Below are 115,343 nucleotides of genomic sequence, written 5' to 3'. Positions count from 1 at the left end.
ATTCCAGTTATTGTTGGAACTGCAGCAGAAACGACGAAAGAAGCGATTGAATATACGAAACATGCAGAAGCGCATGGAGCAGATTGTGCATTAATTATTAACTCGTACTATTGTAAACCGAAAGAAGAGGAAATTTATTTTCACTTTAAAGAAATCTCAAACGCTGTAAATATACCAATTATGTTGTACAATAACCCGTTTACATCTGGTGTTGATATGAGTACAGAACTCATGCTACGTATTGGAAAAGACTGTGAAAATGTTACACATATTAAAGAATCTAGCGGAGATATTCGAAAAGCGAGAGATTTAGTAAGACAAGGCGAAGGTGCTTTTCAAGTCTTCTGTGGATCTGAAGATTTAGTTATGGAATCTTATTTAGTTGGTGCAACGGGATGGGTTTCAGTAGCAGGAAATATCGTACCGGGACTTGTTACGAAAATGTATGAGCATTTTCATAATGGTGAATTAGAAAAAGCTTGGGAAATAAACGACGCTATTTTACCTCTTTGCGAGTTTCTTGAAGGATCAGGAAAGTATGTGCAAATCGTGAAACGCTCAATGGAATTACACGGGCAAGCTGGGGGACCTTCACGTTATCCGAGACTCGGATTAACTGAAGAAGAAGATCAAAAACTTCAAACGATTATTTCAAAAATTGCAGCTCATGCGGCTGTTTAAATAAGGAGGAGAGCATATATGTTAACGAAAAACATTGAACTAAAACCAAAAGTGAAAGCGTTTTTAAATGAAGAAATTAAAATGTTTATTAATGGTGAATTTGTTCCTTCAATTAGCGGGAAGACGTTTGAAACATACAATCCAGCAACAGAAGATGTTTTAGCGGTCGTATGTGAAGCACAAGAAGAGGATATTGATGTCGCAGTAAAAGCGGCACGATCTGCATTTGAATCAGGACATTGGGCAGAAATGACTACCGCTGAAAGAGCACATCTTATTTATAAATTAGCAGACTTAATAGAAGAGAATGGAGAAGAATTAGCACAGTTAGAAGCTTTAGATAATGGGAAGCCATATCAAGTAGCACTGGATGATGATATAGCAGCGACTGTAGAAAATTATCGCTATTATGCGGGATGGGCTACAAAAATTATCGGGCAAACAATTCCGATTTCAAAAGATTACTTAAATTACACACGCCATGAACCTGTTGGCGTTGTAGGTCAAATTATTCCTTGGAATTTTCCGCTCGTTATGTCTTCTTGGAAAATGGGAGCTGCATTAGCAACAGGTTGTACGATCGTATTAAAACCAGCAGAGCAAACGCCTTTATCTTTATTATATACAGCGAAGCTTTTTAAAGAAGCAGGTTTTCCAAATGGTGTCGTAAACTTTGTGCCAGGTTTCGGTCCTGAAGCAGGAGCTGCAATCGTAAACCATCATGATATTGATAAAGTAGCCTTCACAGGTTCAACGGTTACTGGAAAATATATTATGCGTCAATCTGCAGAAACAATTAAACATGTAACATTAGAACTTGGTGGTAAATCACCAAATATCATTTTAGAAGACGCTGATTTAGAAGAGGCGATTAACGGTGCATTTCAAGGCATTATGTATAATCACGGCCAAAATTGTAGTGCTGGATCTCGCGTGTTTGTTCACCGAAAACATTACGAAACAGTCGTAAATGAACTAGTAAAAATGGCGAATAACGTGAAGCTTGGAGCAGGTATGGAGAAGGAAACGGAAATGGGTCCACTCGTATCTAAAAAACAACAAGAGCGTGTGCTACATTACATTGAACAAGGAAAAGCTGAAGGTGCTACTGTTGCTGCTGGTGGTGAACGTGCATTTGAAAAAGGTTATTTTGTACAGCCAACAGTATTCACAGATGTTACTGACGATATGACGATAGTTAAGGAAGAAATCTTCGGTCCAGTTGTCGTTGTACTTCCTTTTGATTCGACGGATGAAGTAATCGAAAGAGCAAATCGTTCGTCATATGGGCTTGCAGCAGGCGTATGGACACAAAATATTAAAACAGGACATCAAGTTGCCAATAAGTTAAAGGCAGGAACAGTATGGATTAATGATTATAACTTAGAAAATGCAGCGGCACCATTTGGTGGGTTTAAACAATCTGGTATCGGTCGTGAGTTAGGTTCATATGCGCTTGATAACTATACAGAAGTGAAAAGTGTTTGGGTAAATATAAAGTAATAGAGAGTCTAACTGTTAATGAATAGAGATACGGACAACTGGAAGTTTTAATAATAGTTGTCCGTTTTCTTATATATAAAATAGTTTTCTAAAGAATGATAAGGGGGATTTGGATGGAGCAATTAGTAGAGTGGTTAGTAGGACAAGTGTGGAGTATTGGTTTAGTTATTTTCGCATTAGGAGCAGGTGTGTATTTTACAATTGCAACTCGTTTTCTACAAGTTCGTTATTTTAAAGAGATGATTAAACTATTATTTGAAGGGAAGAGCTCGGAGACGGGAATTTCATCTTTTCAAGCATTTTGTTTAGCCTTATCAGGTAGGGTTGGGATAGGTAATATCGCCGGGGTCGCGACTGCTATCGCTTTTGGCGGACCTGGAGCTGTATTTTGGATGTGGGTAATGGCCCTTTTAGGAGCAGCGAGTGCATTTGTTGAATCAACATTATCTCAAGTGTATAAAAGTAAAGTTGGAAATGAATACCGCGGCGGTACACCATATTTCATTGAAAAAGGCTTAAAAATGAAATGGTTTGCAGTCATTGTAGCGATCGTTGTAACACTTTCATATGGCGTTTTATTACCAGGGATTCAATCTAGTAGCATCGCAGTTGGATTTGAAAACTCTAATGGGATTAGCAAATATATAACTGGTATATTGTTAGTCGTATTATTAGCAGCGATCATTTTTGGTGGCGTAAAGAGAATTGCGGGTGTTTCTCAAATGCTTGTTCCATTTATGGCAATTGGTTATGTAATTGTTACATGTATCGTATTAATTGCGAATGTAACAGAAATTCCAAGTATGTTCGCTTTAATTTTCTCTAGTGCTTTTGGTGTAAATGAAATGTTTGGCGGAATCGTCGGCGCAGCAATCGCATGGGGCGTAAAGCGGGCTGTATTTTCAAATGTTGCTGGTGTTGGAGAAGCGACGTATAGCTCCGCTGCTGCTGAAGTATCTCACCCAGCAAAACAAGGGTTAGTTCAAGCATTTTCCGTTTATATCGATACAATTGTTGTATGTACAGCGACAGCTCTTATGATATTAATAACAGGTATGTATAATGTTATACCTGAAGGGAAAAGCGCTATTGTAAAAAATATAGGGAATGTTGATGCAGGTCCAATCTATACACAACAAGCAGTTGAAACTGTTATGACAGGATTTGGACCAATATTTATTTCCATTGCTATCTTCTTCTTCGCATTTACAACGTTACTCGCTTACTATTATATCGCTGAAACAACACTTACTTATTTAGATCGTGAATTTAAATATAGCTGGTTAAAGCCAGTTTTGAAATTTGGATTTTTAATTATGGTTTATATCGGTAGTGTAGAATCAGCGTCGCTTTTATGGAATCTTGGAGATTTAGGAATCGGTAGTATGGCATGGCTAAACTTAATTGCGATTCTACTATTAAGTAAAACAGCATTAAAAGTGTTAAAAGATTATGAAACGCAGAAAAAAGAAGGGAAAGATCCAGTATTTGACCCTAAAAATGTAGGGATTGAAGGATTAGCATTTTGGGAAGAAAGAAGTAAAGAGGTTGAAAGAACAAACTCTAAAGAACAATCAGTAGTGGATGATAGTCTGAAATTGTAGCTATAATAAACTGAATTTTCATTCTATTTATCGGGGTATATTGCCTTCTTTTCATCACATACTACAATAGGTACAGATAATTTGAATGGAGGTAATAATAAGATGGAACACGAACAACATCATAGTTCAGTAAATGACGTTCTACATCATTATAAAGAAGGAATCGGTAGTTTTACAAACCAAATTCCTGAAATTGCTGAAACATATAATGCATTCACGCAAGCTTGTTTTCAAGAGGGTTCTTTAACAAAAAGGGAAAAACAACTTATCGCATTAGGAATTAGTCTAGCAACGCAAGATGAATATTGTACTGTTTATCATACAAAAGGTTGTCTTGATCAAGGGTGTTCAGATAAAGAAATTCTGGAAGCGTGTGGTGTATCAGCAGCATTTGCTGGCGGAGCTGCGATGAGTCAAGCAGTAACTTTAGTGCAAGAGTGTTTAACAGAACTGAAAAATCAAAAGCATTGAATAAAAAAACGTTTTAAACTTTATGTTTAAAACGTTTTTTATGTGAAATTAAATTTGTATTCACTTTAATATTCTATGTCTTCATAAATCGATTACTCTACATCAGAAAGAACTTTGTATATCTCTTACCAATTATAGATTCTAATAATTTCATCTTAGTATTTCATTGTTCCTTCGTTTAAAATTGATACAATGAAACAAAAGGGGGATTAGTAATGCGAAATTTAGTAATTGAAGAGATTAAGCAAATAAAAGGTGATGTGGAAGAGCTTTCTGACCTTTTGAAAACGGTTGTAGATGATGGAGCGTCAATTGGTTTTTTACCTCCACTGGAACAAAAAGAATCAATAAAGTATTGGCAAACTGTTATAGCGCCAGAAGTGATATTATATGTCGCTAAAATAAATAATGAATTGGCAGGGAGTATTCAATTACATTTAGTTACAAAGCCTAACGGAATTCATAGAGCCGAGATTTGTAAGTTAATGACTCATCCGAGCTTTAGACGTAATGGCATAGGGCGTTTACTTATGCAAAAAGCAGAGGAACGAGCGAAGCAAGAAAATAGGTCTCTTTTAGTACTAGATACGAGAGAAGGAGACCCTTCCAACAGATTGTATAAATCATTAGAGTATCAAGAAGCTGGAAAAATACCAGAATACGCAATATCTCCAAATGGTAGTTTGGATGCCACAGTTATTTATTATAAATTTTTATAAGTGATGATTACAATGCTATCATGCTCCAAATAATAAACTCCAATTTTTAACACCGTCTATATTTCTCTAGCGGTGTTATTTGAATTTGTTTAATGTACGAATTGAATTTGAGAAAGTTTTTAGAGGGTTATGTTTGCATGGTCTCTCGACTTATAATGGATGTAGAGAAGATGACTAGGCAACTATAGTTATTTTCGCTTTATTATGGGAAAGGGGATGACGAGATGAAAACGAAAGGTTTACAGAAGGTAAAGAAAGTTATATTAAGTGGTGGTATATTACTTACAGGATTGTTAACTTTCGGTTTTTCAGAAAAAGCTTCCGCTCATGGATACGTAGAATCACCAGCGAGCCGTTCTTATTTATGTAAACAAGGGGTAAATGTAAATTGTGGTCCGATTCAATATGAGCCGCAAAGTGTAGAAGGAATAGGTGGATTCCCACAATTAGGACCTTCTGATGGACAAATCGCAGGAGCTGGCCATTTCCCTGCTTTAGACGTTCAAACAGTTGATAGGTGGAAGAAAGTTACGTTAAACGGCGGAACGAATACATTCAAGTGGAAATTAACTGCTCCTCATAGTACGAAAGAATGGAAATACTATATTACGAAAAAAGATTGGAATCCAAATAAGCCGTTATCACGATCTGATTTGGATTTAGTACCGTTTTATGTAAAAAATGATGGAGGAGCTAAACCTGGAACTTCCGTAGCACATGTAGCAAATGTACCTACTGATAGAAATGGATATCACCTTATTTTAGCTGTGTGGGAAATTGCAGATACTGGGAATGCATTTTATCAAGTTATAGATGTAAACCTTGTAAATAATGGTTTAGCATCAAATATCGCGCTAAATCATGTAGTGCAAGTTCCTACATTATTTTAAATAAAATATACATTTCGATCATCTAATTCATTTTAGATGATCTTTTTTATGAAAAACGATGAAAAATATAGAAGAAAGTGCAATTATTTATAAAAAAATGGGCTTTAAATATTGTCATATTTGCTTCTTTAAGATATCCTTTTCATGAAGAGGTGGAAAACATGGAAAAAGTACTAGTTTTCGGGCATAAAAACCCAGATACAGATGCAATTTGTTCTGCAATTGCTTATGCAGAATTGAAAAAAGAATTAGGAATGAATGCTGAGCCTGTACGTTTAGGCGAAATCAGCGGTGAAACTCAATTTGCGTTAGACTATTTTAAAGTAGAAGGACCGCGTTTTGTTGAGACAGTTGCAAGCGAAGTGGACAACGTTATTTTAGTTGATCATAACGAACGTCAACAAAGTGCTAACGATATCGAATCTGTTCGTGTGTTAGAAGTTATTGACCATCACCGTATTGCTAACTTTGAAACAAGCGATCCTATTTACTACCGTTGTGAGCCAGTTGGTTGTACAGCTACAATCTTAAACAAAATGTACAAAGAAAACGGCGTTACAATTCGTAAAGAAGTTGCAGGTTTAATGTTATCTGCAATCATTTCAGATTCTTTACTATTCAAATCTCCAACTTGCACAGAGCAAGACGTAGCAGCAGCTCGTGAATTAGCGGAAATCGCTGGTGTAGATGCTGATAGCTACGGCTTAGAAATGTTAAAAGCTGGTGCTGACTTAAGCGGAAAAACAATGGAGCAATTAATCTCTCTTGACGCTAAAGAATTCCAAATGGGTAATGCGAAAGTTGAAATCGCACAAGTAAACGCTGTTGATACAAACGACGTTCTTGTACACCAAGCGGAACTTGAAAAAGTTATCTCTGCAGTAGTAGAAGAAAAAGGGTTAGATCTATTCTTATTCGTTGTAACTGATATCTTAACTAACGATTCTGTCGGTCTTGCGATCGGTAAAGCAGCAAACGTTGTTGAGAAAGCATACAAAGTATCTCTAGTAAGCAACACTGCTACATTAAAAGGTGTTGTATCTCGTAAAAAACAAATCGTACCAGTATTAACAGAAGCATTCCAAGCTTAATTCTATTGAGTACAGATAAACAGCAAGGACAAGTAGTCGGATTGGCTACTTGTCTTTTTATATCTCTAAAAAACAGAAAATTAGAATTTTAAAAGGAGGATTGTGTATGTTTAATGATTTGGAGAGTAAATTACAGTCACTATTAGAGCGAAATATTACTTCTGTTTCAGAATTAGAGAGTTGGCTTTTGGAGGAACTACGTGTAAATGCTGAAATAGAAGAGGAGATAACAAATAGTTTAATTTCCATGTATAGAGATACAAACAATAGTAATATACGTGATTTACATATATATAACCAAAATACAATTCAACCACTTTTAAAAAGATACAATGCAAAGTTTGACCAGAAATTTATAGATTGTCCGTTTTCTAATTTTTTAGATGAGCAGAAATATGGATTTATGAAAAAAGTAAGATTGGTGAAGAGTAAAATGTTTAATGAAAAAAACATTTCTCTTTCCGTTAAAGAGCAAGAGCTTATTACGAAGTATAGAGAAATAATGTCTAACATAACAATTAATTGGGAAGGTGAGCAGAAGACGTATGCATACGTTAAAGCAAAGTTAGATAACTCCAATAGAGCTATACGCGAAAAACCTTGGTATGCTTTATGCGAAGCAAGGAGTGTAGTGAAACCAGAAGTGGATCGTATTATGAATGAACTTATACAATTGCGGAATGAGATAGCTTTAAATGCAGGGTTTAATAATTATAGTGAATATGCTTTTAAACAAAAAAACAGAGATTACAGTATTGATGATTGCTATAAGCTCCATGAATCTATAGAAAAGTATGTTGTACCAATTTGGAAAAAGTTGGGAAGTATTTCTAAAAAGAATCTCGGTGTAAAAACGTATCGTCCTTGGGATCTTTCTCCATGTAATTTACCAAAAGTCCCATTCCAAAATGTGATTGATTTATTAAATGGTGTGGAAGAAATATTTCGAAAGACAGATTTATATTTTTATGAGAAATTTATTCATATAAGGAAAGCGGGATTCATTGACGTAGAAGGACGTAACAATAAAGCACCGGGAGCTGCCTGTTTTACCTTACCTCATAGTAAAGAGGTTTTTGTGTATTCTAATTTTAGTCCTTCATTTTATGCAATTAATGCACTAATACATGAATTGGGTCATGCATTTCATTTTTATAAACAATTTAACAATGATAGTAGCATGCAGGAAAGGTATCTTCGTGAAGAGGTGGCTGAACTTTATTCCCTCAGTCTTGAGTTACTAGTAATGGATAAGCTGAATGTTTTTTATAAGCAAGAGGATGAATATAAAGAAGTGCAACGAGTACAATTATATCGTAACTTATCTTTATTAATATCGTCAGTTGCAGGAGATGTATTCCAGCACTGGATCTATGCGAATCCAAACCATACACCAGAAGAACGTGATAAGAAATACGCCGAACTATGCAAAAGATATCAATATTCAACAGTCGACATTGCAGGATTAGAGGATGAAATCGGTGCAAGTTGGATAGAGTCATTTCACTATGTTCAGTTTCCTTTTTATAAAATTGAATATGCAATTGCACAAATAGGAGCAATGCAATTGTTTCAAATTTACCGGGAAGACACAGAAAAAGCGATTGCTTTCTCTAAAGAAGGTGCGAGTGCAGATTGGAATTTATCTATACAAGAAATATATGAAAAAACAGGTGTCACGTTTGATTTTTCGGAAGAAAGGATAGAAAGTACTGCAAGTGTTATTTTGGATTTGATTAATGAATTAAAATAAGGATAGCATTTGCTATCCTTATAACTGTTTGTTCGTAGATTTTTTCTTGTTTATATAAAATGTAATAATAGCCGCAATGAGGAAAATAGGTATAGCATACGCTTGCCCAACAAACAATTTCCAGCCAATATGATTATAGCCTTGGGATGATGGAGCAATCATAGCGATTATGCAAACAATAATATAAAGTACTAGTGCAGGGGTTATATTTTTCATTTGTTCACCTCCTTTTCATAAAATCATCACATGCATATTTGTATAATACATTATAGTTTGAGATAAAATATATGTTTTTCTAATAATTATGTAAATAAAAGGGTTGTTTTTAAGTGGAATAGAATAGGTGTATGTAGAATGATATAGGGGTGTTATATATAATGAACAATATACTAAACCGAATAAAGAAAGATGTAAATATGGATTTATTAAATGGGCTATGGACTGGTTTTAAGAGGGCTGCATTTGCATTATATGATGATGAACATGTGTATGTATTTCATCATCCTCTATTTTTGAAAGATAATGATGAGTATAGAGTTTTAAAGTGGGAGGAACAATTTAAAGGTGATACTTGTATTCTATTCAAAGATTATCCAACTGCCATCGTAAATATGAATAGATATAAAGATTATGCAAGTTTACTTGCGATTGTGGTGCATGAACTTTTTCATTGCTATCAATATTTGAATAAAGAAAGTAGATTTCCAAATGAATCTCTAGGATTTCAATATCCTATAATAGAAGAAAATATACAATTGCGAAATAAAGAACGAATTTGTTTATATGATGCGGTTCATTGCAAGTCACAAGCTGAGAAAAATAATTATATTAAGCAATTTATTGAATTAAGAGAGCAAAGAGCTAGATTTATGGGAGAAGAGTTTATAACATATGAGTATATGGTTGAAAGTATAGAAGGGCCTGCTTGGTATGTTGAAATGAATGCTTGTATTGCAGTATGTAAAAATGTTAAAAGCGAAACATTACGAAAATATAGCGGGCTTATTTTAGATGCATATGATGCTAATTATAATATTAGAAAGAGCTGCTATAGCTCAGGAATGCTTTTATGTTTATTATTAGATGAAATCCTCCCTGAATGGAAACCGAGCTTCTTTAATAGTGATAAATCGTTATATACTTTTTTAAAACAAAATATAAATGTGGATTTGAGTTTAAATATTGAAATGACAATAAGTAAAGAAACGAAGCAAATCCTTCATTTTGTTCAAAACGAAAGAGACAAGGATATTAAGCAATTTTATGATAAAGAAGGGTATCATTTGTATATTGTAGGAGATATAAAATTAAATTCGTTTAATCCAATGAATGTAATTTTAAACGGAAATAAAGCATTACATAAAACCTTTTTAAGTGTAAATATACATAATAAAACATATATGATAAATCAGCCTGTTTTAGCATCTTTCGAAGAAGATTTTAAAAATATGACACAAGTTCATATCATAATGAACGAAAAACCGAAAGAAACAAATAATGGTTGGAACGTTTTTGGGGTTGGAGAAATAGAAGCTGCGTATGAAGAAGTAGAGGGTTCTATATTTTTATATTTAAAAAGTTAGAAATGAGGTAAGAAAAAACGATGAAAAGGTTATGCATAATTCCATGCGGAAAGAAGAAAATTTGGGATAAGTATCGTGATTACGGACCGATGGAGGCAAAAGATGTATATATTAGCCCATTCGGAAAAGCATGTCAGGCGTACGCAACTATGTTTTTCGAGAATTGGGTTATATTATCGGCGAAGCATGGATTTTTAAAACCAAATGATATTGTACTAGAAAACTATGATCTTGCCTTTGATTCAAAGAGCGATGAGATTATTAGTATTGAACAATTAAAACAACAGATGATTGAAAAAGACTTGCTTCAGTTTGATGAAATCGTCTTACTTGCAGGGAAGAAGCATAAAAAAGTAGTGACACAATTGTATCTAGAAGAAATCATTACGTATCCGTTAGAAGGATGTAAAGGAATTGGGTATATGTTGCAGAGGTTAAAAGGGGCTGTGGGGGAAGGGAGAGAGTTATAGCCAACTTTTAGTTTGAGCCTTTCAGTTTATATATATTGTGTGTGAAAAAAGAAAACACGTATGAATTTAAAGCCTAAATATTGGGGTTTTTTCTTTGTAGTATTTACTTTAAAGAGATTTGGAAGGACTAACAGAGAAGTATAACATTTATAACTATACTTATAAAACTAGAATATAGACTAGCAAACAAACCTTTTTCTACTCTTAACCATAGAATATGATGAATTCTATTTAGGAGGATGCATATTCATGGGGAATCATTGTAATTGTAGGCGTTCATTTTGGGACGATTTAATGTTTGGAAGATGTAGATGTAAATGCAGGGAGTGTAACGAATGTCATTGTAAAGAGAAACCGAAGTGCGATTGTGAAAAATGTAATTGTAAAGAGAAACCGAAATGTCATTGTAAACATGAAGGGTATTAATAATAAAAAGAGTACGTTAAGTACTCTTTCATTTTATAAGGTTATATTCCATCTTCAACCGATTTTTTTACAATTTTCCATTTATCTTGTTTTTTAATCTTTATAGCTACATGAGTTCCAGTAGACTCCTTATAAAAAATATATCCATTATTTGCGTTCACATATGTCAATGGTTCACCTATGCAATCTCGTGAACAAGATGTATTGATAATCTCAATTAAGGATAGTTCGCTCGGATCAGTCCTACTTGCATCTATAATAGTATCAAGGTCTGTTTTACGATAACCTTGTAAGTTTACATGGGAATTCTGTTCAATTTCTCCTGTAATACTAGTATTCATTACTTCAACTGAATTTTTCTTTTCTTGAAGAAATCCGTTTTCATAAAGTAATTTTGTATATCCAACCCATGCGATTAAAACTAGCATGATAAACATACTACATATTTTAAGTGTTCGAAGCCGTTTACTTACAATTGTTTCTGAGTATTTCATTCAGTTTAATCCTCCAATGTTTTTAATTTAAAGTATGCTTGGATACATATATTTAGAAGAGGATGAAAGGTAACTAGTTCTGGATTCAAAAAAGAAAACATCTGAAATTAGATGTTTTCTTTTTTGAGTGATTTTCACTATCTGTTCGTTACTTGTTTCATAAGTGGTCTAATTTCTTTAACGGGTGGTTTTTTATCATAGGCATCAACATAAGAAAAGTAGTAATTTAAATTTCTAAGAAGTCCTTTTCCTATTTTAGCGCTTAAGAACGGAAATACTTGTCCAGTATAATCATCAAGTGATTTACAGTAGTATTTTTCATCTAAATATATACTGTATTTACATGTTAGTTCTACTAGTGAGTTACCTTCAGCATCAAATACTTCCTTAGAATCAATAATGTCTATTAATGCAAATTTTTCATTCAGATATACTTTCTTCTTTTTCTCGTGCTTATTTGTAAGGATAAATACGAGACCAATGGCGTTAATCAAACTATTTCCTCCTATAAAAAACGGATATTAATAAAATATATCGATATACGTTAAATGTAAAGAGGACAGGAGAAATATCATTGATAGAAAGTTTAATAAGCCGATTTGTTTTTTCAAATCGGCTTATTGTTATTGAAACACTTGCGGAAATTGTTTTACGATTGCATTTGTTATCATGTCAGCCATTTCTAATGCTTCTTTTTCAATTTTATCGTACAATTTTACTCCTGCTTCATAATCTTTATTTAGAAAGGCAAGTGCTTCTGCTTTCGTAAGTGCTAAATGTTCATAAAACATTTTTCTGAATTCTTCCTTTTCTATATATGGGTTGATGCTTGTTAGAAACGCAACAATTTCATCACCGTTAGCGTACCATTTTTTTTCTATAGCGGCAGCTGCATTTTGGTCACCAGCTTTTGCGGCTTTAACAAGATCTGCTGCAATTACTAAGTGATCTTTAATTAATGCACTATATTTTTTCACTGCATCTTCACCATAGAATGGTTCAAGAGATAGTCCCATATGTGTTGCATTTTGAAGAAGCCGTCCAACAGTAACGTTTACGTCAGGTAAATTGAAAACAATACTTATAATAGCTAATCTCGTCCAAGCAACGTGTTGTTCCCATAAAGAACGCATGTAACCTTTTAAAAAATTCTCGTTTTTACTAATTCGGTAGTTACGTACAGATACATCAAAGTTTACATAAGGATTATGATAGGGGGAGTAATATGATTGCCAATATGAATACATAAATAGTAACACTCCTTTGAACATGTATAACTCAAAGTATGATGAAAATTTATTTTTAGTTACGTGTCCTAGATTAATTTCAAAAAATGATATGGAAAAAGATGAAGAATTTTATTGTGGTATATATAAATAAATTGAATTTAAAGTAAAAGAGGCTCTGCAAGGGAAGTTGCAGAGCCTCAAAAGGGTATTGCCGAGATGTCGGACTCGACTACGTAATATTATCATAAAATTCTATTAAAAAAACCTGGTAAATGTGTCCAAATGAAAGTCAGTCTTTAATAAAGTCAAAGGGACCTGCTTCCCGCGGCAGGTCCCTTTAACTAGATAATGTCGATGAGCAAAAACTCATCTGGAGTACCTTTATAGTAACAAGTGAAATTCGTTTTGTGTATTGAGAAAAAAAGATTTACTTTATTAGATGTTAAGAACTTATATTTTACTTCCTGTTATTATCATCATTTGTTGTGAGTGGAGTATGGTTATAAAATGGAGAAAAGATTTACAATCACATCTAAAAGTGTACTGAAATATATAAAAATCAAAAAAGACCTGCACAAATAAGCAGGTCAACTTAAGGGGTTTATCCAACAGAATATCTCATATGTTAACAACTGTATTGTAGTATGTCTATAAGGTTCATATTGAGAAATTTATTATGAATGATATATTTCGCACGTGTATTAATGTTTAAAAAGTTGAGAAAGAAAATGAAAAAGCTTTCTATAAGAAAATAATGGTTGGTACTTATAATATGATTCATATTTCCATGCATCATTATTTGAGAATTGGAGTTGGTTCGGTACTGTTTTCTGTTTGATGGAACTAATATTACGGTGCTTCATATAGTAACCTCCTGAATTCATATGTATAAGATTAGTAGTATTCAAGGAGAATTAATAAAATGTGTATTTATTTTGAAATTCGTTATAGTTGCTAATCAATCTCTAAAACGTAAAGAAGCATAAAATAATGAAAAAGCAGGCTGTTAGTTATGCATTCATCACTTTCATGACGCATAAGAGATGATATAATAGGAGTAGATGAAAGATAAAGAAAAGCAGGTGACTCTTTTTTGTTTACAAAAGCACAAGAACTTTTAGCGTCTTATTTCGGTTATTCTTCATTCCGAAGAGGACAAGATGAAACAATTAAAAATGTATTAGATGGGAAAGATACAGTCTGTATTATGCCTACAGGTGGTGGTAAGTCAATTTGTTATCAAATTCCCGCATTAGTATTTGAAGGAACAACGTTAGTTATATCGCCTTTAATATCACTTATGAAAGACCAAGTAGATACATTAGTACAAAATGGTATTTCGGCTACTTATATTAATAGTTCTATTTCTATTACAGAAGCGAATCAACGAATTCAATTAGCGAAACAAGGACATTATAAGTTACTTTATGTGGCGCCTGAGCGTCTTGATTCAATGGAGTTTGTTGATCAACTTATCGATATGAAAATCCCGATGATTGCAATTGATGAGGCGCACTGTATTTCGCAGTGGGGACATGATTTCCGTCCGAGTTATTTACATATACATCGCATATTAGATTATCTTCCAGAAAAGCCGCTCGTATTAGCATTAACTGCTACGGCAACACCACAAGTTCGTGATGATATTTGCAATACGCTTGGAATTAATCAAGAAAACACGATTATGACAACGTTTGAGCGCGAGAACTTATCATTTTCTGTTATTAAAGGACAAGATCGTAATGCATATTTAGCGGATTATATTCGTCAAAATCAAAAGGAATCTGGGATTATATATGCAGCTACTAGAAAAGTAGTTGATCAGTTGTATGAGGATTTAATGAAAGCGGGAGTTTCTGTATCAAAATATCATGCGGGTATGAGTGATAACGATCGAAATGAGCAGCAAGAACTCTTTTTACGTGATGAAGTAAGTGTAATGGTAGCGACATCTGCATTCGGGATGGGTATTGATAAATCGAATATTCGTTACGTTATTCATTATCAACTGCCAAAAAATATGGAAAGTTATTATCAAGAAGCAGGACGTGCTGGCCGTGACGGATTAGATAGTGCATGTATATTGCTGTATTCTTCTCAAGATGTGCAAGTACAGCGCTTTTTAATTGATCAATCGACCGGAGAATCTCGTTTTTCAAACGAACTTGAAAAATTGCAAAATATGACTGATTACTGTCATACAGAACAATGTTTACAATCATTTATTTTGCAATACTTTGGAGAAGAACCGAAAGAAGATTGTGGCCGTTGCGGTAATTGTACAGACGAACGTGAAAGTATTGATGTGACGAGAGAATCACAAATGGTTCTATCTTGTATGATTAGGACGAACCAAAGATTCGGAAAACAAATGATTGCACAAGTACTAACGGGATCTAAAAATAAGAAAGTCATTGAATTTAATTTTCATACTTTACCAACGTACGGATTACTATCAAATCGTAGTGTAAAAGAAGTCAGTGAGTTTATTGAGTTTCTTATTTCAGACGAGTTAATTGCAGTTGAACATGGTACGTATCCAACATTAAAAGTAACAGGAAAAGGGAAAGAAGTGTTACTTGGTAAAGAGAATGTTTTACGCAAAGAACGTGTAGAGACAAGACAAATTGTTCAAGACCATCCTTTATTTGAAGTACTTCGTGAAGTACGTAAAGAAATTGCACAAGGAGAAGGTGTACCTCCATTCGTTATTTTCTCTGATCAAACGTTAAAAGATATGTGTGCAAAAATGCCGCAAAGTGACTCTGAACTTTTAACTGTAAAAGGGATTGGTGAACACAAACTTGTGAAGTACGGTTCTCATTTCTTGCAAGCAGTACAGCACTTTATTGAGGAAAACCCAAACTATGCTGAAACAGTTAAGACAGAAGTGGTGACAGAGCGGAAAAAGCCAGGGAAAGCTTCAGCAAATTCTCATTTAGAGACGTATGAAATGTATAAACAAGGCATTGATTTAAATGAGATTGCAAAAGAACGTAACTTATCAAGACAAACAATTGAAAATCATTTAATTCGCTGTTTTGAAGATGGAATGGAAGTAGACTGGAACAGTTTTGTTCCTGCAGAATATGAACAGCTGATTGAAACTGCAGTGCAAAATGCTGATGGTGGTCTGAAATCGATTAAGGAACAACTTCCGAATGAAGTGAGTTACTTTATGATTCGTGCTTATTTACAAATTAGAAAGTAGTGACATGTAAAGGGGATAGGGGTTTTATGCATCACGTTTTTGTGTATGGCACGTTAAGAAAAGAGCAAACGAATGCTCATTATATGCAAGGTGCAACATGCATTGCAGACGAAGCATGGACGTATGGGGAATTATTTGATACAAACGAAGGGTATCCAGCCATGACTTATTCGAATGAAGAAAAGGTGTATGGTGAAGTTTATGAAGTAAATGATGAGATATTGCGTAAGTTAGATGAACTAGAAGAGTATACAGGTAATGCGGAGACTGATTTATATGATCGAATCACGCAAACAGTATATGCTGCTGATAGGGAAATAGAGGCATATGTGTATATCGCTCAAGATAAAAAGATGATATTGAAAGTGATTGATTCTGGAGATTGGGTGGAGTATCAAAAAGAAAAATAAGAGTAACTAAAGAGTAGATAGTGGAATAATCCATTATCTATTTTTTATATTTACACTTTTAAAATTCTTATTATTTTGATAAATTGTAAATATAGGGAAATAAAAAGGAGGATTTTTCATGGGTGTCAGAAATTTAGTTTCTCAACTGTAGTAGAAAAATAACGTACAGGAGGAGAATAATAATGAACGAATTAAATGTAAAAGAATTTTATAAAAAACAATTTGAATTACTAAGCCATGATATAAATAATGAAAATTGGTTACAGGAAGTTGCTGAAGAAATTCAAGAGCAAGTGGGATATCCATTTCAGACGATGTTAGAACTAGGTGCTGGAAATGGCGGGTTTGCAAGAGCGATGTCTAATTTGGATGTAAAAATGACTACGGTTGAGCTTGTACCAGAGTTAGCTATGTTTGCTAAAGAACATTCTACTAACGACATTGTGATTCATTGTGCTGACTTTTATAAAATTAACTTTGAAGAAAAGTTTGATGTTGTTAGTTATTTAGACGGATTTGGTGTAGGAACAGATGAAGAACAATTGGTTTTATTAAAACGAATCCATAATTGGTTGAAAGATGATGGGTGTGCACTTATTGATATTTATCAACCATTATATTGGGAAAAAGCAAATGGACAAGAAATGCCGATTTATTCTGCAATGCGAAAATATGAATATGATAGTGAAAATGCTAGGATGCTGGACCACTGGTGGGAAATAGATTCTTCAAATGATATCGTGACACAATCTTTACGTTGCTATACTATAGATGAGATTAGTAATTTATGTGCAGAGGCTCATTTCAGTATAGTTGGGATTTTCCCCGGGGGAGCATATGACTTCGAAGAGAGAAAATATAAAGAGCAAGCGTCTTTAAATGAATGTTTATCATATCGTATAAAAGTAAAAAAGAGTAAGGATTAAATTCCTTACTCTTTTTTGCTTGTATAGTGTGAATATTTAATTGTCGTTCTTTTTTTATTCTTATGGATCTTAGTATGATCCCAATTCGAAGAAATAATACAGTAGCAACGACGTCTTAATAGACAACTAGATAAGAAATTGGAGAGTGTGTAAGGGGAACTTAGTTAGATAGTATAAAGTTCTTTTAATCAATAGATAATAGCAGCTATTGTATAAATCACTTTATTATATGTGTAGTTGTATGATTTAGATGTTATATATTCTTATAATGTAAAAATATCATTTGAATTTCGATATTAGAAAGGTGAAAAATAAGTTTTTTCGGAAAACTTAAATTAAAATTGTTGACTTTATAAATGGATTTTTAATACAATTATGTTTCGACTGAAAAATTAGAACGGACAGGAGGGAATCATCAAATGAACAACATTTTTAACGAAGAATTACAAAAAATGAAAGATACATTAAGTACGATGGATGAACAATTGGATCAGCTTGAAAAAATTCCAGTTTATTATGGCGATGATTTTAAAGAACAAATTCTTGAAAGTATGAGGGAGTCTAATAGACAAAACTTACGTATTGGTGTACAAGAGCCGTACTTTGGAAGATTAGATTTTCAGGAGGATGGCAAGGAAGACGTTATGCCGATTTATATCGGTAAAGTAGGTGTTTCGGATATAGACACGATGAAACCAATCATTATTGATTGGAGAGCGCCTGTCGCAAGTATGTTTTATTCATTTACCGGCGGTGAAGAATTAGCATTTTATCAATCACCAGACGGATTAGTAGAGGGTGATGTTTATTTAAAGCGAAACATATCCATTCGAAAAAGAGAACTAGAACGTGTTGTTGATACATATGTGAAAGGAAATGAAGATGTATCGCATGCTGATGATTTTCTTCTATATCGACTAGGTGAAAATAAAGATAATAAACTAAAGGATATTGTTTCGACGATACAATCGGAGCAAAATGATATTATTCGTGCGGAAAGAAACTTACCATTACTAATTCAAGGGGTTGCAGGGAGCGGAAAAACAACGATCGCTTTACATCGCCTTGCTTTTTTAATTTATGAATATCGTGAACAGTTAGAAGCTGAAAGAATGATTGTATTCGCTCCGAATAGTTTATTTTTAGACTATATTTCGAGCGTACTTCCTGAATTAGGTGTAGGGAATATTAGTCAAACAACGTTTTCAAATTGGGCATTACATACGTTAGATGATTCGGTGAAACTAAAGCAGACAGATGAAAAATTAAAAGAAGCCTTTTCTATTAATCGTGATGAAAGAAAGGTTATGCTTGGTAAATTGAAAGGTACACTGAAATTTAAGTCCTTTATTGAAGAGCGAATGGTTGAATTTGAAAAAGAACTAGTGCCAACAAGTGATTTTGAGGCATGGGATAAAGCTGTTATTCCAGTGGAAGATATTAAAAAGTGGATGCAAGTGGAATATAAACATTATCCATTAAAGAAAAGAAGAGAACGTTTACTCGGCCGAATGAAACGCTGGATTGAAATTGAACTGAAAAAGTATGGAGAAACTAACGAGAAGAAATTATTAAAAAAAGAAGCGACAAAGAGATTGAACAGTTATATGAAGTTTTGGCCGAAAATGAGCCCACTTTCAATATATAGTTCAATATTGAAAAGTAAAGAAATACTCGAAGTATTACCTGAAGAACTTGTTAGAGAAACAGAAAAGAATTGTCGTAAAAAAGAAGTGTATGTAGAAGATTTACCCGCTTTAATATACATACATCACCGCATCACAGGTATTGAAATTGGACAAAAGTTTCATCACGTCGTTATCGATGAAGCGCAAGATTTCTCGCCATTCCAAGTTTATGTATTGAAAGAAATTACACTAGGTAATTCTTTTACTATATTAGGTGATTTATCTCAAGCGATTTATGATTATCAAGGGATTGAAGATTGGAGTGCTTTTAAGGAAGTCTTCCAAGAAACAGGTTATTATGAACTGACGAGAAGTTATCGCTCTACAAAAGAAATTATAGAATTTGCGAACGAAATAATTAAAAATGCAGAGATTCCTGTAGGGCTTGCAACGCCAGTTTTCCGTAGTGGAGAAGAAGTAAAAGTAATTCATACTGAAGATCAGTTTACTGAAATTGTGAAGACATTAAAACAGCTTCAAAATGCAGATGTGAAAACAATTGCGGTAATCGGAAGAACAGACGATGAATGCCGCGATATGTATGAGAAATTAACAAATGAAGGATTGTCTGTAAACGTTATTGAAGCAGATCAAAGTAAATATAAAGGTGGCATTTCGGTAGTACCTGTATACTTAGCCAAAGGGTTAGAATTTGATGCTGTTCTACTCATTGATGTTGATGAAGAACATTATAAAAATACGAAACATGATGCGAAGTTATTGTATGTCGGATGTACAAGATCGCTTCATGATTTATGGATTTTCCATAGTGGGGAAGCATCTCCTTTAATTAAGAAATAAAAATTCAAGAGGCTTTTCTAGTAATGAATAGGAAAGCTTCTTATTTTATAAATATATAGGGGAAATGATAATGATTACAAAATTAATAACAAAAAGAAATTGGGAAATCGCAAAAACAACTGGAGAAATTAATGAAAAATCACTAATTGAAGAGGGATTTATCCATTGTTCATATTTAGAACAAGCTTTAAACGTTGCACAAAAACATTTCATGCATGAAGAAGATGTTTTATTACTGACAATTGATCGATCCTTAGTGAAAGCAGAAATAAAATATGAACTTGCTTCTAACGGCCAAGAGTATCCGCATGTTTACGGAGCAATTAATATTGATGCAATTATTGATGTTGTTCCATTTTCTAAAGAAAAATGGGAATTTATATTACCAGAGGTACAAAGATAAGAATGTTATATATAAGTTAGTGAGAAAAGCACAAATCATATAGTTTGTGCTTTTTATTATCCGTTTTTTGGTAAAAAATTGTTGTTTTTGTCACAATTATACTGTACGATACATAGTATAAAACATATACTGTATGACATATAGTAATAAAAATGAGGTGAATACATGGATGCTTTATTAAATTCATTAATTACTGAACTAAGAAGAGGCACATTAACATTAGCGGTTTTAAGCCAATTAAGAACGCCGCAGTATGGATATTCACTTGTCCAATTATTGGAGCAATCAGGGATTACAATTGATCAAAGTACTTTATATCCACTACTTCGCCGATTAGAAAAGCAGGAGCTAGTGACGAGTAGTTGGGATAAAACGGAGAGTAGACCTCGTAAGTATTACGTTTTAAGTGAATACGGATTAGAGATATTTTTGCAGTTAAAAAAGGAATGGATAAAGGATTCGAAAGAACTTTATAACTTATTAAAGGAGGAGGACAAGAATGAACTTGATTGATATTTATGTCGAGGAAGTAGCGAAGAGATTACCTGAAAAAAATCGTGAAGATATTATTCTTGAACTACGATCAACAATAGAGGATATGTTACCTGATGATTATAATGAAGAAGATGAAAAAAGAGTTCTTGAAAAATTAGGAAGTCCGGTTTCGTTGGCTAATGGGTACTTGGATAGACCGATGCATTTAATTGGACCACGTTATTTTGATGTATATATGACATTATTAAAAATGATCATTCCAATTGCAGCCGTTATCGCACTCATTGCAATGGTTGCAGAAAATTTTATAAGTTATAATGGTGATCAAGCGGTATTAAATATTGTTTTACAATTGATAGGTAAAGGTGTAGGAGAAATACTTGAAGTGGCTCTCCATGTATTTTTCTGGTTAACACTTGTATTTACTATTTTAGAAAGAACAGATAAAAACAAAGATACCGAGCCGTTGACGACAAGTTTAAAAAAGTGGACGCCAGATGATTTGAAAAACATTTCGCATATTTCGAAGAAAAAAGCAATCTCCAAGTTTGAAGTTTTTGGAGGGTTAATGTGGACGGCAATATGGGGTACACTTTATTTTTATGCGAATCATCTCGTTGGCGTATACAGTGGTACGGGAAGTGGATTGAAGTTTGTCGCGCCGACGTTTAATCAAGATGTGTTACTTCAGTATTGGCCAATCGTTGTGATGATAATTGTTTTTGAAATAGCTATATCTCTTTATAAGTTAGTACAGGGACAATGGACGACAAGATTGGCAATTGGGAATGCTCTTCTTCAAATAGCTGGAACAATAGTATTCATTGTAATTGTAGTAAATCCGCACTTGTTTAACGAAGGATTTATTACGTTTGTGGCAAATGTGTTTACTATTTCTCCAGAGGAATTTAAAGCATGGTTAATTGGTGGAGGTATTCTCATTTATATAGTATCTGCTGCATTAAACATTTATGATGGCTTCCGAAAAGCTAGTGTTCGTGTAACGAATAGGTAGTTAAAAAGATAACGTATATGAAAGGAAGAAAACAATGATAAGGGAAGCAATGGAAACAGATGTAACATATATTTTAGATATTTATAATGATGCGATACTAAATACAACAGCTGTATATGCATATAAACCTGTAACCCTTAAAAATAGAATAGATTGGTATGAACAAAAAAAGGCTGATGGCTATCCGGTTTTTGTATACGAACAAGATAATAAAGTAGTAGGATTTGCGACATTTGGTCCGTTTAGAGCTTGGCCTGCTTATAAATATTCAGTTGAACATTCTATATACGTTAAAAAGGAATATAGAAAATGTGGGATAGGAAATTCTTTAATGAAAGAATTAATTACAATTGCAAAAGCAAGGGAATATATGACTTTAGTTGCTGGAATTGATGCAGATAATGAGAAAAGTATTGCCTTACATGAAAAATATGGATTTGCTCATGCTGGGACAATCAAAAAGGCTGGCTATAAGTTTAATAAGTGGCTAGATTTAGCTTTTTATCAATTGGAGCTTAGTGGTCCTAAAAATCCTTTAGAAGAATAGAGGTTTTTCGTAAAAATTTATCTTTTAGGTAGCAAGGAGTAATTCATGCTGCCTTTTTCTTATTGTAATAGCCGATTTAATCTGCTAAAAAGGATTTTTAAATTCTATATTGAATTATTAGAAGGTGATAAAACGATATGAAATGAGGGATGAAAATGGAAACTGTCATTCGAAAAATGAAAGAGATACACTCTGATCATGTTGGGATAGCTATTTATTCTACAAAAAGCAATGGTATAGTTGCTTCATATAATAGTGAATTAAATATTCCGTTAGCATCGGCAGCAAAAGTAGTAATTGGATTTGTAGTAGCGCAAATGGTGAAGGAAAATAAACGTAATTGGAATGATATACTTCATCATGTTAAATTTAATCCACATGAAGATAGTGCGCAGTTATATCCACATTTACAAGGAAGAAATACTTTAACACTTAGTAAAGCAGTTGAAGTAATGATAGCATGTCATGATAGTTACGTTGCACAGTCAGTTGTAATGTACTGTGGTGGATGGGATGCTGTGAAAATGTATGCTCAAACGTACTTTTCAAAAATTCATATACAAGAGGACGCTAGAGATGAGAAAAACATTGGAGAATTAAATGAAGTTCTTTCACTTTTAGTACATATTTTTCAAGGTTATAAATCAGAAGCAGAATTATGGGAACCAATTATTAGCGGCATGGTAAGGCAGCAAGGTGAATATGAAGGAATACATTCATATCACTTAGCTCATATGACAGGTGGACTATCTTCAGCTACAATAAATATTGGAATAATAGGAATATTTAACGAATTCCCGTTTCTTTATGTTATTGGGGGAAAAGACTTACCTAATCGACGTGAAAATAAAGAGGTAGATAAAGTTTTTGCAGTAGCTTTGAAGTACATATACAAAGAATATAGTGAAATTATGCTAGGAGTTATTGATTGAAAAGAAACTTAAAGACATCAACAATCATTATATTAATAGTAACAATTATCGCCTTGGAAGTTGGAATCGCGATTTACGATCACACTTTATCGTTAGATACAATTTACTTTGCAGCGATCCTCATTTGTATTGTATTACTTTTTGGTACACGTATTTCTAAAGAGAAAGAAAGTACATCGAAACAAGGGCGAAGAAAAACAGCTCTTCTATTTTGGACATTTATTTTACTGTCTATCGCTTCTTTTGCAGTTATAAGTTATATAAGAATAGGCTATGTTTCTGTGCCCGGGATAATTGGTTTTTCATGCTTTGTTACATATGGTGGATTCGTATTTATTAGTATTTTAAAGAGGAAAAGTAAAAATTAAAGGTAACTTACTAAGTTGAAAGGAAGGAATATATGAAACACATAGAGAATGGTACTCGCGCTGAAGGAGAATACATAAAAAATAAAGTCATTCAATATAACATGTCTATTTTAAATGATGAAGCGAAACAGCCGATGGAACAAGTAAGTTTCGTAGTGAAAGATGAGGATGGAAAAATCTTTGGCGGGGTAACAGGAACGATGTATTTTTATCATCTTCATATAGATTTTTTATGGGTTGACGAATTGGTTCGTCATGATGGTTATCGCAGTCAACTATTACATAAAATCGAAGACATCGCGAAGGAAAAAGGTTGTAGATTAATATTACTAGATTCATTTAGTTTTCAAGCACCAGAATTTTATAAAAAACACGGCTACCGAGAATATGGTGTTGTTGAAGATCATCCTAAGGGACATAGTCAACACTTTTTAGAGAAGAGATTATAGTAATAGTATTCTACAAGGAAAATAGATTTTAAAAGTATCACTAACAAGGTGATGCTTTTTATTTTGTTTATAGCTACTACTCAATCAGATGCAATTATGGGAACAAATAGTAAGATTCGTATAACAAAGATTTTCTTTTTTATCGGAAATGAGTTACTGTCTTTGTAGAAGAAACTAGTCGTATTTACTATATGCACTAACAAATACTATTGAATTTTTAGAAGGAGAAGAGCAATAAGACGAGCACTGAATATAATAATGATAAAGGAGGTGTTAAGTTATGGGTTATATTGTAGATATTTCGAAATGGAACGGTAACATTAACTGGGATGTAGCAGCTCCCCAACTAGATTTCGTAATCGCTAGGGTACAGGATGGCTCAAATTATGTAGATCCTTTATATAAAAGTTATGTTCAAGCAATGAAAACAAGAAATATTCCTTTTGGTAACTATGCATTCTGCCGTTTTATTTCAATTGCTGATGCGAAGAAGGAAGCACAAGATTTTTGGGATCGTGGTGATAAGAGCGCTACAGTTTGGACAGCTGATGTAGAAGTGAAAACAATGGATGACATGAGAGCCGGTACACAAGCTTTTATCGATGAATTACGCCGACTAGGTGCTAAGAAAGTTGGTTTATATGTTGGACATCATATGTATGTGCCTTTCGGTATGGCGAACGTAAAAAGTGACTTTGTATGGATTCCTCGATATGGTGGTAATAAACCAGCATATCCTTGTGATATTTGGCAATACACTGAGACTGGTAATGTACCTGGTATCGGTAAATGTGATTTAAATCAATTAATAGGAAATAAGCCACTTTCTTGGTTTACTGAATCAGTACCAAAACAAGAAAATGTGCAAGCGCAAGTTTCAAAACAAAACATTATCCAATCAGGTGCTTTTTCACCACATGAAACTCCAGATGTTATGGCAGCGTTAACTTCTTTAAAAATGACTGCTACCTTCATTTTACAATCAGATGGTTTAACATATTTTGTTACTGAACCCACTAGTGATACGCAATTAAACGCAATGAAAAGCTGGCTTGATCGAAAAGGTTGGTGGTATGAAGTTAAATAATAAAAAAATAACTAGCTACTATTTGTGCAAAAAAAGAGCCGTCCAGTTTTTTGGAGGGCTCTTTTTTACTATTCAAATAGCTTATTCATTAAATCTTGTATTTCACGTCTTCTTTTATCTGTTTCGTCTTTATCAATTGTATACGTATCATCCTCTATTATAAGAACATCACCCTCTTTTGCAGTGGAAGGGAGTTTGGATTTTGGTACATCAATTGTTACGTTATTCACTTCAATAACTGCTAGTTCGCCTTCAAAACGGTCAATAATACCTCTTTTCATAATTATCTCTCCGTTCTTACAGAAATGCTAGAACCATCACTATTAATAGTTACAGTTCCATTTAAATCGGTTCTATATACCTTAACAGCCATTGCATTTAACTTTGCTAAAGTTTCCTGTGTAGGATGGCCATATCGGTTACCTGCACCTGCACTGATCACAGCGATACTTGGTTTCACTGCATCTAAAAATGTTTGAGAAGAAGATGTCTTACTTCCATGGTGACCAGGTTTTAATACATCGGATTTTAGGCTGGAACCGTACGTTACAACCATATCTTTTTCACTTTTAGATTCAGCATCACCAGTAAATAAGAAAGATTTGCTGCCATGTGTTACTTTTAATACAGCACTCCACTCATTTAGATCGTTACCGTATTCTTTAACAGGAGCTAAAAATTGTGAGTTTAAACCATTGATTGGTAAAGTTACTCCAGATTTCGCTTCTTTAATAGTTAACCCTTTGTTAGCTACTGCAGTTAAAAAGTCTTTAAACGTTTGTGTCGTATGACTCACTTTAGGTGCGTAAACGTTTTTTACATTTATAGCATAAAGCACTTCATCCAATCCGCCTACATGATCGGCATCAGGATGAGTGGCAATCATATAATCGATAGTTTGAAATCCTAATCCTTTTAAATAATTTGCTACAACTTTACCTTTTCCGTTATTTCCACCGTCAATAAGGATCGTTTCTCCACTTGGAGATTTAATAAAAGTAGCATCACCTTGTCCGACATCAATATAATGAACTTCTAACTCTCCTTTAGGCTTAGGAAGAGCAGGACGGAAATTTGGTTCTAATACACGAGCCAAAAATGCAGCGAATTGTTCACGAGTTACTTTTACACCTGGACCAAATGTACCATCAGGTAATCCAGTGGTAATATTATTTTGTGCTAAAATTTTGACATAATTGTAACCCCAGTGATTAGATGGAACATCAGGGAAATTGACGTCAGCACCTGTAGGCTTCAAATCAAAAGTTTTAACTAAAACTTTTGCCATTTCTGCACGAGTTAATGAGCGGTCAGGGAAATAGTTTGTTTCGCGTTGTACAATGTTATTATGTGCTAACTTATGTACAGAATCATAGTAATAGATACCTTTGGCTACATCGGAAAAAATATGATTATAACTAGATGGTTTTTCTAATTTTAATGATAAATCTAGCATTAAGGCCATTTGTCCACGAGTTACATCATCGCTTGGCTTAAAAGATCCATCTGGCGTACCTTTAATGATACCTTTATCCGATAAATAGTTAATTTCTTTAATTGCCCAATGATTAGATTGGACATCAGGGAAAGATTTGGCACTTGTAAGATTTGGAATGAACAATGATAAAATCATGACAAATGCTGTTAGTAATAAACTAAACTTTTTCAAAAAATCGCCTCACTTAATGTATTTTTTACCTTATTAACTTTACCATTTCTTACAAGTAATTCAAAGTTTAATAGATAAATATCCCATTAGTAATTGTTTATATTCACAAATTCACCAATTTTAAATAAGGTAATTTAATAGAGGGGATATGAAAGGTAGTGAAGAACTGTTTATATTGCAATTGTAGAATCTATATTATAAATTAATCTTACGAAGGTTTGATAACAGGGTGCATTCCAGAACTATATAGTGAAAGAAGGAAAAGTATATACCAAGAGAAACTGCACTGTTTAGATTCTTTTGAGGAATTCGCTGAAATCACATTGTAGTTACTTAATGAGAAGTGCTAACAAATATGCAAGCGAACTTGCTAATACCAAATTTAATTATTCATAAAAGTAATTATAATAATATAAATTCTATTCAATGGGGGGAAAGAAAATGTACACGTATAAATTACAACATGATCAACCAATCTGCGCAGAAAAAATAAAGAAACTTTACGATTCTGTCGGTTGGTGGCCAGAAAGAAAAGAAAACGATATTCAAAAAATGTTAAAGAATAGTATAGCTATTGGGGTATGGGAAAATAACGAATTAATAGGATTTGCTAGAGTTGTTTCTGATGGTGTTTTTCGAGCGTACATAGAAGATGTTGTTGTACATGAGAGTGTAAGAAATAAAGGTATTGGAGAGAAGATGCTTACAATGTTACTTGAAGAGATACCTCATATCGATATTGTGAGCTTATTTTGTGGAGAGAAATTTATAAAGTTTTATGGTGAACAGCAGTTTCAAGCGACGAAACAAATTGTAATGCATCGTAATCAAATAGTGAAAGAATAAGAGGTGACAATTAGAATGATTGCAACAAGAACATATTGTTTATCAAAAAGAAAAGCGACAGAAGATTCTCCTGATGGTTGGAATGCAACATGTATGAGGCTTGATAATAAAATATTTGCGATATTGAACTATGAAGAAGGTGAAAAAGCGGCAATTACATTAAAATGTGATCCAGAAATTTCAATAAGAATAAGAGACGATTATCCAGATACAATCATTCCAGGATATCATATGAATAAAAAACATTGGAATACAGTGTATATTAATAAAGTTGTAGAGCAGGAGCAAATTAATAAGATGATTGATTGGTCGTATGATTTAGTTCTACAGTCATTTTCAAAGAAAAAGCAGCAAGAGTTATTAGATTAATATGTATAAGGGGTGGATGTATTGAAAGACACGATTAAAGGTACATATGATAAATTAGCGAGTACATATAAAGAAAACCTAGATGTGGCAAATCCATATAATAGCTATTACGAAAGACCAGCGATGATGGAGATGATACCAAAAAAGTTAGAAGGGAAGAGTATATTAGATGCTGGGTGTGCAGCTGGATGGTATACTTCTCAATTTGTAGAGAGAGATGCAAATGTTACAGCAATTGATGTAAGTTCTGAAATGATAAAAGCTGCAAAGGAAAGTATGGGTGATAAAGCAACGTTTCTTTGTCATGACTTGCAAGAAGTATTACCGTTTGAAGATAATACTTTTGATGTAATTGTAAGTTCGTTAACTCTTCATTATTTAGAAAATTGGAATCAAGTATTTCAGGAGTTTTGCCGAGTATTGAAGCCAGGCGGAGAATTTATATACTCCATTCATCATCCTTTTATGGACTTTACAAAGTTTCCTTGTGAAAATTATTTCGAAAATCAATTATTAGTAGATACTTGGGTTAAACCAAATATTACAATAGAAGTTAGCTTTTTTAGAAGGTTACTCCAAGATATAATTAATGAAACAACAAATTATTTTTTGTTAGAAAAAATGGTAGAACCGAGGCCTGTTGAAAAGATGATAGAAGTAAACGAAAAGTCATATCATTATTTAAATACAAATCCACATTTTCTTATTATGAAAGCCATTAAAAAATAGCTAGTAAAATAATTATATTTTACTAGCTATTTTGCAGTTTTAAATGATGAATTAGGAGTTTTGAAATGAATACGAAACGAAATAGATTACTATACGCAATGTTTACTATCATTGTTATTATTTTAGGGCTTAGTTCAAGAAAGTTTGCTTTTGTGCTACCGGCTCTATTAAATGATTATTTAGGTGATGCTTTATGGGCGTTAATGATTTTCACTGGATTTGGATTTTTATTTCCTAAAATAAAAACGAGGAAATTAGCTTTTATTAGTTTAATGTTTTGCTGCGGGATTGAAGTGAGCCAATTATACCATGCTGAATGGATAGATAGCGTTCGTGCAACGACTTTAGGTGGACTTGTGTTAGGTTACGGATTTTTATGGAGTGATTTATTGGCTTATACAATTGGTATTGGGATTGGAATGTTTTGTGAGTTTTTGTTACTGAAGAAATAAAAGATGTAAAAAGGGGTATTTATGAAAAAAATTATATTAATCGGTTCTGGTGGTTCAGGAAAATCTACATTAGCAAGGCAGTTAGGAAATAAATTAAATATTAAGGTGCATCATCTTGATGCACTATTTTGGAAACCAAATTGGGAGGGTGTTTCGAAAGAAGAGCAAAGAACGGTTCAAAATGAATTAGTTAAAGAAGATGAGTGGATTATTGATGGGAATTATGGCGGGACAATGGACATAAGAATGAACGCAGCTGATACAATTATCTTTCTTGATATTCATAGAACAATATGTGTTTATCGTGCTTTTAAAAGGATTGTACAATATCGGAATAAAACAAGGCCGGATATGGGGGCTGGATGTAAAGAAAGATTTGATTTGCAATTTTTCAAATGGATATGGGAATACCCTAAAACGAAACGACCTTCAATTTTAAAGAGGCTTAATCAATTGAATAAAGATAAAGATGTTATTATTTTAAAATCTTCAAATGAAGTAAGACAATTTTTAGAGAAGTACGATACCATAAATAGCTAGATTATAAAAAGAATGAACATGGGGGGAAAGGATTGAATAGATTCATTGGCCAGGTTAATTCTAATATGGTGAAAGTTCCAGCGGGAAAAGTAAAATTAAGAGATGATCGAATTAAAAAAGAATGGCAAGTGCAAATAAAACCATTTCTTCTTGCAAAGTATGTTGTAACGATGGAATTATATTATGCTATTACAAATAGTACATTTAATGATTATAAAAATAGCAATAAGCCAGTTGTAAATATTTCATGGAATGATGCCGTTATGTTTTGTAATTTACTTTCAAAAAAAGCGGGATTAAAAGAATATTATTCTATTAGCAATCGTGGTCAAATTGTTAGTTGTAATTTAGATTCAAATGGCTATCGGTTACCTTCAGAAGCAGAGTGGCAGTATGTGTGTAAAGCAGGAACAACTGGATACATATATGGAGAACTGAAAGAGATAGCTTGGTACAATGAAAATTCAAATGGACAAATTCATGACGTCGGTAAAAAAGAGCCGAATGCATGGGGACTTTATGATATGTTAGGAAACGTTTGGGAATGGTGCTATGATTTGTATGATGAAAAGGTATATGGATCGTACCGAATTTTTCGAGGCGGTAGCTGGGCTGAAGAGGCTAGAGGTTGCGGTGCGACTTGTCGTCGCCGTAGTCATCCTACATTTTATATAGATGACCTTGGGTTTAGGCTCGCTAGGTCCATTTAGAAGAATAAAACCAAATATCTATAATCCTAATGACAGCATAGAAAAGATTTAAATTAAGGAGTGTTTAAAGTGGCACGTGTGTTATTCATTAATACTGGATCAGAGGGACATATTAATCCAACATTGCAAGTTGTAGAAGAGTTAGTTTCACGCGGGGAAGAAATCGTTTATTTTTCAATAGAAGCTTTCAGGGAGCGTATTGAGAAAACAGGTGCTACTGTACGAACGATTGATGACCAAAAATTTATAGAAGCATTTCTTTCCGGTGGCCGAAATTATTTACGAGAAAGAATAAATGGTCTTTTATATACAGCAGATGTGATTATACCCAGTGTTCTTGAACAAATTGAAGGGGAACATTTTGATTATATGATTCATGATTCTATGTTTGGCTGTGGCCGTATAATTGCTCAAATTCTCAATCTCCCTGCCATAAATTCCTGTACATCTTTTGCGCAGGATGAAAAATCATTTAAACAAATGTTAGATCATCTTTCTAAAAATATCCCGCGGGAAATTCAGGATAGAATACATAATAATTTTCAAACCTTAACAAAAGGAATTGCAGAAAAATATAGTGTTGAAATAAACTCACCGTATGAAGTGTTTTGTAATCCAGCATCACTCACTATTGTGTATACGATTAAAGAGTTTCAACCATTGGGTGATATGTTTGATGAAACATATAAATTTGTAGGTCCATCTATTTCTGCACAAGTAAAAAATGAAGACTTTGATTTTACTTCAATTGAAGAAAAAAGCCCAATTTATATTTCTCTAGGCACTGTTTTTAATGAAGCATTTGATTTTTATAAACTTTGTATGAGGACGTTTGAAAATAGTGAACATACAATTGTGATGTCTATTGGGAATAAAAGAAAAATAAGCGATTTAGGTAACATTCCTAAAAACTTCAGTGTAAAAAACTATGTACCACAAACTAAACTACTTGCATATACAAAGTTATTTATTACACATGGCGGGATGAACAGTACACATGAAGGATTAAATAACGGGATTCCACTAATTGTAATTCCGCAAAGTGCAGATCAGCCAGTAATTGCAAAGCAAGTAGAGAATCTAGGAGCTGGGATTAAGTTGTCTATGAAAGAATTAACTGTGGAACAACTACGTGAAAGTGTAGAACTTGTATTAAATAATCCATCATATAAAGAAGCTGCATTACATTTGAAGGAGTCATTTCGAAAATCTGGTGGGCATAAACAAGCTGTCGATGAGATTTTTACATTTATAGGTCAGTAATAAATAGAAGATTATACATGAGAAAAGTGTCTATATGAAATGGTATAGACACTTTTCTGTTATATAAAGCGGAGAATCAATTACATTGAAAGATTAAATATCCTGTTTTATAAATTCTGGCCATAGTATTACGTGTTAGTAATGCTTTCACATTTTCTGCACAACTTCTGCACATGTTTTGTTGATTTCTATGTCATGATATATTCATTAAGTGAAATGTTTCACATGAATAGAAATATATTTTCACTGCGGTGTATGCATAACTAACACATACATCGATACAAGATTGTCTCTCGTTATTCTTTTACATCAAAGCTCACATTACACTACAAAGTATAACAAGAAGGGGACAGGAACATGAATAATCGATTTTTAAAACAACTACAAAACATGAAAATGAACAAAAAAAGTCTAGGAGCTGTTGCATTAACAGCTGGAATTATTGGTACGACACTTATTCCTCAAAACGCATACGCGCACGGTTTTGTTGAAAAGCCTGGCAGCCGATCTGCTTTATGTAGTCCAACTTATGGTGCACTAAATGTAAATTGCGGAAGTGTTATGTATGAACCGCAAAGCTTAGAAGCACCAAAAGGATTCCCGCAAGGTGGCCCAGTTGATGGGCAAATCGCTTCTGCAAGTGGTAAATTTGGTGGTATTTTAGATCAACAAGCAGACAATCGTTGGTTTAAAAATACAATCACAGGTGGTGAAAATACATTTACTTGGAAGTATACAGCGCCTCATTTAACGAGTAAATGGCATTACTATATTACAAAAAAAGGATGGAATCCAAATAAAGCGCTCACAAGAGCAGATTTTGAACCAATTGGAACTGTACAACATGATGGTTCTGCAGCCTCAAATAATTTAACTCACAAAATCAATGTACCTACTGATCGAAGTGGATATCATGTGATTTTAGCAGTATGGGATGTAGCTGATACTGCAAATGCATTTTATAATGTAATTGATGTTAATCTCATCAATGACGTAAAACCAGATACAGAAGCTCCAAGTATTCCAAATGGAATTCAGGAACAAAAAGTAACAGCGCATAGTGTAGAACTAGCATGGAACGCTTCTACGGATAATGTAGGGGTAAAAGGATATCAAATCTTCCGTAACGGAGAGATGATCGACACTGTACCGGGCACTCATTTTATTGATAAAAAATTACAACCAAGTACGGAATATTCTTATACTGTAAAAGCGATTGACACAGCTGGAAATGTCTCGAAAGAAAGTGCAGCATATACAGTGAAAACGACAGTTGAGGCTCCTGATACAGAAGCACCAACACAACCAAAAGGATTACATAGTATGGGAACAACAACGTCAAGTGTGGATCTAATGTGGAGTCCTTCTGACGATAATATTGGTGTAGACCATTACGATATTTATAGAGAAACAGAAGGATCGATGAAAAAGATTGCAACATCCAATACGACTTCTTATATGGATAAAAATTTACTCCCTAATACTACTTATAAATATGTAGTGAAAGCTGTTGATGGAGCTGGAAATGAATCTGTACAGAGTGATATATTCACAATTACTACAAAAACTGAAAGCGCTTCATATGAAGAGTGGGATGCAAAGAAAGCATATGAAAAGGGAGATAGAGTTCTACACGAGGGAAAAGTATATGAAGCAGTCCAGAGTTATAAAGGAAATGGGGATCCAAATTGGATTTATGCCTTATCATTATGGAAAACAATATAAGCTTTACCGAGGTATGAACTAAGAGATAATGGGCTTTGATGCAAAAGGACATCTTGAGAATTCATTTTTCTATTAATAAAAAAGGGTAGTATATGAATACATAAAGTAGTTTCATATACTACCCTTTTTATTATGATAATATTTTCGTCATAAGTATATGCGGAATTCCATCTTCCATAAATACATCAGAAGAAGTTTGATAATCTAGTTTTTTATAAAACCCTTCAGCTTGTGTTTGACCGTGTAGTTTTACTTTTGTAGCGTCTTTGTTGCGAGCAATTTCTTCTAACGCTTGAATAATTACTTTTCCTAAACCGTATTTACGATAGTCTTTTAAAATACAAATGCGTTCTAATTTACCAGTACCATCAACAAATCGGATACGACCTGTACCTACAGGAAGCTCATTATAATAAACTAAAATATGTTTACATGTCTCTCCGATTTCATCAAACATATCGAATTCATCTTCAAGTGGGACATTTTGTTCTTTTACAAATACTTCTTTTCGAATGTGAAAGGCAGTTTCTAAATCTGTAAGTTCTGTTATGAGTTTGGAGTGCAAATTGTTCAGTCCTTTCTAGTGTGATGTGCTTTTGTTTTCATAGTATATCATAATGTTACGCAATAAAGAGAAAATATAAAAAGCTGACTGTAAGAGTCAGCTTTCATGATAATTCCTTAATCCCATTTTTTGTTCCAATAATCGCCTTACTAGTCATATTAACAAACAATCCGGTTTCAACTACACCAGTAATTATTTTTAATTGTTTGTGTAAATCGGAAGGAGTAGATATATGATTAGGGAATATACAATCGACAATCATGTTATTATTATCAGTTATAACCGTTACATTATTTTTTAAGCGTAATGTTGTTTGACATCCTAAAGATTGGATTTTACTTTCGGTTTGTTTCCATGAAAAAGGTATGATTTCAACAGGTAATGGAAAAGTTCCTAAACGTGTCACAACTTTTGATTCATCAGCGATAATTATAAGTTCTTTCGAGGAGGAGGCTACAATTTTCTCTCGTAGTAATGCACCACCGCCGCCTTTAATAAGCTGTAAATTAGGATCAATTTCATCAGCTCCATCAATTGTAAGATCAAGACTTTGTACGTCGTTTAACGAAATCAATGGGATATTTAATTGCTGTGCTAATGCCACTGTTTCCTTTGATGTCGGTACAGCTTGAAATGATAACCCTTCTTTTACACGATCACCTAATTTTTGAATCGTCCAATATACAGTTGAACCTGTGCCAAGCCCAACTGTCATTCCATCTTTTACAAAGTTTGCAGCATATTCACCTGCGAGCTGTTTTAGATTCATCGCTTTATTCCGCCGGACGTGGTCCAGCATCAAGACCTGAATTCTCAACTGTAAGTACCGGACGAACGACTAAATCTTTATGTACACGCATTTGACAAGATAATCGTAAATGATCCTCAATCCCTTTTTCCGTCATCGCATTTTTTTCATTCGCACTCGCTTCACAAAAATCACCCGCTATAATTTCTACTCTACAAGTTGTGCAACGTGCTTTTCCGCCGCAACGATGAAGTATGTTTACACCGTTGTCTTCAATCGCTAATACTAACTTTGTGCCTTCTATTACATCAAAAGTTCCTGCACCTTCAATTGTTAATTTTGGCAAATTTATTCCTCCTCACGTAAAATTGTACATAACATATTTATGACCGCGAATTATTGAACATAAACATAATTTTTTTATATGCCCCGTAACTTTTTTATTTGTTGAATCGTTAATTAAGTAAGCGCTGAAAAGGAGTGGTTATTTTGTGCACAAAAGTAACTCATATTTTAAAAAATCATATCGATATGAATCATTCAAATATAAACTTTTTAATTGAGCAATATGGAGAATTGAAAAGGTACTGTACATTTTTAACGAAAAACAAATGGGACGGCGAAGATCTTGCCCAAGAAACAGTTTGTAAAGTTCTTCAAAAATATAGTGATAAAGATATTTGTATGACGCTTGTATATAAAATAGCTAGAAATCGTTGGTTAGATCAAATAAAGTCAAAATCAGTTCATGAAAAAATAAGAGACCAAATTACTTTTGAAGAACCACATGAAAAAATTGCGGATTTGCATGAAATGGTAGGGAAAGTATTATTTTCATTAAATGTCCAGCAATCCGCAATTTTATTATTAAAGGATGTTTTTCAATATAGTATCGCTGATATTGCTAAAGTATGTTCCGTATCGGAAGGGGCAGTGAAAGCTTCTTTATTTCGGAGTAGAAATAGGCTGAAAACTGTAAGTGAAGAAGGGATTGAGATAGTCGAATTCACAGATGATATTGAAGTTGTAGTAACGTCTATTCGTGAAGAAAGGCCGGAATTATTAACCAAACTTCTTCCGACAATTGATTTTACTAAGTTACCATCTAAACAGCCAGTCTTATTATTTAATGCGAAAAACCCTTCTTCCTACAGTTGTATGCTTTGCGCGGCATAACAATTATTGGAGGGATTTAAAATGAATGCAATTCCATATGTAGTAGAACAAACGAAATTAGGAGAACGTTCCTATGATATATATTCAAGGTTATTAAAAGACCGAATTATTATAATCGGTTCAGAGATTAATGATCAGGTTGCGAGCAGTGTAGTAGCGCAATTATTATTTTTAGAAGCGGAAGACGCGGAGAAAGATATATTCCTGTATATTAATAGTCCTGGCGGCTCAACGACAGCGGGATTTGCAATATTAGATACGATGAATCTTATTAAACCGGATGTGCAAACGCTTTGTATGGGCTTAGCAGCATCATTTGGTGCCCTTTTACTATTAGCTGGCGCAAAAGGAAAAAGGTTTGCCCTTCCTAATAGTGAAATCATGATTCATCAGCCACTTGGCGGTGTAAAAGGGCAAGCAACAGAAATCGAAATTACAGCAAAAAGAATATTGAAATTAAAGCATGACATTAATAAAATTATTGCTGACAGAACAGGACAGCCAATCGAAAAAATAGCACATGATACGGAAAGAGATTATTTTATGACAGCAGAGGAAGCTAAAGAATATGGGATTGTTGATGGGGTCGTTGAGAAAAAATAACATAAAACAGGCTAGAGAATATGCTAATTCTCTAGCCTGTTTTTTTAATCTTTAATCCATTCATCAACTAACGATTGATTCTTTTTAATCCAATTTCGAGCAGCTTTTTCTGGATCTTTCGTTTTATTTAACATGACCATTAATGTACCAAGCTGTTCATCGTTCATTTTCCATTTATCAAAGTATTTCACGATATCCGGATGATCTTTTTCGAAACCTTTACGAACAGAGTAATAAATGTCATCTTTTTCACCATATACTTTCTTAGGGTCTTTTAAATATTTTAAGTCAAATTCTGAAAAGCCCCAATGTGGATTCCAAAGCGTAACAGCGATTGGTTTCTTTTTCGTATATGCTTTCTTTAGTTCACTCATCATCGCTGCTTCAGAAGATTGGACAAGTTTTAGTTTAATATCATATTCCTTCATTGCTTTATTCGTTAAATTCATAAGACTACTACCGGGTTCGATACCGACAATTTTATTATCTAGTTCATCTTTATGAGTATTTAAATCCTCGATACTGTTTATGTTTTTCACATAAGAAGGTACGACTAAACCTAGTCCAGTACCTTCATACCATTTTGATTTTAAGACAATATCATCTTTATAACGATCGTTTAGCGGTTTATCCGTAACGGGTAGCCATACTTCTAAATTAGCATCAACATCACCACGAGCGACACCAGTCCAAATCGCCGCTTTTTCTAAATACATGAGTTCAACTTTGTAGCCTTTTTGTTCTAATAAAACTTTCCACATGTTTGCTGTTGCAATGTTTTCTTTCCAACTTGTTACACCAAGTTTAATTTTTCCTTTCGAATTTGCATTTGTTGCATTACATGAGGTGAAAATCATAGTAATAAATAATGCAAGGCATATAAGCCATATTTTCTTTCTCATTGAAAACCTCCTAAGGAACGTTTGTCTTTTTAAATAAATGTATAAGTAAGCATTCTTATTATGAACGGAAACGAGAATTTTAAAGAAATCTTATGAATGTCATTTTTATGTAATATTTCTTTGCAAAATCGCAACACTATGTGAATAGATGGGTAGAAAAGGAGTAGTGACATGGATAATACAAAGGTGCGTGTTGAAAACGTAACAAAAGTATTCGGGAAACATCCGCAAAGAGCCCTTTCCTTATTAAAAGAGGGAAAAAGTAAATCGGATATTTTAAAAGAGACAGGAATGAACGTTGGTGTGAAAAAGGCAACGTTCGAAGTATATACTGGAGAAATTTTTGTTATTATGGGTTTGTCTGGTAGCGGGAAATCTACGTTAGTTCGTATGTTAAACCAATTAATTAAACCAACCGCAGGCCATATATACATAGACGGTGAAGATATCGCAACGATGGGAAAAGAAGAATTACGGAGAGTAAGAAGAACGAAAATGAGCATGGTATTTCAGAAATTCGCTCTATTTCCGCATCGTACCGTTTTACAAAACGTTGCATATGGTTTAGAAATACAAGGAGTTCCAGTTGAGGAACGAGAGAAAAAAGCGTTAGAATCTTTGAAATTAGTTGGACTAGATCATCATAAAGATAACTATCCAAGTCAACTTAGTGGTGGAATGCAGCAACGTGTTGGAATCGCAAGGGCACTAACGAATGACCCAGATGTTTTATTGATGGATGAGTCATTTAGTGCGTTAGATCCACTTATTCGAAAAGAAATGCAAGATGAGTTATTAGAACTTCAAGATAAAATGGAGAAAACAATCATATTTATTACACATGATTTGGATGAAGCTCTTCGAATTGGTGATCGAATTGCGTTAATGAAGGATGGAGAAGTTGTCCAAATTGGAACACCAGAAGAAATTATGATGAGTCCTGCCAATGAATTTGTAGAGAAGTTCGTGGCGGACGTGAATTTAGGAAAAGTAATTACGGCAGAATCTATATTAAAACGACCGGAGACATTATTAATTGATCGTGGACCACGTGTAGCACTTCAAATTATGAGGAATGCAGGTGTTTCTACTGTATATGTTGTCAACAAAAAGTATGAATTTTTAGGTATATTAACTGCGGATGATGCGAGTAAAGCAGTGCAAAAACAGTGGCCGATTGCTGATTTATTACTTAACGATATTCCGCATGTTTATTTGGATACTTTACTTGAGGAAACATATGCAAAGATGGCGGAGATGAAATATCCGTTACCCGTAATTGATGAGAAGAAAAGACTTAGAGGAATCATTAAACGTGAAAGTGTCATTCAAGCTCTTGCAGGAAACATTGAGGAAGAGGTGAAAGACGATGAATAGTATTCCGCGTATTCCATTAGGGGAATGGGTCGATTCATTTGTTGCAAGTTTATATGAGCACTTTGAAGGCGTATTCCGAGGGTTCTCTTATATTATTGGAGGATTCGTTGATTTACTCACTAATTTTTTAATAATAATACCAGCCATATTGATGATTATTATCCTTTGTTTCCTCATTTGGTACACAACGAGAAAATTATCTTTAGTTATTTTTACACTGATCGGTTTATTATTTATTTTAAATATTAACTACTGGGCACAAACGATGCAAACATTAGCACTTGTACTTACATCTGTTATTATTTCAATCATTGTAGGTATCCCAATCGGAATTTTAGCTTCGCAAAATGAACGCTTCTCAAAATTTTTAAAACCGACATTAGATTTTATGCAAACAATGCCAGCTTTCGTATATCTTATTCCTGCGATTACATTTTTCGGAGTAGGTGTAGTACCTGGGATTATTGCATCAGTAATCTTTGCAATGCCACCGACAATTCGTTTTACTGATTTAGGAATTAGACAAGTTCCAGAAGATTTAATTGAAGCAGCGAATGCGTTTGGCTCTACCGCATCACAAAAATTATTTAAGGTACAATTACCACTCGCAACTGGAACAATCATGGCTGGTGTGAACCAAAGCATTATGCTTTCGTTATCAATGGTTGTAACAGCATCTCTTGTAGGAGCACCAGGTCTTGGAGTTGATGTATACCGCTCTGTAACACAAGTTAATATCGGGATGGGATTTGAAGCAGGACTAGCTATTGTTGTCATTGCGATTATATTAGACCGCATTACACAAGGATTTCATCAAAAAAGAAGATAAAAAGAAAACACACTTTATTATACAAAGTGTGTTTTTTTATATTCGAAAAGATCAAATACGAACAATAACAGAACCACCAGCTGACGCAAAAACTTGGTTTTGTTGTTATTTCATTGATTTAATTCTTCGATGAATAACGATATGTTTATTTAATAGCGACTTGAAAATCTCTTTTTAAGAAGAGGATTATGTGGTGGAAATGTATAAGTAATAAAGTACATTTTTTGGAAATTATTAAGTGGAATAGCGAATATATTAGGAGACAGCGACGTCATGTAAATGGATATTATTAGGGGAGAAATGATGGGAGGAGATGCAATTTGGCTAAAAATATAAAAAGAAATGATGCCTTGGCAATAGGCGTCGGTATAGGGGTTGTAATCGGTGTATTCCAAGGGTACTTTACAAATAATTTAGTAATCGGAATTGTGATTGGGCTTGTAATTGGAATTGCGTTTTTGAAGAAAAAATGAGGTTGTAAATTCATTTCAAAAATTGTTACATTAAAAGAACGAATATTCGGAATATAAAACCTTTTTTTCCTTTTTTTATGATATTATATATAAAAAGGATGGTGATGGATATGTCAACAAACAAACAAGTAGAACAAAACTGCTTTATTTGTGAAAAACATAAAGGAAATATTATAGTTCCAGGTGGTGCTATTTAAGAAGATGATCTTATATACGTTGGACATGTCCATTGGGATAGTGAGGAAACATATCTTGGTTATATAATGATTGACATAAAAAGACATGTACCTGGTCTAGCTGAATTAACTGAAGATGAGGCGAAAGCATTCGGACTTATAACTAGTAGAATGAGTAAAGCGCTAAAAGAAAGTGAAGGTGCAGAACATATTTACACTTTTGTTTCAGGAAATGGTGTACCACATATGCATATGCACATCATACCGCGTTATACAAATACACCAAAAGAGTTTTGGTCACCGACTGAAGTAGCGAAATGGACAGGTGCGCCTTATGGTGACGCAGAAGAAATCAAAAAACTATGTGAAAGAATACGAAAGTATATGGTGAGTTAATATGCATACAACAAATAATAGACAATATTCATGGATTGGAAGTAGGGAAATGTGTTTAGACGAAATTTCGGTAAAGCAATATGGTGACATCTTGCTTGGTACATATGGTGGGAATATAAGCGCAGGAGCAAAAAAGAATGAAGATGGTGCGTTAGTTTGGTCAAATGGTAATTGGGAATTTGCAGCTATACTAGATGGACATAATAGTGCAGAAAGTGTTGATTTAGTAGTAAATACAATTGAAAAAGAGTATGAAAATATAAAAACGATTATGAAAGAACCAATTGAAACTGTGTTTCGATCTCTTGAAAATCATATACTTACAATTTTTCAGTCCTCTTCATTTAAGGAACAGTGCAAAATAATTAAAGGTGAAACAGCTTGCTTACTATGTGTAAGAAAAGAAAATTATCTATGGTGGCTATCTATTGGAGACTGTTTAGTTTATTTATTTCATGAAGAGTTACATAAGTTAGGGCAATATGCATTAAATCAACGTCATTTTTACGAATGGATTGGAAATGTAAACACATTTGATTTACCTGTTTCTTGCTATTCATCAGGAATTCGTGAATTACGTACTGGAAAGAATCGAATTGTAATGATGACAGATGGGGTATTAGAATGTGGGGACCGCCGATATGAATCGCCATTAAATCTATATAATGATATGAATAGAAATAATATAAAACTTGAAGAAAGTGTTCATCATGTATTAGAGCACGTTCATCATCAATTCGGACGCGATAGTGCGACAATTATTAGTTGGGACATTGATAATAAAGGAAAAGCTACTTATCCGAGTGATCAGCCAGATAAAAAGTAAAGGAGGAGACATCACTGTTTTTAGTTAAAGGAATTTTATTAATAGTATGGATCATATTCTTAGTTGTTTTGGAAAAAGTAGTGAGAAAAAAATTAAATATACCGAAACAAACAGGATGGAATAGTAAATATGTAAACAACACTCATAAATGGGGTATTAGGGTTCTTATAGTTTCTTATATAATTGTTACGATGATATGTGCCAATTTAAATCCTATTTATATTAGCAACTTACCCATTTTATTTTTAATAACTTTATACTGCTTTCAATCATATATGGAGTGGAAATTTGATAAAGAATCGAGGGAATATGTCATTTCTTTAGGAACGGTTCCTCTATTAATAATAACAGGGATTATGCTTAATCTTTTCTTTTATACCTATTGGATTTAGACATATATGAAATGAATGGGGAGACAAAATGAAAATGCCTAAATTACGTGCTGAAGCAATGATTGTAAATGAAGATTATTCTAAAGTACTTGTACAATGTGATTTAAGTGAATCATTTTATCGTTTTCCAGGAGGCTCTATTGAATTTGGTGAAACAGCAAAAGAAGCGATAATAAGAGAATTAATGGAAGAATACGATTTGAAGATTGATGTCCAAGAGCTAGCTGTTGTAAATGAGCATATTTTCGAGTGGAACAACGAAAAAGGACATCATTGTACATTAATACATAGGGGAACGGTTGAAGAGATGATTACAAATGAAATAAGACATAAAGAACATGAAGATATTATATTAATATGGAAGAGCATAAAGGAATTAAAAGAGAAACCAACATATCCTGAAGGAATTGTAAGTTATTTAGAAGAGAATAACCGTAATATAGTCCACTTTATTACTAAAGATAAATAAAGTAATAGGAGAGATAGCAATGGGTACTTCTACAATTTTGATTATTATTATTGGACTTGGTATAGGTGGTTACTTTATAGAACAGTTTTTAAGAAAAAAATTAAATATGGAGAAAAGAGGCTTCTTTGGATATAAGCATGTGAATAGTTTACATGTAAAATTAGAAATAGGGCTTATTATTATTTATGTAATAAGTAGTTGTTATTATATGTTTAAATTTGAAAACGCTAAAACGGCTTATGTCATGTTCACTTATTTAGGGATATCATGGACTTTAAGAGCATGGATGGAATGGAAGTATGATAGAGAATCAAAAGAATATATACTTTCGATAAAGGGAATGGTTGCATTTATATTGATGCTTTCAATACTATTTTATTTCGTTCCACCTGCTACATAATAAATTCATTAATAATGGTACAAATAATGAAATAACTAATAAATAAGAAACCATTTACTGCTAAATGGTTTCTTATTTTATTTTAGCTAAAATAGATTTAACGAAATTTGTTTTATCCTCTGCATATTGGTGTTTATCATTAGGATTAGCTTGTGAAAGTTGAATTTTTAACTGTTCATACTGTATTCGAGAAATTTTATTGTCTATTAAGTAATCTCTGAATTGTAATTGTTCTATTAAATATTTATTCCCTTTCTCATACATATGAATTTGATGAGTTCTTGGCTCACCTTTATTAAAATAGTATCTTTCTGGCAGTATATCTTTTCTGTATTTATAGTGTAGTAGTTCTAACTTTTTAATACATTTTAAACCGTCCTTATAATCTTCTAATTCGATTGCAATATCAATAATTGGTTTTGCACTTAAATGAGGAATGGAAGTACTACCAATATGGTGTATTGCTAAAATATGTTCGCCAATTTGTTCCTCAATGAATTGTTTCTCTTTCATAAATTCAATTTCCCATTCTTCAGTCCACGGAACTAAAAACACTTTGCCATAAGGTAAACCTAACATATAATTAGCACCTCTTTCAAAAAAATTACATCTTCTTTAAACTTTTCAAAACAAGGTATTCCCACAATCTCCAAGGAAGAATCTTCTTTGCTAAGAACATAAATTTTACACCTTTTCCAATTGGATATCGTAATGTTGTACGCTTTGCTTCTGCAATTTCTACAATTTTATTAGCAACATCTATCGGATTACCAAATGTATCACTGCCACTATTAATATGTTTTTGGATTTTATCCATATATTCTTTGTAAGGAGAAGTAGTATCAGATTGGTTTGTAGCTAGTTGTTTACCAACTTCCCAAATATTCGTGTTATAAGAACCAGGTTCAATTAATGCAACATCTATTCCGAAAGGTTGTACTTCTAAACGAAGGGATTCACTCCATCCTTCTAATGCATATTTTGAAGAAACGTAAGGGGATAGACCAGGGAATCCAACTTGACCACTAATGCTGCTTATATTAATGATTTTTCCACTTTGTTGTTCTCTCATATAAGGTAAAACAAGCTGAGTAATTGAAATAGCGCCAAAAAGGTTCGTTTCAAATTGTTTACGGTATTCCTCTACTGGAATTTCTTCTACAAAGCCGCCATTTGCATATCCTGCATTATTTATAAGAAGGTCTACTCTGTTTATTTCTTTTAAAAATAATTGAAAGTTATGTAAAGAGTTTTGATCGGTTACATCTAATTGTTGAATTTTTATGTTTTGCTGCAAGTTGAGTTGATTAGCTTGAGATATTAAGTTCACTTGTTTTTTAAGGTTTCTCATTGTAGCGATAACTAAATAGTCTTTTTTCGCAAGTGCAATTGTTGTTAAAAGACCGAACCCACTTGAAGCCCCGGTTATAACTGCGATTTTTTTATTCATTTTTTGCTCGCTTTCTTTTTCTTTTATCATAACCAGTTATAATAAGAAAATCTATTATTCTTATATTCATTATGAAATCAATTCGTATGTAAAAAAGGGGTTTATAGGGAATCAGCGTATATAGAGTAGTGTATATTAATATGATAATGAAATGAGGGAAGAAAAATGGCTCAAGTGAAAGATGTATTAGCAGATCAGTTATTAGCGAATGCGAACGATCCCAGTTGGTATATTCCATTTTCAGATGCAGTTAAAGATCTATCTGAGAGAGAAGCTTTCTGGAAACCGAATGAAGAGAGTAATAGTATAGCTGAAATTGTACAACATTTACTGTATTGGAATTCAACGTGGCAAACTAGGTATAAAGAAGCGAATGTTAATGCCGTGCCCGCTATTGGTGATAATAACAAAAGTTTTATGCTTTCAGATAATCAAACCTTCGATGAGTTAAGAGAAAAACTACTAGAGAAACTGTTACAATGGCAAAAGCTTATCAATGAAGAGAAGGTTGAAAGTGATGTAATTGGATTTCCAGTTTCCGCTAAGTGGTGGGAAGTGCTAGCAAATGTAACAACTCATAATGCGTATCATATTGGTCAAATTATTTACATCCGGAAGTTACAGAAGAGTTTTGATAATGAATAACATAATAATTCTAAAATTAGGTGAACAAAAGTGGACAAAACGAGACAGATGTCTCATTTTGTCCACTTTTTTATTATGAAAGTAAAGAGAAAACCTATTAAATCAAGGATTAGAATTTGGCACAGTACTTGCAATATAAAAGATGAACAAGAAAATAGGAGGGCTGGACATGTTAAAAACAACTGAAAGTAAAGGAAATGAAATCACGAAAGAACAAGCTAGTTGGATGTATGAAAAAATGTTAGAGATTCGTAAGTTTGAAGATAAGGTGCATGAATTGTTCGCTCAAGGCGTGCTGCCAGGTTTCGTCCATTTATACGCAGGTGAAGAAGCGGTAGCAGTTGGTGTATGTGCCCACTTAACGGATAGTGACAGTATTACAAGTACGCATAGAGGACATGGACATTGTATCGCAAAAGGCTGTGATTTAAACGGTATGATGGCTGAACTTTTTGGGAAAGCGACAGGTTTATGTAAAGGTAAAGGCGGCTCCATGCATATTGCTGATTTAGATAAAGGAATGCTTGGTGCAAATGGGATTGTAGGTGGCGGTTTCCCGCTTGCTTGCGGCTCAGCACTAACAGCTAAATATAAAGGAACGAAAGATGTAAGTGTTTGTTTCTTCGGTGACGGAGCAAATAATGAAGGAACATTCCATGAAGGCATTAATTTAGCAGCGATTTGGAAGTTACCAGTAATTTTTATCGCTGAAAATAACGGTTACGGTGAAGCAACGACATTTGAATATGCTTCAAGTTGTGACTCTATTGCTGATCGTGCAAAAGCTTATAATATTCCAGGTATGCAAGTAGATGGAAAAGATCTACTTGCAGTATACAAAGCTGCCGAAGAAGCGGTGGAACGCGCGCGTAATGGCGGTGGCCCAACAATAATTGAATGTATGACATATCGTAACTACGGTCATTTTGAGGGTGAAGCACAAACATATAAAACTGCAGAGGAAAAAGAAAAACATTTAAATGAAATAGATGCGATTGTGAATTTCCGTAAACATTTAATTCATGAAGGTTTATTAACAGAATCTGAACTTGTTGATATGGAGAAAGCAGTAGATGATGCAGTGCAAAGATCAATTGAATTTAGTGAAAATAGTCCATATCCAGAGGATGAAGAATTATTAAAAGATGTATACGTTTCTTACAAATAAGAGGAGGGTGAAAAATAATGACTAGAACAGTAAGTATGTCAACTGCAATTAATGAAGCGATGAAAATCTCAATGCGTCGTGATGAAAATGTAATTTTAATAGGAGAAGACGTTGCAGGTGGTGCACAAGTTGATCACTTGCAAGATGATGAAGCGTGGGGCGGTGTACTTGGCGTGACGAAAGGGCTAGTACAAGAGTTTGGCCGAAATCGTATTTTAGATACACCAATTTCTGAAGCGGGTTACATGGGAGCTGCGATGGCAGCGGCGGCAACAGGCTTACGTCCGATAGCTGAATTAATGTTTAATGACTTTATCGGTAGTTGTCTTGATCAAGTATTAAACCAAGGTGCAAAGTTCCGCTATATGTTCGGTGGTAAAGCAAAAGTTCCAGTTACAGTACGTACGATGCACGGTGCTGGATTTAGTGCAGCAGCGCAGCATTCACAAAGTTTATACGCATTATTTACAAGTATTCCAGGTATTAAAGTCGTCGTTCCTTCCACTCCGTATGATGCAAAAGGCTTACTATTAGCGGCAATTGAAGATGATGATCCAGTAATCTTCTTTGAAGATAAAACACTTTACAATATGAAAGGCGAAGTACCAGAAGGGTACTATACAATTCCTTTAGGAAAAGCAGATATTAAACGTGAAGGTACTGATGTAACAATCGTTGCAATTGGAAAACAAGTTCATACTGCGCTCGCTGCTGCTGAGCAATTAACAAAAAAGGGACTTGAAGTAGAAGTAATTGATCCACGTTCTTTATCACCGCTTGATGAAGATACGATTTTAGCATCTGTTGAAAAAACAAATCGTCTTATCGTTATTGATGAAGCAAACCCAAGATGTAGTATCGCAGCAGATATTGCGGCAATTGTAGCGGATAAAGGATTCGATTTATTAGATGCACCTATTAAACGAATTACAGCACCACATACACCTGTTCCGTTCTCACCACCGCTTGAAAAGTTGTATTTGCCAACGCCAGAAAAAGTAATTGAAACTGTATCAGAAATGATCGGAGACCAATCTTTATTACATGTGTAATGAAACGATGAGAAGGGAGAGAGAAGCATGGCTGTAGAAGTTGTAATGCCGAAGTTAGGTATGGCGATGAAAGAAGGTATTATTACGAGCTGGAATATTAAAGCGGGTGATAATGTAGCAAAAGGAGAATTAATCGCTAGTATTAATTCAGAAAAAATTGAAACAGAGATAGAAGCACCAGCTGATGGAACTGTTCTTGATATAGCTGTAAGTGAAGATGAGGGAGTTCCACCTGGCACTGTAATTTGCTATATCGGTAAACCGAACGAAAAAGTAGAAGTCTATGAAAGTACAAATGTTGTAGAAGAAAAAACATCTAATCCAGAACCTAAAAAGGTCCAACATCTAGAACCATATGTGATAGATGTGACGAAGCAAAGAGTTAAAATATCTCCAGTAGCGAAGAAAATTGCAAAAACTGAAAACCTTGATATTAGATCATTACTTGGTACAGGTCCTGGTGGAAGAATTACAAAGGTAGATGTATTAAAGGCGCTTGAAGAAAGAGTAGCAATACCAGAAGTACTTGAACAAGAAGAAAGTAAAGTGATTCCTGTTACAGGTATGCGAAAAGCAATCGCAAATCGTATGCATGCAAGCTTACAAAATAGCGCGCAACTAACGTTAACGATGAAAGTAGATGTTACAGATTTAGTTGCTTTACATAAAGAAATAGTGGAAGTTGTACAAAAAAGATATGATAACAAACTAAGCATTACGGATTTCGTTTCTCGTGCTGTTGTATTAGCACTTGGAGAGCATAAAGAAATGAACAGCGCTTATATAGATGATGTAATTCATCAATTTGAACATGTTCATTTAGGCATGGCAGTCTCATTAGAAAAAGGATTAGTCGTTCCAGCTATTCGCTTTGCAAATAATCTACCTTTAGTAGAGTTATCTAAAGAGATTAAGAATGTAGCACAAAAGGCACGAGCAGGCAGTTTAAATAGCGACGATATGCAAGGAACAACATTTACAATTAGTAATTTAGGAAGCTTTGGTATTGAATATTTTACGCCAGTATTAAATACACCTGAAACTGGTATTTTAGGTGTCGGTGCGATTGAACATGTTCCTGTATATAAAGGAAAAAAATTAAGAAAAGGAAGTATGTTACCTTTAAGTTTAACATTCGATCATCGCGTATTAGACGGTGCACCAGCAGCTGCATTTTTACGCACAATTAAATGCTATTTAGAAGAACCTGTAACAATTCTTTTATAAAGAGAAGGTGAGAGAATGAGTAAATTAGTTGTAATTGGGGGCGGACCTGCTGGTTATGTAGCGGCAATTACCGCGGCTCAAAATGGTAAAGACGTCACTCTTATTGATGAAGCTGATCTTGGTGGTACGTGTTTAAATGTTGGGTGTATGCCTACGAAATCACTGTTAGAAAGTGCTGAAGTGCATGACATTGTGAGAAAAGCGAATAATTATGGAGTTAAGCTTAACAAAGGAAGTATATCAATTGATTGGAAGCAAATACAGGGAAGGAAGTCACAAATTGTAACGCAGCTCGTACAAGGAATTCAATATTTAATGAAGAAAAACAAAATTAAAGTAATAAAAGGGAAAGCAAAATTTGAAACGGATCACCGTGTGAGAGTTATGCACAGTGATAAAGAAGCTGTAGTAGATGGAGAACAGTTTATTATAGCGGCAGGTTCAGAACCAACTGAATTACCTTTTGCTCCATTTGATGGAAAGTGGATTTTAAATAGTACCCATGCAATGTCTCTAGAAAACATACCGAAATCATTATTAATCGTTGGCGGTGGTGTAATAGGTTGTGAATTTGCAAGTATTTATAGTCGTCTTGGAACAAAAGTTACGATTGTTGAAATGGAACCGCAATTATTACCAGGTGAAGATGAAGATATCGCACACATTTTAAGAGGGAAACTAGAAAATGATGGCGTAGAAATATTTACAGGAGCAGCTTTAAAAGGATTAAATAATTATAAAAAGCAGGCTTCATTTGAATACGAAGGAAGTATCCAAGAAGCCAATCCAGAATTTGTTCTCGTTTCTGTAGGTCGAAAACCACGTGTACAAGAGTTAGGATTAGAAAAAGCAGGCATTCAATTTTCGAATAAAGGAATTTCTGTGAATGAACATATGCAAACAAACATATCACATATTTACGCAGCTGGTGATGTGATTGGGGGAATCCAGCTTGCTCATGTTGCCTTCCATGAAGGAACGACAGCAGCATTACACGCGAGCGGAGAAGATATAAAAGTAAACTATCATGCTGTACCTCGCTGTGTTTATACAGCACCAGAAATTGCTAGCGTCGGTTTAAGTGAAAGATTAGCAAGAGAGCAATATGGTGATATTCTTATTAGAGAATTTCCTTTTACGGCAAACGGTAAAGCACTTATTATTGGAGAACAAACGGGTAAAGTAAAAGTTATTGTTGAACCTAAATATCAAGAAATTGTAGGGATTTCTATTATTGGTCCTCGTGCAACCGAATTAATCGGACAAGGAACTGTAATGATTCATACGGAAGTTACCGCTGATATAATGAGAGATTATATTGCAGCCCATCCAACTTTATCTGAAGCGATTCATGAAGCGCTATTGCAAGCTGTAGGACATGCTGTACATGCTTAAATGGAATTATAATAAACCACTATTCTCTAGATGAATGAGAGAATAGTGGTTTGGATTTTTATAGAAGAAATTAAATCCTCTATTATTTTTTAATGTCAATAGCTGAAGTTTTATCGTTCCATTCAGGAGCTAAATTAGCAGTTTTACCATACCAATCAGCGTGTTTAAATACAACACCTTTCCCATATCCTTGTGTAGAAGTATGCTCCCAAAGTGTCGTTGAATAACTTGCAGAAGGTGATGCTGTGCTTACAGAAGAAATTCTGTCATTCCAGCTAGAAGGTAAGTTTTTAAAGCCGCTACTCCAGTAAATATATTGTCCGCCTTTATTTATATGTTCATAAAAATCAGTACTACCAGCGCCGCTACCTAAAGGATTAATTTTATTTTTAAGCGCTTTTTTATCCTTCTCAATATAAGCATCCAATGTTTCTCTATTAGTAAAACCATAAGCTAACCAATCTCCATTTTCATTTTGCTCTGGTAATACCATAGTAATTTGGATGTCTTTCTTATCTTGATCACTTAATTTTGCAAAGGAAGAAACATTTTGTTCATCCACTTTTAAATAATCAAATGATTTGATTGTGTTACTTTTTTCTTCAGCACTTACTGCACCTAATCCTCCAGTTAATGCAAATCCAGCTACTAATGTCCCTGCTACTAATTTCTTCAACATATAACCATCCCTTTTTGTTTAAGATTTTTGTACAGATGAATCTTTGTACTAGTAAAATGTAGTCTAATTATTGATTTTTGTAAATATTCTGAAGTTTTAGAAATAAAAGGCGGAATATTTAAAGTTTTACATTTTTTCTTTAGAAAAAATGGTTATTGGAATGATATAATAAGTGGATATATTGCTTTTGTTGGATTTTAAAATGTTTTAGGGGGCTGCCATTGAAGTACTTCACTAGAGATTGGTATAAAGAAATGCAAGTATCTGGATTTTTAATTTTCTCAGAAACTATTGAAGAATGGGAAGAGATTTTGCGAGAGAGCGAAAAGGCAGGAATGGATTATAAGCAAAGTTTGAGAGAAGACGTGGAAGAAAAGAAAGAAGAGTTATTAAAGTTTCTACCTAAGTCATTACATCCATACATTTATAACAATACAATTAATTGAGAATACCCATCGGAAAAATTAAAGTAACTTGTGCTTGAGTGGACAGTAGATTATGAAAAAAGAATGAATGATTTAGAGCAAGCTTATATAGAGAATTATAATTCTATAAAAGAAAGGCTCGCGCAGAATGTCGTTCAACTACATGAATACTCACTACATGACAGTGTAGTCAAATCAGTAGAGAGAAGATCAGAGGATACGCTAATTATAACTTTAGATTGCAGTGGTACTTTCAGTGAATTTGATAAACTACAAGTAACTTTTACAGGAGTAACGAAATGTTCTATTCCGGAAAATTTTGAAGGTGCTTGGTGGTTATGTCATGAAATAGACCTTGCTGAAGATAGTTTCGAACTAGGAGTTTTATTTGATTGCCCATTTAGAGAAGTAACGATTTGCGCAGCAGATGTATTACTGGAGAAGATGTAATTTTGTATGGAGTATTACAAATGTTTGACAGGATAAAGAAATAGAGTTATTATAGATATATGAAGTCTACAATAGGAGCCGTACTATGAAATATTCTAAAGCTACAAATTATGCTCTTCATACAATGCTTTTTCTGGCAAAGGCAACACCAAATAAGTTAGTTAGTGTTCACCAATTAGCAGAAATGCAAAATGTTTCACCAACATACTTGTCTAAAATACTAACTAAGTTGACGAAGGAAGGGATGATACATTCATCATCTGGTCCAAAAGGTGGTTATTCGCTTAGTCATAATTGGGAAGATATTTCATTTTTAGATATTATACATGCGATTGAAGGTAAAACATCATTATTTGAATGTTGTTTACATGAAAAACCTGGATGTTTAATTAATGAAGCAATGCTCGCAGCAGAAGAGAAAATGGAAGAAGAGTTAAGAAATCAAAAAATTGTAGATCTTGCGAAAAAAATAAAAGTGGATTTTTAATCCGCTTTTATTTTTAAAGATATTAAAGATAAAAGGACTCTTTAATATCTTTAATTATAGTTAAATTTATTCATTTATGGAGGATATTTGCTTATGAAATATATAGACTGTGCAGTAATAGGTGCAGGACCAGCCGGACTTAATGCGAGTTTAGTTTTAGGAAGAGCTCGTAAACAAATAGCGTTATTTGATAATAAAACGAATAGGAATCGTGTAACACAAAATTCTCACGGATTTATTACGCGTGACGGGATTAAACCGGAAGAGTTTAAGGAAATAGGATTAAATGAATTGATGAAGTATCCATCAGTTCATTATTATGAAAAAACAGTTGTAATGATAACGAAACAATCCAATGGTTTATTTGAGGTTGTGACCAAAGATCACACAAAATATTTGGCAGAAAGAGTTTTATTAGCGACGGGCATACAGGAAGAATTCCCATCTATTCCTAATGTTCGAGAATACTATGGGAAAAGCTTATTTAGCTGTCCGTATTGTGATGGATGGGAATTAAAAGATCAACCGCTCATTATTATTTCTGAAAACGAAGATTATACGTTGCATATGACAAAATTAGTTTATAACTGGTCTACTGATTTAGTAATCGCAACAAATGGCAATGAGCTAAGTCAAATTACTATGGATGAACTGTCTAATAAAAATATACCTTTTATTACAGAACCTATACGTGCACTACAAGGTGAAGGAGGTTTTTTAAAAGAAGTAGAGTTTTATTCAGGTTTACGGATTGAAAGAGCTGGAGGATTTATAGTACCTACTTTCTTTAGAGCAAATCAATTTATAGAACAACTTGGTTGTGAACTACAAAGTAATGGAACTTTTGTAATTGATGATTTTGGACGTACTTCAAAAAAAAATATTTACTTAGCAGGAGAAACAACGACTCAAGGGCCATCCTCATTAATTATTGCTGCATCAAATGGGAATAAAGCAGCAATAACTATTAATAGTGATATTACAGATGAGCGGTTCTAACTAAAAAATGATATGTAGAAAGGGAAAAGAAGATGAATAATTTTTGGAATGATCGATATAAATCAGATGAATATTTTTATGGGGAAGAACCTAATGCGTTTATTAAAGAACAAGCATTTCGTTTAACAAATTATAATAAAGTAATAGCTTTCGCAGAAGGAGAAGGTAGAAATGCTGTATTTCTAGCAAGACAAGGGCATAAAGTAACAGCTATTGATTATTCGGAAGATGGATTAGAAAAGACAAAAAAATTGGCAGAGAAGCATAACGTAAACGTGCATACAAAAAAAGTAGATTTATTAGCTGATAGTTTGCCAGAAAATGAATATGATGCAGCAATTATGGTATTTGGACATTTTCATGATGATTATAAAAAAATGATATTAGGTAAAATGATACAAACGATAAAGCCTGGTGGATTAATTATGTTTGAAGTTTACTCAAAAAAACAAATAAACTATGGTACTGGTGGACCAAAAGATGTTGATATGCTGTATGATCCAATTGATATCCTTACTTGGTGTGAAGAACATAAGGTAATTCATTTCTTTAATGGCGAACAAGAGCGAATTGAAGGGAAAGGGCACACTGGTTTAGCTGATGTTATTCAAGTTGTTATTAGAAAATTAATATAAGTGTTAATGAAAGTTAAATGTATGAATGTAAAAAGACCAGTCATGTAAGACTGGTCTTCTATTTAGATACTAAATTATCAAGCTTCCAATATGTATCTGTTAACGGCGCTGCTTTGCTATATATGTATAAATACATATTATTTAAATCTTTTGGTGAAGTTTTCATATTAAATTCAATGTCAGTAGTTAAAGAAAATTCAGATGGAACTTTTTTAGCATTTTCATTTTGTATAACTTCACCTTCGTATTTTCCACCCGTTTTGTCATCTTTTATGAAATATTTTATTTCTGAAAGATCTATCGTTTGTCCGTCAACACGAGCGTTATTTATAGTAACGCGAGCTGTGAGACGCCACTCTTTGTCTATTTTTTCGAATTTAGCATTTTCAACAGTTGCTCTATAGTATTCGTTTTTAAATATTTCTCCATAGTGCATTGCATTCTTTTCAAGAGCGCTCTTCTCTTGTTTTGGTGCAGTATTCCCATTACATCCTGCCATTAGTCCTGTAAATAATAATGCTGTACAAGTTACTTTAATTATAGATTTCATAGTAATTCCTTTCTGTGTTAAAAAGTAAAACATAGGAATAATTTTACAGCAATAGGAAGGTAAATGGAAGTATATTTGTGGAATATGCAAATATACATTTATTTCGTTGTCCAGTTAACGGAATAGAAATAGGGAAAAAGCTGAATAAAACGGAGTGAATAAGAATTGAAAATATTGTAAAACGGAAGAGACATGCATATAATTAAACTAAGGATGAGATTTCAGAATCTTCAATAACGGCGGTGGGCACATGTTTACTGAAGAGCGTAGAGAGAAAATTTTAGAGTTACTTAAGAAAGATGGAAGGGTAATCGCAAGGGATCTTGCGGAATGTTTCGATATGTCTATCGATTCTATAAGAAGAGATTTGTCTATTATGGAGAAGGATGGCTTGTTAAAAAGAACACATGGAGGTGCAATTGAACTTGCTAGAGTAAGGAATTTAGCTGCCAAGCCATTTGAACGTTATAGTAATGGTTCTGTATATGAAGACGCAATTGCAAAAATCGCAGCTTCTTATATACAAGAAGGAGATTCCGTTTTTATTGGTGGAGCTTCGATTCATTATGCCATGTTAAAATATTTACCTGAAACATCATTTACAGTTATTACGAATGCTTTAGAAATTGCTAGTAAGTTACGGGAGTATAAGAATGTAGATACGTACTTAATTGGTGGAAAGGTGAAACCATCAGGAAATATGACAGATACACTTGCCTCAGAGTTAATAAGTAGATTTTCTATTGATCTTAATTTTTCTACAGGTGGTGGCATTTCATTGAATGGTATAAGTACTGCAACGCCGGAAGTTGCTTATTTTAGTAAAACAGTAAGTAAGATTGCTAGAAAGAATATTTGTTTAGCACCCCATAATAAACTCGGAATAGACTGCTTTATAAATGGAGTTTTACTGAAAGAAATTGACCTTATAATAACAGATGAAGAGGCAAGTAAAAAAACGATTCAAGAATTCGAGAAACAAGGTAAAGAAATTGTAATAGTATCAATAGACTGCGTTTAAAAGGAGTTTGAAATGATTATAAAAGGACAAGAATTTCATATAAATGGACTAACTTATACAATTCGTTCTGCAGCTGAGAAAGATGCAGAGCAGTTATCGAAAATTAGAGTTCAGATTGATGGAGAAACTGAAAATATGGATAGAGATGCTGGAGAGGGATTTATAGATGATCTAGGATTTCAAAAAATAATAAAAACAGATAGTGAAGAGACTAAGAATCTCTTTTTAGTTGCAGAAGTGCACAATCGAATCGTTGGATTTTCAAGATGTGAAGGATCAAATTTTAAGAGATTATCTCATAAAGTGGAGTTTGGCGTTTGCATTTTAAGAGAGTTTTGGGGATATGGAATGGGCAAGAGTCTATTGCAACAATCTATTCATAGGGCTGATGAAAATGAAGTGAAAAAGATATCATTACAAGTATTAGAGACAAACGAAAAAGCCATTCAACTTTATAAAAAATTAGGTTTTGAAGTAGAAGGAATTTTGAAAAATGATAAAAGGCTTTCAGATGAGCAGTATTATAATACGGTTGTAATGGGAAGATGTATTTGAGTCTGTTCATAAAAGAGGTGGAAAGGTATGTTTTATAGAAGAAAGTATTATATAGTAAAAAACGAATTTATTAAAATATTTAATGATCATTTCAATAACACGAACTTACCTAATCAGGTAAAGCATGGATCTAGGCTAATAGGACGCTGGATGAAAGATAATAAGAATGGTACGACTGAAATGTTTGCCATATGGGAATATGATAGTTATGAACAGTATAAAGAAATAGAATCAAAAATTAGAAGTGACGAGAAACATACTAGAAGAATACATGAATAGTATGAAAAACATGGCGGGAAAGAGTATGTTTTACAGGAGTACATAGTAGAGATGAAAAATGAAGAGTTAGTATGTACTGTAAAGTGATAGAGAGGTGAGGGATAATGGGAATTAAAACAAAATTATATTTTAGTGTAGCGTCCATTATACAAAATATAGTTCTACTAAAAAAGAATAAAGAAATGCATTGAGATATTCAAATTATTAACATATTTGTGTCGTCTTTCTAGTTTTATTGAAAACGCTTTTATTCAGTTTTATAATAAAAGTATGTTTTTACAGATCTCCAAAACAATGAATAGGGAGATGATACAATGTTAGCTTCACCGTTTTACTTACATACATGGAAAAAGTTTGTTGATGAAGGAGTCCTTGATTCGAACCGTATAAACGAAAGAATTTCAGAGTCATGGCATCGATGTAAACAAGCAAATGTGAATCCTCATATGAATAAAGGTCAGAAAATTTTGTCTTCTGTTGTTTTTCAAGATCAAAAGAAAAAGAGTGAAATCTTCCTAGATATAGCAATACCTCAAATACAAAATATGAGAAAAACCATTGATGAACTGCAAATGATGGCATTATTAATTGATCCAGACGGTTACGTTCTATCGTTAAGTGGAAATCAACAAACGTTGAAACGAGCGAAACATATTAATTTCATTGAAGGTGTGAAGTGGACGGAAGCAGCTGTTGGTACAAATGCGATAGGAACAGCGTTAGAAATTGAAGAAGCTATTATGATAAGTGGTACAGAACATTATTCTGTCGCATCTCATAGCTGGAGCTGTGCGGCCGCTCCCATTCATAATGATGATGGGAAATTAATTGGCGTTCTAGATTTCTCCTGTCCAATTGAGTTTTCACATCCATATATGCTCGGTATGGTAACTTCGCTTGCCCATGCAATTGAACGTGAATGTAGTATTCGAGTGCATCAAAATGAGCTACACTTAATTCATCGTTTTTTAGATGTAATTGATAGTGATGAGCAAGTTGTTATTTGTAATCATCGTGATGTTATCGTTTCAGCAAGCAAGAGGGTTCGTGAACGAGTATGTAATTGGTCACGAATGAAATCTGAAGATTTAATGCACTATGGATTGAAAACTAAATTAGAAGTTCCAGTATACAGTAATAATAGAATGATTGGGAAATGTATTTATGTAAAGGAAAATAAACAAGAAAAATTATTTTCAACTTCCCTATTTATAAATGGAATTACTTTCCCTGGAGTAACTGGGACGAGCAGTGTATTTCAACATACATTAGAAGAAATTAAGCTTGTATCACCAACTGACGCAAGTGTATATGTTTGTGGTGAAACAGGTGTAGGGAAAGAATATGTAGCGAGAGCGATTCATGAAAATAGTCCAAGAAAAAATGGTCCTTTTATAGCTGTTAACTGTGGTTCATTACCGAAAGAATTAATGGAAAGTGAATTGTTCGGTTATGCTGAAGGAGCGTTTACAGGTGCGCGGCGCCAAGGATATAAAGGGAAATTCGAACAAGCAGACGGAGGAACAATATTTTTAGATGAAATTGGTGAAGTGCCGCCAGAGATGCAAGTCGCATTATTGCGTGTTTTGCAAGAACAAACAGTAACCCCAATTGGCAGTTCAAAAGAGGTACCAGTCAATATTCGTATTATTACTGCGACACATAAAGATTTACTGCGATTAGTTGAAGAAGGAAAGTTCCGTCAAGATTTATATTATCGTTTACATGTTTATCCGCTATATGTTCCATCGTTAATAGAAAGAAAGGAGGATATTCCGTACTTCATACAACATTTTTGTGAACGAAAGAATTGGAATGTTGCATTTCCAAAGAGCATTTGTAATCAATTTTCACAACATACATGGCCCGGAAATATTCGAGAATTATTAAATGTATTAGAACGTATTTACATTTTGTCGCAAGGACGGGAAATATGCGAAAAACAAATCTCTTTTTTATTACAAACTATGATGGGAAATCAACATCAACTTGAATTGCAAATAGAAAATAAAACGAAGTATACATTAAATTTCCGTGAGAAAATACAGCGTGATAGTATGATTGAAGCGCTAGAAAAGACGAATGGAAATGTTTCGTTAGCTGCAAAACTGTTAGATGTACCTCGAAGTACATTTTATAAACGAATGCAAAAATATAAGTTATAAAGTAGATTTTTGTAATCTACTTTTTCTTTGTGGGCTCATGTTCTGTCGGAATGTGCGCTTACCGGGGAAATAATAGAATAGTTAGAAATTAATTTCCGAAAGGGGGACTTATGTGAAGTATATTGAAATTGGTATTGGAAATAGGTGGTTTGTTCGAACAGAAACAGAAAATAAAGATGGAACTGAATTTGAGGAACGAGGTATTATAAAACCTATTTATTTTGAGTCTTTATATGTACGAATTTGGTTTCGCAAAACGTGTTTAATTTTTGATATGAAAGAAGGGTTTAAAAAAGTAAGGAAAAGTAGAGCTGAGTATAAGTTTATTGTTGGAATTGTGAGTAGATTAAATAAAGAAAAAGTGTGTTAACATACGTAGTTATATTAACCAGGAAATTCTTTTGATTTATATCTAATTCATGAAAAATAATTTTACAAATATAAATTGTTAATAAAGCCGCTAAGGAAACTTAGCGGTTTCTTTTTGAATAGGAGGGATTTGCGTATGAATAGGATTGTAACGGTTTTACTTGCAATTATTGTAATGGGGTATTCCATTTATAGTTGGAATGATGCTTCGAAACAGAGTTTGCTAATTTTACAAACACTATTAGGGTTTATGTTAGTTAGTTTAGGGGTGCAAAATTTTAAAAATAAAGAAAATAGAAGTATGGGCATCGCTTTACTACTCGTTGCGTTATATTTAATTGTTGTATCGTTAGTAAGATATTTTGCATGAATAAGTATTTAAATTATTTATTCATGATTTTCTTATTACGAAAAACATTCTCGCAATAAAAGTTAAAATTCCACTTGTATTTCACTATATAAAATATGGCATAATGATTTAGTTAAATAGAAATGGATAGGGTATTTGAGAGGGGCAGTATAATGAGTTTTGCAATTGAAATAGTAATAAAAGCACCAATGGATGTTGTATGTGACTATATAATAGAAGATGAAAAAATAAAAGAATGGAATACGTTTGTAATAGAAAATCGCTATTCTTCAAATATAGATAAAGAGAATCCACATGTAGGAGATAAATATATTTCTGTTCAAAAAGTCGGTAAGAAAATATTGGAGGCAGAAGTAGAAATTCTTGAATACGATGCCCCCCATATTATTTCACTAGGTAGTGAAATGAAGCAAGGATATTCAGCGATGACTTATATGTTAGAAGAAGATGAAGAAGGTACAGCACTAACATTAATTTCAGAATATGAACCGAGTAATTTTTACTATAAAATTATGTATAAGTTAACAGGATGGATTTCACGAGGTTTAACTATGGAACAAATGGAGCGTTTGGCAGAATGTGTGGAAACTGCTTATAATAAAGAAGTTTAATATTAAAAATATATTAAGGTAAAGGCGTTACTCAATCTCGTGAGTAACGCCTTTACTGTTTGAAGATTTTATATTGAAAATCTCAATAGTTCTTTCATATATTTCTTTATCGACACAAAATCTTTCTGTTATCCAATAATTAAGTTCGGAAGATGTAAGACTTTCTTCTCTTTTCTTACCTTGGAAATATCGTTTTAAAACATTATTATTAATAGAAGTCGGAATGCCATCGATATAACCGAAGATCTGAATTTTCTTTAATACAGGAGATGTAGGCCAATCATTAGACTTTGTAATGAGTTCTTTCATACTTGATAAATGTATTGGCTCTGTATTTAAGATTTTTGCTGGACCTGGATCTCTAGTAATTTCAACCCTATTATTTGAGACTTCATAAGTAAAAGTTTCTCTAACATTACTTATTTGAAATGATTCATAAAGTGAGTAAGCTTGGAATAAAGGCGCACAGTAACCAACATCGACATAATAAGGTTGGTCTCAGTTAACTCGTAAGCATAAATGTCCGGGGTCCATATACATATAATGAACATCAAAACCAAGATTTGATAATAACCAATGGAATCCAATCGAGTGCGTCCAACAAGTACCGCCCAGACCTTTTGTTGTAATACGGTTTATGTATGTCTCAATGGAAGGAAAATAATCCCCTGTTTCATTACCTTTTTCCCAGTCAATTATTTTAGAAAGGGTTTCCCACTTTACTTTTTCTTGATGAGCTTTAATTAGCTCATTTAAAAATTTTAAGCTATTAGGCTGTTTTGTAGCACCTAAAAATGATAGAAATTCGTTTACTAGTTTTTCTGACGACATATTCTTTTCCTTTCTATATAGAAGTTAGCATTAAGAATATTATATAATAAATATCAGAAAATACAGTTATTAGTAGGGTAGGAGAGAATTATATGTCTATGTCGCTATATTATAAAAAGATCCGGAAGCAATTAGGTCATGAACTAATTTTTATGCCGAGTGTAGCTGCTGTGATAAAAAACGAGCAGGGGGATATTTTGTTTCAATTTCCTGGTGGGGAATACTGGAGTTTGCCAGCTGGAGCAATTGAGCTTGGGGAAACTCCAGAAGAAGCAGTAGTTCGGGAAGTTTGGGAAGAAACAGGATTGAAAGTGCAAGTAAAAAAACAAAAAGGGGTATTTGGAGGAGAAGAGTACCGTCATACATATCCGAATGGTGATGAAGTAGAATATATAGTTGTTGTGTTTGAGTGTGAAGTTACTAGTGGCGAGCTAAAATCGATAGATGGTGAATCTTTAAACCTACAATATTTCTCTTTATCTGAAAAGCCGCCTTTAGCGTTACCATACCCAGATAAAATATTTTTATAGATGTAAAATAGCACACCTTATTCATTGAAGGTGTGCTATTTATATAATCCCGTCGTATACATTTCCGTCAATGTATGTACTATCTTTTCTAACTCTAATTTTTTATCATTTTTCACAATCGTCCAAAGAAACATCTCATTCATCGCAAACCAAGCACGGGCTACAATTTCTTTATTTAATTTAGATTGTGCTAATCCACTTTCTTGAGAGTATGTAATATCCTGCGTAATATTGTTTATAAAGCGTTCTCGTATCTCGTCCCATTTTTGACGTATCTCTTTTGATAATCCGATTGCCTCCTGCACAACTTGCAATATAGCTCGTTCTTTCTCTGCTAATTGTAGGAATGCTCTAACTTGATTTTGAATCATGCTACGTGCTTCTTCTTTTGTTTGAGGCGAAAAGGAGCGCTCAGCAATATCATAAAATTGATTCATAACATCTTCCATTAAAACGATGAGGAGATCATCTTTGTTTTTAAAGTATACATATGCGGTTCCATAACCAGTTTCTGCATGCTTAATAATTTGTGTAATTGTCGTTTTTTGAAAACCATTATGTATAAAAATAGTATAGCCAGAGTGTAAAAGTTTTTTCTTTGTTTCTAAGGAGCGGTGTTTTCTTGATGAAAGAGTACTGTTTTTCAAAGAATCACCTCTTTATACTGAAATATCTGAAAATATAACTGTATTGTAAAAGAAATTCATATATAAAGTCAACTGACATAATATCATTGACGTTATATCAACTAAGGTGATATATTTCAATTAGTTAGAATAAAAAGAAAATTAAGAGAAGGTGACACCATGTATAAAGAACCATTTCAACCAACTTATGAGTATGCGCTTGAATGTGATAAACATGATGAACTGAAAGATTTTCAAACTGAATTTTATAAAAAAGAAGGAACAATATATTTAGATGGAAACTCATTAGGGCTACTTTCAAAAAGAGCAGAGAAATCGTTACTTACGTTGCTAGATTCATGGAAAGAGTATGGCATTAACGGCTGGACAGAGGGTGAGCATCCTTGGTTTTTCCTTTCGGAGAAATTAGGTGAACTGACAGCACCTCTTATTGGAGCTTTACCAGAAGAAACTATTGTAACCGGTTCCACGACGACGAATATTCATCAAGTAATCGCAACTTTCTATGAGCCGAAAGGAATACGTACAAAAATTCTTGCGGATGAGTTAACATTCCCATCAGATATATATGCACTTCAAAGTCAAATTCGATTAAAAGGGTTAGAGCCAGATCAGCATTTAGTGCGAGTGAAGAGCCGAGATGGTAGAACACTTTCTGAAGATGATATTATTCATGCGATGACAGATGATGTCGCTTTAATTTTATTGCCTTCTGTACTGTATAGAAGCGGCCAAATTCTTGATATGAAACGTTTAACAGCGGAAGCGCATAAGCGTGGTATTCATATTGGATTCGATTTATGTCATTCAATCGGTTCTATTCCACATCATTTCAAAGAGTGGGATGTTGATTTCGCTATTTGGTGTAACTATAAATATTTAAATGCAGGACCTGGTGGTGTAGCGGGGCTATATGTAAATAAGAAGCATTTTAATAGACTTCCAGGGTTATCAGGTTGGTTTAGTTCCAGAAAAGATAAGCAATTTGATATGGAACATACATTAACAGCTGCTGATCATGCAGGTGCTTATCAAATTGGTACACCGCACGTATTAAGTACAGCGCCGTTAATCGGTTCTCTTGAAATTTTTAAAGATGCTGGTATAGAACGTTTACGCGAAAAATCTCTACATATTACAAGATACATGCTTGATTTAATTGATTATGAATTAAAAGGTTTTGGATTTACAATAGGAAATCCATTAGAAGATGAAAAACGAGGCGGGCATATTTATTTAGAGCATGCAGAAGCAGCACGCATATGTAAAGCGTTAAAAGCAAATGGTGTAATTCCAGATTTTAGAGCGCCAAATGGAGTGAGACTTGCGCCAGTTGCTTTATATAATACGTACGAGGAAGTATGGCAGTCTGTTCGTATTTTAAAGAATATTATGAAAGATGAAGAGTATAAGCAATTTGAAAATAAGCGAGAGGTTGTGGCATAAACATGAAAACATCAGAGTGGATTGATATTTCACAACCGTTAAATAATGATATTGCCACTTGGCCAGGGGATACACCATTCTCGTATGAAGTTTCATGGTCAAAAGAAGAGAGTGGATCAGTAAATGTCGGAAAGTTAACGATGAGTATTCATACAGGCACTCATATTGATGCACCGTTTCATTTTGATAATGAAGGAAAGAAAGTAATAGACTTAGATGTTCAAGTTTATGTTGGACCTACAAGAATCATTGATGTTTCTAATCTTGAAAGCATCGGGAAAAAGGAATTAGAAAACTTTCATTTAGAAGGCGTAGAACGCTTATTGTTACGCACATCTTCACATGGTAAAGCGAATGAATTCCCAGATGTAATCCCGCATTTACGTGCAGATATAGCACCGTTTCTTTCAGAGAAAGGGATACGTTTAATTGGGGTAGATGTTCCCTCAGTTGATCCATTAGATGATAAAGAATTAGAAGCGCATCATCAATTGTTTAAACATGGAATACACATTTTAGAAAATGTCGTACTAGATCATGTAGTAGATGGAGATTATGAACTAATCGCATTACCACTTGCCTTAACAGATGCAGATGGAAGTCCAGTTCGAGCAGTTATTAGACCAATATAAGTAGAGATATATATAAAGGGGCGTTTGGCTAATATGAAAGAAAACGAAAAGGTAATTATGGAAAAAGGGATTCATACGGACTTTAAAGAGAATATGACGTACGGGGAGTATTTGCAATTAGATAGTTTACTATCTTCTCAAAAGAGATTATCAGACCATCATGATGAAATGTTATTCATCGTTATTCACCAAGCAAGTGAACTTTGGATGAAACTCATTTTACATGAGTTAAATGCAGCAATTGAATCTATTAAACAAGATAAATTACAACCAGCATTTAAAATGTTAGCACGTGTCTCAAAAATTCAATCTCAAATTATTCAATCTTGGGATATTCTGGCGACATTAACGCCATCAGAGTACATTGAGTTTCGTGACTCGCTCGGTCAAGCTTCAGGTTTTCAATCGTACCAATATCGTATGATTGAGTATGCACTTGGTTATAAAACACCACATGCATTAAAGATTTATGAAAAAGATCCAGAATTACATGCTCGCCTTCATAAAGCACTACATGCACCTAGTCTATATGATGTGGCAATTCAAGCGCTTGTAAAAGAAGGGTTCCCGATTCATAAAGATGTGTTAAATCGTGATATTACGCAGCCTTATGAAGAAGATGCAACAGTAGAAGCAGCATGGATAGAAGTATATGCAGACGTAAAAAAATATTGGAATTTATACCAGCTTGCTGAAAAATTGATTGATATTGAAGATTGGTTACAACAATGGCGTTTCCGTCATATGAAAACGGTAGAACGCATTATCGGACATAAAATGGGAACAGGCGGATCTTCTGGTGTATCTTATTTAAAACGAGTACTTGATCAAAGTTTCTTCCCAGAGCTTTGGAATGTTCGTACGAAATTATAAAAACAAACCTGTCAGTTTAACTGGCAGGTTTGTTTTTTTATTTGAGCACAATTATGTTTTAATGGAAACTACAAGATATAATACATTGAGTAACTATTTAAATGGAGGTAAAGTTTTGGATTTCAAGCAACTAGAAAATAAATTTGAAAAGAAAAAAGTGAATACATTTCTCGTTTATCAAAAAGGTGAGTTAACAACTGAGTATTATAAAACGTTAGAGTGTGAAAATAATCTATTTAAAATAAATTCGATTACAAAAAGCATTGTATCTATATTAATTGGTATTGCAATCGATAAAGGATATATAAATGATATACATACATCGATTACAGAGTGGATTGAAAATGTATCTGAGGAAAAGCGGGATTTGACTCTGTATCATTTATTAACGATGACCACAGGTGAGGATTGGAAAGAGTTCGGAAATGGAGTAGTGTTCCCAAATGATTTTGTAGAATCGGAAAACTGGGTGCAGTACATATTAGAAAAATCAATAATTGAAAAACCCGCTACAAAAATGAATTATAACTCAGGTTCTTCGCATTTACTTAGTTACATTATCCAAAAAGCTACTGGAATGTCGACAGAGCAGTTTGCGAAAAGATATTTGTTTAATCCATTAGAAATTACCGAATATGAGTGGCAACAAGATCCCCAAGGAATACATGTCGGCGGCTTCGGTATGAAAATGAAATCCAAAGATTTATTAAAGCTCGGAATATTATGTTTGCAGAATGGATATTGGCAGGGGAATGAAATCGTATCATCGAAATGGTTAGAAAAATCAAGTATGGCTCTATTTGAAACGTATGAACATGTCGGGGCATATGGATATCACTGGTGGGTATTGAATAACGAAAGATTTCACATACCGTATTGTATGTACTTTGCTATGGGATATGGCGGACAATACATCGTTATCATTCCGCAGTTAGAGGTCGTTGCTGTAATAAGCAGTCATATGCCAAAACGTGGACTCGTTCCATTGAAATTATTTATTGAGCATGTACAAGAGAATTACAATGTTCAATAAGGCCACAGGTGGATCCGTTCAATCCAGTTCAATTGTTTAGTTTCTTCACAATTAAAAGTAATTTAGAAAATAAAACCCCACTGTTTACATTAGTAACAGTGGGGTTTTATTTTATCTACTCGTCTTCTGGAACGACACCGTTATAAATTTCTCTGTCTTCGTTTCAAATTCTACATCAACAAAAACACCATATTCTTTTCCATCTTCACGTAGCCATAATTTAAATTTTTCAACTGTTATTTGAACGGTTTTTGGTTTTCTACCTATATGAAGATAATCAATAATCTCAGCTTTCGGGTATTGTTCTTTCGTCTTTTCTACAGCAAGTTTCCCCCATTTAGCATACGGCGGCTGCGCATGAACAATTGATGAGCCGGTATATATATTTGAACATGTTGTTAGGAACAGAATGACGAGTGCGACACGCTTTAACAATTTCTTCATGATGAACTCCTTTTATTCTTTTTGTATATTGTTTACATATTTTTTCAACGATATTAGCTTGGATTTTTTTGTCTTCTTTACATAAAAGCGAGGCTTTTACAAAACATAACCAAGAAATCATTTCCGTAATTAAGGAGGGAAAATTATGCGTCAAAAAGCTATTTTTAAAATAGCAGTTTTACTTGCGTTCATAGGACTATCTTTGATGGTCAGTAGTATACAACTAAAAAATGTAGAAGCCTTTTCTAATCAAGTCATTCAAAGAGGAGCATCTGGCGAGGATGTCATTGAACTGCAATCTCGTTTGAAATATAACGGGTTTTATACGGGAAAGGTGGATGGTGTTTTCGGATGGGGTACATATTGGGCACTTCGAAATTTTCAAGAGAAATTCGGATTACCTGTTGATGGTTTAGCTGGAGCTAAAACGAAGCAAATGCTCGTGAAGGCAACGAAGTATGACAAGTCAACTGCTAATAAAGGAAATAGTGGTGGTACTGCGCAAGAAAATAAACCACCTCAAAATAAAGGGACAAATGTTCCAAATGGCTATTCTCAAAATGACATTCAGCTCATGGCAAACGCAGTATATGGAGAATCACGTGGTGAGCCATACTTAGGACAAGTTGCAGTAGCTGCAGTTATATTGAATCGTGTTACAAGTGCATCATTTCCAAATACCGTTTCAGGTGTAATCTTTGAGCCAAGAGCATTCACAGCAGTAGCAGACGGGCAAATATATTTAACACCAAATGAAACAGCAAAAAAAGCTGTATTAGATGCAATTAATGGATGGGATCCAACAGGAAATGCATTGTATTATTTCAATCCAGATACTGCAACAAGTAAATGGATTTGGACGCGTCCACAAATTAAAAAGATCGGAAAACATATTTTCTGTAAATAGAGCGGAGGTGGAACTATGTTACGAGGTATTATAATCGTATTATTAACAATCGGTGTAGTTGGGACAGGATACTGGGGCTATAAAGAGCACCAAGAGAAAAATGCAGTATTAATTCGAGCGGAAAATAGCTATCAACGTGCATTTCATGATTTAGCATATGAGGTTGATTTATTGCACGACAAAATTGGAACAACGCTCGCGATGAATTCACGTGCATCTTTATCACCTGCATTAGCAGATGTATGGAGATTAACATCTGAAGCTCGTTCGGATGTAGGGCAACTTCCTTTAACATTAATGCCTTTTAATAAAACGGAAGAATTTTTAGCGAATATTGGTGATTTTAGTTACCGTGCAGCCATTCGTGATTTAGAAAAAGAGCCGTTAAATGATCAAGAATACAAAACGTTGCAAACTTTATACTCAAATGCAGGAAATATACAAGATGAACTAAGAAAAGTGCAACATCTTGTTTTGAAAAATAATTTACGCTGGATGGATGTTGAGATGGCACTCGCATCAAATCGTGATCCTGCAGACAATACAATTATTGATGGATTAAAGACTGTAGAAAAAAATGTAACATCGTATTCATCTACAAACTTCGGACCGACCTTTACAAGTGCGCAAAAAAATAAAAAAGGCGGATTTGAAGCAGAAGGAAAAGCGATTTCAAAAGATGAAGCGGCGAAAATCGCAAAATCATTTTTAAATTTAAAAGGAAATGAAAAAGTAGAAGTTGAGAAAAGCGGAAAAGGTGCAAAAGAATCTTTCTATAGTGTGAAAATTAAAGATGAAGCGACGAATAATGAGTTTTATATGGATATTACCGGAAAAGGCGGATATCCAATTTGGGTTATGAATAATCGAGAAATTAAAGAACAGAAAGTTAGTTTAAACGATGCAGGAAGTAAAGGTTTGAAATTCTTAAAGGACCATAAGTTTAATAATATGGAGCTTTATGATAGCTCACAATATGATAATGTTGGTGTATTTACGTATGTTGTAAATGAGAATGGCATACGAATTTATCCAGAAGCAATTCAAATGAAAATTGCTTTAGATGACGGTTCTATCGTTGGATTTTCCGCAAAAGAATATTTAGCGTCACATCAAAAACGAACGGTTCCATCAGCAAAGCTAACTGCAGCAGAAGCGAGAAAGAAAATCAATCCAGATGTTAAAGTTATGGAAGAACGCAAAGCCGTCGTAGTAAATGATTTGCATAATGAAGTACTTTGCTATGAATTTGTAGGTACGTTAGGGAAAGATACGTACCAAATTTTCATTAATGCAAATAGCGGAGCAGAAGAAAAAGTAAAGAAAATGCAAGCTGTTGAAAAAATTTATGATTAAACCTTATTAGTAAAGTGGTGAAAATAATGAAAACCCTAATATATATGTTAATGTTTTGCTTTTTTATAGTTGGATGTAGTATTGGAAAAAAGGACAACCCAAACGAAAAGCCAGAACAAAAAAATGTTTCGACGAAAAATGTTAATTATACGAACAAATCAAATAAGCCAAATGAAAAAGCAGCAGACCATTTAGCATCTTTAGCCGCAAGTGTGCCAGGAGTGAATGATGCAACAGCAGTCGTTGTTGGGAAATATGCTATTGTAGGTATTGATGTAAAAGCGAAACTCGATCGAACTCGTGTGGAGTCCATTAAATACTCTGTAGCAGAAAGTTTAAAAAACGATCCTGATGGTGCTAATGCAGTTGTTGTAGCGGATGTTGATACGTATGAACGTCTCAAACAAATTGGAAAGCAAATTAAAAAAGGAAAAACAGGTGAAGGTATACTTGATGAGTTAGCAGCAATTGTTGGCCGAGTAATGCCACAAGTTCCAAATGACATGATTGAAAATCGAGAAACAAATCCAATTAAAGATAATGATAAACAATTACCAAAAGATGAAGAACAAGAATTAAGAAAAGAACAGAATGACCAATCAAATAATCATTTGAATAAATAAAGTTAACCTTAGGCCCGTACTAAATTGTACGGGTTTTTTTATATAATATTAAATATTCAGTTTATTTTTAAGGGAATATATGGTTTAATTATGATGGGAGGGACAACTGTTATGATGAAAAAAAGCACATTAATATTATGTAGTTTATGCTTAGGTTTCAGTATGACAGCGTGTGAACAGAAGAAAGAAGTAAAAAAACAAACCACAACTTCTTCTACTGTGATGGAGAGACAGCAGAAAGAATCTATCAATATAAATCATTTCTCGCACATAAATGAAGGAATGACTTATAAAGAAGTAAAAGAATTAATTGGTTTTGAAGGGAATTTACTCATAGAAGAAGGCGTAGAACATTCTACACAAATTAAACAAATTTTTTCTTGGAAAGGAAGCGATTCAACTTCATTTGTTGAAATTACCTTTTTAGATGGAAAAGTGCATTCAAAAGCGCAGCAAGGTTTAAGTTAATAAGTAAAAAATGGGAGAGTTTTGCATGAACATACATACAGGGGAAATTCAATTAGTTCCGTATAAAGAAAAATATAAAGAAGTTATACAAACATTTACTTTACCAAGTGAACAAGTTCAATTTACATCAGACCCAGGCGAATTGCTGGAGAAAGCTAAAAGTGATCATACAAAAAATGTGATTGTTATTTTGGATTACAATGGGGTACCTGTTGGCCTTTTCGCATTGCAAACAGGTGATAGAGTACAGGAGTTCACAGATAATGAGAACGCATTACTTTTAACTTCATTTTCTATAAATCACAATAGACAAAGGAAAGGATATGCTAAAAAGTCATTGGCGCTATTACAAGAGTTTGTAAAACGTTATTTTCCGATAAAAAATGAAGTTATACTTGCTGTGAATGAAAAAAATATTCCTGCACAAAATTTATATGAAAAAGTCGGCTTCCAAGATAAAGGCTTTAGAAGAATGGGACCAATTGGTCAACAAATCATAATGCATTTACCTATCATGAAATAATGAGAAGAAAAACTTACTCTTGCATAACAAAGTAGTAAGTTTTTTACTTAGAACGATAAGAGAATAAATATAAAACACATATATTTAGGAGTGAAGAAATTATAGCTAGTGACATAAAAAAATAAAGATACTTGAAAAACATTAATTTTAGTTAGTTTTACAAGTATTAAATAATACTAATGGAGGTCGTAGCTTTATGGAAATAATTCAATTACTAAAGAAGGATGACTTATTTAATAAGGCAATAGATGTGTTTTGGAAAGAATGGGGTGAGGAAGGAGGGCGTGCTTTTTATGAAGATTGTATGACTAATGCTTTAATTGATCCAAATGACATACCGAGTTTTTACATTGCAAAAGTAGATGATAAGATTATCGGAACTTATGCATTAATTCGTAATGATTTAAACAGTCGTCAGGATTTGAGCCCGTGGCTAGCATGTTTGTTTGTAGATGAAAAATTTAGAGGTAACTCTATAGGAGCAGACTTGTTGAATCATGGACTGCTAGAAGCAGCAAAAAGAGGATACAAATTTCTTTATCTTACTTCAGATCTTAAAGGCTATTATGAAAAATATGAATGGGAAAAAATTGGAGTTGCTTATGGGCCTAGTGGAGGATACATACCTTTGTTTAAAAAGTCAACAGTTCTATAACGAAAGCACCTTTCGTTGAACAAAATTAAAGAACTTTAAAGAACCTTACTACGATAGATTGTGGCAAGGTTCTTATAGTTTATATTAAAATTAACTTACTTTATTATCACTGTAGATCAATTGTGAAATACATTTAATTGAGGAGAAATGATATGGCAATTTATATTGCATTACTAAGAGGGATAAATGTAGGCGGCCATAAGGTAATTAAAATGGCTGATTTAAAACGAGTGTTTGAATCAATAGGGTTAAAACAAGTGAAAACATATATTCAAAGCGGTAATATCGTATTCGAATCTGAGGAAGATATAAAATTTCTAAAGGAGCGAATACAATCTGAAATTAAAAACGTTTTTGGTTTTGATGTTCCAGTCATGTTAAGAACAAATGAGGAATTTATAAATATTATAAAAAGATGCCCCTATAAAGCCAATTCATTGCTAGAAGGGGAAAGTATACATGTTGCCTTCCTAGCAAATGAACTTTCTGAAATAGAAAAAGATCAGCTGCTTATGCAAAAAAATGAGACTGAAGATTGTTATATACATGAAAAAGTTGTGTATTTATTTTTCAAAAATAGCATTCGAAATTCCAAATTAATGAACCAGTTTCAGAAGTTACATACACCAGCTACAGTAAGAAATTGGCGGACTGTGAATAAATTAAAAGCGATAGTTGAGGATATGTAAATATAAAAAGATGAGATTTTCTCTATATAGAAAATCTCATCTTTTTATTTATATTGTTTTCCGACTATAAGTTCGACAATAGGATAAATAAAGAATGAAGAACAAAGTGCGATAAAGAGAGGAAGATTCTTTATTTCATCAAGTAATAGGAAGGCAAATCCTTCTGAAAATATTAAAATTAGAAACATGAAACAAATAAGTGCAAAATAAGAAATTTTAAAGCTTTTATATCTGATTTGCTGTCCCATTCCATCTTGGCTTTCTTCCGATACTCCATTTGGATCTCCCCAAGTAATTTGATTAATTAAATTACCAAATATTAACGAAAAAGCGAATAATGTTCCTCCCAAAATCGAACCTTCTGTTACATATTTATATGCGCCATGTATGAGGACTCCGATTAATGATAAGACGATAATCATGAAAATAAATTTTTTATGCTTCAATTTAGAAATGACACCTCCATAGTTGTAAAAAACTCTTTACACTCATAGTATAAAATTGGAAAAGCTCCATGTCAAATACTTTTTACATAAAGGGCGAGAATATGATATTTTGTTTTTAAGATTAATAAAAAATTACATTACATTTGAATGTAAAAGAATGGGCTCGCATATATTTGGAAGGGATGTCAGATTAATTTAGGGGGTAGTTATGTCTATTCTTTTAAAAGCTGGTGCTGATGCAGGAAATAACGGTTTGAAGTTAATGGTGAAAGGGCAAGACCCTATTTTTATTCCGAGTATATATTCTTTATATATAGGAGAGCCTACAGGACTCTTAGATGAGGGAGATGTTTCATTATCTGAATTAGAAAATCACATTGACGTGACCATTAGTTCTCCATCGTTAATGTTAAATAACGTGCGGTATGTCGTTGGAGAAAAAGTAATTCAAGATCAATTAAAAGGTACTGAAGTAGAGAAGAAATCGAATAAGTCAACGGATGAGTTAATGGTTATTACAATTCTATCAGGCTTAGCAGTAAGTGCTATGCGTCAAAGTCCAACTTCTAGTCATATTAATATTCGTTATGATTTATCAGTTGCTCTTCCTATGCAACTCATTACGCAAGAAATAGCTGCGGAAAATGCAAAACGTTATATGGGTAACCATAAAGTGGTGTTCCATTATCCAAACGGACGTGATGTGACAATTAATATTTCTATCGAATATTGTAAATGCCTACCTGAGGGCGCTTCTGGGACGTGGGGCATTGTATATGATGAAGAAGGAAATGTTGTGAAACATAAAATAGAATGTGAACCAAATCAAGTTTCTGAAATTGATTTTGTTGATAAAACACTATTATCTTTTGATATTGGAGCAGGGACTACAGAAGAAGTAGTTTCACTAGGCGTAAACTTTAGACCACAACTAAGTAAAGGCTTATCATACGGTGTGAAAGAAACGTTACTACAAATAATTACGAGATGGAACCGGAAGTATCCAACAAAGACGATTGATAGCATTACAGAGTTTAACCAAATATATTTAAATGAAAAGCATCCAAGAAATGCGTTATTAGTTGAAGAATCACAACCAGCATTATTAGGTTTAGCAGCACGTGTCGCAACGGATATTATTAACAAAATTGATGATATGAAAGACGATCCATACGTGTTTATTTATGGCGGGGGCGCAGTTATCATTAAAAATAGCTTGAAAATGATTTTAAAACAAAAAGGGCGTTTAACAAATGTAATCTTTGTAGATAATCCATTATTTACAAATGCACGTGGATTATTAGTATACACTTGTTCACCAAAATATAGAGAGCATAAGCAAAAAGAGTTAGGATTTACAAACTTAACGATAAGTTAGTTGGTGGAAACATGCGATCTAGGCGATATAAACGTGGTGATCGAGTGAAAATCAATATTCATAAATCAGTATCACCTGAAATGCTTGCATGGCTGAATAAACAATCTAACCCAACCAATTTCTTTTTCTTTGCTGCACAGCAACTCTTTAAACAAGTGGGAGATATTGATGTGTCAAAAGCTATACCAAGCAGCCATGTTTTCTCATTATACGTAGAGCCATCATCCTTGTTAAAGGTCGAAGTTAATCCTTTTAAAAACGTACCACTAGAAGCAAATAAATCCACCGATAATATAAAAAAAAAATCATGGGAAGCTGTTGATCAATTAGATTGTCCGTTTTTTTAAACATATAAAAATATAAGTATCGCCCATCACTATACATACGGATACAGTGATGGGCTTTTTTAATGTAACGAATAGAAGGGGCACAAATTACGGTGTGCCCTTCTATTCGTTATTTATCTATAATTTAGATGTATGCTCAGTAACAGCATGAATTATGTCTTCCCAGTCATCGGGATGATTTTCATGTCCTGCGCCTTCAAGGGTTAATAGCGCTGAGTTAGGAATTTCATCAATTATTGCAAGACCATGTTCAAAAGGGAGTGCAGTATCGTCTGTTCCGTGAATGACTAATGTAAGTGCTTGTATGGAGTGAAGCACACCTTCATATGCATCATCTCCTTGAAGTAGAGCATGATTAAACATACTTAATAGATTGTTAGCTCGTTCTATTTCTTGTTTGACTTGTTTGTAGACCCTTTTTTCATCAAATGTTCGTTTGGATCCACATAATAGGCGAGATCCTGAAACTAAATATTCTGCTACAACATTTTCATTTGTCCAATCTAAATGCGCGCCATTAGCATGGTGTGTTAAAATTCTTTCATCCATCGGGGGTAAATCTCGCGTGTTATTGTCAGATCCTATCACACTTGTAGCTAGTAATGTTAACGTTAAAATTCTTTCGGGATGTTTTACAGCAGCAATTTGAGCAATCATGCCACCTAATGACATACCAAATAGATGTGCTTTGTCAATATGATAAGCATCTAGTACCCCAATTGCATCTTCAGCCATATCTGTAACGGTATAATTGGAAGTTCCAGGCTCGTATGCAACTGAGCGTCCCACATCACGGTTATCAAAACGAATAACAAATTTCCCTGTGTTCGCCAACCGTTCACAAAATTCTTCATCCCAATAAACCATTGAACACGTAGCACCCATAATTAATAAAATAGCTGGGTTCTTAGGATTCCCAAAGCTTTCTGTACATATATCAATTCCGTTTATTTTAAATATCTTTTCAGTCATAAAATTATCTCCATTTCTTTTGAATTTAATTAACAATACAGTTTGTAATGGTTCTAAGATGTGAGTAAGATTTGTTTATAGCATAATTACCCCCAAAAATAATTATATGATTATTCAAGACAAAAAATTTTGAGAAATAATTGTATGTTATTACAATAAACAACAAGGAGGAGAGGAAATGAAAGCAATTGTTATAGATCAATATGGTAGTGTTGAAGAATTAAAAGAAAGACAAGTTTTAAAACCGGTTGTTAAGAATAACGAGGTATTAATACGTATTCTCGCAACAGCTGTTAATCCTGTTGATTGGAAAATAAGAAAAGGAGACCTACAAGAACAGTTGCGATTCTCATTTCCAATCATCTTAGGGTTAGATGTAGCTGGAGTTATTGAAGAAGTTGGGGAAGGTGTAGATTGTTTCAAAATAGGAGATAAAGTGTTTACGAAACCTGAAAATATAGGAAAAGGCTCTTATGCTGAATTCATTACAGTAAAATCAGATTTAGTTTCCTATATGCCTACTAACCTAAGTTTCGAAGAGGCAGCTTCGATTCCTCTTGCAGGACTTACAGCGTGGCAAAGTCTTGTAGATTATGCAAAAATAAAAGAACATGACCGAGTGCTCATTCATGCTGGAGCAGGTGGAGTTGGAAGTTTAGCAATCCAAATCGCCAAATCATTTGGAGCTTTTGTTGCGACCACTGCGAGTGATAAAAATAAAGAGTTTTTACAGTCTTTAGGGGCAGATCTTGTTATTGATTATAAAAACGATAAATTTGAAGAATTACTATCAGATTTCGATATTGTATTAGATACAATAGGTGGTGAAGTACAAGAAAAAAGCTTTCAAATTATTAAGCCTGGTGGTGCTTTAGTTTTGATTGTTCATGAGCCAATTCAAAAAGTAAAAGGGATAAAATCAGGGTTTTTATGGCTAAAACCAGATGGAAAGCAATTAGAAGCATTGTCAGATTTAATTGTACATGGAAAAGTTCAGCCTATTGTAAGTAAGGTTGTGCCGTTTAATGAAGAAGGGATCAGAGAAGCTCATATTTTGAGTGAAGGTCAACATGTTAGAGGTAAGATTGTCATGAAAGTGGAATAAAAATGACTTAACATACTTAAAAATTTCATAATACCCCAAAACAAAAATGTTTTGGGGTATTTACTTTTTTTAGCTTAAAAGGATTGTGCATGTGTTTCTAAAGTTTATAGTTTCGTATTGTATCATGTAATTTCTCTAATCCAATCAACATCTCTTTTTCATTTAACATAGAATAGCTAATTCTTAATTGGTTATTATTTCTTTCGTTATGTAATAGACAAGCTGTTCCTGGCAAAAAAGAAACATCTACTTTATTTGCTTTTTGTAATAAAGTAAAAGGATCTATCGAATTAGGAAGTGCAACCCATAAATTAAAGCCACCATTTGGAATTTTAAAGTTTATTTCCTTAAGTGGTGATAAAATATCAATCGTTATATCACGTCTAATTTGTAAAGCTGTACGTAATTTCTCTAAATGATTTTTCATACGTTCTGCACGTAAAAACGGTAGAAGTGCTTTTTGTGTTAATAAAGGACTACCGATATCCATTGAACCTTTTACAGCAAATAACCATTCAAAAATAGGACCATCGGCAATAAGTGCTGCGATACGCAGTCCTGGTGCTAACGTTTTACTAAATCCTTTTATATATATTACATGGCCATTCTTATCAAAAATTTTGATTGGAGGGGGAACAATAGCATCCTCAAAATATATTTCTCCGAAAGAATCATCTTCAATTATAAAAAACTCATATATCTCTGCTAGTTCTATAAGTTCCATTCTTCGCTCTTTACTCATTACTGTACCTGTCGGGTTCTGGAAAGTTGGATTCGTATACAATAAAACGGGATTTTTACTTTGACAAATATCATCGATTAAATCGGAGCGAACTCCATGATTATCAAGAGAAACTGGAATAATTTGAACACCTTTATTGATGAAAATATCAAGTGCAGCACTGTAACACGGGCTTTCCACTAATACAATATCACCAGGTTTTAATAATGTTTGAGCAATTAAATCAATTCCTTGTTGTGCTCCGCTTGTAATTAATAATTGAGATGGGTCTGTCACTAATTTCTGGTGCTCATTTAAGTAATTTGCTATTTCAACTCGCAGTTCATAATCGCCTTGAACTGGCCCATAAGTTGCTAGAATCATCTGGTCTTTATTAAGTATTTTATGCATTTCTTCTGCCAAGAATGGATTTGGTAATAAGCGAGGATATAAAATCGCTTGTGAAAAATCATAATATTTCCGGTGCTGATTCATTGCATATTGAGATCGCATAACATTAATCGTTTTTGTTTGTTGCCATTTATACGGAATTGACCTGAAATCTTTCTTTACATGTTTATGTATATAAGCACCTTTTCCTTGCTCAATGCGTATATATTCTTTCTTTTCTAACTGCTTATACGCCTTACGAACAGTTAATAGGCTAATCTGTAAATCTTCGGCCATAGAGCGTAAAGATGGAAGTAAGTCACCATGCGAAAGCATGCCACTTTGTATTCTTTCAACAATTTGCATATATATTTGCTTGTAATACGGTATGTTGGATTCTTTACGAAGGACAATCTTCATGGTTTCACCTTTTTCGTTTTTATTTTATTAAAGCGAAAAATATATAGAGAATCAACTATGATTTTAGGCAACTGTTATATACATAGTTACACTGTTATACACTATACCTTCTATACTCATGTTAAGAGTAAAAAGGAGGAAAAGTAATGGTTATTTTCAATTATATTTTAGTATGTATTATTTTTGGTACAACATTTTTAACGATAAAAATTGGAATTGAAGCAGGAGCACCCCCATTATTTTCAGCAGGAATTCGTTTCTTTTTAGCAGGCGTTATCCTTATGATTATATTTAAGTTAAAGCGAAAAGAGATTACACCGCATCTATTTTCAAAACGTATTATGTATGCTGGATTTTGTTTAACTTTCATGACGTTTGCATCATTGTACTGGGCGGAACAATATATTTCTTCAGGGCTAGCTGCTGTTCTTTCGGCTACGGGTCCAATGATGATTTTGTTATTACAAGCTAAGAGAAATAAGGAAAAATTACAAAAGGAGCAACTCGTCGCTTTAGTTATTGCACTAATAGGCGTTATCTTTGTTTCTTTACCAGGGATGCACCAAGAAATAAGTTTCATATGGAGTATCGCTTGTTTTGTTTTAATAATAGGAGAATTATTTTACGGAATAGGCTCTATTCGCTCAAAAGAAATACTTTCGGATTTACAAAGTGTATCGCCATTTCTCATTAATGGTATTCAAATGTTTTACGGAGGTGTTTTATTACTAATCGTATCCGTCATAGTAGAACAACCGGATGTAACTGTATTAGCTTCATGGAGTGTACAGTGGCCTATTTTATATCTCATCTTTATCGGATCAATTGGTGGACACGGATTATATTACTGGCTCTTATCAAAAACGAATCCTGTATTTCCGTCAACGTGGTTATATGTCTCACCACTAATTGCTATTATAGTTGGATACATCATATTAGGAGAACCTTTAAACCCTACAATGGGAATAGGTGCTTGTTTTATTTTGGTTGGTGTATTTTTAGCTAATCGATCCACACTCCGTATGTATTTCAAACAAGGAAGATTATTTGAGAAGGAAATGTAGTTGTATAAAGAAGCAGCCCTGTATAAATCAGGGCTGCTTGAATTTTATTTACAATACGGATTGACTTTATTTATTGGAAAGGCGTAATATTATTAAGCTATATGAAAGAGAACTGTAAAAAGAGGGGAGTTATTATGAAAATGAATTGGACTGAAGTAAAGGGAAAAATTCGAACGCAAATTTCAAAACCATCATATGAAACTTGGTTTACTAATACTACTGTTTATTTAGAGGATGATATATTAACAATTTATTGTCCGAATGAATTTGCACGTGATTGGTTAGAATCTCATTACAAAGAATTAGTATTTAATACATTACGAGAAATGTATAATACGACATTTGAAATTCAGTTTGATCTATGTAATGGCGAACCATCTAAGTTGAAAGATGTTCAAAAAGAAAGGCTTAATAGCTGGGATGAAGTAAAAAAAGCATTAAGACCAAAGCTAGCAGAGAAAACATTTATGACATGGATTAGAAATACAAATGCTACAATAGAAGATAATAAATTAATAATATTTTGTGAAGATGCGTTTCATCGTGATTTGCTTGAAGGGGAGTATAAAAATATAATTTCAAGTACCGTACAGAAAATTACAAATGAAGAATATCAAATTTGGTTCGAAATAGAATCAAACGCCACTTCTAAAGCACAGATTCATCACGTGCAAAATAATCAACTTACTTCCGGACAAGAGGAATCAAAAATAATTTGGAATAAAATAAAAGATAAAATGCAATTAACAATTTCGAGACCATCATATGAAACATGGGTCAAAGAAACGACAGCCAGAATAAATGAAAATTCATTGATCATTTATTTTAAAAATAAATTTCAACAAGAGTGGGTTGAAAAGTCTTATAAAGATTTAATTTCGCAAATAGCTAAAGAAGTAACTGGAAATACATATGAACTTCAATTTGAATTAAATTCAAATACAAATACAACCAGTAATGATGAAAAATCACAATCAACTATTGAAGATATCACTTCCGAATTAGGGGAGCAGTTCAAAGTCTCCAATAACAGTTTAAAACATAATGATGTAGACGAAAGCAATAAGCGTATTCAAGCCTTAGAAGAAAAAATAATGAACTTAGAAAAAATCATTGGTACATTAGTGGGAACATTAGAGGTAGTAAAATCAAAAACACAGTTGGAAAAATAACCAACTGTGTTTTTTTACTTAATTCGCTTTTTTTATAAACCCTTTATAATGACGTTTCACAAGCTGACTTTCTAACGTCTTCATTGTTTCTAGTGCTACACCGACAATGATCAGTAAGCTTGTACCACCAATTTGAGCAGAAGGTGGTAACGTAGCAATTTTTGTGAATACGAGCGGTAAAATTGAAATTGCACCTAAGAAAATTGCGCCGATAAATGTTAAACGGTATAAAATTTTAGTTACATATTGTTCTGTTGATTTACCAGGACGAATACCAGGAACATATCCATTTTGCTTTTTCAAATTCTCTGCCATTTGTTCAGGATTTACTTGAATAAATGCGTAGAAGTATGTGAAAGCAACGATAAGACCGACATAAAGTGTCATTCCAATTGGATGTGCAAAATCAAGATTTGCAACTAACCATTTTGATACGCTTGAATCAGGGAAGAGCTGCGCAATTGTACGCGGCGTCATTAAAAATGCGGAAGCAAAGATTACTGGAATTACACCAGCACTATTTACTTTTAGAGGTAAATGAGTGTTTTTTGCTCCTTGATATTGATTGTTTCCTGAAACAGCTTTTGCATATTGAATCGGTATTTTACGCACGGCTTGTTGAATGTAAATAACGCCAACAACTATCGCTAAAATTACGAGACCAATTAAAACCATTTTTATGATGTGCATGAATAATTGATCGCCTGCATTTTGAAATTGTTGCAAATAAATTTGATTCGCAACATTTGGAATCGCTGCTACAAGTCCTGCGAAGATAATCATCGAAATACCATTACCTACACCATTAGCAGTAATTTGTTCACCTAACCAAAGTAAAAAAGCAGTACCTGCAGTTAAAACTGTCGCAATAAATAAGTATGTAGTCCAGCTTTGATCTGTTATTAATTGTCCACCTGCTATATTATTAAAGCCATAAGACATCCCAATGGCCTGTATGAATGCGAGAATGATTGTAAAGTATCGAGTGAATTGAGCTGATTTCTTACGGCCCATTTCTCCTTGCTTTGCCCATTCCGAAAATTTAGGTATAACGTCCATTTGTAGTAATTGTACTATGATAGAAGCTGTAATATATGGTGTAATACCTACAGCAAAGATTGAGAAGTGTTGCAGTGCTCCTCCGCCAAATACGTTTAGCATACCTAAAACGTTAGCTTGATCTTGTACTTTTAATACCTCTGCGTTAGTATGAGGAACTGGAATAAACGTGCCAATTCGAAAAACAATTAGCATCGCTAATGTAAAAAGAATTTTGTTTCTTATCTCAGCTACTCTCATGAAATTTGAAATCGTACGAAACATTATGTCGCCTCCTATATTTTGATCAATTCAAAACTGATTATTATATCCCGATGAAGTAACCACAAACCTCCTTCCGCATTAAATTCATTTGACAAATGGAATTTTATACATTTTGTAGTTTTCTCGGATATAAAAATATAAGGTGTTTTTTAGCGACCAATAAGCTTTTCGTAATCATTCAATACACATAATATATCGAATAAATTAACAAATGTACATACATACGCATGAAAAATGAATGAATAGGGGCATTTTTTACATTTATTTAATGCTAGATTGATAATTAGGAACGTTTTATGTAGTTGTATTGAAAGGATTCCGTGGAAAGTATTATGGTTTAGCTGTAGCACATGATAACCTCAAGGAAATCTTCAAGGATGTTGAGAAAACTCATATATTTAGTCGTGAATTAGAGAAACTATTAAAGCAAGAAAAGATTTGATTGAAATAGTAGTGAAGGAAAATCTTTCTTCTATAGAGAATATTTCTAACGCAGGAATCTAAGTATATAGGTTCTAATGAAAGGAGAATTCACATGAATACATTTGTAAAGGACAAGTTTTATGAAACGAGAAATCAATTATTTGAGGAAATTACTTTGTTAAGTGATACTCAATTTAATAGAAAACCAGATAAGGATAAATGGAGTATAGCACAAGTTTGTCATCACTTAGTTTTATTAGATGAGAGAGTTATAACGGTTATTTTGTCAGGATTAAAAAAGATGGATAGTTTCCAAAATGAGCGTAAAGAAATTCATACTATTGTATTAGATAGATCGATAAAATTTATAGCACCAGAAATGATTGAACCAAGTATAGAACCATTTGAATTGCTGCAAATGGTTGATTTGTTAAACGACTCTAGAAAAGAATTGATGCGTTTTCTGAGTACAATAGAAGATGAATCTAAATTGGCAAAAAAATCAGTGATGCATCCAGCTCTTGGAGAATTACTTCTTGATCAGTGGATAGAATTAATCTATTTGCATGAACAGCGTCATATAGAACAAATCAAAGAGGTAAAATTGCTTTGTGAAGTTGAAAAGTAAAAATTATTATCTATTTATTGAGCGATTTAGGATAGCATCAAGGGTTCGAGTGATAAAATACAAGTCTTGATTAAAATTATGATGAATTTAGTTGAAAGCAACCAATAAGCAGAAGAAAATACGAAACTAGCAGATCTTACTCTTGAATAGGAAACGAACATTCAAAAAAAACTGAATCCGAATTGCTGTATAAGTGTAACCCCGTCTTAAATGAAGAACGGGGTTATTATTTTTGGAAGTGATCTCAGCATTTTCATTTAGAAGGAAATAAATTAGCAATGAAATCCGAAAATGTAATCAGCATTACACACTATATCTTTAAGTTATAATGATTTCCGGAAATGAGTTATATGTCCATAATTTTGATAGTACATATACATCTACCGTTGGTTTAGCGCTCTTCACACGTTAGAGGAAGAAGTAAATACTATTCTGCTAGGGAGGGATATGCATTTTATTCTCTATATTTTCACAGCAGAATCACCTCCAAAATTATCTTTTGCAGTTGAATTTTTCCGAATAATAAGTTACATTTTTAAAGTTCAAGCAACTTTATAGCAGTACAAAAAGGGGAGAAATATTGTTATTATGCAAAAAATGAAATGGAAGAATTATGTATGCTATTTTATTATTCTTATGCTTCTTGTAACAGCAGTAACAGCCAAACCAGCTATTTCTAAGGCTGAGGAATCTGATGTTAATATTACATTGTTAGGTACGGCAGATATTCATGGTAGATTTATGCCTTGGGATTATGCACTTGATGGAGCAAATATGAGTGGAAGTTTGACACAGCTTTATACGGTTATAAAGAAGGTACGTCAAGAAAATCCAAATACCATATTAGTAGATGCCGGGGATACAATTCAAGGAAACTCAGTAGAATTATTCAATGATAAGCCACAATCGCCAATGATGGTAGCGATGAATACAATGGGATATGACGCCTGGGCATTTGGAAATCATGAATTCAACTTTGGATTAGATACATTGAAAAAAGTTAGTGAGCAATATAAGGGAAAGACGTTAGCAGGAAATATTTACAAGGAAAATGGAGAGCGTTTTCTTCCTGCATATACAATTGTTGAAAAAGGTGGAATTAAAGTCGGGATTATTGGTATGAATACACCAATGATTAGTGATTTTGAAAAAGGGACAGATCATTTGGATGGTTTGGTAGTGAAAAATCCAGTAGAAGAGACAAAGAAGGCCATTAAAGAATTAGAAGGTAAAGTAGATGTAATGGTAGGCGTTATGCATATGGGATTAGAAAATGAGAATGGGATCCCTGGTACTGGTGTTCAAGATATTGCGAATGCTTGTCCGGAACTAAGTGCTATTTTTGCAGCTCATATGCATAAACTTGTTAAAAAAGAAGTTTTAAATGGCGTTATTATTACAGAACCAGATAAATATGGAACACATATCTCGCGTATTGACCTTACTTTTACAAAACAAGATGGAAAGCTGGTTTTAAAAGATAAAACTGCTACAGCTATACCTGTAAAAAATACTGATGGAACAACAGTAGTATCTGATCCTACACTTGAAGACACACTGACACCTTTTCACGAGTATGCGAGGGGAGATGCAAATGTTGTAGTCGCTCAATTAAAGGGTAGAAACCTTGTTCCTGAAAATGAAATAAAGGGTATTCCAAGTGTGCAGATTCAAGAGACACCTTTATCAGATTTCTTTCATGAAGTCATGCTCTACTACAGCAAGGCAGATGTAGTAGCCCATCAAATTGATAACGATAATGCTCGTTTGGATGTAGGTCCTATTAAGAAAAAAGATATTGCGTATAATTATCAATATGCTTTGGGAGAAATTACGGTATATAAGGTAACTGGGAAAGACTTAAAAGACTATATGGAATGGGCGGCAGGGTACTTTAACCCATCTCGTGCCGGAGATGTAACAGTTAGCTTTGATAAAACCCGTCGTGCTTCTAAATACAGTACGAATGATTTCTTTGGAGGCGTAAAATATGAAATTGACTTAACAAAACCATATGGAAGTAGAATTACAAATTTACGTTCTATTCGTACAAATAAACCAATCAAAACGAACGATGTTATGACGCTAGGAATGAATGCATATAGAATGGAGGCTCTTCAGGCAAAAGGTGGAGCTTTAGAGGGGCGTAAGTTTGAACAAATTTGGTCATCTAAACAAGAGAATGCATTCGGGGAAACTGGTGGAACCATTCCTAACCTTGCTATTACATATTTAAAAGAGGTAAAGAATGGTGTATACACACCAAAAGTTATGCATAATTGGAAAATTACTGGCGTGAATACACATTCTTCAGAGCATAAGGCTGTAGTGGATCTTGTAAATAAAGGGATTTTAGAAATTCCAAAAACTGAAGATGGAAAATATACAAATATAGCATCTATAAATACTAAAGATTCAATTACAAAAGAAGAGATTGTAGCACTCTCACAAAAAGCTAATATTAATCCAAATCAATTTAATCATGTAAAAAGAAAAGGTGAATTTTACAAAAAACTTAGTAGGATAATTAAATAAATATAAAATAGATAGCTTTCGTGCAAAAAACTATTAAACTTGGACATACCATTATCCTAAAAAAGTTTGTGATTGGTATGGAAATATAAAGAATCAACGATAAAACATCCCCTGGATCATTAAACAAATCCGGGGGATGTTTTATTTAAATAATTTTGGTTTTATTTCTTACTATGCATATTTATAATATGCTTTAAAAGAACATACCTTGAGCTAATAACATGCAATAGATGTGTCCTTTACTATATTTAAATGGGAGACAAATTAAAGATGTTTTTGACAAAATAAAAAAGTCTGAAACTCATATGAGACTTCAGCTATCTCATAATATTACAATCCATGCAGCTATAGACATACATAACAGCATTATATTAAAAAATCTAAATTGTAGATGCGCTGTCTCACTAAAGTATTTATATACTATATACATCATAAAACAAAACACGCACTTTCTTTTTCTTATTTATCAAGGTCATTAGTATTCATTTGATCCATCTTTATCCTAAATCAACTTCATGTCCGAAATATAAGTTTAAATAAGTAATATAAATTATAAGATGTCCTATAATAATTGTTATTTTAATAGCATTAAACCTACTCTTAAAATAGTAAAGAGTGGGTTTTTATGTTGTTATTTAGATGTAAGGGTACTTTGATTAGAATGAATATAGATAATTAACAACTAACCAATTGGATGAGCGCCTAAAAGAGCTCTTTTTTATTGAAATTAATATACATATATGTGTCGTTCTTTATTTATATCATCGACCACATATATGTAATTTTGCATAATGTTACATAAATTGTGTATTTTCCCTTTTTTTCGACAGAAACAGGCAGTATACTTTGTACAAGCTTTCTATTTCAAAATTATACGAGGTGAAAAAAATGAAAAACAAAAAGACGTTAACTAAGGTAGCATTAACAACAGGTTTAGCTTTAACAGCTGTAGCACCATATGGGGTAGGGCATGCAGAGGAAACAGATCAACTACAAGTTCAAATTCAGGAGGAATCGTTCCGTTCGGGTGAACTTACACAACCGTCACAAAAGGCACCAGAGAATGTAGTAAAAGATGCTCTTAAGGAGAAAACAGAACAAGTTCTATCACCAAAGCAAGTCAATGGAGAAACAGGAGTAGATTATAAAGTTATTCAAAAACGTGGTTCATATGATGGGACTACACTTGTACGTATACAGCAAACTTACGAAGGAAAAGAAGTATATGGTCATCAATTAACTGCACACGTAGATAATAACGGTGTTATTAAAAGTGTTTCAGGCGATAGCGCGCAAAATTTAAAACAAGACGAATTGAAAAAAACTATCAATCTATCAAAAGATGAAGCGAAACAATATATTTATACGAAGTACGGGAACGATATCAATTTTATTTCTGGGCCAGAAGTTAAGGAAGTTATTTTTGTTGATGAAAATAATGGACAAGCTAGCAATGCATACCAGGTTACATTTGAAGCTGCAACACCCAACTATGTTTCCGGAACTTATTTAGTAAATGCACAAAATGGTGATATGTTAAAAAATATGGTGCAAGAATCTAACTTGAAAGCAAGTGAAAAATTAGTTGGAGCTTTAAAGAAAAGTAAAAAAAGCAGTCTTACATCATTAACCGGAACAGGGAAAGATGATTTAGGTATATCACGTACATTTGGTATCTCAAAACAAAGTAATGGCAAGTATGCTCTTGCTGATTATACAAGAGGGCAAGGAATTGAAACATATGATGTGAATTACAGAGATATTACTAAAGAAGAAAGCTATTATCCTGGTACATTAGCAACTAGTACTTCGACAGCATTTAACGATCCCAAAGCAGTAAGTGCTCATTACTTAGCGACAAAAGTATTTGATTTTTATAAAGATAAATACAAGCGTAACAGCTTTGATAATAAGGGACAGAAGGTAGTTTCAGTTGTACACGCTTGGGATTCTGAAGATACGAATGATCCGAAAAATTGGCAGAATGCGTTAAGTGCTAATAATGGAAGTATGCTTGTATATGGAGATCCTATCGTCAAAGCGTATGACGTAGCTGGCCATGAATTTACACATGCTGTTACTTCTAGTGAATCTAATCTTGAATATTACGGTGAATCTGGTGCAATTAATGAGGCGCTATCTGATATTATGGGAACATCTATTGAGAAATACGTAAATAATGGAAGCTTTAACTGGACGATGGGAGAACAAACTGGATCTGTCTTCCGTGATATGGAAAACCCGGCTTCTGTTCCATCTTCACTTGGAGTACCTTATCCAGATGATTACAGTGAATTTAATGATTTTAATGGATGGGATCAAGGTGGCGTTCATTTTAATTCGAGCATTATTAATAAAGTTGCGTATCTCATTGCAAAAGGCGGAACTCATAACGGAGTAACTGTCAAAGGAATTGGTGAAGATAAAATGTTTGATATTTTCTATTATGCAAATACAGATGAGTTAAACATGACTTCTAATTTCAAAGAATTGAGATCAGCATGTATTCGAGTGGCAACTAATAAATATGGTGCGAATACAGCTGAAGTTCAAGCAGTTCAAAAAGCATTTGATGCAGCAAAAATTAAGTAAGTTAGAAATATAGTTTTCATTCATATATTATTACATTATGAAAAACAGCTAATGTCATTATAGAGATATTAGCTGTTTTTTTATGTAGCAATGTATTAGTAAAAATAAACTTAGTAAGTAATAATTAGGCATTCTATCTTTAAGTAGTTGAAACAAATTTTTAAGGTTTACAGTATATAAAAACAGAAAATTAATAATATATTGACCTCTTCATAGAAAGTGCTATAGAATGAAAGCGATAACAAACGATTGCTTTAAAATGATTTCCCTGATCTTTTAGTATTTACAAATATATGAAGACAAAAACATATCTATTTTTTTAAACACTAATGCAAACGTTTTCGTATTAAAAGATCATTGAAATACATATGTGAAGATAGCCAACATGGGGGTGAAATAATAAAGATTTCTAGATTAATTTAAGCAGTGTAATTTAGTACAAGCATAATAAATTGTTCGTATTATTTAAAGAAGGGGTGTATGTGGTGCAAATGATAAAAAGATTAATAAACAAATCAGTTTTATTACTTACTATAATCGTTATGTTATCATCTGTTTTCTCGTTTCAAAGTGTAAAGGCAGTTTCAAATTCGAAAATAACTGAAGTGATCGTTCATTACAAAGAGCAGTCTGGAAATACAAAAGACTGGAACCTTTGGTTATGGGGAGAAAATGCAAATGGTAAATCATATGAATTTACTGGTGAAGATGAATTTGGAAAGTACGCTAAGATTAATATAGATGGTGACTATAATCGTGTAGGATTTATCATTCGTACGAATGAGTGGGAAAAAGATGGTGGCGATCGTTGGATTGAAAATATAAAGGACGGTCGTGCTGAAGTATGGATTCTTTCTGGTGATGAAAAAGTATATAACTCTAAGCCTTCTTCGGATCTATCAATTCAAAAAGCAACTATTGATAGTTTCAATGAAATTACTGTAACGACTAATGTCCCGTTTAATATTAAGGAACGGAAAATTGAAATTGAAGGCATTAAAATTAAAAATATTAGTCCTTATGATATAAACAGTAGCAATTTTACTAATAAGGTTAAAATAATTACAGAGCAGAAAGTTGATTTAAAACAGACATACAATGTTAAAATTGAAAACTTAGCTGATACGAATACTGAAATCGGTAAAGTCATTCGTAGTGAGGAGTTTGATAATTTATTTTATTATGGAAGTAACGATTTAGGTAATGTATATACTCCGCAACATACAAAGTTCCGTGTATGGGCTCCTACTGCGAGTGAAGCGAAGTTAGTTACATATAAAAAATGGAACGATAAAATAGGTACTGAAATAAACATGCAACAAGGTGAAAAGGGCACTTGGAAAGCAGAACTTAAAGGGAACAAAAAAGGTCTCTATTATACATATAAGGTGAAAATTGGTGATAAGTGGACTGAAGCAGTTGATCCGTATGCACGTGCTGCTTCTGTAAATGGAGATAAAGGTGCTGTTGTTGATTTAGAAGAAACAAATCCGAAAAAATGGAAAGCAAACAAAAAGCCAAAATTTAAAAATCCGGAAGATGCTATTATTTATGAATTGCATGTACGCGATCTTTCCATCCAACCTGAAAGTGGCATTAAGCAGAAAGGGAAATATTTAGGAGTAACAGAAAAAGGAACAAAAGGGCCTGAAGGTGTGAAAACAGGACTTGATCATATGAAAGATCTTGGTGTTACACACGTTCAGCTTTTACCGATATTTGATTATGCTTCAGTAAATGAAGAGAATTTAAATGAACCACAGTATAACTGGGGATATGACCCGAAAAACTTCAACGTTCCAGAGGGATCCTATTCTACAAATCCATATGAGCCGACTGTTCGAATCACTGAATTAAAGCAAATGATTCAAACACTGCATGATAATAATCTTCGTGTTGTTATGGATGTAGTCTATAACCATATGTATAATGCTGCTGAATCTAATTTTCATAAGTTAGTTCCAGGTTATTATTATCGTTACAATGAAGACGGAACATTTGCTAATGGAACCGGTGTAGGAAATGATACTGCTTCAGAACGAAAAATGATGAGGAAATTTATGATCGATTCTGTAGCATACTGGGCAAAAGAATACAATTTAGACGGATTCCGTTTTGATTTAATGGGTATTCATGATTATGAAACGATGAATGAAATACGTAAAGCTGTTAATCAAATTGACCCTTCTATTATACTGCATGGAGAAGGCTGGGATTTAAATACACCCCTTGCAGCTGAGTTGAAAGCAAATCAAAAGAATGCAGAAAAAATGAAAGGGATTGCCCATTTTAACGATAATATACGTGATGGATTGAAAGGTAGTGTATTTGAAGAGAAAGAAAATGGGTTTGTAAGTGGAAGGGAAAACATAGAAGACCGTATTAAAAAAGGTATTACGGCAGGAATTGACTACGATACAAATTCGTCTACTTATCAAGATCCGGAGCAGGTGCTAACTTATGTGGAAGCACATGATAATCATACATTATGGGATAAACTTGAGTTGACTAATCCAGGTGACAGTGAAGAAGTACGAAAACAAATGCACAAATTGTCTTCTTCGATTTTATTAACATCACAAGGTATTCCATTCTTACATGCAGGACAAGAGTTTATGCGCACGAAATATGGTGATCATAATAGTTACAAATCTCCTGATTCAATTAACCAGATGGACTGGTTGCGCCGTGCAGCATTTAATAATGAAGTAGATTATATGAAGGGCTTAATAGAATTACGCAAAAAGTACTCAGCTTTTCGAATGACATCTGCTGAGCAAATAAAAACACATGTATCATTTATTGATGCTCCGAAAAATACTGTAGCTTATACAATAGAGGGGAATAAACATGAATACTTTACAGTGGCTCACAATGCAAATAGAGAAGCTGTTGAAATAACACTTCCATCGAAAGGGCCTTGGAAAGTACTAGTAGATGACAAGCAGGCGGGAAGTAAACCACTGTATGTTGTCCATGACAATAAAATTAAAGTTCCTGCATTAAGTTCCATTGTTTTAAAATCAGAAAAACCGATTAAATAAAAGCGAAGAATGTGGAAATAAATATTGCATTGAGCAAAGTTAATAAGGATTGCAAATGAAAAAAGCGAAGTGAAGGTTGTTCTCACTTCGCTTTTAAAGTTAATGTAATATAATTTCACATACTGTAATTATATTACATTTTAATAAAAGAAATAAGCAATAGATTATTGCTATCGTGACAGTAGGGGAGAAGATATCTTTGAGTTTATTTATAAAATTATCTGAAATACATTCGTAATTTATATAATTTTTATTGTATATTAGAACATACAAAAAGTTAGATATTTGAGTTGTATTAATTCCTACAAATCGTTTGAAAATAACAAATGCGTAAAAAGTATATGGAATTAAAATAGAGAAAAGACACCATCCAAGGTGTCTTTTCTCTATTTTGAATATGAAATGTAAGTAACTCAATTGTATGTAATAGTATGTGATATTTTCACACTAACTGATTAAGAAAAATTTAAAACTCTTTTCTTAATCTATTTGTAATAAATTACACCATAAAATTTTATCAATATAATAAATAAAACTTTCTCAACATTATTTGATTTAATAACTATATTCAACTGCTCTCCAATCCATTACAATAATTTCACATTGGAAATACATGAATATTCCCAATGTTCTAAATGGTTTATACCTTATAGGAATACTATGGGAAAGGATGTGAAATATCCAAAGAAAAATCATTTTTTACAATGAAATAAAAAATTTTAATGAAGAAAAAGTTATTTCATTATTTTCAAGTTTCATTGAAGTGTATGTATTTATAATCACTATGAGACAAGGATCAGAATCTAAAAAATATTTTTTGTAGATTAGAAAATTGCATTTCAAAAATAAGTTAAACGTTTATGGAGGGTTATATGAGCGAGAAAATTTATTACTGGTCTCCTATTAAGCATTGGGAGAAGTTGCATAATGAGGTTTTGATAGGAGAAATGAGATTTACAGGTATTCTGTCTGAGTGGTTTCCTGATTTTTATTTTATGGCTCAAAAAGGTGTGAAAATTAGTGAACTAGTAGAACGCTTTTCGTTAGGAAATGTAGAAGAGACACAAAAAACCATAGAGCTTATGATAAAAAATCGTGTGTTAGTAAGTAACATATTACACCCAAGAGAAGTATTTTCTTCACAAGAAAATATTTTTCCAAATCCATATAGCGACCAGATTCGCTTTTCTAAAGAAGAGTTAGATAAGTATATGAGTGAACAATTAAATCGTACGCACGTTGCTGCACGGTCAACCGAAATTCAACTTGAAACAACAGATGAGCTACCCACCTTAATCAAGGAACGTAGGTCTTGTCGTCAATTTGATGTGGAAAAACATATTAGTTTTTCACAATTTTCCCAACTTATATCAACTCTAAAACAGGTTAGGGAAGAAAAAATATACTATCATTACGCAAGTGCAGGCGGGCTCTATCCCATTGATATCTTTGTTTATGTAAAACCAAAACGTATAGAGGGTATGAAAGCTGGATTTTATTATTATAACCCATCAAAAAATAGTCTTGTGATTGTAAACAACATTGATCAAGTAATCAAAAGTGATCATGAGTTAATTAATCAGGATTTATTTACTCAATCTGCCTTCTCAGTTTATTTGGTTTATAATGCGAACGCTTCCATCCCGAAATACGGTTCAGATGGATATTTATTTGCTTGTATTGAGTCAGGCATTATCACTGCTACCTTAAATATGGTTGCTGAGACATTAAATTTAGGGGTTTGTTCAGTTGGTCATATGAAATTTGAAGAGATTCAGCAATTTTTATGTTTGGATAACCATCAAGTGTTTCTCCATGGGCTTGAAGTTGGCTTGAAAATTAACGAGTAGAAGAAATGAATATTAGGGGGATAAAGATAAAAATGCACATTAAAGATCGAAGTTCGATTCATGAAAATAAAGAAGTAGAAGCGTTTTGGAAGGAGCAATTATCTTCCGAGGTTCTCGATTTTTCTGTATTTAATAGCGATTACCAACTAAATAAAGAAACACCTTGTGAGTACGTTCAAGTCATAGTGAATGCAGAGTTTAGTAAAAGTATACAAAAAATAAGTAAGTCTCAAGATTTATTATTATTTAGCTGGTTTCAAGCCGCTTTAAGGGTTTGTTTGGCACATTATACAGATCAAGAAAGAATTACTATTGGTATTCCTATAATTGAAAAAAATCTTGAACAAAGTGAGAATCTTAATAAATTGATTCCTTTAGGAAGTGAAATCCATCCGCATCACACCTTTAAACAATTAGTAAATGAGATTGAACAAACGACTTTATTCGGGTATGAAAATCAGGAGTATCCACTCTCTGAATTATTAGTTAAACACAATTTAACTCCTTTTCAAATTGTAATCGGGATGGAAGGATTACATAATGAAAATTCGCTAGAAGAATACGCAGAGAATAATTTAGCCCTATGGATACGAAGAAAATGGAATGAAATACATAATGAATTTGAATTTCAAATTTCTTGCAAGTCCCATTCATTCTCTTCTTTGCAACAGTTTGCAAATTCGTATTGTTATGTTTTAAAGCAAGTTTCACAAAAACCGAATTTGGCAGTGAAAGATATTTGTATTATTGCAGAAGAAGAAAAAGAGTTGCTAGAAGGATTGAATACTTTTCAAACGGGCATAGACTTGTTTCAATCATTTCAAGATTTGTTTGAAGCGCAAGTATTAAAAACTCCAGATCAAATTGCTGTTGTTTGTAATGATCAATCTTTGACATATAGAGAATTGAATAAGAAAGCGAATCAATTGGCTTCTATTCTTCAAAGTAAAGGTGTTTCAAAAGAAAGTATTATTGGCGTTATGGTAGATCGGTCATTAGAAATGATTATTGGTATGATGGGGATTTTAAAAGCAGGAGCAGCGTATTTACCAATCGACCCTAACTACCCAACTGAACGAATTGAATATATGTTACAAGATAGTCAAGCAAAATATTTACTTAGTAAGCGAACAAAGGAGGTATTGCCACAATTTGCGGGTGAAGTACTGTATCTTGATAAAGAATATCTTTTCCAAGGTGAAGAAAGTAATTTAGTACGAGAACATAATCCTAATGATTTGGCTTATGTTATTTACACATCAGGATCGACAGGAAATCCAAAAGGGGTAATGATAGAACAAAAATCGCTAGTTCATTTTTTAAATGTAATGAGAGAAAAAGTAAAGGCTAATCAATCATTCTTGTTTCTTGCTAGTGTATCTTTTGATATTTCCTTGTTAGAAATATGTCTTCCTTTAACGCAAGGTTCAAAAGTAGTAATTGCTACAGAGGACCAGTTTGCAACAAAAGAATTGGCTCATTTGGTCAAAAAACATAAGGTGGATTTATGGGAATCAACGCCATCGCGAATGGAAGTGATTTTGAGTGATCCAGAAGGGGCAAATTTTCTAAAAGATTTAAAATCTATTTTATTAGCAGGAGAAGCATTTTCCATTGATTTGGTTGAAAAAATTCGTTGTATCAGTGAAGCAACAATTTTAAATATTTATGGTCCCACAGAAACAACCATTTGCGCAACAGTAAAAGACTTGAGCACTTCCAAAGAAGTTACGATTGGCAAACCTAACCCGAATTATCATTCCTATATATTGAATAAGTATGGCCAATTAAAACCATTTGGAATTCCCGGTGAACTCTGCATTGCTGGCGTAGCGGTAGCACGAGGGTATCTTGGTAAAAATAAACTGACAGATGAAAAGTTTGTACCGAGTCCTTTTACGGCAGGGGAAATGATGTATCATACAGGTGATCTTGTTCGTTGGTTGCCTAATGGAGAACTTGAATATTTAGGTCGAATGGATCATCAAGTGAAAATTCGGGGGTATCGGATTGAATTAAGAGAAATCGAAACTCAATTAAGGGAATATCCAGAAATAAACCAGGCTATCGTTGTTGATCAAGTGTATGGAAATAGGAAATTATTAGCTGCCTACTATGTATCGGATAACAAGGTGTCTTTTGGTGAAATCAGAAAATATTTAAGTGATAAACTACCTGAGTTTATGATTCCTGAAAAAATGATTCAGGTAGAAGAGATTCCATTGAATCCAAATGGAAAAGTGGATAGAAAAAGGTTGTTGGCTATAACACAAACGGATTATGTATCAATTCCATACGTTGCCCCGCGCAATGAAATTGAACAAAAATTAGTGCGTGCATGGGAAAAAGTTATGGAGATTGAGGGAATCGGTATTCATGATAATTTTTTTGCATTAAAAGGAGAATCCATTAAAGCACTTCAGGTAATTAATTTATTAAGAAAAGACTGCTTAAAAATAAGTACAACAGATTTTTTTAAGCACCCTACAATCGCTCAACTGAGTTCTTGTGTAAAGTTAGAGCATAAAGAGGAAAACCTTGAAAGTAGACCAACTCATGTTAAAGATTTGTCTAAGCCATTTTCCTTAACAGAAGTTCAGACAGCGTATATGTTAGGACGGAATTCACAGTTTGAATTAAGTGGTATTTCACCTCAAACATATTTTGAATATGAAACAGCATTGGATATCAATCGTCTTTCAAAAAGTTTTCAAAAGGTAATCCATCGTCATCCAATGTTGCGAGCTGTAATTTCACCAGAGGGAAAACAGCAAATATTACAAAGCATTCCTGATTACGAGATTGAGATAGTGAGTCTCATAGATTTAGATGATAGGAATCAAAATGCTCGCTTACAAGAAGAGCGTTCTCGAATGACTAACCATGTATTCCCTTTGGGGCAATGGCCTTTGTTTGAATTAAAAGCCTTTCTTTTAAAAGAAGACACGTATTTATTATGTTTTCGATACGATGCTTTATTAATGGACGGAGCAAGCATGAACATTGTTGGACAGGATTTGTTGCATTATTATTATAAACCCAATCAAAAATTAGAATCTCTATCTTTTGATTTTCAAGATTACATGTTTATCTATGATGAAATGGAACAAAGCGAAGAATATAAAACAGCAAAAAATTATTGGACAAGTAAGCTTACTGACTTTCCGTTTGCACCTTCTTTGCTGTTAAAAAAGGATCCAGCAGAGATTGCTACTCCTAAATTCAAATCACTTACTAAGATCCTGGACAATGAAAAATGGACAAAGCTACGAAAGTTAGCACAAGAGAAAGAGGTAACTCCTTCCGCTCTACTTTGTACAATATATGGTGATGTGTTGGCATATTGGAGTAATCAACGTAAATTGGCAATTAATTTGACTGTATTTAACCGTTATCCTGTTCATGATGAAGTAGAACAGATTGTGGGAGATTTCACATCGCTTATTTTGTTGGATGTTGATGTAAAACCAGAGCAAACTTTCTTTACTAGAGTAAAAGAAACGCAATCTACTTTATTAGATGGCCTTGAACATCGTCATTACGATGGAGTTAACTTTATTCGAGATTTTACTCGATATCATCAAATGACGCCAAAAGCAGTTATGCCCATCGTTTTCACCTCGATGTTAGCAGGTGCAGGTGCTTTCTCTTGGGAACAACTTGGTTCTCTTCGCTACATTCATGCTCGGACTCCACAAGTGTATTTGGATAATGTAGTAATTGAAAAAAATGGAGAGTTATTAATTAGCTGGAACTATGTTGAAGAGTTGTTTGATGTTGATGTGATAGAAGCAATGTTTTCCCAATTTGTTGACTTATTGGAACAATTGGTGAAACAAAGCGATATAACATCTTTGCAGATGAAAGAATCGGATCAAACTTTAATTGAGCAATACAATGAAACAACAGAAAAAATACCTTCAACTACTCTGTATCAATTATTTACAGACCAAGTAAAACGTACACCGTATGAAGTGGCAGTGGTATTTGAACAAGAATGGTTAACATACTCGGAACTTCATAAACGCTCCAATCAAATTGCCCACTTCTTAAAAGAGCAAGGCATTGGTCTAGGTGACAAAGTGGGTCTTTTAGCAAAAAGGCGAGTTGACACAATTGTTAATATGTTAGGTATTTTAAAAGCAGGTGCCGCTTATATTCCGATTGATCCCGATCATCCTTTAGATCGCCAAACATATATTTTAAAAAATAGCTCATGCAAACTTTTATTAGAACCTAGTCTTTATGAAGAAAATCATTTGTCATTTTATACAACAGAAGATATGCCCGCTATTGCTGGTCCAGAAGATATTGCCTATATTATATACACTTCAGGAAGTACAGGGAAACCAAAAGGAGTAATTATTACTCACCAAGCGGTTACAAATACTATTCAAGACATAAATCAAAAATACGAGGTAAATGAAGATGATCGTATTATTGGTATCTCTTCCATGTGTTTTGACCTATCTGTATACGATATTTTCGGAACGTTAAGCACAGGTGCAATGTTGGTAATGATTCGTGATCCAAGAGACATGCAAGAATTAATCCGTACCGTCGAGCGTAGAGGGATTACAATTTGGAATACAGTGCCTGCAATCATGGATTTGGCATTGGATCAAGTAGGTTCTCATTTTGAACATTCTTCTTTGCGTTTAGTTTTACATAGTGGAGATTGGATTCCACTTTCTTTACCAGAAAAAATAAAACGACATTTTCCGATTGCAGAAGTAGTTTCACTAGGAGGAGCAACAGAAGCATCGATTTGGTCAATTTATTATCCGGTCAAACAGGTGGAATCACATTGGAATAGTATTCCATACGGGATGCCCTTGGCAAACCAAACGTATTATGTGTTGAACTATGAAAAGAAAATGTGCCCTGTTGGTGTAATTGGGGATTTATATATCGGGGGAGTGGGCCTTGCTAAAGGATATTTAAATGATGAAAAGAAAACAAATGAAGCGTTTGTGTCACATCCTGATTTTGGTCTTATATACAAAACAGGAGATTGTGGAAAAATGCATTCTGAGGGATATATTGAATTTTTAGGCCGCCAAGATTACCAAGTGAAAATTCAAGGATATCGAGTAGAGTTAGAAGAAATCTCTCATTGTCTTCTAACTTATAAACAAGTCGAACATGCTGTCGTAATTGATCAAACAGATGAGAACGGAATAAAATTTTTAGTTGCATATGTGGTAACTGAGCAAAATATTAGTACAACAGAACTACGAAAGCATTTGCGAGATCACTTGCCAGATTACATGATTCCTTCTTATTTTGTTTATTTGGACCAATTACCCTTGACTCCAAACGGTAAATTAGATAGAAAAGCGCTCCCTACTCCAGAGAAACAAAAAAATGAAGTATTTATTGCTCCAAAAACTGAAATGGAAAAAATATTAACTAGTATTTGGCAAGAAGTACTCAAAATAGATCAAGTTGGAGTAAATGATCATTTCTTCGCCTTAGGTGGAGATTCGATAAAAGCGATTCAAGTGTCCGTCAGACTGTATCGACAAGGATTTGAGCTTGAACCAAAAAATCTATTTTCATTTCCTATATTAAGGGACATGGTTCAATTTGTTAAAAAGCTAGACCATTTTTCAAGTTCACAAACAAATGATGTAAACATAATGAACGATAATAAAGCTACATTACTAAATGTTAAAGATAAACAACTTAATCAACAAACACTTACCAAAATACAAGAAAAAATGCCGGATATAAAAATAGAACGTATTTACCCGTTAGCATCTTTCCAAGAAGTTATTTATGAACATGCTACGAATGAACCTGATACAAATGCATATTTTGAACAAACAATTTGGGCACTTGAGGGGGAGCTGGATATTAAACTCTTTATTCAGTGTTTCCAACAATTAGTTGATCGTCATGATTCTTTAAGAACAATAATTGTGCAAGATGAACAAGCAAAACCTTGGCAAGCTGTTCTATATGATGTTCAAATAAATTCAGAAATAAAAAACTTGATTGAGATGACGAAACAAGAACAGCAAGAATTCCTAAAACAGTGGATGAATGAAAATTTAAGCCGAGGATTCAAAAATGATGAACTTATGACACGTCTCTGTATATTCCAACTAGGTAATAACGAGCATAAGGTAATTTGGAGTTCCCATCATCTATTATGTGATGGTTGGAGTGTCAGCATTTTGATAGACGAATTATTCCAGCTCTATGAAACAACAAAAGCGGGAACTACGGCGGAGTTACCTATGGTAAAACCTTTTGAAACATTCATAGACTGGACTTTGGCACAAGATCATGAGAAAGCACGTCATTTTTGGAGGGATTATTTATCAGGATACAATCGGAAAATTAGTATTCCTAAAAAGAAAGTCCCATCTAAAAGTGAAGGGTTAAACTTCACTTTTATGGATTTAACATTAGACAAGGATTTGACTAATCAGTTACAGACATTTGTAACTAAAAACAATATAACTATGAATACAGCACTACTAGCTGTATGGGGAATATTACTTGGCAAATTCAACGGAACGAGAGAAGTAGTATTGCCTAATCTAGTATCAGTCAGACCTCCCGAAGTAGAAGGAATTGAAAATATGTTCGGTCTGTTCACAAATGTTTTGCCTATCCGATTAGCATGGACAGAAACGCAATCTTTTGTGGACCTCCTGCAAAAAGTACAACTAGAAACATTGAAATGTAATGAGTATGCATACTATTCATTTGTTGATATACAAAAGCAAAGTGAATTAAAAACTGAGTTGACTGACCATCTTTGGGTTTTTGAAAACTATCCAACTAATCCAGCAATCTTTTCTTCAAATGAAAACAGACATTTTGCCATCACAGATTACGAAGTTGTCGATGAGCCGCATGTAAAGTATGGAATTATGTGCTTCCCTGAAGAGAAACTTACAATAAAGTTTGGATATGATCAAACCGTATATGAAGCGGCGAAAATACAAGAAATATTGAATCACATGCATCAGTTAATCAATATGATTCTTCAAAATCCAATACAGGCAATCGATGATTACAAATTATAAAAAAATGAAAAGGCGAGCAAGAACTCGCCTTTTTAAATAGAATAGGAGTAAACCAAATGACAAAAAACTTGCAGTTATCAGCCGAAGAGATGCGTCAGTTAGGATATCAAGCGGTTGACTTAATTGTTGATCATATGAATCATTTAAAAAGTAAACCAGTTTCGGAAACGATTGATAGTAATATTTTTAGAGACAAGCTAATTGAAACGATTCCGGAAAACGGATCTAATCCAAAAGAATTACTTCATTTTCTTAATAACAATGTGTTTAATCAAATTACTCATGTGGATCATCCTCATTTTATGGCTTTTGTGCCAGGTCCTAATAATTATGTTGGTGTAGTAGCAGATTTTTTAGCAAGTGGTTTTAATGTATTTCCTACAGCTTGGATAGTAGGTGCAGGTGCTGAACAAATTGAATTAACAACAATCAACTGGTTAAAATCAATGCTAGGATTCCCTGATTCAGCTGAAGGACTATTTGTCAGTGGCGGTTCCATGGCTAATTTGACTGCACTTACTGTAGCGAGACAGATCAAGTTGAATAATGACATAGAAAATGCGGTTGTTTATTTTTCTAACCAAACTCATTTTTCTGTAGATCGAGCACTTAAAGTATTAGGTTTTAAACAGCATCAAATTTGCCGAATTGAGACAGATGAAGATTTGAAAATTTCAGTTAGTACTTTAAGAAAGCAAATAAAAGAAGATCGATTAAAAGGGAAAAAACCATTCTGTGTTATTGCGAATGCAGGGACAACGAATTGCGGAGCGGTGGACTCCCTCGATGAATTGGCTGATCTATGTGGTGATGAAGATGTATGGCTACACGCGGATGGCGCTTATGGGGCTGCAGCAATTCTGAGCGAAAAAGGAAGAGAGTTATTAAGAGGAATTCATCGTGTTGATTCTTTGACGTTAGACCCGCATAAATGGCTTTTTCAGCCTTATGATGTTGGTTGTGTACTCATTCGAAATAGTCAATATTTAAGTGAAACGTTCCGTATGATCCCAGAGTATATTAGGGATACGGAAACCAATATAGAAGAAAAAGTGAATTTTGGGGAACGTGGAATTGAACTTTCTCGTAGATTTAGAGCATTAAAGGTATGGCTTTCTTTTAAAGCATTCGGAGTTACAGCTTTTCGTGAGGCAATAGATCATGGCATTATGCTAGCTGAACAAGTTGAAGAGTTTTTAAGGAAAGAAAAAGATTGGGAAGTAGTAACACCCGCCCAATTAGGAATTGTTACTTTTCGTTATATTCCATGTGAGCTAACATCTACAGATGCAATTCATGAAATAAACAAAAAATTGGTGGAAGAAATTAATCAAAGAGGATTTGCTATGCTAAGTACGACTAAATTAAAAGAAAAAGTAGTAATTCGACTTTGCTCTATCAACCCAAGGACAACAAAAGAAGAAATACTTCAAATCATGATGAACATAAAAGCATTGGCAGAGGAAATAAACACATCGCCTAAACATCTTATATCTGTTTCTCAACCTTGATATATTAGGTGAATTTTACATATTAATAGCCGATTTCAAATGAGAATCGGCTATTATGTTTAAATGATAATAACACTCACAAATGTATACTATTTATGAGTGTTTCTCTTGTAATGGGATTAAGCCTCAACCTTAGATACTCTTTTGAACCCAGTTTTTATTGCTTGTACTATTTCGTTCACAGCATAAATAGATACATCGGCATTTGGATTTAACCCTTCAAACCAGTGATAGGCATTTGGATATAAATGAAACTCGACATCAACACCAGCTTGCGCTAGTTTGCTTACATAGGTTAATGTTTCGCTTCGGAATGGATCTAATTGACCAACAAATGTGTAAGTATACGGTAAGTCACTATAATCCTCAGCTCGAGAAGGCGCTGCATAGGTAGGAATTTGATCCGTTCCATACATTTCTCCTAAATACATTTTCCAGCCAGCTTCATTTGCCTTTTGGTTCCAAACAAATCCCTCTTTAATTTCATTCGCTGAAGGTGTATTATTTCGGTCATCAATCATTGGATATAGTGGCATTTGTAAACAAATTGAAGGATATTTTCGATCTCGTGCTAATAATGATAATGCTGCTGTTAGTCCACCGCCAGCACTTACTCCTGCAACCCCAATTCGATTCGAATCAATGTTTAATGACTTTGCATTATCAGCAATCCATTTTAAAGCTGAATAACAATCCTCAATTGGTGCTGGGTAAGGGTGTTCAGGTGCTAAGCGGTAGTCTACAGACACGACCACACAGCCAGCTTCTTTTGCAAACCTCATACAAGTATCATCGTTATCATCTATAGACCCTAAGATATAACCACCACCATGTATCCATAATAAGACAGGTAAAAATTCATGATTGGATTTTGGACGATAAATTCTTAATCGTAACGGATTATCATCAGGTCCAACAATGACTTTATCTGATAAAGAAAGGGAGTCATCAACAACGGTAGGTGGTCTCATTTGAGCTATTCCTTCTCTGATTGATTGCAAGTTTTCCGGGCATAAATCGAGATCCGGAAACATCTCTAACCCTTGTAATAAATCTGGATTTACTCTAGTTTTCATTTTAGCACCTCTATTTGTAATTGTTTTCAAATAAATGAAGTGTATTCTAAGTAGTTTAATTGTGAAAGAACACCACAATTAAATTGTAAATTGGATATGTTATAATGGTCAATAGAATATTCTGAAATTAAAACCTTTCTCAAGAAGGAGTTTCATGCAATCAATAATACAAGTAGTGGATTTAAGAGCAAAGTGTTTTCATGTCGTTGTAATTATGTACATTAGAAAAATTTCTTTTTGAGTCTAGAAAAGGACTAGATTCTTTTTTCTTATCTAGACTCATGAAGAATTATGAAAAGCAAAATTTATAGATAGTTATCTTAAAAATAAACAAAAAGAGAAGAACTAACTAATGTTTTTCTCTCTTTTTTATATGTAATTTGGGTATCCATAACTGTAAAAACGGATGGTATAGATTAATGGAAGAATAATTTACTTTTAAATTAATAACGGAATAAATAAAGATTTTTGAATGTAATATTGCATATTAAAGGGACCACTGGTGAAAATGCTGAGCAATGTTTTTCCATATGGTAAATTAGTTCCTTAGTTATTTATTTTATTTTCAATCGTGTAAGGCTAGGGGCGAAGATTTACAAAGGTGACTAGTAAAAAATATAACAATATAAGTATAAGATTTTGTACTTAGTAATCTCGCGATTTAAGGCATGACATTGGATAAGTGCGGGGAGTTCAATCGATTTTGAATAAAATTGATAGTATCAGTTGCAATTTTTTTACGTCTAAGAACGATCCCGGCATGCCCACATGTATAAATATATCGCGTAGGTCTTTCCCAAGATTCCCACAAATAGTCCGTATCCTCAGAGTGCACATATAAATCGTGTTTACCTGAAATTAATAAAATATTTTCTTTTTTTACTCTTGGTAATGCTTGACTCGGTTCGGTGATTTTCCAATAATCTATTAAATCATTATACGTTACACCATGATGTTCCAAGTCTTCTCTAATAAATTTACCCGGAGTTGTATTCCAAATAGAATAAGAAAGTCGATTCGCGTAGAAAATGGATGCTAATACATCAATTTCTGGTTCAACAAGAGATGTTAGGTTAGTAATAACTCCACCTAAACTAATTCCTATTAGAATCAGGGGACCATTTTTATTTGCTTTAATCCATTTGATTAAAGTTCGTAAATCAGCTACCGCTTGTCTAGTTGCTTGTACTGTTCGTTCAATATTCGCACTTACCATGTACTCTCCACTGAATAGGGATTGATCGGGTTTTCTTTCAAAATGATAGGGTAGAGTGAAATAATACATATTCCACTTCAGGCTGGTCATATAATCGTGGAATATATTTTTTACACGTTCGTTAGAATCCATTCTCCAACCGTGAACAAAGATAACATGAGGTGCATTTTCATTTTTATGTAAGAATAATTCCCCAGTTACAGAGTCGTTGCGTGAATCACCGGATTGAACCGAGCTTTTATATTTGAATTGCCCAACCATGTATTCATATTTCTGTTTTGAATGCTTAATGTCAAAATGAATATAGGATGGTTTTACTTTATAAAAAGATTCTATGTCCTGTATATTTAATGAAGTGTTAGAAAGGGAAGTATACTGAAACGCTACACTTCTTTTTTTGTGTAAATCATATAAGGCGTACCGATCAATGAGTTTTGAAAAAATCAAATTAACCTCCTCCAAAATACATATTGTTTAAAACATAGACAAAATTTATGCTTTTAATTAATTATAAAATATTCTCTTTTCCTAATAGTAGTTGGTAAATTTGTATATTATAAAGCTTGTAATAAAATAAAACTATAAATAAATTATACTGAAATCTAAAAAGGTGCACCTTTTAAAGCGATGTGATTTGTGTGAAATACAGTAACTATTAAAATCCTATATAGATATCCAAATAGGGTTCTCTATATTTATTGTATAGAAATTACACAGTAAATATATTTTTTGTACTACATATATTAAATCACCCTTAACCTCATAAGTTCCTTAAATGGAATAACTCCTTACCAAAATTCAAAAACGACTACATTTTTGAATTTGTGTTCTAGTTTCTCTTGAACAGGTAAATGAATAACTACACATAAACTCCTTATATCTCTAGTTAAACTACCGATTAGCTCCATATAAACTCTAGATAACCTATATAGAATACAAGTTATCAAGGAGGTAAGAAAAAATGAATTTTATGAAACGAGCAATTCTTAGTATGAAAAAAAGGATAGGAACATCATTAATTTTGATGGCAGTTTTTTTGATTGTTACAAATTTGGTTCTTTCAGGTTTCACAATCCAAAATGCGTCAAAAAAAGCAGCGGATGCTGCGAGAAAAAAACTTGGTGCAGATGTTACTTTAGGTCTTGATTTCGACAAATTAGGTCAAAAAGCTAAGGAAACTGGAGAAATGCCAAATCCGCCGCAGCTCGATACAAAAGAAACAGATCAATTAGCGAAGTCCAAGTATGTAAAAGACTATAATTACATAGCTAACACTTTCGGGATTTCTGATGGACTTAAACTAGTAGGAGCTTCAGAAGGAGAAGAAGAAGGTAAAGGTAAAGCGGGAATGGCGGCTGTGCGAGGCGGTTCAAGCTCTGGTACAGAAATAGATATGAATGCTTCTTTTATGATTGAGGGAGTCCGCAATACTGCATTACAAGAAAGCTTTAAAAACGGAAAAAGTAAAATCATCGATGGAAAACCAATTACAGAGCAAATGAAAGATCAGATTGTAGCTTTAATGGAAAAACGATTAGCGGACTTAAACAATTTGAAAGTAGGAGACAAACTTAAAGTGCAATCAGGGGATAAGAAGGAAACCCTTGAGGTTGAAATTATCGGTATTTACGAAACAAATGAGCAAGCAATGGGTCAACAGGCTCCTCCTATTATGGATCCAGCTAATAAACTATATATGCCGTATTCAACTATGAAAAAATTAGAAGTAGACCAAGGTATAAGTAGTGTTCAAGTCGTGTATTTCTTGAATGATCCACAATATATTGATGCATTTAAAAAAGAAGCAAAAAAATCTAATATTGATTTTAATTATTATAAATTAGATGCGCATGATTCATTGTACAAGCAAATGATTGGTCCTATCGAAAATATCTCTTCGACTTCTCAAATAATTATTTATATTGTATCGATTGCAGGTGCGATCATTTTAGGGTTAATCATTATGTTATCAATTAAAGGACGTCGTAAAGAAATGGGAATTCTATTGTCCATTGGAGAGAAAAAGTGGAAACTGATGGCGCAATTCGTAGTAGAAGTAGTGTGTGTCGCTATTTTAGCATTTGGATTATCCATAACAACAGGAGCTAAAGTTTCTCAATATATCGGGGATAATTTACTTTCGAATGAAATTGCTACTGCAAGCGAAGAAACAGATACCTCGCAAAATGGTACTGTAATGATGGCTGGACCTGGTGGGACTCTACAAAATCAAAAAGAAGATCCAATTGATAAAATTGATGTAAGTGTAACAGGAGAAGATGTAGGGAAAATGGGTGGAATTGGACTAGCTATTGCTATAATAGCAACGCTTCTTCCAGCATTATCTATTCTACGTTTAAACCCAAAACAAATTCTTTTAAAAGATGAATGAGGAGGCTCGATATGGAGACGATTTTACAGTTTAAAAATTTGGATTATTATTATGAAAGTAATGGAAAAAATGTAGCGATACTAGATAATGTTAACTTTTCTTTTCAAAAAGGACATTTCTACACGATTTTAGGACCATCTGGATCTGGTAAAACCACAACTCTGAGCTTAGGTTGTGGACTGGATGTCCCTAAAAATGGTTATGTACTGTATAATGGCAAAGATATTAGAAAAATTGGTTTGGATCGATACCGTAATCAAAATGTATCTGTAATTTTCCAATCTTATAACTTAATTACCTATATGACTGCTCTTCAAAACGTCTTAACAGCAATGGAAATTACAGGTGTTAAAGTGCAAAATAAAACAGCAAGAGCATTAGAATTATTAGAGAGGGTAGGACTCACAGAAGCTGAAGCGAAACGAAACGTCCTGCAACTAAGTGGTGGGCAACAACAGCGTGTAGCAATTGCTCGAGCACTATCTTGTAATGTTGATTTACTGATTGCAGATGAGCCGACAGGAAACCTCGACGAGGAAACCGCAATGGATATAATAGAACTGTTTCAAGAACTTGCACATAAAGAGAATAAATGCATTATTGTTGTGACGCATTCACAGGAAGTTGCTAAAAAATCAGATCGTGCAGTGTATTTAAGTAAGAAGAAGTTGGTCGTAAATGAAATCTAATATAAGCATCGTAGCTGTTTGATTCACATAATATTCAAAAAATAGACCTTTCAAAAGCTTATATTTGATTTATAATAAAATCAAGCCATAATCAAAATGGTCTCCCTGTACTGAATGTTAAAATAGTTTGTTGTTCCCGTTTTAATAATATTTGAAAAAGAACTTGTAGGATATTCTACAAGTTCTTTTTATTATAATTGGTTACCTATATCATGGGATAATCACACATAAAAAACGAGACAATACCTAGATATATAATCTAAATGCTGTCCCCTTTAACTGTTTATCTGTGTAGTTATTGCAGAATTAAACCTACAATCATAATTAAACTAAATACTATTATCCAACCAAACGCACAATAGCCAAAAATTCTAATCCATTTAGGTAATTGATTCATGTTAATTTTATTTGAGGGAACTCCCTGCATAGAAAACATCATTTTTTGATCTCTATCTCTATTATTTTGTTGTTCATACATAATATCATCACCTTTCCAGAACTATTGTGTTTATAGTATATCAGCCTAAAGAAAATTATGTACAGAATAAGAGGGGATAGCATATATATTATGTGGTGAATTTTATAAATAAATGCATTTAATTGCCATGGTTCTAAGCGCTAATCAGTTATAAATACTGAAAAAGAGCCCTACATAGATAGGACTCTTTTTCTTCAAATATTAAGTTGCTGGATATACATCAGAACCAAGGTAACGTTCTTTTATAATTTGAAGATGATGAAGCTCATGACCAGCAATGATGTATGCTAATGCACGAACTGTAACTTCAGAATTATTCGCATTTCCTCTTTGTGACCAAGCTTCTTTATCTAAGCTTCTAAGTAAATACAGGGTAGATTGGCGAACAACTATTAAATTCTCAAGAAGATCTTGCATAGATTGCTTATCAAAAGCAGCTCTAAGAACATACATATCATCATTATAGCCTGGAAGTTCTGCTGTCTCGCCTCGAGCGATAGATAGCAATCGATATGCCATAATACGTTCTGTATCTGCTATATGACCGATTACTTCTTTTATACTCCATTTAGTAGGAGCATACCGGAAAAGTCCCTCACTATCAGAAATTCCCTTTAATAAAAGATTCGTTTCCTTCATTTGTTGTTCTAGAATATGTATGATATTTCCGTCTGATACCAAGTTGGTATACGCTGCATAATAGGAGTTATATTCACTTACTTGTGGTCTTATTTGCATACGAATCATCCTTTATGTTTAATCTTTACATATAGCTTATCATAAAAGAATTCCAAATTAATCTGAAAAATGGAGGCAAATATTCATTTTTCATCCTCCTTTTCAGTTTCATAGATGAAATGCAGCTCAAATAAGAGAATCTAATTTGCTGCTAAGCGGAATTTCGTTTTTTTGCTTTTATAGTAGAAGGTAAATATTTAAGTTGAATACAGTTTGTCAATACTTATGACAATCGCCATTTAAGAAGCAGCATATGTCATTAAATGAAAAACCTGTTAATAAGTTTATACTTACTACAAAAACAAACAAACTCGTCTTATTTAAAGGAGAGTTTGTTTGTTTTTATGTTTAGATAATGGAATCCTCATGCAAAATTGCACACTATGTTCCATATTTTTTATTGAAAACTTTATATCTAGCGTTTTAAGAATTTGTTTAACAATATATAGCCCCAAACCACTTCCTCCAGTATTTCGATTTCTTGATTTTTCAATTCGATAAAATGGTTTGAAAATTTGTTGTAAATCTTCATCTTTAATATTGACACCTGTATTTATAATTTGTATTTCGATTTGATCTTGTTTAGAATTCTCGCTTAACTTTATATAGACTTTTTCATTATGTGGTGAATACATAACCGCATTATGGATAATATTTTTACATGCTTTTTCTAAAAGAGCACAATCTGTATAAATAGAAAGGTCAGAATCAATTTCTTTTATTATTTCGATGCTTTTTTGAGCAGCAAAAAATTCGAGATCTTTTGTGATTGTACCTATTAACTTTGAAGGAGTAACTTCCTCTACTTTTAGTTTGAAGGTGTGTTGTTCTAATTTCGATACGCTTAAAATTTCACGAACTAATTGTTCCATACTTTCAATAATTTGATGATTTTTCTTTAAATATTGATCGCGATTTTGATAAGGGCCAATATTGTATATCATCCCTTCTAAGTATCCTTTCATTACAGTAAGAGGGGACTTTAATTCATGTGCTACAATCGCAAAAAACTCTCTGCGTTTTGTTTCTATTTCTCTTTCTTTTTCAATATCATTTTTTAATTGTTCATTTGCTTTTTTTAAATCAAACATAGCTTGTTGTAAGTTAATAGACATGTCATTCAAACTATTAGATAATTCTCCTAACTCATCTGTAGAGCGAACCTCAATTTTTTCGGAGAAATCTAAATTTGCCATCTTTTGTGCACCTTCATTAATATAAATAAGTGGCTTTGTAATAAACCTAGAATAAAAATAAGCACTCCCTATACCAATAACGAGCACAATAATACTAATATAAGGGAGAAAGCGCACTAAAACCTGTGAAGCTTCATCAATCGGTTGAAATGTAGCAAACACTACAAGCGTTAAACTACCATCTTGGAATTGAATTGGTTTCGTAACGTTATATGAATTGCTAAGGGTACTTGCATTCTCGAATCGTGTGGCTTTAGTAACTACTGTTTTTTGCTTACCACTTTGAATAAAAGAAAATGAAGGAGAGTAAATAATTATTCCTTCTTTATTTTGAAGCGAAAGCATTGCATTATTTTTTTGGGCGTATTCATCAAAAAGTGGTATCGCATCTTGAAACGTAAGATTTTTAGATTTATCAATTATTTCGTTTATCCCTGTTTGAAGTTGATCTGTTTTATATTGCTCATAAAACGTAGGAAGAAAGAAGTATAAAGTTAAATAAATCAATACTGCAAAAGATAATAAAATGAGAGATGTAGTCATAAAGAGTTTATAAGTAATTTGCTTCATCTTCATGAGTTTCACAATACTATTCATCAATTTTATAACCAATACCCTTTATTGTTTTAATATAAGGGATAGCTAATTTTTTGCGTAGATTTTTAATATGTGTATCAATTATTCGTGTTTCTCCAAAATAATCGTACCCCCAAACCTTCTCTACGATATTTTCTCTAGTAAGTACTTTTCTCTCATTTTGAAATAGTAGTTGTAGAATTTCAAACTCTTTTGTTGTTAATATAATTTCAACGTCATTTACATATACTCTATATGCATCCACATCGATACGCACTTCTTTAAATATCAAATGATTATTTTCATTTTTATAATAACTTCTTCTAAGTACAGCTTCGACTCGTCTAATCAAAACATGAAATGAAAAGGGTTTTGTTATATAATCATCGATCCCAAGATCGAATCCTTTCATTTGATCTTCTTCTTCTTCCAACGCAGTTAGCATAATAATTGGTACGTTTGACTGACTTCGAATCATTTTAGAAACTTCAAACCCATTAAGATTGGGCATCATGACATCTAGAAGAATTAAATCAAAGGATTGCTTATTAAATTGTGTCATACCCTCTAGTCCATCTGAAGCGACTACCACTGTATAATGCTGCGTCATTAAAAATTGTTTAATTAATTCCTGAATTTCTTGATCGTCCTCTACCACGAGAATATGATAGTTTTTCATAATATCACCTCTGGTAGTCATTATAGCCGTACTATCTGGAGTTTATGTGGAGATACAATAGGAACTTCATAGGACGTTTAACGTATTAGCTTCATTTTCAAGAATGTGTATTCTCCAAAAAAGTATTATTAGCCATATTCCTTTTTTATGAAAAAATAATTGTATGCTTGAAAAAACTTATCGTATGAAAAGATGTACGATTAAAATTTACGAAAAACTAATGTATAATAATGTAAATTGCATATAATTTCTTAAAATTTGTGAAAATATACTTTTGCTTCTTTACCAGAAGAGGGAAAGGAATTTCAATATAGAAGAAGCTACCGTAATACTAGAGTGTGTGGCACAAATTTTGGATTTCTTTTATGTTGTTTCTGTTTAATCGTTAATCACTACATAACAATGCTCTTGCAAAACCAAAAGTTTAAAGGTACGAACTTAGAGAGATTTACATAATGACAGAAAGGTTGTGAAATGATTTGAGGGGTTATAAAGCTGTGCTGTTTGATTTAGATGATACGTTACTTGATAGGGATAAGGCAGTAGATAAATTGTTTTTATTTGTTTTAGAGAAGTGTTATGAGGATGTTAATGATGTAGTCAAAAACAACATGTTACGGAAATTCAAAGAATACGATAAAAGGGCATACGGCATTGCTAATAAAACGACAGTTTTGGAGTCTTTATTTGATGAATTTCCACCGAAATATCGATTGCCACAGGATAATATTCAAGATTTTTGGAATAATAATTTCCCTAAATGTTTTTCTATAAACCAAAATACTATTAATTTCTTAAATAGTATCAAGATGCATATTAAAGTTGGTATTATTACAAATGGTTCAACTCAGAGGCAAAAAGCTAAAATATTTAACACGAATTTAAATAGATATTTTGAAACAATCATTATTTCTGAAGAAGCGGGATGCAGTAAACCTGACAAACGTATTTTTGAATTAGCATTAAATGAGCTTAATATGGAACCAGAAGATGTGCTCTTTGTTGGAGATGACTTAGAAAAGGATATCGGTGGTTGTCAAAATGCGAATATAAAGGGAGTATGGTTTAACCCTCAGAGGATTAAGAATACTACCGAAATACAACCGTATGCCGAAATTAGTACTTTTGATAGTTTATTATGTTATTGTGGAGACATAAATTTTCAAAAATAGTTAATAGATAGATTACCCTTAATTTCATTGACCGTATAATAAGTTTAAAAATAATATGCATTAACAACAACATAGGGAGAATATTAACCTAGGGCAAATCATTTATGTGTATTCATGAAGAGTTGTAAAGCATGTTTTTATATAAGCCTTAAGCATTATAGAGGAGTGAGACTATGGAAATACAGAAAGTAGTAATCGACGGGATAAATATTGGGATCATAAGAAACGATAAGGTACTAATATCCGATGTTCAATCTGCATTGGATCTTATGGCAACGGTTCAATACGAGGTAGATGCGAAGTATATTATTATCAACAAGTCATTAATAAGTGAAAGCTTCTTTGATTTAAAAACACGTCTTGCGGGTGATATCCTTCAAAAGTTTATAAACTACAAGGTAAAGATTGCTATCATTGGGGATTTCTCTATTTACACTAGTAAAAGCTTAAAAGACTTTATTTATGAATGTAATAAAGGGAATGATATTTTTTACTTAGCAACTGAACAACAAGCAATTGAAAAACTAAGTACATTAAAACAATAATAATATCCCAGTAAAATCTCCCTCTTTTTCACATCGCTTATTATTTACAACATATAAGAACTGATGTTTGTGGTAAACTAAGAAATGAATAAAGGGGGAGTTTTTTTGAACAATTATAATGATACGATTCGAAATTTAAACAATATAGTTTACAAACCTAATAATTTAATGATAACGAATCTAAAAGAAGAAAAGCAAAACGCAGAATATGCAGGATGTTTATTTCACTTAAATAACAAAACCATTCGTTTTAGAAAATCAAAAATTACTCCTAATAAAATTGGTCAATTTGTTTCTTTTTGGGAGAAAGATGACAATATGCAAAATCAAGCGTTTCCTTATGACGCTGCTCCTGACTTATTAGTTATCACTTGTATAGATGATAATAAACTAGGACAATTTATTTTCCCTAAAGAGATTCTTCTTAAGGAAAAAATCTTGAGAACACAAAATCAAAAAGGCAAGATGGCTATGAGGATTTATCCGATCTGGGATACCCCTGTTAGCAATCAAGCTAAAAAGAGCCAAATGTGGCAGCTTCAGTATTTTGTTGATTTAAGCGATCATAATAATTTACCCATAGACAAACTATTAAATTTGTATTCGTAGCTTCTTATCTTAAGTAATCTTGTGGGTTAGACTTTTTGTACCGGTACAGTTAAACGAAATGTACATTGTTTCAGTACCCCATCAAAATTACAATCAGCATATACTATTTTAACTTATATATTTTAAGGGGTGCTGACTATGACAAATCTACAACATAAGCTTTTTACAAGATTGAATCTTGTAAACCGTAGTGAAGTGAAGTTTGAAGAATTAAATACAATTCTCTTTGCTTTTGCACATGCTATACCATTTGAGAATTTAGATGTTATAGCAAGTAACACGAATACAATTACTATGGAAAATTTACAGGATAAAATTTTAACTAGTTCCCGCGGCGGGCTTTGTTATGAGTTAAATACTCTTTTTTACTACTTTTTAAAAGATTGTGGTTATGATGTACAACTCGCATTAGGTACCGTATATAAAAATGATATAAACGCTTGGGCACTTGAGGATGGACATATAACGATTATTCTAAATTATGATAACGTACGATACTTAATTGATGTAGGTATTGCTTCATTAGTACCTCTAGTCCCTGTACCTTTTAGTGGTGAGTCAGTTTCTTCTAAAAATGGTACGTATCGAGTGAGAGGAAAAGATACAAGTAAAGGAAATTACGTTCTAGAAAGAAAAGATACGAACGGAGAGTGGAAAGTTTGTCATGCTTTTTATAATCATATGATTGATGAGGCAGTAGTAAATGATGTTCAAAAAAGAGTAATAGAAGATGAGAAATCTATTTTCAATAAAGGGCCCATTGCAGTCAAATTGACGGAATCTGGTCATGTCTCTTTAACAAATACTAGTTTAACTGAAATAATTGATGGTGAAAAAGCGAAACGTGAAATTACAGAAGATCAATATAGAGAGCTTTTATATACTTTATTTGCTATTGAGTTATGATAAAACAAATAGCTAGCCGGTTCTTATGAAGAATCGGCTATTTTATTTTAATTTAAAACAACTATTAAAGTTTGATTTTCTTAATAGATATAATACACTAGAACAGTATAAATAATGAATTTTGAATGTAAAGGAAGATTTTTATGTCAATTATCGATAAATTGAAACTTAATAAGTATACGAATATGGTTGTTATTAATGAACCAAGTGATTACGAAGTTTTTACAGGAAAAGAGACTGTATTTTCAAAAGAACACGATGCCATTTTTATTTTTGTAGAAACACTTGATGAAATGGTAAAACAAACGAATTATATTATTAGTAATGAAGAATTACTAATTGAAAAAGGATACATATTCTTCGCATATCCGAAAAAAGGTAATTCTCGCTACAGTACGTTTATTCACCGTGATGAGATGTTTCCAGCATTAAACGTTGGAGAAGATGGATATGTGGGAGAAAGCGATATTAAATTTGCGCGAATGGTAAGTATGGATGACATCTTTACTGTTGTAGGTTTAAAGCGTGAGAAGAAAAAAGCGACGAAAACGCCTGCAATGAGCCAATGTGTAGCTGATTATGCAGATCGAATTCAAGATGTTGAAGCTTTATTAGCTAATCACCCAAATGAACTTAAGTTTTATCAAAGTTTAACACCTGGATACAAAAAAGATTGGGCACGTAATCTGTTTTCTGTAAAACAAGAAAAAACACGTGAAAAACGTTTTGAAAAGATGATTGAGGTTCTATCACAAGGCTATAAAACAATTGATTTATTCCGGAAAAAGAAAAAATAAGATTAGGAAAGTCAAAATGATGCAACAATTAATTGCGATGAGTACATTGAAAAAAGTATTCCTTCCATTATACTAAGAAATGTTCTTATATTTATATAATTAGTAAAAGAGAAAAGGTGTTTGAAATGAAATCGTATATTGTAGTTGGAGCTGGAATTTTAGGAGCATCTACTGCTTATCATCTTGCTAAGACTGGCGCAAACGTTATTATCGTGGATCGTCAACAAGTAGGTCAAGCAACGGATGCAGCAGCAGGTATTGTCTGTCCATGGCTTTCGCAACGTCGTAATAAAGCATGGTATAAAATCGTTAAAGGCGGTGCACGTTACTATTCTTCGTTAATTCAGCAATTAGAAGAAGACGGTGAAACGGATACAGGTTACAACCGTGTAGGTGCAATTAGTTTACATACTGATGAGAAAAAACTAGATCAGATGGAAGAGCGAGCTTATAAACGCCGTGAAGATGCACCAGAGATTGGTGAAATTACGCGTTTATCAGCTGAAGAAACGAAAAAATTATTCCCGGCATTATCAGAAGAATATAGTTCTGTTCATATTAGTGGTGCTGCACGAGTAAATGGAAGATTATTACGCAACGCGTTAATAAGCGCTGCGAAAAAACATGGTGCAACTTTTATAAAAGGCGATGCAGTATTAGTCCGTGAAGGTAATCATATTACGGGAGTTAAAGTAAACGATGCAACAATTTTAGCAGAAAAGGTTATTGTAACTGCAGGTGCATGGGCGAACGAAATCTTAAACCCTTTAGGAATTAACTTCTTAGTTACGTTCCAAAAAGGACAAATTGTTCACCTGCAAATGGAAAATACAGCAACAGAAAATATGCCAGTTGTTATGCCGCCAAATGATCAATACATTTTAACATTTGACAATGGCCATGTCGTAATTGGTGCAACACATGAGAATGATACTGGTTTCGATCACCGTGTAACGGCTGGTGGTTTAAATGAAGTTTTCCATAAAGCATTAATAGTTGCACCTGGATTAGAAAATGCTAAAATGCTTGAAACGAGAGTTGGATTCAGACCATTTACGCCAGGATTCTTACCTGTTATTGGTCCGCTCCCTAATTTTGAAGGTATTCTCGTTGCGAACGGATTAGGTGCTTCAGGTTTAACTGCAGGTCCATATTTAGGGTCTGAACTTGCTAAATTAGCGCTGGGACAACTAATTGAATTAGATTTAAATGATTATGACGTTGCTGGTGCAATTGAATAATATGGGGTACTGCTAACATTTAGAAAAAACCACGCTAAGCGAATTCGATAGGAAACAAGCAGGGTTTTCCTCCGTTAAGAGTAAGCCTGTTTATGAAAAATAAAATTCTTTAAAAATAGAGGGCCGCCACCATAAACCTGCATTATTAATGTAGAATTGTGATGGCGGCTCTTTATTCATATTTATGTAAAGCTTATTTTCGAGAGGAGATTAAGTAATGAGAGCGCCATATCAAGTATTAATATTTCCTTATATAAAAACTGACGATTCTATTCAATATGCGATTTTCAACCGAAGTGATTATGGTTATTGGCAAGGGATAGCTGGTGGTGGAGAAGACGGTGAGATTCCTATTGAATCAGCAAAACGGGAAGCGTTTGAAGAAGCTGGTATTACAAGAGATTGTCCATATATACAATTAGATTCTGTTTCTTCACTACCAGTAGAGGATGTAGTTGGAGGATTCCTTTGGGGAGATGAGGTTTATGTAATAAAAGAATTTTCTTTTGGAGTTAAAGTCCCTACAAAAAACATCTCATTATCTAAAGAACACTTAAATTATAAATGGTTATGCTTTGAGGAAGCAGTAACGCTTTTGAAATGGGATAGCAACAAAACAGCATTGTGGGAATTAAACAAGAGACTATTAAAATAATAATAGTGTTAGCTAACAAAGATAGTAGTGAAACAAGAATTGAATAATTAAAAACCTTGCTTCATATGTAGCAAGGTTTTCTCTATACAGTTGTTTCTAAAAACATGAAAATAGTTAAAAATATTTTTATGTTATACGGTTTTTGACTATGAACAGCGGAATACATATTAAGTATTCAACAGTTCAAATGAAACGAGTCATTTTTTATTTTAAGAAGAAAGATGACTCGTTTTATGCTAAAATTCGCTTAGTGTATATTTTCGTTAAAATGTGGGTAAGCCCCCTTTTAGCAAAACCGGAGTGGAAATGATGAGTATAAATAGTTTTGTGGGATTGATAAAGGA

General features: G+C 33.3%; 113 protein-coding genes and 5 pseudogenes (1 of these 118 running past the window's edge). 90 read left to right on the top strand and 28 right to left on the bottom strand.

What is annotated here, in order from left to right; translation table 11 throughout:
- The 8 genes from dapA to ACYVEC_RS23140 form a co-directional block, all read left to right on the top strand.
- Positions 1-681, top strand: the 3' portion of a protein-coding gene (dapA, locus tag ACYVEC_RS23175; RefSeq protein ID WP_063221472.1) for a 4-hydroxy-tetrahydrodipicolinate synthase. It extends 216 nt beyond the left edge of the window; only the last 681 of its 897 coding nucleotides appear in the window; its start codon lies off the left edge, out of view; it ends in the stop codon at positions 679-681.
- Positions 682-699: 18 nt separating this feature from the next.
- Positions 700-2,184 (top strand): aldehyde dehydrogenase family protein, encoded by a 1,485-nt coding sequence (locus ACYVEC_RS23170; protein ID WP_063221471.1) that lies wholly within the window; start codon positions 700-702, stop codon positions 2,182-2,184.
- A gap of 113 nt (positions 2,185-2,297) precedes the next feature.
- The gene (locus ACYVEC_RS23165; RefSeq protein ID WP_063221470.1) at positions 2,298-3,788 is read left to right on the top strand and encodes an alanine/glycine:cation symporter family protein; all 1,491 of its coding nucleotides are present in this window, start codon (positions 2,298-2,300) and stop codon (positions 3,786-3,788) included.
- Between the two features lie 102 nt (positions 3,789-3,890).
- Positions 3,891-4,259 carry a carboxymuconolactone decarboxylase family protein gene (locus ACYVEC_RS23160; protein WP_000399706.1) on the top strand — a complete coding sequence of 123 codons (369 nt, stop codon included), beginning with the start codon at positions 3,891-3,893 and terminating at the stop codon, positions 4,257-4,259.
- A gap of 215 nt (positions 4,260-4,474) precedes the next feature.
- On the top strand, positions 4,475-4,978 hold the full coding sequence (locus ACYVEC_RS23155; RefSeq protein ID WP_063221469.1) for a GNAT family N-acetyltransferase: 504 nt from the start codon (positions 4,475-4,477) through the stop codon (positions 4,976-4,978).
- A 224-nt stretch (positions 4,979-5,202) separates the two neighbouring features.
- Complete coding sequence (locus ACYVEC_RS23150) at positions 5,203-5,868, top strand: lytic polysaccharide monooxygenase (RefSeq protein WP_063221468.1); 666 nt, start codon at positions 5,203-5,205, stop codon at positions 5,866-5,868.
- Between the two features lie 161 nt (positions 5,869-6,029).
- Positions 6,030-6,959 carry a manganese-dependent inorganic pyrophosphatase gene (gene ppaC, locus ACYVEC_RS23145; protein WP_460508501.1) on the top strand — a complete coding sequence of 310 codons (930 nt, stop codon included), beginning with the start codon at positions 6,030-6,032 and terminating at the stop codon, positions 6,957-6,959.
- 106 nt (positions 6,960-7,065) lie between these two features.
- On the top strand, positions 7,066-8,712 hold the full coding sequence (locus tag ACYVEC_RS23140) for a M3 family oligoendopeptidase (RefSeq protein WP_063221466.1): 1,647 nt from the start codon (positions 7,066-7,068) through the stop codon (positions 8,710-8,712).
- An 18-nt stretch (positions 8,713-8,730) separates the two neighbouring features.
- On the opposite strand, the gene ACYVEC_RS23135 is transcribed toward ACYVEC_RS23140, so the two are convergent.
- Positions 8,731-8,928, bottom strand: a complete 198-nt coding sequence (locus ACYVEC_RS23135) for a DUF4017 family protein (protein ID WP_063221465.1) — start codon at positions 8,926-8,928, stop codon at positions 8,731-8,733.
- A gap of 161 nt (positions 8,929-9,089) precedes the next feature.
- Here ACYVEC_RS23135 and ACYVEC_RS23130 point away from each other — a divergent pair, with 161 nt between their 5' ends.
- Together ACYVEC_RS23130 and ACYVEC_RS23125 are read left to right on the top strand one after the other, a co-directional pair.
- Entirely contained in the window at positions 9,090-10,295 is a 1,206-nt protein-coding gene (locus tag ACYVEC_RS23130; protein WP_063221464.1) for a hypothetical protein, read from the top strand.
- A gap of 20 nt (positions 10,296-10,315) precedes the next feature.
- Positions 10,316-10,765, top strand: coding sequence for a DUF6884 domain-containing protein (locus tag ACYVEC_RS23125; RefSeq protein WP_063221463.1), 450 nt, complete (start codon positions 10,316-10,318; stop codon positions 10,763-10,765).
- A 467-nt stretch (positions 10,766-11,232) separates the two neighbouring features.
- Here the strand turns inward: ACYVEC_RS23125 and ACYVEC_RS23120 are convergent, their stop codons facing one another.
- From ACYVEC_RS23120 to ACYVEC_RS23105, 4 genes are all read right to left on the bottom strand, one after another.
- Positions 11,233-11,685: a hypothetical protein gene (locus tag ACYVEC_RS23120; RefSeq protein ID WP_063221462.1), complete on the bottom strand. Its 453-nt coding sequence runs from the start codon at positions 11,683-11,685 to the stop codon at positions 11,233-11,235.
- Between the two features lie 137 nt (positions 11,686-11,822).
- Positions 11,823-12,179 (bottom strand): hypothetical protein, encoded by a 357-nt coding sequence (locus ACYVEC_RS23115; protein ID WP_063221461.1) that lies wholly within the window; start codon positions 12,177-12,179, stop codon positions 11,823-11,825.
- A gap of 129 nt (positions 12,180-12,308) precedes the next feature.
- On the bottom strand, positions 12,309-12,932 hold the full coding sequence (locus tag ACYVEC_RS23110) for a hypothetical protein (protein ID WP_063221460.1): 624 nt from the start codon (positions 12,930-12,932) through the stop codon (positions 12,309-12,311).
- Between the two features lie 683 nt (positions 12,933-13,615).
- Positions 13,616-13,777, bottom strand: coding sequence for a hypothetical protein (locus tag ACYVEC_RS23105; protein ID WP_180230807.1), 162 nt, complete (start codon positions 13,775-13,777; stop codon positions 13,616-13,618).
- Positions 13,778-14,007: 230 nt separating this feature from the next.
- On the opposite strand from ACYVEC_RS23105, the gene recQ reads away from it, so the two are divergent.
- The 13 genes from recQ to ACYVEC_RS23040 all read left to right on the top strand — a co-directional run bounded on the left by recQ (position 14,008) and on the right by ACYVEC_RS23040 (position 25,246).
- Positions 14,008-16,125 carry a DNA helicase RecQ gene (recQ, locus tag ACYVEC_RS23100; protein WP_063221459.1) on the top strand — a complete coding sequence of 706 codons (2,118 nt, stop codon included), beginning with the start codon at positions 14,008-14,010 and terminating at the stop codon, positions 16,123-16,125.
- A 26-nt stretch (positions 16,126-16,151) separates the two neighbouring features.
- Positions 16,152-16,535, top strand: a complete 384-nt coding sequence (locus ACYVEC_RS23095) for a gamma-glutamylcyclotransferase family protein (protein WP_063221458.1) — start codon at positions 16,152-16,154, stop codon at positions 16,533-16,535.
- A gap of 182 nt (positions 16,536-16,717) precedes the next feature.
- Complete coding sequence (locus ACYVEC_RS23090; RefSeq protein WP_063221457.1) at positions 16,718-17,461, top strand: SAM-dependent methyltransferase; 744 nt, start codon at positions 16,718-16,720, stop codon at positions 17,459-17,461.
- Between the two features lie 419 nt (positions 17,462-17,880).
- Complete coding sequence (locus ACYVEC_RS23085) at positions 17,881-19,950, top strand: HelD family protein (protein WP_063221456.1); 2,070 nt, start codon at positions 17,881-17,883, stop codon at positions 19,948-19,950.
- 70 nt (positions 19,951-20,020) lie between these two features.
- Positions 20,021-20,353, top strand: coding sequence for a DUF952 domain-containing protein (locus tag ACYVEC_RS23080; protein ID WP_063221455.1), 333 nt, complete (start codon positions 20,021-20,023; stop codon positions 20,351-20,353).
- 165 nt (positions 20,354-20,518) lie between these two features.
- Complete coding sequence (locus ACYVEC_RS23075; RefSeq protein WP_060486712.1) at positions 20,519-20,866, top strand: PadR family transcriptional regulator; 348 nt, start codon at positions 20,519-20,521, stop codon at positions 20,864-20,866.
- Positions 20,853-21,863, top strand: coding sequence for an HAAS signaling domain-containing protein (locus ACYVEC_RS23070; protein WP_098556386.1), 1,011 nt, complete (start codon positions 20,853-20,855; stop codon positions 21,861-21,863). The genes ACYVEC_RS23075 and ACYVEC_RS23070 overlap by 14 nt, the downstream gene beginning before the upstream one ends.
- Before the next feature lie 34 nt (positions 21,864-21,897).
- Positions 21,898-22,410: a GNAT family N-acetyltransferase gene (locus ACYVEC_RS23065; protein ID WP_098556388.1), complete on the top strand. Its 513-nt coding sequence runs from the start codon at positions 21,898-21,900 to the stop codon at positions 22,408-22,410.
- 155 nt (positions 22,411-22,565) lie between these two features.
- Complete coding sequence (locus tag ACYVEC_RS23060) at positions 22,566-23,342, top strand: serine hydrolase (RefSeq protein WP_063221452.1); 777 nt, start codon at positions 22,566-22,568, stop codon at positions 23,340-23,342.
- Positions 23,339-23,710, top strand: a complete 372-nt coding sequence (locus ACYVEC_RS23055) for a hypothetical protein (RefSeq protein ID WP_063221451.1) — start codon at positions 23,339-23,341, stop codon at positions 23,708-23,710. The genes ACYVEC_RS23060 and ACYVEC_RS23055 overlap by 4 nt, the downstream gene beginning before the upstream one ends.
- 32 nt (positions 23,711-23,742) lie before the next feature.
- Positions 23,743-24,159, top strand: coding sequence for a GNAT family N-acetyltransferase (locus tag ACYVEC_RS23050; protein ID WP_460508485.1), 417 nt, complete (start codon positions 23,743-23,745; stop codon positions 24,157-24,159).
- Positions 24,160-24,180: 21 nt separating this feature from the next.
- Positions 24,181-24,327, top strand: a complete 147-nt coding sequence (locus tag ACYVEC_RS23045) for a phage holin family protein (protein WP_257148946.1) — start codon at positions 24,181-24,183, stop codon at positions 24,325-24,327.
- A gap of 112 nt (positions 24,328-24,439) precedes the next feature.
- Positions 24,440-25,246, top strand: coding sequence for an N-acetylmuramoyl-L-alanine amidase C-terminal domain-containing protein (locus tag ACYVEC_RS23040; protein ID WP_098556390.1), 807 nt, complete (start codon positions 24,440-24,442; stop codon positions 25,244-25,246).
- Positions 25,247-25,314: 68 nt separating this feature from the next.
- Here ACYVEC_RS23040 and ACYVEC_RS23035 read toward each other — a convergent pair whose 3' ends face one another.
- Together ACYVEC_RS23035 and ACYVEC_RS23030 are read right to left on the bottom strand one after the other, a co-directional pair.
- Positions 25,315-25,527: a DUF3006 domain-containing protein gene (locus ACYVEC_RS23035; protein ID WP_000820164.1), complete on the bottom strand. Its 213-nt coding sequence runs from the start codon at positions 25,525-25,527 to the stop codon at positions 25,315-25,317.
- A gap of 2 nt (positions 25,528-25,529) precedes the next feature.
- Positions 25,530-26,915, bottom strand: coding sequence for an S-layer homology domain-containing protein (locus tag ACYVEC_RS23030; RefSeq protein ID WP_063221448.1), 1,386 nt, complete (start codon positions 26,913-26,915; stop codon positions 25,530-25,532).
- Positions 26,916-27,356: 441 nt separating this feature from the next.
- Between ACYVEC_RS23030 and ACYVEC_RS23025 the strand changes: the two genes are divergently transcribed.
- The 8 genes from ACYVEC_RS23025 to ACYVEC_RS22990 all read left to right on the top strand — a co-directional run bounded on the left by ACYVEC_RS23025 (position 27,357) and on the right by ACYVEC_RS22990 (position 33,549).
- A complete protein-coding gene (locus ACYVEC_RS23025; RefSeq protein WP_063221447.1) occupies positions 27,357-27,761 on the top strand; it encodes a GNAT family N-acetyltransferase in 405 nt (134 codons plus the stop codon).
- A gap of 15 nt (positions 27,762-27,776) precedes the next feature.
- A complete protein-coding gene (locus ACYVEC_RS23020; protein ID WP_063221446.1) occupies positions 27,777-28,130 on the top strand; it encodes an MmcQ/YjbR family DNA-binding protein in 354 nt (117 codons plus the stop codon).
- A 21-nt stretch (positions 28,131-28,151) separates the two neighbouring features.
- Positions 28,152-28,859 (top strand): class I SAM-dependent methyltransferase, encoded by a 708-nt coding sequence (locus ACYVEC_RS23015; RefSeq protein WP_460508479.1) that lies wholly within the window; start codon positions 28,152-28,154, stop codon positions 28,857-28,859.
- A gap of 65 nt (positions 28,860-28,924) precedes the next feature.
- Positions 28,925-29,311, top strand: coding sequence for a ribosomal maturation YjgA family protein (locus tag ACYVEC_RS23010; RefSeq protein WP_063221444.1), 387 nt, complete (start codon positions 28,925-28,927; stop codon positions 29,309-29,311).
- 21 nt (positions 29,312-29,332) lie between these two features.
- Positions 29,333-29,851, top strand: a complete 519-nt coding sequence (locus ACYVEC_RS23005; protein WP_098556396.1) for a DNA topology modulation protein — start codon at positions 29,333-29,335, stop codon at positions 29,849-29,851.
- A gap of 65 nt (positions 29,852-29,916) precedes the next feature.
- A complete protein-coding gene (locus tag ACYVEC_RS23000) occupies positions 29,917-30,561 on the top strand; it encodes a formylglycine-generating enzyme family protein (RefSeq protein WP_063221554.1) in 645 nt (214 codons plus the stop codon).
- A 69-nt stretch (positions 30,562-30,630) separates the two neighbouring features.
- Positions 30,631-31,824, top strand: a complete 1,194-nt coding sequence (locus ACYVEC_RS22995; protein ID WP_063221442.1) for a macrolide family glycosyltransferase — start codon at positions 30,631-30,633, stop codon at positions 31,822-31,824.
- A 357-nt stretch (positions 31,825-32,181) separates the two neighbouring features.
- Entirely contained in the window at positions 32,182-33,549 is a 1,368-nt protein-coding gene (locus ACYVEC_RS22990; RefSeq protein WP_063221441.1) for a lytic polysaccharide monooxygenase, read from the top strand.
- Positions 33,550-33,679: 130 nt separating this feature from the next.
- On the opposite strand, the gene ACYVEC_RS22985 is transcribed toward ACYVEC_RS22990, so the two are convergent.
- The 3 genes from ACYVEC_RS22985 to ACYVEC_RS22975 all read right to left on the bottom strand — a co-directional run bounded on the left by ACYVEC_RS22985 (position 33,680) and on the right by ACYVEC_RS22975 (position 35,208).
- Positions 33,680-34,114 carry a GNAT family N-acetyltransferase gene (locus ACYVEC_RS22985; protein ID WP_063221440.1) on the bottom strand — a complete coding sequence of 145 codons (435 nt, stop codon included), beginning with the start codon at positions 34,112-34,114 and terminating at the stop codon, positions 33,680-33,682.
- 103 nt (positions 34,115-34,217) lie between these two features.
- Entirely contained in the window at positions 34,218-34,883 is a 666-nt protein-coding gene (gene rpiA, locus ACYVEC_RS22980) for a ribose 5-phosphate isomerase A (RefSeq protein WP_063221439.1), read from the bottom strand.
- A gap of 4 nt (positions 34,884-34,887) precedes the next feature.
- Positions 34,888-35,208, bottom strand: a complete 321-nt coding sequence (locus ACYVEC_RS22975) for a 2Fe-2S iron-sulfur cluster-binding protein (protein WP_063221438.1) — start codon at positions 35,206-35,208, stop codon at positions 34,888-34,890.
- 143 nt (positions 35,209-35,351) lie between these two features.
- On the opposite strand from ACYVEC_RS22975, the gene ACYVEC_RS22970 reads away from it, so the two are divergent.
- The gene (locus tag ACYVEC_RS22970) at positions 35,352-36,038 is read left to right on the top strand and encodes an RNA polymerase subunit sigma-70 (protein ID WP_063221437.1); all 687 of its coding nucleotides are present in this window, start codon (positions 35,352-35,354) and stop codon (positions 36,036-36,038) included.
- 21 nt (positions 36,039-36,059) lie between these two features.
- Complete coding sequence (gene clpP / locus ACYVEC_RS22965) at positions 36,060-36,641, top strand: ATP-dependent Clp endopeptidase proteolytic subunit ClpP (protein WP_001992188.1); 582 nt, start codon at positions 36,060-36,062, stop codon at positions 36,639-36,641.
- Between the two features lie 44 nt (positions 36,642-36,685).
- Here clpP and ACYVEC_RS22960 read toward each other — a convergent pair whose 3' ends face one another.
- Positions 36,686-37,543 (bottom strand): glycine betaine ABC transporter substrate-binding protein, encoded by an 858-nt coding sequence (locus ACYVEC_RS22960; protein ID WP_063221436.1) that lies wholly within the window; start codon positions 37,541-37,543, stop codon positions 36,686-36,688.
- A 171-nt stretch (positions 37,544-37,714) separates the two neighbouring features.
- Here ACYVEC_RS22960 and ACYVEC_RS22955 point away from each other — a divergent pair, with 171 nt between their 5' ends.
- The 8 genes and pseudogenes from ACYVEC_RS22955 to ACYVEC_RS22920 all read left to right on the top strand — a co-directional run bounded on the left by ACYVEC_RS22955 (position 37,715) and on the right by ACYVEC_RS22920 (position 42,881).
- Complete coding sequence (locus tag ACYVEC_RS22955; protein ID WP_063221435.1) at positions 37,715-38,920, top strand: quaternary amine ABC transporter ATP-binding protein; 1,206 nt, start codon at positions 37,715-37,717, stop codon at positions 38,918-38,920.
- Complete coding sequence (locus tag ACYVEC_RS22950; protein WP_063221434.1) at positions 38,913-39,749, top strand: ABC transporter permease; 837 nt, start codon at positions 38,913-38,915, stop codon at positions 39,747-39,749. The genes ACYVEC_RS22955 and ACYVEC_RS22950 overlap by 8 nt, the downstream gene beginning before the upstream one ends.
- A 303-nt stretch (positions 39,750-40,052) precedes the next feature.
- Positions 40,053-40,222, top strand: a pseudogene (locus tag ACYVEC_RS22945) (septum formation initiator).
- A 98-nt stretch (positions 40,223-40,320) separates the two neighbouring features.
- A pseudogene (locus ACYVEC_RS22940) lies at positions 40,321-40,794 on the top strand (HIT family protein).
- A 1-nt stretch (position 40,795) separates the two neighbouring features.
- Entirely contained in the window at positions 40,796-41,620 is an 825-nt protein-coding gene (locus ACYVEC_RS22935; protein ID WP_080468296.1) for a PP2C family serine/threonine-protein phosphatase, read from the top strand.
- A gap of 68 nt (positions 41,621-41,688) precedes the next feature.
- Positions 41,689-42,012, top strand: a complete 324-nt coding sequence (locus ACYVEC_RS22930) for a DUF4181 domain-containing protein (protein WP_080468295.1) — start codon at positions 41,689-41,691, stop codon at positions 42,010-42,012.
- Between the two features lie 28 nt (positions 42,013-42,040).
- Positions 42,041-42,481: an NUDIX domain-containing protein gene (locus tag ACYVEC_RS22925; RefSeq protein ID WP_063221432.1), complete on the top strand. Its 441-nt coding sequence runs from the start codon at positions 42,041-42,043 to the stop codon at positions 42,479-42,481.
- A gap of 19 nt (positions 42,482-42,500) precedes the next feature.
- Positions 42,501-42,881, top strand: a complete 381-nt coding sequence (locus ACYVEC_RS22920; RefSeq protein WP_460508466.1) for a DUF4181 domain-containing protein — start codon at positions 42,501-42,503, stop codon at positions 42,879-42,881.
- Between the two features lie 72 nt (positions 42,882-42,953).
- Here the strand turns inward: ACYVEC_RS22920 and ACYVEC_RS22915 are convergent, their stop codons facing one another.
- Entirely contained in the window at positions 42,954-43,460 is a 507-nt protein-coding gene (locus tag ACYVEC_RS22915) for a GrpB family protein (RefSeq protein WP_063221430.1), read from the bottom strand.
- A gap of 25 nt (positions 43,461-43,485) precedes the next feature.
- Positions 43,486-44,331: an oxidoreductase gene (locus ACYVEC_RS22910; RefSeq protein ID WP_063221552.1), complete on the bottom strand. Its 846-nt coding sequence runs from the start codon at positions 44,329-44,331 to the stop codon at positions 43,486-43,488.
- Between the two features lie 165 nt (positions 44,332-44,496).
- On the opposite strand from ACYVEC_RS22910, the gene ACYVEC_RS22905 reads away from it, so the two are divergent.
- The 5 genes from ACYVEC_RS22905 (at position 44,497) to lpdA (ending at position 49,818) form a co-directional block, all read left to right on the top strand.
- A complete protein-coding gene (locus ACYVEC_RS22905) occupies positions 44,497-44,976 on the top strand; it encodes a DinB family protein (protein ID WP_063221429.1) in 480 nt (159 codons plus the stop codon).
- A 169-nt stretch (positions 44,977-45,145) separates the two neighbouring features.
- Entirely contained in the window at positions 45,146-46,144 is a 999-nt protein-coding gene (gene acoA, locus ACYVEC_RS22900; protein WP_098556398.1) for an acetoin:2,6-dichlorophenolindophenol oxidoreductase subunit alpha, read from the top strand.
- Between the two features lie 17 nt (positions 46,145-46,161).
- Positions 46,162-47,196: an acetoin:2,6-dichlorophenolindophenol oxidoreductase subunit beta gene (gene acoB, locus ACYVEC_RS22895; protein WP_063221427.1), complete on the top strand. Its 1,035-nt coding sequence runs from the start codon at positions 46,162-46,164 to the stop codon at positions 47,194-47,196.
- A gap of 27 nt (positions 47,197-47,223) precedes the next feature.
- Positions 47,224-48,423, top strand: coding sequence for a dihydrolipoamide acetyltransferase family protein (locus tag ACYVEC_RS22890; protein ID WP_063221426.1), 1,200 nt, complete (start codon positions 47,224-47,226; stop codon positions 48,421-48,423).
- Positions 48,424-48,438: 15 nt separating this feature from the next.
- Positions 48,439-49,818 (top strand): dihydrolipoyl dehydrogenase, encoded by a 1,380-nt coding sequence (lpdA, locus tag ACYVEC_RS22885; RefSeq protein WP_460508459.1) that lies wholly within the window; start codon positions 48,439-48,441, stop codon positions 49,816-49,818.
- Positions 49,819-49,900: 82 nt separating this feature from the next.
- On the opposite strand, the gene ACYVEC_RS22880 is transcribed toward lpdA, so the two are convergent.
- Positions 49,901-50,497: a hypothetical protein gene (locus ACYVEC_RS22880; RefSeq protein ID WP_063221424.1), complete on the bottom strand. Its 597-nt coding sequence runs from the start codon at positions 50,495-50,497 to the stop codon at positions 49,901-49,903.
- A 221-nt stretch (positions 50,498-50,718) separates the two neighbouring features.
- Here ACYVEC_RS22880 and ACYVEC_RS22875 point away from each other — a divergent pair.
- The 4 genes and pseudogenes from ACYVEC_RS22875 (at position 50,719) to ACYVEC_RS22860 (ending at position 53,493) form a co-directional block, all read left to right on the top strand.
- Positions 50,719-51,372 (top strand): annotated as a pseudogene (locus tag ACYVEC_RS22875) (DUF4085 family protein).
- An 85-nt stretch (positions 51,373-51,457) separates the two neighbouring features.
- Positions 51,458-51,859 carry an Rrf2 family transcriptional regulator gene (locus ACYVEC_RS22870; protein WP_000877648.1) on the top strand — a complete coding sequence of 134 codons (402 nt, stop codon included), beginning with the start codon at positions 51,458-51,460 and terminating at the stop codon, positions 51,857-51,859.
- Positions 51,860-51,952: 93 nt separating this feature from the next.
- Positions 51,953-52,858, top strand: a complete 906-nt coding sequence (locus tag ACYVEC_RS22865; protein ID WP_460508455.1) for an NAD(P)/FAD-dependent oxidoreductase — start codon at positions 51,953-51,955, stop codon at positions 52,856-52,858.
- A gap of 32 nt (positions 52,859-52,890) precedes the next feature.
- Complete coding sequence (locus ACYVEC_RS22860) at positions 52,891-53,493, top strand: class I SAM-dependent methyltransferase (RefSeq protein ID WP_063221420.1); 603 nt, start codon at positions 52,891-52,893, stop codon at positions 53,491-53,493.
- Positions 53,494-53,551: 58 nt separating this feature from the next.
- On the opposite strand, the gene ACYVEC_RS22855 is transcribed toward ACYVEC_RS22860, so the two are convergent.
- A complete protein-coding gene (locus tag ACYVEC_RS22855; RefSeq protein WP_460508452.1) occupies positions 53,552-54,043 on the bottom strand; it encodes a hypothetical protein in 492 nt (163 codons plus the stop codon).
- Between the two features lie 250 nt (positions 54,044-54,293).
- Here ACYVEC_RS22855 and ACYVEC_RS22850 point away from each other — a divergent pair, with 250 nt between their 5' ends.
- From ACYVEC_RS22850 to ACYVEC_RS22820, 7 genes and pseudogenes are all read left to right on the top strand, one after another.
- Positions 54,294-55,064, top strand: coding sequence for a DeoR/GlpR family DNA-binding transcription regulator (locus ACYVEC_RS22850; protein WP_098556406.1), 771 nt, complete (start codon positions 54,294-54,296; stop codon positions 55,062-55,064).
- Between the two features lie 12 nt (positions 55,065-55,076).
- Positions 55,077-55,619: a GNAT family N-acetyltransferase gene (locus tag ACYVEC_RS22845; RefSeq protein ID WP_199677815.1), complete on the top strand. Its 543-nt coding sequence runs from the start codon at positions 55,077-55,079 to the stop codon at positions 55,617-55,619.
- 27 nt (positions 55,620-55,646) lie between these two features.
- Positions 55,647-55,985, top strand: a pseudogene (locus tag ACYVEC_RS22840) (NIPSNAP family protein).
- Positions 55,986-56,212: 227 nt separating this feature from the next.
- Entirely contained in the window at positions 56,213-58,063 is a 1,851-nt protein-coding gene (locus tag ACYVEC_RS22835; protein WP_063221415.1) for a sigma-54-dependent Fis family transcriptional regulator, read from the top strand.
- Positions 58,064-58,175: 112 nt separating this feature from the next.
- Positions 58,176-58,433: a DUF3977 family protein gene (locus ACYVEC_RS22830; RefSeq protein WP_063221414.1), complete on the top strand. Its 258-nt coding sequence runs from the start codon at positions 58,176-58,178 to the stop codon at positions 58,431-58,433.
- Positions 58,434-58,568: 135 nt separating this feature from the next.
- A complete protein-coding gene (locus ACYVEC_RS22825; RefSeq protein ID WP_063221413.1) occupies positions 58,569-58,802 on the top strand; it encodes a YczI family protein in 234 nt (77 codons plus the stop codon).
- 152 nt (positions 58,803-58,954) lie between these two features.
- The gene (locus tag ACYVEC_RS22820) at positions 58,955-59,413 is read left to right on the top strand and encodes an SRPBCC family protein (RefSeq protein ID WP_275719279.1); all 459 of its coding nucleotides are present in this window, start codon (positions 58,955-58,957) and stop codon (positions 59,411-59,413) included.
- Between the two features lie 27 nt (positions 59,414-59,440).
- Here ACYVEC_RS22820 and ACYVEC_RS22815 read toward each other — a convergent pair.
- Positions 59,441-60,244 (bottom strand): annotated as a pseudogene (locus tag ACYVEC_RS22815) (arylamine N-acetyltransferase).
- 92 nt (positions 60,245-60,336) lie between these two features.
- Here ACYVEC_RS22815 and ACYVEC_RS22810 point away from each other — a divergent pair.
- The gene (locus ACYVEC_RS22810) at positions 60,337-60,774 is read left to right on the top strand and encodes an NUDIX hydrolase (RefSeq protein ID WP_063221412.1); all 438 of its coding nucleotides are present in this window, start codon (positions 60,337-60,339) and stop codon (positions 60,772-60,774) included.
- 35 nt (positions 60,775-60,809) lie between these two features.
- Here ACYVEC_RS22810 and ACYVEC_RS22805 read toward each other — a convergent pair whose 3' ends face one another.
- A complete protein-coding gene (locus tag ACYVEC_RS22805; protein ID WP_063221411.1) occupies positions 60,810-61,421 on the bottom strand; it encodes a TetR/AcrR family transcriptional regulator in 612 nt (203 codons plus the stop codon).
- 159 nt (positions 61,422-61,580) lie between these two features.
- Between ACYVEC_RS22805 and kynU the strand changes: the two genes are divergently transcribed.
- From kynU to ACYVEC_RS22785, 4 genes are all read left to right on the top strand, one after another.
- Complete coding sequence (gene kynU, locus ACYVEC_RS22800) at positions 61,581-62,867, top strand: kynureninase (protein WP_275719280.1); 1,287 nt, start codon at positions 61,581-61,583, stop codon at positions 62,865-62,867.
- Between the two features lie 2 nt (positions 62,868-62,869).
- Positions 62,870-63,499: an arylformamidase gene (gene kynB, locus ACYVEC_RS22795; RefSeq protein ID WP_063221409.1), complete on the top strand. Its 630-nt coding sequence runs from the start codon at positions 62,870-62,872 to the stop codon at positions 63,497-63,499.
- A 33-nt stretch (positions 63,500-63,532) separates the two neighbouring features.
- A complete protein-coding gene (gene kynA / locus ACYVEC_RS22790; RefSeq protein WP_063221408.1) occupies positions 63,533-64,372 on the top strand; it encodes a tryptophan 2,3-dioxygenase in 840 nt (279 codons plus the stop codon).
- 115 nt (positions 64,373-64,487) lie between these two features.
- On the top strand, positions 64,488-65,405 hold the full coding sequence (locus ACYVEC_RS22785) for a serine hydrolase domain-containing protein (RefSeq protein WP_063221407.1): 918 nt from the start codon (positions 64,488-64,490) through the stop codon (positions 65,403-65,405).
- Positions 65,406-65,516: 111 nt separating this feature from the next.
- Here the strand turns inward: ACYVEC_RS22785 and ACYVEC_RS22780 are convergent, their stop codons facing one another.
- Complete coding sequence (locus ACYVEC_RS22780; protein WP_063221406.1) at positions 65,517-65,849, bottom strand: DUF3889 domain-containing protein; 333 nt, start codon at positions 65,847-65,849, stop codon at positions 65,517-65,519.
- A 145-nt stretch (positions 65,850-65,994) separates the two neighbouring features.
- Between ACYVEC_RS22780 and sleB the strand changes: the two genes are divergently transcribed.
- The 7 genes from sleB (at position 65,995) to ACYVEC_RS22745 (ending at position 71,070) form a co-directional block, all read left to right on the top strand.
- Positions 65,995-66,756: a spore cortex-lytic enzyme gene (gene sleB / locus ACYVEC_RS22775; RefSeq protein ID WP_063221405.1), complete on the top strand. Its 762-nt coding sequence runs from the start codon at positions 65,995-65,997 to the stop codon at positions 66,754-66,756.
- 15 nt (positions 66,757-66,771) lie between these two features.
- Entirely contained in the window at positions 66,772-68,112 is a 1,341-nt protein-coding gene (gene ypeB, locus ACYVEC_RS22770; protein ID WP_275719281.1) for a germination protein YpeB, read from the top strand.
- Between the two features lie 26 nt (positions 68,113-68,138).
- Positions 68,139-68,735: a YhcN/YlaJ family sporulation lipoprotein gene (locus ACYVEC_RS22765; RefSeq protein WP_063221403.1), complete on the top strand. Its 597-nt coding sequence runs from the start codon at positions 68,139-68,141 to the stop codon at positions 68,733-68,735.
- A 111-nt stretch (positions 68,736-68,846) separates the two neighbouring features.
- Positions 68,847-69,203, top strand: coding sequence for a DUF3862 domain-containing protein (locus ACYVEC_RS22760; protein WP_063221402.1), 357 nt, complete (start codon positions 68,847-68,849; stop codon positions 69,201-69,203).
- A 25-nt stretch (positions 69,204-69,228) separates the two neighbouring features.
- Positions 69,229-69,726: a GNAT family N-acetyltransferase gene (locus ACYVEC_RS22755; protein WP_063221401.1), complete on the top strand. Its 498-nt coding sequence runs from the start codon at positions 69,229-69,231 to the stop codon at positions 69,724-69,726.
- A 196-nt stretch (positions 69,727-69,922) separates the two neighbouring features.
- Positions 69,923-70,381, top strand: a complete 459-nt coding sequence (locus ACYVEC_RS22750) for a GNAT family N-acetyltransferase (protein ID WP_063221400.1) — start codon at positions 69,923-69,925, stop codon at positions 70,379-70,381.
- 152 nt (positions 70,382-70,533) lie between these two features.
- Positions 70,534-71,070, top strand: a complete 537-nt coding sequence (locus ACYVEC_RS22745) for a DUF1697 domain-containing protein (RefSeq protein ID WP_063221399.1) — start codon at positions 70,534-70,536, stop codon at positions 71,068-71,070.
- Positions 71,071-71,114: 44 nt separating this feature from the next.
- Here ACYVEC_RS22745 and ACYVEC_RS22740 read toward each other — a convergent pair whose 3' ends face one another.
- The gene (locus ACYVEC_RS22740) at positions 71,115-71,516 is read right to left on the bottom strand and encodes a hypothetical protein (protein ID WP_460508433.1); all 402 of its coding nucleotides are present in this window, start codon (positions 71,514-71,516) and stop codon (positions 71,115-71,117) included.
- 208 nt (positions 71,517-71,724) lie between these two features.
- Here ACYVEC_RS22740 and ACYVEC_RS22735 point away from each other — a divergent pair, with 208 nt between their 5' ends.
- Together ACYVEC_RS22735 and ACYVEC_RS22730 are read left to right on the top strand one after the other, a co-directional pair.
- Positions 71,725-72,894: a ParM/StbA family protein gene (locus tag ACYVEC_RS22735; protein ID WP_275719282.1), complete on the top strand. Its 1,170-nt coding sequence runs from the start codon at positions 71,725-71,727 to the stop codon at positions 72,892-72,894.
- An 11-nt stretch (positions 72,895-72,905) separates the two neighbouring features.
- Positions 72,906-73,241 (top strand): hypothetical protein, encoded by a 336-nt coding sequence (locus ACYVEC_RS22730; protein WP_001257753.1) that lies wholly within the window; start codon positions 72,906-72,908, stop codon positions 73,239-73,241.
- 117 nt (positions 73,242-73,358) lie between these two features.
- Here ACYVEC_RS22730 and mle read toward each other — a convergent pair whose 3' ends face one another.
- Positions 73,359-74,213 carry an alpha/beta fold macrolide esterase gene (gene mle / locus ACYVEC_RS22725; protein WP_063221397.1) on the bottom strand — a complete coding sequence of 285 codons (855 nt, stop codon included), beginning with the start codon at positions 74,211-74,213 and terminating at the stop codon, positions 73,359-73,361.
- Positions 74,214-74,391: 178 nt separating this feature from the next.
- On the opposite strand from mle, the gene ACYVEC_RS22720 reads away from it, so the two are divergent.
- A complete protein-coding gene (locus tag ACYVEC_RS22720; RefSeq protein WP_063221396.1) occupies positions 74,392-75,318 on the top strand; it encodes an NADP-dependent oxidoreductase in 927 nt (308 codons plus the stop codon).
- A gap of 97 nt (positions 75,319-75,415) precedes the next feature.
- Here ACYVEC_RS22720 and pdxR read toward each other — a convergent pair whose 3' ends face one another.
- On the bottom strand, positions 75,416-76,849 hold the full coding sequence (gene pdxR / locus ACYVEC_RS22715; RefSeq protein WP_063221395.1) for a MocR-like pyridoxine biosynthesis transcription factor PdxR: 1,434 nt from the start codon (positions 76,847-76,849) through the stop codon (positions 75,416-75,418).
- Positions 76,850-76,995: 146 nt separating this feature from the next.
- Here pdxR and ACYVEC_RS22710 point away from each other — a divergent pair, with 146 nt between their 5' ends.
- Positions 76,996-77,913: a DMT family transporter gene (locus ACYVEC_RS22710; protein WP_063221394.1), complete on the top strand. Its 918-nt coding sequence runs from the start codon at positions 76,996-76,998 to the stop codon at positions 77,911-77,913.
- A gap of 134 nt (positions 77,914-78,047) precedes the next feature.
- Positions 78,048-79,085: a DnaA N-terminal domain-containing protein gene (locus ACYVEC_RS22705; protein ID WP_063221393.1), complete on the top strand. Its 1,038-nt coding sequence runs from the start codon at positions 78,048-78,050 to the stop codon at positions 79,083-79,085.
- Between the two features lie 18 nt (positions 79,086-79,103).
- Here ACYVEC_RS22705 and secY read toward each other — a convergent pair whose 3' ends face one another.
- Positions 79,104-80,408 carry a preprotein translocase subunit SecY gene (gene secY, locus ACYVEC_RS22700; protein WP_063221392.1) on the bottom strand — a complete coding sequence of 435 codons (1,305 nt, stop codon included), beginning with the start codon at positions 80,406-80,408 and terminating at the stop codon, positions 79,104-79,106.
- Between the two features lie 535 nt (positions 80,409-80,943).
- Here secY and ACYVEC_RS22695 point away from each other — a divergent pair.
- The 7 genes from ACYVEC_RS22695 (at position 80,944) to ACYVEC_RS22665 (ending at position 100,034) form a co-directional block, all read left to right on the top strand.
- The gene (locus tag ACYVEC_RS22695; protein ID WP_063221391.1) at positions 80,944-81,459 is read left to right on the top strand and encodes a DinB family protein; all 516 of its coding nucleotides are present in this window, start codon (positions 80,944-80,946) and stop codon (positions 81,457-81,459) included.
- A 588-nt stretch (positions 81,460-82,047) separates the two neighbouring features.
- On the top strand, positions 82,048-83,994 hold the full coding sequence (locus tag ACYVEC_RS22690; RefSeq protein WP_275719284.1) for a bifunctional metallophosphatase/5'-nucleotidase: 1,947 nt from the start codon (positions 82,048-82,050) through the stop codon (positions 83,992-83,994).
- A gap of 888 nt (positions 83,995-84,882) precedes the next feature.
- A complete protein-coding gene (locus tag ACYVEC_RS22685) occupies positions 84,883-86,586 on the top strand; it encodes a M4 family metallopeptidase (RefSeq protein WP_063225085.1) in 1,704 nt (567 codons plus the stop codon).
- A gap of 485 nt (positions 86,587-87,071) precedes the next feature.
- Positions 87,072-89,630 (top strand): type I pullulanase, encoded by a 2,559-nt coding sequence (pulA, locus tag ACYVEC_RS22680; RefSeq protein WP_199677741.1) that lies wholly within the window; start codon positions 87,072-87,074, stop codon positions 89,628-89,630.
- A gap of 872 nt (positions 89,631-90,502) precedes the next feature.
- Positions 90,503-91,480, top strand: a complete 978-nt coding sequence (locus ACYVEC_RS22675) for a SagB/ThcOx family dehydrogenase (protein WP_063225083.1) — start codon at positions 90,503-90,505, stop codon at positions 91,478-91,480.
- A gap of 32 nt (positions 91,481-91,512) precedes the next feature.
- The gene (locus ACYVEC_RS22670; RefSeq protein WP_275719285.1) at positions 91,513-98,523 is read left to right on the top strand and encodes a non-ribosomal peptide synthetase; all 7,011 of its coding nucleotides are present in this window, start codon (positions 91,513-91,515) and stop codon (positions 98,521-98,523) included.
- Between the two features lie 56 nt (positions 98,524-98,579).
- Positions 98,580-100,034, top strand: a complete 1,455-nt coding sequence (locus ACYVEC_RS22665; protein WP_098556585.1) for a pyridoxal phosphate-dependent decarboxylase family protein — start codon at positions 98,580-98,582, stop codon at positions 100,032-100,034.
- A 119-nt stretch (positions 100,035-100,153) separates the two neighbouring features.
- Here ACYVEC_RS22665 and ACYVEC_RS22660 read toward each other — a convergent pair whose 3' ends face one another.
- Together ACYVEC_RS22660 and ACYVEC_RS22655 are read right to left on the bottom strand one after the other, a co-directional pair.
- Positions 100,154-101,110: an alpha/beta hydrolase gene (locus ACYVEC_RS22660; RefSeq protein WP_275719287.1), complete on the bottom strand. Its 957-nt coding sequence runs from the start codon at positions 101,108-101,110 to the stop codon at positions 100,154-100,156.
- A gap of 661 nt (positions 101,111-101,771) precedes the next feature.
- Positions 101,772-102,773, bottom strand: coding sequence for an alpha/beta hydrolase (locus ACYVEC_RS22655; RefSeq protein ID WP_063225079.1), 1,002 nt, complete (start codon positions 102,771-102,773; stop codon positions 101,772-101,774).
- Positions 102,774-103,287: 514 nt separating this feature from the next.
- Here ACYVEC_RS22655 and ACYVEC_RS22650 point away from each other — a divergent pair.
- Both ACYVEC_RS22650 and ACYVEC_RS22645 read left to right on the top strand, forming a co-directional pair.
- Positions 103,288-104,718, top strand: coding sequence for an ABC transporter permease (locus ACYVEC_RS22650; RefSeq protein WP_063225078.1), 1,431 nt, complete (start codon positions 103,288-103,290; stop codon positions 104,716-104,718).
- An 11-nt stretch (positions 104,719-104,729) separates the two neighbouring features.
- Positions 104,730-105,407 (top strand): ABC transporter ATP-binding protein, encoded by a 678-nt coding sequence (locus ACYVEC_RS22645; RefSeq protein WP_063225077.1) that lies wholly within the window; start codon positions 104,730-104,732, stop codon positions 105,405-105,407.
- 295 nt (positions 105,408-105,702) lie between these two features.
- Here ACYVEC_RS22645 and ACYVEC_RS22640 read toward each other — a convergent pair whose 3' ends face one another.
- The 4 genes from ACYVEC_RS22640 to ACYVEC_RS22625 all read right to left on the bottom strand — a co-directional run bounded on the left by ACYVEC_RS22640 (position 105,703) and on the right by ACYVEC_RS22625 (position 109,074).
- Complete coding sequence (locus ACYVEC_RS22640) at positions 105,703-105,885, bottom strand: hypothetical protein (RefSeq protein ID WP_000273229.1); 183 nt, start codon at positions 105,883-105,885, stop codon at positions 105,703-105,705.
- A gap of 201 nt (positions 105,886-106,086) precedes the next feature.
- On the bottom strand, positions 106,087-106,623 hold the full coding sequence (locus ACYVEC_RS22635) for a DinB family protein (RefSeq protein WP_275719289.1): 537 nt from the start codon (positions 106,621-106,623) through the stop codon (positions 106,087-106,089).
- Between the two features lie 320 nt (positions 106,624-106,943).
- Complete coding sequence (locus tag ACYVEC_RS22630) at positions 106,944-108,416, bottom strand: sensor histidine kinase (RefSeq protein ID WP_063225075.1); 1,473 nt, start codon at positions 108,414-108,416, stop codon at positions 106,944-106,946.
- Positions 108,409-109,074 carry a response regulator transcription factor gene (locus tag ACYVEC_RS22625; protein WP_063225074.1) on the bottom strand — a complete coding sequence of 222 codons (666 nt, stop codon included), beginning with the start codon at positions 109,072-109,074 and terminating at the stop codon, positions 108,409-108,411. The genes ACYVEC_RS22630 and ACYVEC_RS22625 overlap by 8 nt, the downstream gene beginning before the upstream one ends.
- Positions 109,075-109,553: 479 nt before the next feature.
- Between ACYVEC_RS22625 and ACYVEC_RS22620 the strand changes: the two genes are divergently transcribed.
- From ACYVEC_RS22620 to ACYVEC_RS22590, 7 genes are all read left to right on the top strand, one after another.
- Positions 109,554-110,246, top strand: a complete 693-nt coding sequence (locus ACYVEC_RS22620; RefSeq protein WP_080468761.1) for an HAD family hydrolase — start codon at positions 109,554-109,556, stop codon at positions 110,244-110,246.
- Between the two features lie 173 nt (positions 110,247-110,419).
- The gene (locus ACYVEC_RS22615; RefSeq protein WP_063225072.1) at positions 110,420-110,791 is read left to right on the top strand and encodes a DUF4180 domain-containing protein; all 372 of its coding nucleotides are present in this window, start codon (positions 110,420-110,422) and stop codon (positions 110,789-110,791) included.
- Positions 110,792-110,896: 105 nt separating this feature from the next.
- A complete protein-coding gene (locus ACYVEC_RS22610) occupies positions 110,897-111,400 on the top strand; it encodes a MepB family protein (protein ID WP_063225071.1) in 504 nt (167 codons plus the stop codon).
- Between the two features lie 138 nt (positions 111,401-111,538).
- Positions 111,539-112,306: an arylamine N-acetyltransferase family protein gene (locus ACYVEC_RS22605; protein ID WP_063225070.1), complete on the top strand. Its 768-nt coding sequence runs from the start codon at positions 111,539-111,541 to the stop codon at positions 112,304-112,306.
- Positions 112,307-112,449: 143 nt separating this feature from the next.
- On the top strand, positions 112,450-113,103 hold the full coding sequence (locus tag ACYVEC_RS22600) for a YdeI/OmpD-associated family protein (protein ID WP_063225069.1): 654 nt from the start codon (positions 112,450-112,452) through the stop codon (positions 113,101-113,103).
- Positions 113,104-113,228: 125 nt separating this feature from the next.
- Positions 113,229-114,344: an NAD(P)/FAD-dependent oxidoreductase gene (locus tag ACYVEC_RS22595; RefSeq protein WP_063225068.1), complete on the top strand. Its 1,116-nt coding sequence runs from the start codon at positions 113,229-113,231 to the stop codon at positions 114,342-114,344.
- Positions 114,345-114,561: 217 nt separating this feature from the next.
- On the top strand, positions 114,562-114,999 hold the full coding sequence (locus ACYVEC_RS22590) for an NUDIX hydrolase (protein ID WP_460508409.1): 438 nt from the start codon (positions 114,562-114,564) through the stop codon (positions 114,997-114,999).
- Positions 115,000-115,343: the final 344 nt, after the last annotated feature.

The sequence above is a fragment of the Bacillus sp. MN7755 genome (assembly GCF_054771475.1).
The sequence above is the reverse complement of the archived record's forward strand: the minus strand, read 5'-3'. Positions and strand labels throughout refer to the sequence as shown.

Excerpts from the sequence above, each read along its gene's own strand:
- ACYVEC_RS23170 (WP_063221471.1), top strand. The coding sequence starts at position 700 with ATGTTAACGAAAAACATTGAACTAAAACCAAAAGTGAAAGCGTTTTTA.
- ACYVEC_RS23165 (WP_063221470.1), top strand. The coding sequence starts at position 2,298 with ATGGAGCAATTAGTAGAGTGGTTAGTAGGACAAGTGTGGAGTATTGGT.
- ACYVEC_RS23160 (WP_000399706.1), top strand. The coding sequence starts at position 3,891 with ATGGAACACGAACAACATCATAGTTCAGTAAATGACGTTCTACATCAT.
- ACYVEC_RS23155 (WP_063221469.1), top strand. The coding sequence starts at position 4,475 with ATGCGAAATTTAGTAATTGAAGAGATTAAGCAAATAAAAGGTGATGTG.
- ACYVEC_RS23150 (WP_063221468.1), top strand. The coding sequence starts at position 5,203 with ATGAAAACGAAAGGTTTACAGAAGGTAAAGAAAGTTATATTAAGTGGT.
- ppaC (WP_460508501.1), top strand. The coding sequence starts at position 6,030 with ATGGAAAAAGTACTAGTTTTCGGGCATAAAAACCCAGATACAGATGCA.
- ACYVEC_RS23140 (WP_063221466.1), top strand. The coding sequence starts at position 7,066 with ATGTTTAATGATTTGGAGAGTAAATTACAGTCACTATTAGAGCGAAAT.
- ACYVEC_RS23135 (WP_063221465.1), bottom strand. The coding sequence starts at position 8,928 with ATGAAAAATATAACCCCTGCACTAGTACTTTATATTATTGTTTGCATA.
- ACYVEC_RS23130 (WP_063221464.1), top strand. The coding sequence starts at position 9,090 with ATGAACAATATACTAAACCGAATAAAGAAAGATGTAAATATGGATTTA.
- ACYVEC_RS23125 (WP_063221463.1), top strand. The coding sequence starts at position 10,316 with ATGAAAAGGTTATGCATAATTCCATGCGGAAAGAAGAAAATTTGGGAT.
- ACYVEC_RS23120 (WP_063221462.1), bottom strand. The coding sequence starts at position 11,685 with ATGAAATACTCAGAAACAATTGTAAGTAAACGGCTTCGAACACTTAAA.
- ACYVEC_RS23110 (WP_063221460.1), bottom strand. The coding sequence starts at position 12,932 with ATGTATTCATATTGGCAATCATATTACTCCCCCTATCATAATCCTTAT.
- ACYVEC_RS23105 (WP_180230807.1), bottom strand. The coding sequence starts at position 13,777 with ATGAAGCACCGTAATATTAGTTCCATCAAACAGAAAACAGTACCGAAC.
- ACYVEC_RS23095 (WP_063221458.1), top strand. The coding sequence starts at position 16,152 with ATGCATCACGTTTTTGTGTATGGCACGTTAAGAAAAGAGCAAACGAAT.
- ACYVEC_RS23090 (WP_063221457.1), top strand. The coding sequence starts at position 16,718 with ATGAACGAATTAAATGTAAAAGAATTTTATAAAAAACAATTTGAATTA.
- ACYVEC_RS23085 (WP_063221456.1), top strand. The coding sequence starts at position 17,881 with ATGAACAACATTTTTAACGAAGAATTACAAAAAATGAAAGATACATTA.
- ACYVEC_RS23080 (WP_063221455.1), top strand. The coding sequence starts at position 20,021 with ATGATTACAAAATTAATAACAAAAAGAAATTGGGAAATCGCAAAAACA.
- ACYVEC_RS23075 (WP_060486712.1), top strand. The coding sequence starts at position 20,519 with ATGGATGCTTTATTAAATTCATTAATTACTGAACTAAGAAGAGGCACA.
- ACYVEC_RS23070 (WP_098556386.1), top strand. The coding sequence starts at position 20,853 with ATGAACTTGATTGATATTTATGTCGAGGAAGTAGCGAAGAGATTACCT.
- ACYVEC_RS23065 (WP_098556388.1), top strand. The coding sequence starts at position 21,898 with ATGATAAGGGAAGCAATGGAAACAGATGTAACATATATTTTAGATATT.
- ACYVEC_RS23060 (WP_063221452.1), top strand. The coding sequence starts at position 22,566 with ATGGAAACTGTCATTCGAAAAATGAAAGAGATACACTCTGATCATGTT.
- ACYVEC_RS23050 (WP_460508485.1), top strand. The coding sequence starts at position 23,743 with ATGAAACACATAGAGAATGGTACTCGCGCTGAAGGAGAATACATAAAA.
- ACYVEC_RS23040 (WP_098556390.1), top strand. The coding sequence starts at position 24,440 with ATGGGTTATATTGTAGATATTTCGAAATGGAACGGTAACATTAACTGG.
- ACYVEC_RS23035 (WP_000820164.1), bottom strand. The coding sequence starts at position 25,527 with ATGAAAAGAGGTATTATTGACCGTTTTGAAGGCGAACTAGCAGTTATT.
- ACYVEC_RS23025 (WP_063221447.1), top strand. The coding sequence starts at position 27,357 with ATGTACACGTATAAATTACAACATGATCAACCAATCTGCGCAGAAAAA.
- ACYVEC_RS23020 (WP_063221446.1), top strand. The coding sequence starts at position 27,777 with ATGATTGCAACAAGAACATATTGTTTATCAAAAAGAAAAGCGACAGAA.
- ACYVEC_RS23010 (WP_063221444.1), top strand. The coding sequence starts at position 28,925 with ATGAATACGAAACGAAATAGATTACTATACGCAATGTTTACTATCATT.
- ACYVEC_RS23005 (WP_098556396.1), top strand. The coding sequence starts at position 29,333 with ATGAAAAAAATTATATTAATCGGTTCTGGTGGTTCAGGAAAATCTACA.
- ACYVEC_RS23000 (WP_063221554.1), top strand. The coding sequence starts at position 29,917 with ATGGTGAAAGTTCCAGCGGGAAAAGTAAAATTAAGAGATGATCGAATT.
- ACYVEC_RS22990 (WP_063221441.1), top strand. The coding sequence starts at position 32,182 with ATGAATAATCGATTTTTAAAACAACTACAAAACATGAAAATGAACAAA.
- rpiA (WP_063221439.1), bottom strand. The coding sequence starts at position 34,883 with ATGAATCTAAAACAGCTCGCAGGTGAATATGCTGCAAACTTTGTAAAA.
- clpP (WP_001992188.1), top strand. The coding sequence starts at position 36,060 with ATGAATGCAATTCCATATGTAGTAGAACAAACGAAATTAGGAGAACGT.
- ACYVEC_RS22960 (WP_063221436.1), bottom strand. The coding sequence starts at position 37,543 with ATGAGAAAGAAAATATGGCTTATATGCCTTGCATTATTTATTACTATG.
- ACYVEC_RS22955 (WP_063221435.1), top strand. The coding sequence starts at position 37,715 with ATGGATAATACAAAGGTGCGTGTTGAAAACGTAACAAAAGTATTCGGG.
- ACYVEC_RS22950 (WP_063221434.1), top strand. The coding sequence starts at position 38,913 with ATGAATAGTATTCCGCGTATTCCATTAGGGGAATGGGTCGATTCATTT.
- ACYVEC_RS22935 (WP_080468296.1), top strand. The coding sequence starts at position 40,796 with ATGCATACAACAAATAATAGACAATATTCATGGATTGGAAGTAGGGAA.
- ACYVEC_RS22925 (WP_063221432.1), top strand. The coding sequence starts at position 42,041 with ATGAAAATGCCTAAATTACGTGCTGAAGCAATGATTGTAAATGAAGAT.
- ACYVEC_RS22920 (WP_460508466.1), top strand. The coding sequence starts at position 42,501 with ATGGGTACTTCTACAATTTTGATTATTATTATTGGACTTGGTATAGGT.
- ACYVEC_RS22915 (WP_063221430.1), bottom strand. The coding sequence starts at position 43,460 with ATGTTAGGTTTACCTTATGGCAAAGTGTTTTTAGTTCCGTGGACTGAA.
- ACYVEC_RS22910 (WP_063221552.1), bottom strand. The coding sequence starts at position 44,331 with ATGAATAAAAAAATCGCAGTTATAACCGGGGCTTCAAGTGGGTTCGGT.
- ACYVEC_RS22905 (WP_063221429.1), top strand. The coding sequence starts at position 44,497 with ATGGCTCAAGTGAAAGATGTATTAGCAGATCAGTTATTAGCGAATGCG.
- acoA (WP_098556398.1), top strand. The coding sequence starts at position 45,146 with ATGTTAAAAACAACTGAAAGTAAAGGAAATGAAATCACGAAAGAACAA.
- acoB (WP_063221427.1), top strand. The coding sequence starts at position 46,162 with ATGACTAGAACAGTAAGTATGTCAACTGCAATTAATGAAGCGATGAAA.
- ACYVEC_RS22890 (WP_063221426.1), top strand. The coding sequence starts at position 47,224 with ATGGCTGTAGAAGTTGTAATGCCGAAGTTAGGTATGGCGATGAAAGAA.
- lpdA (WP_460508459.1), top strand. The coding sequence starts at position 48,439 with ATGAGTAAATTAGTTGTAATTGGGGGCGGACCTGCTGGTTATGTAGCG.
- ACYVEC_RS22880 (WP_063221424.1), bottom strand. The coding sequence starts at position 50,497 with ATGTTGAAGAAATTAGTAGCAGGGACATTAGTAGCTGGATTTGCATTA.
- ACYVEC_RS22870 (WP_000877648.1), top strand. The coding sequence starts at position 51,458 with ATGAAATATTCTAAAGCTACAAATTATGCTCTTCATACAATGCTTTTT.
- ACYVEC_RS22865 (WP_460508455.1), top strand. The coding sequence starts at position 51,953 with ATGAAATATATAGACTGTGCAGTAATAGGTGCAGGACCAGCCGGACTT.
- ACYVEC_RS22860 (WP_063221420.1), top strand. The coding sequence starts at position 52,891 with ATGAATAATTTTTGGAATGATCGATATAAATCAGATGAATATTTTTAT.
- ACYVEC_RS22855 (WP_460508452.1), bottom strand. The coding sequence starts at position 54,043 with ATGAAATCTATAATTAAAGTAACTTGTACAGCATTATTATTTACAGGA.
- ACYVEC_RS22850 (WP_098556406.1), top strand. The coding sequence starts at position 54,294 with ATGTTTACTGAAGAGCGTAGAGAGAAAATTTTAGAGTTACTTAAGAAA.
- ACYVEC_RS22845 (WP_199677815.1), top strand. The coding sequence starts at position 55,077 with ATGATTATAAAAGGACAAGAATTTCATATAAATGGACTAACTTATACA.
- ACYVEC_RS22835 (WP_063221415.1), top strand. The coding sequence starts at position 56,213 with ATGTTAGCTTCACCGTTTTACTTACATACATGGAAAAAGTTTGTTGAT.
- ACYVEC_RS22825 (WP_063221413.1), top strand. The coding sequence starts at position 58,569 with ATGAATAGGATTGTAACGGTTTTACTTGCAATTATTGTAATGGGGTAT.
- ACYVEC_RS22820 (WP_275719279.1), top strand. The coding sequence starts at position 58,955 with ATGAGTTTTGCAATTGAAATAGTAATAAAAGCACCAATGGATGTTGTA.
- ACYVEC_RS22810 (WP_063221412.1), top strand. The coding sequence starts at position 60,337 with ATGTCTATGTCGCTATATTATAAAAAGATCCGGAAGCAATTAGGTCAT.
- kynU (WP_275719280.1), top strand. The coding sequence starts at position 61,581 with ATGTATAAAGAACCATTTCAACCAACTTATGAGTATGCGCTTGAATGT.
- kynB (WP_063221409.1), top strand. The coding sequence starts at position 62,870 with ATGAAAACATCAGAGTGGATTGATATTTCACAACCGTTAAATAATGAT.
- kynA (WP_063221408.1), top strand. The coding sequence starts at position 63,533 with ATGAAAGAAAACGAAAAGGTAATTATGGAAAAAGGGATTCATACGGAC.
- ACYVEC_RS22780 (WP_063221406.1), bottom strand. The coding sequence starts at position 65,849 with ATGAAGAAATTGTTAAAGCGTGTCGCACTCGTCATTCTGTTCCTAACA.
- sleB (WP_063221405.1), top strand. The coding sequence starts at position 65,995 with ATGCGTCAAAAAGCTATTTTTAAAATAGCAGTTTTACTTGCGTTCATA.
- ypeB (WP_275719281.1), top strand. The coding sequence starts at position 66,772 with ATGTTACGAGGTATTATAATCGTATTATTAACAATCGGTGTAGTTGGG.
- ACYVEC_RS22765 (WP_063221403.1), top strand. The coding sequence starts at position 68,139 with ATGAAAACCCTAATATATATGTTAATGTTTTGCTTTTTTATAGTTGGA.
- ACYVEC_RS22760 (WP_063221402.1), top strand. The coding sequence starts at position 68,847 with ATGATGAAAAAAAGCACATTAATATTATGTAGTTTATGCTTAGGTTTC.
- ACYVEC_RS22755 (WP_063221401.1), top strand. The coding sequence starts at position 69,229 with ATGAACATACATACAGGGGAAATTCAATTAGTTCCGTATAAAGAAAAA.
- ACYVEC_RS22750 (WP_063221400.1), top strand. The coding sequence starts at position 69,923 with ATGGAAATAATTCAATTACTAAAGAAGGATGACTTATTTAATAAGGCA.
- ACYVEC_RS22745 (WP_063221399.1), top strand. The coding sequence starts at position 70,534 with ATGGCAATTTATATTGCATTACTAAGAGGGATAAATGTAGGCGGCCAT.
- ACYVEC_RS22735 (WP_275719282.1), top strand. The coding sequence starts at position 71,725 with ATGTCTATTCTTTTAAAAGCTGGTGCTGATGCAGGAAATAACGGTTTG.
- ACYVEC_RS22730 (WP_001257753.1), top strand. The coding sequence starts at position 72,906 with ATGCGATCTAGGCGATATAAACGTGGTGATCGAGTGAAAATCAATATT.
- mle (WP_063221397.1), bottom strand. The coding sequence starts at position 74,213 with ATGACTGAAAAGATATTTAAAATAAACGGAATTGATATATGTACAGAA.
- ACYVEC_RS22720 (WP_063221396.1), top strand. The coding sequence starts at position 74,392 with ATGAAAGCAATTGTTATAGATCAATATGGTAGTGTTGAAGAATTAAAA.
- pdxR (WP_063221395.1), bottom strand. The coding sequence starts at position 76,849 with ATGAAGATTGTCCTTCGTAAAGAATCCAACATACCGTATTACAAGCAA.
- ACYVEC_RS22710 (WP_063221394.1), top strand. The coding sequence starts at position 76,996 with ATGGTTATTTTCAATTATATTTTAGTATGTATTATTTTTGGTACAACA.
- ACYVEC_RS22705 (WP_063221393.1), top strand. The coding sequence starts at position 78,048 with ATGAAAATGAATTGGACTGAAGTAAAGGGAAAAATTCGAACGCAAATT.
- secY (WP_063221392.1), bottom strand. The coding sequence starts at position 80,408 with ATGTTTCGTACGATTTCAAATTTCATGAGAGTAGCTGAGATAAGAAAC.
- ACYVEC_RS22695 (WP_063221391.1), top strand. The coding sequence starts at position 80,944 with ATGAATACATTTGTAAAGGACAAGTTTTATGAAACGAGAAATCAATTA.
- ACYVEC_RS22690 (WP_275719284.1), top strand. The coding sequence starts at position 82,048 with ATGCAAAAAATGAAATGGAAGAATTATGTATGCTATTTTATTATTCTT.
- ACYVEC_RS22685 (WP_063225085.1), top strand. The coding sequence starts at position 84,883 with ATGAAAAACAAAAAGACGTTAACTAAGGTAGCATTAACAACAGGTTTA.
- ACYVEC_RS22675 (WP_063225083.1), top strand. The coding sequence starts at position 90,503 with ATGAGCGAGAAAATTTATTACTGGTCTCCTATTAAGCATTGGGAGAAG.
- ACYVEC_RS22670 (WP_275719285.1), top strand. The coding sequence starts at position 91,513 with ATGCACATTAAAGATCGAAGTTCGATTCATGAAAATAAAGAAGTAGAA.
- ACYVEC_RS22665 (WP_098556585.1), top strand. The coding sequence starts at position 98,580 with ATGACAAAAAACTTGCAGTTATCAGCCGAAGAGATGCGTCAGTTAGGA.
- ACYVEC_RS22660 (WP_275719287.1), bottom strand. The coding sequence starts at position 101,110 with ATGAAAACTAGAGTAAATCCAGATTTATTACAAGGGTTAGAGATGTTT.
- ACYVEC_RS22650 (WP_063225078.1), top strand. The coding sequence starts at position 103,288 with ATGAATTTTATGAAACGAGCAATTCTTAGTATGAAAAAAAGGATAGGA.
- ACYVEC_RS22645 (WP_063225077.1), top strand. The coding sequence starts at position 104,730 with ATGGAGACGATTTTACAGTTTAAAAATTTGGATTATTATTATGAAAGT.
- ACYVEC_RS22640 (WP_000273229.1), bottom strand. The coding sequence starts at position 105,885 with ATGTATGAACAACAAAATAATAGAGATAGAGATCAAAAAATGATGTTT.
- ACYVEC_RS22635 (WP_275719289.1), bottom strand. The coding sequence starts at position 106,623 with ATGCAAATAAGACCACAAGTAAGTGAATATAACTCCTATTATGCAGCG.
- ACYVEC_RS22630 (WP_063225075.1), bottom strand. The coding sequence starts at position 108,416 with ATGAATAGTATTGTGAAACTCATGAAGATGAAGCAAATTACTTATAAA.
- ACYVEC_RS22625 (WP_063225074.1), bottom strand. The coding sequence starts at position 109,074 with ATGAAAAACTATCATATTCTCGTGGTAGAGGACGATCAAGAAATTCAG.
- ACYVEC_RS22615 (WP_063225072.1), top strand. The coding sequence starts at position 110,420 with ATGGAAATACAGAAAGTAGTAATCGACGGGATAAATATTGGGATCATA.
- ACYVEC_RS22605 (WP_063225070.1), top strand. The coding sequence starts at position 111,539 with ATGACAAATCTACAACATAAGCTTTTTACAAGATTGAATCTTGTAAAC.
- ACYVEC_RS22600 (WP_063225069.1), top strand. The coding sequence starts at position 112,450 with ATGTCAATTATCGATAAATTGAAACTTAATAAGTATACGAATATGGTT.
- ACYVEC_RS22595 (WP_063225068.1), top strand. The coding sequence starts at position 113,229 with ATGAAATCGTATATTGTAGTTGGAGCTGGAATTTTAGGAGCATCTACT.
- ACYVEC_RS22590 (WP_460508409.1), top strand. The coding sequence starts at position 114,562 with ATGAGAGCGCCATATCAAGTATTAATATTTCCTTATATAAAAACTGAC.